Annotated in this window: 88 protein-coding genes, 1 tRNA gene and 3 pseudogenes (1 of these 92 cut by a window edge); 39 read left to right on the forward strand and 53 right to left on the reverse strand. The window is 69.8% G+C overall.

The genetic code is table 11. The features are described from left to right. A protein-coding gene (locus tag BUE16_RS00560) for a WD40/YVTN/BNR-like repeat-containing protein (RefSeq protein WP_073306461.1) crosses the window boundary here: on the reverse strand, positions 1-952 show its 5' portion. It extends 95 nt beyond the left edge of the window; the window shows 952 of its 1,047 coding nt (coding positions 1-952); it begins with the start codon at positions 950-952; its stop codon lies off the left edge, out of view. Between the two features lie 204 nt (positions 953-1,156). Between BUE16_RS00560 and BUE16_RS00565 the strand changes: the two genes are divergently transcribed. The 3 genes from BUE16_RS00565 to BUE16_RS00575 are packed head-to-tail and all read left to right on the forward strand — an operon-like array spanning position 1,157 to position 2,911. Beyond that, a complete protein-coding gene (locus tag BUE16_RS00565) occupies positions 1,157-2,155 on the forward strand; it encodes a TatD family hydrolase (RefSeq protein WP_073306463.1) in 999 nt (332 codons plus the stop codon). A gap of 58 nt (positions 2,156-2,213) precedes the next feature. After that, positions 2,214-2,573, forward strand: coding sequence for a helix-turn-helix domain-containing protein (locus BUE16_RS00570; RefSeq protein WP_073306466.1), 360 nt, complete (start codon positions 2,214-2,216; stop codon positions 2,571-2,573). Beyond that, positions 2,570-2,911, forward strand: a complete 342-nt coding sequence (locus BUE16_RS00575; protein WP_073306468.1) for a PemK-like protein — start codon at positions 2,570-2,572, stop codon at positions 2,909-2,911. Before BUE16_RS00570 ends, BUE16_RS00575 begins: the two co-directional genes overlap by 4 nt. 260 nt (positions 2,912-3,171) lie before the next feature. On the opposite strand, the gene BUE16_RS00580 is transcribed toward BUE16_RS00575, so the two are convergent. Next, positions 3,172-4,059 carry a fumarylacetoacetate hydrolase family protein gene (locus BUE16_RS00580; RefSeq protein ID WP_073306470.1) on the reverse strand — a complete coding sequence of 296 codons (888 nt, stop codon included), beginning with the start codon at positions 4,057-4,059 and terminating at the stop codon, positions 3,172-3,174. 72 nt (positions 4,060-4,131) lie between these two features. After that, entirely contained in the window at positions 4,132-5,487 is a 1,356-nt protein-coding gene (locus BUE16_RS00585) for an amidohydrolase family protein (protein ID WP_073307016.1), read from the reverse strand. Between the two features lie 109 nt (positions 5,488-5,596). Between BUE16_RS00585 and BUE16_RS00590 the strand changes: the two genes are divergently transcribed. After that, the gene (locus BUE16_RS00590; RefSeq protein ID WP_073306472.1) at positions 5,597-6,241 is read left to right on the forward strand and encodes a TetR/AcrR family transcriptional regulator; all 645 of its coding nucleotides are present in this window, start codon (positions 5,597-5,599) and stop codon (positions 6,239-6,241) included. A gap of 44 nt (positions 6,242-6,285) precedes the next feature. On the opposite strand, the gene BUE16_RS00595 is transcribed toward BUE16_RS00590, so the two are convergent. From BUE16_RS00595 to BUE16_RS00655, 13 genes and pseudogenes are all read right to left on the reverse strand, one after another. After that, entirely contained in the window at positions 6,286-7,302 is a 1,017-nt protein-coding gene (locus BUE16_RS00595) for a thiolase family protein (protein ID WP_079991420.1), read from the reverse strand. Then, a pseudogene (locus BUE16_RS00600) lies at positions 7,299-7,502 on the reverse strand (CoA transferase); the annotation flags it as partial. The pseudogene BUE16_RS00600 and the gene BUE16_RS00595, both read right to left, overlap by 4 nt. A gap of 452 nt (positions 7,503-7,954) precedes the next feature. After that, the gene (locus tag BUE16_RS00605) at positions 7,955-8,188 is read right to left on the reverse strand and encodes a DUF2249 domain-containing protein (protein WP_073306474.1); all 234 of its coding nucleotides are present in this window, start codon (positions 8,186-8,188) and stop codon (positions 7,955-7,957) included. A 68-nt stretch (positions 8,189-8,256) separates the two neighbouring features. Beyond that, positions 8,257-8,523: a DUF2249 domain-containing protein gene (locus BUE16_RS00610; RefSeq protein WP_079991421.1), complete on the reverse strand. Its 267-nt coding sequence runs from the start codon at positions 8,521-8,523 to the stop codon at positions 8,257-8,259. An 88-nt stretch (positions 8,524-8,611) separates the two neighbouring features. Further along, entirely contained in the window at positions 8,612-9,136 is a 525-nt protein-coding gene (locus BUE16_RS00615; RefSeq protein ID WP_073306476.1) for a DUF7261 family protein, read from the reverse strand. Beyond that, positions 9,133-9,573, reverse strand: a complete 441-nt coding sequence (locus tag BUE16_RS00620; protein ID WP_073306478.1) for a DUF7262 family protein — start codon at positions 9,571-9,573, stop codon at positions 9,133-9,135. The genes BUE16_RS00615 and BUE16_RS00620 overlap by 4 nt, the downstream gene beginning before the upstream one ends. Further along, a complete protein-coding gene (locus BUE16_RS16525) occupies positions 9,566-10,264 on the reverse strand; it encodes a DUF7263 family protein (RefSeq protein ID WP_079991423.1) in 699 nt (232 codons plus the stop codon). The genes BUE16_RS00620 and BUE16_RS16525 overlap by 8 nt, the downstream gene beginning before the upstream one ends. Further along, complete coding sequence (locus tag BUE16_RS00630) at positions 10,261-10,689, reverse strand: DUF7266 family protein (RefSeq protein ID WP_073306480.1); 429 nt, start codon at positions 10,687-10,689, stop codon at positions 10,261-10,263. The genes BUE16_RS16525 and BUE16_RS00630 overlap by 4 nt, the downstream gene beginning before the upstream one ends. Before the next feature lie 116 nt (positions 10,690-10,805). Further along, a complete protein-coding gene (locus BUE16_RS00635; protein WP_073306482.1) occupies positions 10,806-11,528 on the reverse strand; it encodes a DUF7289 family protein in 723 nt (240 codons plus the stop codon). Next, positions 11,525-13,447, reverse strand: a complete 1,923-nt coding sequence (locus tag BUE16_RS00640) for a type II secretion system F family protein (RefSeq protein WP_394327414.1) — start codon at positions 13,445-13,447, stop codon at positions 11,525-11,527. The genes BUE16_RS00635 and BUE16_RS00640 overlap by 4 nt, the downstream gene beginning before the upstream one ends. A 1-nt stretch (position 13,448) precedes the next feature. Continuing rightward, positions 13,449-15,731 carry a type II/IV secretion system ATPase subunit gene (locus BUE16_RS00645; protein ID WP_073306486.1) on the reverse strand — a complete coding sequence of 761 codons (2,283 nt, stop codon included), beginning with the start codon at positions 15,729-15,731 and terminating at the stop codon, positions 13,449-13,451. A 170-nt stretch (positions 15,732-15,901) separates the two neighbouring features. Continuing rightward, positions 15,902-16,894: a phosphotransferase family protein gene (locus tag BUE16_RS00650; protein ID WP_079991424.1), complete on the reverse strand. Its 993-nt coding sequence runs from the start codon at positions 16,892-16,894 to the stop codon at positions 15,902-15,904. Positions 16,895-16,969: 75 nt separating this feature from the next. After that, positions 16,970-17,659, reverse strand: coding sequence for an HAD family hydrolase (locus BUE16_RS00655; protein ID WP_073306488.1), 690 nt, complete (start codon positions 17,657-17,659; stop codon positions 16,970-16,972). Positions 17,660-17,893: 234 nt separating this feature from the next. On the opposite strand from BUE16_RS00655, the gene BUE16_RS00660 reads away from it, so the two are divergent. Further along, positions 17,894-18,439 carry a MaoC family dehydratase gene (locus BUE16_RS00660; protein ID WP_073306490.1) on the forward strand — a complete coding sequence of 182 codons (546 nt, stop codon included), beginning with the start codon at positions 17,894-17,896 and terminating at the stop codon, positions 18,437-18,439. 150 nt (positions 18,440-18,589) lie between these two features. Further along, positions 18,590-19,813 carry an MFS transporter gene (locus tag BUE16_RS00665; protein ID WP_143165332.1) on the forward strand — a complete coding sequence of 408 codons (1,224 nt, stop codon included), beginning with the start codon at positions 18,590-18,592 and terminating at the stop codon, positions 19,811-19,813. 30 nt (positions 19,814-19,843) lie between these two features. Here BUE16_RS00665 and BUE16_RS00670 read toward each other — a convergent pair whose 3' ends face one another. From BUE16_RS00670 to BUE16_RS00685, 4 genes are all read right to left on the reverse strand, one after another. After that, a complete protein-coding gene (locus BUE16_RS00670; protein ID WP_079991425.1) occupies positions 19,844-20,650 on the reverse strand; it encodes an IclR family transcriptional regulator in 807 nt (268 codons plus the stop codon). 400 nt (positions 20,651-21,050) lie between these two features. Further along, positions 21,051-22,259 carry an acyl-CoA dehydrogenase family protein gene (locus BUE16_RS00675; RefSeq protein ID WP_073306492.1) on the reverse strand — a complete coding sequence of 403 codons (1,209 nt, stop codon included), beginning with the start codon at positions 22,257-22,259 and terminating at the stop codon, positions 21,051-21,053. A gap of 135 nt (positions 22,260-22,394) precedes the next feature. Then, on the reverse strand, positions 22,395-23,618 hold the full coding sequence (locus tag BUE16_RS00680; protein WP_073306494.1) for a CaiB/BaiF CoA transferase family protein: 1,224 nt from the start codon (positions 23,616-23,618) through the stop codon (positions 22,395-22,397). Then, positions 23,615-24,403 carry an enoyl-CoA hydratase/isomerase family protein gene (locus BUE16_RS00685; RefSeq protein WP_073306496.1) on the reverse strand — a complete coding sequence of 263 codons (789 nt, stop codon included), beginning with the start codon at positions 24,401-24,403 and terminating at the stop codon, positions 23,615-23,617. Before BUE16_RS00685 ends, BUE16_RS00680 begins: the two co-directional genes overlap by 4 nt. A gap of 156 nt (positions 24,404-24,559) precedes the next feature. Here BUE16_RS00685 and BUE16_RS00690 point away from each other — a divergent pair, with 156 nt between their 5' ends. Next, positions 24,560-25,624 (forward strand): mandelate racemase/muconate lactonizing enzyme family protein, encoded by a 1,065-nt coding sequence (locus BUE16_RS00690; protein WP_268762476.1) that lies wholly within the window; start codon positions 24,560-24,562, stop codon positions 25,622-25,624. A 141-nt stretch (positions 25,625-25,765) separates the two neighbouring features. Then, complete coding sequence (locus tag BUE16_RS00695) at positions 25,766-26,842, forward strand: isocitrate/isopropylmalate dehydrogenase family protein (protein ID WP_073306498.1); 1,077 nt, start codon at positions 25,766-25,768, stop codon at positions 26,840-26,842. A 13-nt stretch (positions 26,843-26,855) separates the two neighbouring features. On the opposite strand, the gene BUE16_RS00700 is transcribed toward BUE16_RS00695, so the two are convergent. After that, positions 26,856-27,419, reverse strand: a complete 564-nt coding sequence (locus BUE16_RS00700; protein ID WP_073306500.1) for a hypothetical protein — start codon at positions 27,417-27,419, stop codon at positions 26,856-26,858. 127 nt (positions 27,420-27,546) lie between these two features. Between BUE16_RS00700 and BUE16_RS00705 the strand changes: the two genes are divergently transcribed. The 4 genes from BUE16_RS00705 (at position 27,547) to BUE16_RS00720 (ending at position 31,004) form a co-directional block, all read left to right on the forward strand. Further along, a complete protein-coding gene (locus BUE16_RS00705) occupies positions 27,547-27,786 on the forward strand; it encodes a hypothetical protein (RefSeq protein ID WP_143165333.1) in 240 nt (79 codons plus the stop codon). A gap of 112 nt (positions 27,787-27,898) precedes the next feature. After that, positions 27,899-29,092, forward strand: coding sequence for an ABC transporter ATP-binding protein (locus BUE16_RS00710; RefSeq protein WP_073306504.1), 1,194 nt, complete (start codon positions 27,899-27,901; stop codon positions 29,090-29,092). Then, positions 29,092-30,048 (forward strand): carbohydrate ABC transporter permease, encoded by a 957-nt coding sequence (locus tag BUE16_RS00715; protein ID WP_073306507.1) that lies wholly within the window; start codon positions 29,092-29,094, stop codon positions 30,046-30,048. Before BUE16_RS00710 ends, BUE16_RS00715 begins: the two co-directional genes overlap by 1 nt. Further along, on the forward strand, positions 30,045-31,004 hold the full coding sequence (locus tag BUE16_RS00720) for a carbohydrate ABC transporter permease (protein ID WP_073306509.1): 960 nt from the start codon (positions 30,045-30,047) through the stop codon (positions 31,002-31,004). The genes BUE16_RS00715 and BUE16_RS00720 overlap by 4 nt, the downstream gene beginning before the upstream one ends. 217 nt (positions 31,005-31,221) lie before the next feature. Here the strand turns inward: BUE16_RS00720 and BUE16_RS00725 are convergent, their stop codons facing one another. Beyond that, positions 31,222-31,542 carry a hypothetical protein gene (locus BUE16_RS00725; protein WP_073306510.1) on the reverse strand — a complete coding sequence of 107 codons (321 nt, stop codon included), beginning with the start codon at positions 31,540-31,542 and terminating at the stop codon, positions 31,222-31,224. Between the two features lie 242 nt (positions 31,543-31,784). Between BUE16_RS00725 and BUE16_RS16530 the strand changes: the two genes are divergently transcribed. Next, positions 31,785-33,185, forward strand: coding sequence for an extracellular solute-binding protein (locus tag BUE16_RS16530; RefSeq protein WP_073306513.1), 1,401 nt, complete (start codon positions 31,785-31,787; stop codon positions 33,183-33,185). 448 nt (positions 33,186-33,633) lie between these two features. Here BUE16_RS16530 and BUE16_RS00735 read toward each other — a convergent pair whose 3' ends face one another. Then, entirely contained in the window at positions 33,634-35,439 is a 1,806-nt protein-coding gene (locus BUE16_RS00735) for an MmgE/PrpD family protein (RefSeq protein ID WP_073306516.1), read from the reverse strand. Positions 35,440-35,501: 62 nt separating this feature from the next. On the opposite strand from BUE16_RS00735, the gene BUE16_RS00740 reads away from it, so the two are divergent. The 3 genes from BUE16_RS00740 to BUE16_RS00750 all read left to right on the forward strand — a co-directional run bounded on the left by BUE16_RS00740 (position 35,502) and on the right by BUE16_RS00750 (position 39,110). Then, positions 35,502-36,509: an MFS transporter gene (locus BUE16_RS00740; protein ID WP_234972298.1), complete on the forward strand. Its 1,008-nt coding sequence runs from the start codon at positions 35,502-35,504 to the stop codon at positions 36,507-36,509. A gap of 45 nt (positions 36,510-36,554) precedes the next feature. Next, the gene (locus tag BUE16_RS00745; protein WP_073306518.1) at positions 36,555-37,634 is read left to right on the forward strand and encodes an alkaline phosphatase family protein; all 1,080 of its coding nucleotides are present in this window, start codon (positions 36,555-36,557) and stop codon (positions 37,632-37,634) included. 168 nt (positions 37,635-37,802) lie between these two features. Beyond that, positions 37,803-39,110 carry a CaiB/BaiF CoA transferase family protein gene (locus BUE16_RS00750; protein WP_079991429.1) on the forward strand — a complete coding sequence of 436 codons (1,308 nt, stop codon included), beginning with the start codon at positions 37,803-37,805 and terminating at the stop codon, positions 39,108-39,110. Between the two features lie 156 nt (positions 39,111-39,266). On the opposite strand, the gene BUE16_RS00755 is transcribed toward BUE16_RS00750, so the two are convergent. Next, the gene (locus tag BUE16_RS00755) at positions 39,267-39,986 is read right to left on the reverse strand and encodes a haloacid dehalogenase type II (RefSeq protein WP_073306519.1); all 720 of its coding nucleotides are present in this window, start codon (positions 39,984-39,986) and stop codon (positions 39,267-39,269) included. Positions 39,987-40,093: 107 nt separating this feature from the next. Between BUE16_RS00755 and BUE16_RS00760 the strand changes: the two genes are divergently transcribed. From BUE16_RS00760 to BUE16_RS00770, 3 genes are all read left to right on the forward strand, one after another. Beyond that, entirely contained in the window at positions 40,094-40,855 is a 762-nt protein-coding gene (locus tag BUE16_RS00760; protein ID WP_073306520.1) for a methyltransferase domain-containing protein, read from the forward strand. Positions 40,856-40,928: 73 nt separating this feature from the next. Beyond that, positions 40,929-42,383, forward strand: a complete 1,455-nt coding sequence (locus BUE16_RS00765; RefSeq protein ID WP_073306521.1) for an MmgE/PrpD family protein — start codon at positions 40,929-40,931, stop codon at positions 42,381-42,383. A 168-nt stretch (positions 42,384-42,551) separates the two neighbouring features. Beyond that, a complete protein-coding gene (locus tag BUE16_RS00770; protein WP_073306522.1) occupies positions 42,552-42,773 on the forward strand; it encodes an aryl-alcohol dehydrogenase in 222 nt (73 codons plus the stop codon). A 67-nt stretch (positions 42,774-42,840) separates the two neighbouring features. On the opposite strand, the gene BUE16_RS00775 is transcribed toward BUE16_RS00770, so the two are convergent. The 3 genes from BUE16_RS00775 to BUE16_RS00785 form a co-directional block, all read right to left on the reverse strand. Continuing rightward, complete coding sequence (locus BUE16_RS00775) at positions 42,841-43,902, reverse strand: zinc-dependent alcohol dehydrogenase family protein (RefSeq protein ID WP_073306523.1); 1,062 nt, start codon at positions 43,900-43,902, stop codon at positions 42,841-42,843. Between the two features lie 104 nt (positions 43,903-44,006). After that, positions 44,007-46,688, reverse strand: coding sequence for a PAS domain S-box protein (locus tag BUE16_RS00780; RefSeq protein ID WP_073306524.1), 2,682 nt, complete (start codon positions 46,686-46,688; stop codon positions 44,007-44,009). Between the two features lie 167 nt (positions 46,689-46,855). Then, complete coding sequence (locus BUE16_RS00785; RefSeq protein WP_073306525.1) at positions 46,856-48,439, reverse strand: methyl-accepting chemotaxis protein; 1,584 nt, start codon at positions 48,437-48,439, stop codon at positions 46,856-46,858. 194 nt (positions 48,440-48,633) lie between these two features. On the opposite strand from BUE16_RS00785, the gene BUE16_RS00790 reads away from it, so the two are divergent. The 5 genes and pseudogenes from BUE16_RS00790 to BUE16_RS00810 form a co-directional block, all read left to right on the forward strand. Then, positions 48,634-49,719, forward strand: coding sequence for an ABC transporter ATP-binding protein (locus BUE16_RS00790; RefSeq protein WP_079991430.1), 1,086 nt, complete (start codon positions 48,634-48,636; stop codon positions 49,717-49,719). Further along, the gene (locus tag BUE16_RS00795) at positions 49,716-50,624 is read left to right on the forward strand and encodes an ABC transporter permease (RefSeq protein ID WP_073306526.1); all 909 of its coding nucleotides are present in this window, start codon (positions 49,716-49,718) and stop codon (positions 50,622-50,624) included. The genes BUE16_RS00790 and BUE16_RS00795 overlap by 4 nt, the downstream gene beginning before the upstream one ends. 121 nt (positions 50,625-50,745) lie before the next feature. Then, complete coding sequence (locus BUE16_RS00800; RefSeq protein ID WP_073306527.1) at positions 50,746-52,197, forward strand: dihydrolipoyl dehydrogenase; 1,452 nt, start codon at positions 50,746-50,748, stop codon at positions 52,195-52,197. 147 nt (positions 52,198-52,344) lie between these two features. Then, positions 52,345-52,701: a DsrE family protein gene (locus BUE16_RS00805; RefSeq protein WP_073306528.1), complete on the forward strand. Its 357-nt coding sequence runs from the start codon at positions 52,345-52,347 to the stop codon at positions 52,699-52,701. Positions 52,702-52,799: 98 nt separating this feature from the next. After that, positions 52,800-53,141: pseudogene (locus BUE16_RS00810) on the forward strand (glutaredoxin family protein); the annotation flags it as partial. A gap of 267 nt (positions 53,142-53,408) precedes the next feature. Here BUE16_RS00810 and BUE16_RS00815 read toward each other — a convergent pair. The 5 genes from BUE16_RS00815 to BUE16_RS00835 form a co-directional block, all read right to left on the reverse strand. Next, positions 53,409-53,810 carry an SHOCT domain-containing protein gene (locus BUE16_RS00815; protein WP_073306530.1) on the reverse strand — a complete coding sequence of 134 codons (402 nt, stop codon included), beginning with the start codon at positions 53,808-53,810 and terminating at the stop codon, positions 53,409-53,411. A gap of 6 nt (positions 53,811-53,816) precedes the next feature. Next, complete coding sequence (locus BUE16_RS00820; RefSeq protein ID WP_073306531.1) at positions 53,817-54,233, reverse strand: DUF302 domain-containing protein; 417 nt, start codon at positions 54,231-54,233, stop codon at positions 53,817-53,819. A 223-nt stretch (positions 54,234-54,456) separates the two neighbouring features. Further along, positions 54,457-55,611: a multicopper oxidase domain-containing protein gene (locus BUE16_RS00825; protein WP_073306532.1), complete on the reverse strand. Its 1,155-nt coding sequence runs from the start codon at positions 55,609-55,611 to the stop codon at positions 54,457-54,459. A 115-nt stretch (positions 55,612-55,726) separates the two neighbouring features. Then, a complete protein-coding gene (locus tag BUE16_RS00830) occupies positions 55,727-57,193 on the reverse strand; it encodes an HPP family protein (RefSeq protein WP_073306533.1) in 1,467 nt (488 codons plus the stop codon). 83 nt (positions 57,194-57,276) lie between these two features. Beyond that, positions 57,277-57,522 (reverse strand): hypothetical protein, encoded by a 246-nt coding sequence (locus BUE16_RS00835; protein ID WP_073306534.1) that lies wholly within the window; start codon positions 57,520-57,522, stop codon positions 57,277-57,279. A gap of 80 nt (positions 57,523-57,602) precedes the next feature. Between BUE16_RS00835 and BUE16_RS00840 the strand changes: the two genes are divergently transcribed. The 6 genes from BUE16_RS00840 to BUE16_RS00865 all read left to right on the forward strand — a co-directional run bounded on the left by BUE16_RS00840 (position 57,603) and on the right by BUE16_RS00865 (position 62,251). Beyond that, a complete protein-coding gene (locus BUE16_RS00840) occupies positions 57,603-57,833 on the forward strand; it encodes a DUF7860 family protein (protein ID WP_073306535.1) in 231 nt (76 codons plus the stop codon). Positions 57,834-57,952: 119 nt separating this feature from the next. Next, complete coding sequence (locus BUE16_RS00845; RefSeq protein ID WP_073306536.1) at positions 57,953-58,498, forward strand: response regulator; 546 nt, start codon at positions 57,953-57,955, stop codon at positions 58,496-58,498. Between the two features lie 189 nt (positions 58,499-58,687). After that, entirely contained in the window at positions 58,688-59,719 is a 1,032-nt protein-coding gene (locus BUE16_RS00850; RefSeq protein WP_073306537.1) for a DUF4129 domain-containing protein, read from the forward strand. Further along, positions 59,716-60,402 carry a DUF7269 family protein gene (locus BUE16_RS00855; protein ID WP_073306538.1) on the forward strand — a complete coding sequence of 229 codons (687 nt, stop codon included), beginning with the start codon at positions 59,716-59,718 and terminating at the stop codon, positions 60,400-60,402. Before BUE16_RS00850 ends, BUE16_RS00855 begins: the two co-directional genes overlap by 4 nt. After that, entirely contained in the window at positions 60,399-61,760 is a 1,362-nt protein-coding gene (locus BUE16_RS00860) for a DUF58 domain-containing protein (protein WP_394327411.1), read from the forward strand. The genes BUE16_RS00855 and BUE16_RS00860 overlap by 4 nt, the downstream gene beginning before the upstream one ends. After that, a complete protein-coding gene (locus tag BUE16_RS00865; RefSeq protein ID WP_234972300.1) occupies positions 61,757-62,251 on the forward strand; it encodes a DUF7519 family protein in 495 nt (164 codons plus the stop codon). The genes BUE16_RS00860 and BUE16_RS00865 overlap by 4 nt, the downstream gene beginning before the upstream one ends. 47 nt (positions 62,252-62,298) lie before the next feature. Here the strand turns inward: BUE16_RS00865 and BUE16_RS00870 are convergent, their stop codons facing one another. Continuing rightward, positions 62,299-63,273 (reverse strand): AAA family ATPase, encoded by a 975-nt coding sequence (locus tag BUE16_RS00870; RefSeq protein WP_073306540.1) that lies wholly within the window; start codon positions 63,271-63,273, stop codon positions 62,299-62,301. A gap of 108 nt (positions 63,274-63,381) precedes the next feature. On the opposite strand from BUE16_RS00870, the gene BUE16_RS00875 reads away from it, so the two are divergent. Then, positions 63,382-63,466, forward strand: a tRNA-Ser gene (locus tag BUE16_RS00875). A gap of 844 nt (positions 63,467-64,310) precedes the next feature. Here BUE16_RS00875 and BUE16_RS00880 read toward each other — a convergent pair. The 4 genes from BUE16_RS00880 to BUE16_RS16165 all read right to left on the reverse strand — a co-directional run bounded on the left by BUE16_RS00880 (position 64,311) and on the right by BUE16_RS16165 (position 66,058). Further along, positions 64,311-64,784, reverse strand: a complete 474-nt coding sequence (locus tag BUE16_RS00880) for a redoxin domain-containing protein (RefSeq protein WP_073306541.1) — start codon at positions 64,782-64,784, stop codon at positions 64,311-64,313. A gap of 72 nt (positions 64,785-64,856) precedes the next feature. After that, the gene (locus BUE16_RS00885) at positions 64,857-65,186 is read right to left on the reverse strand and encodes a hypothetical protein (protein WP_073306542.1); all 330 of its coding nucleotides are present in this window, start codon (positions 65,184-65,186) and stop codon (positions 64,857-64,859) included. A gap of 120 nt (positions 65,187-65,306) precedes the next feature. Further along, complete coding sequence (locus BUE16_RS00890) at positions 65,307-65,645, reverse strand: hypothetical protein (protein ID WP_073306543.1); 339 nt, start codon at positions 65,643-65,645, stop codon at positions 65,307-65,309. Positions 65,646-65,704: 59 nt separating this feature from the next. Next, complete coding sequence (locus BUE16_RS16165) at positions 65,705-66,058, reverse strand: DUF192 domain-containing protein (RefSeq protein ID WP_234972319.1); 354 nt, start codon at positions 66,056-66,058, stop codon at positions 65,705-65,707. Between the two features lie 282 nt (positions 66,059-66,340). Between BUE16_RS16165 and BUE16_RS16170 the strand changes: the two genes are divergently transcribed. From BUE16_RS16170 to BUE16_RS00910, 4 genes are all read left to right on the forward strand, one after another. Then, positions 66,341-66,484 carry a rubrerythrin-like domain-containing protein gene (locus BUE16_RS16170; protein ID WP_143165336.1) on the forward strand — a complete coding sequence of 48 codons (144 nt, stop codon included), beginning with the start codon at positions 66,341-66,343 and terminating at the stop codon, positions 66,482-66,484. 34 nt (positions 66,485-66,518) lie between these two features. After that, positions 66,519-67,124 carry a DUF7097 family protein gene (locus tag BUE16_RS00900; RefSeq protein WP_073306544.1) on the forward strand — a complete coding sequence of 202 codons (606 nt, stop codon included), beginning with the start codon at positions 66,519-66,521 and terminating at the stop codon, positions 67,122-67,124. A gap of 69 nt (positions 67,125-67,193) precedes the next feature. Next, positions 67,194-67,748 carry a GMP synthase subunit A gene (locus tag BUE16_RS00905; protein ID WP_073306545.1) on the forward strand — a complete coding sequence of 185 codons (555 nt, stop codon included), beginning with the start codon at positions 67,194-67,196 and terminating at the stop codon, positions 67,746-67,748. A gap of 152 nt (positions 67,749-67,900) precedes the next feature. Next, on the forward strand, positions 67,901-69,832 hold the full coding sequence (locus tag BUE16_RS00910; protein WP_073306546.1) for a DUF2070 family protein: 1,932 nt from the start codon (positions 67,901-67,903) through the stop codon (positions 69,830-69,832). A gap of 74 nt (positions 69,833-69,906) precedes the next feature. Here BUE16_RS00910 and BUE16_RS16535 read toward each other — a convergent pair whose 3' ends face one another. The 5 genes and pseudogenes from BUE16_RS16535 to BUE16_RS00930 all read right to left on the reverse strand — a co-directional run bounded on the left by BUE16_RS16535 (position 69,907) and on the right by BUE16_RS00930 (position 75,311). Beyond that, the gene (locus BUE16_RS16535; protein WP_079991432.1) at positions 69,907-70,305 is read right to left on the reverse strand and encodes a methyl-accepting chemotaxis protein; all 399 of its coding nucleotides are present in this window, start codon (positions 70,303-70,305) and stop codon (positions 69,907-69,909) included. A 37-nt stretch (positions 70,306-70,342) separates the two neighbouring features. Then, positions 70,343-70,825 (reverse strand): annotated as a pseudogene (locus BUE16_RS17455) (methyl-accepting chemotaxis protein); the annotation flags it as partial. Positions 70,826-70,935: 110 nt separating this feature from the next. Then, positions 70,936-71,541: an HAD family hydrolase gene (locus BUE16_RS00920; RefSeq protein ID WP_234972301.1), complete on the reverse strand. Its 606-nt coding sequence runs from the start codon at positions 71,539-71,541 to the stop codon at positions 70,936-70,938. Between the two features lie 163 nt (positions 71,542-71,704). Beyond that, entirely contained in the window at positions 71,705-72,889 is a 1,185-nt protein-coding gene (locus BUE16_RS00925) for a M24 family metallopeptidase (protein WP_073306548.1), read from the reverse strand. Between the two features lie 262 nt (positions 72,890-73,151). After that, the gene (locus BUE16_RS00930; RefSeq protein WP_073306549.1) at positions 73,152-75,311 is read right to left on the reverse strand and encodes a hypothetical protein; all 2,160 of its coding nucleotides are present in this window, start codon (positions 75,309-75,311) and stop codon (positions 73,152-73,154) included. Positions 75,312-75,702: 391 nt separating this feature from the next. On the opposite strand from BUE16_RS00930, the gene BUE16_RS16540 reads away from it, so the two are divergent. After that, positions 75,703-76,365: a winged helix-turn-helix transcriptional regulator gene (locus tag BUE16_RS16540; protein ID WP_159435688.1), complete on the forward strand. Its 663-nt coding sequence runs from the start codon at positions 75,703-75,705 to the stop codon at positions 76,363-76,365. Positions 76,366-76,426: 61 nt separating this feature from the next. Here BUE16_RS16540 and BUE16_RS00940 read toward each other — a convergent pair whose 3' ends face one another. The 10 genes from BUE16_RS00940 to BUE16_RS00985 all read right to left on the reverse strand — a co-directional run bounded on the left by BUE16_RS00940 (position 76,427) and on the right by BUE16_RS00985 (position 90,391). Beyond that, entirely contained in the window at positions 76,427-78,355 is a 1,929-nt protein-coding gene (locus BUE16_RS00940) for an IucA/IucC family protein (RefSeq protein ID WP_073307025.1), read from the reverse strand. 167 nt (positions 78,356-78,522) lie between these two features. Then, positions 78,523-80,079 carry a lysine N(6)-hydroxylase/L-ornithine N(5)-oxygenase family protein gene (locus BUE16_RS00945; RefSeq protein ID WP_073306551.1) on the reverse strand — a complete coding sequence of 519 codons (1,557 nt, stop codon included), beginning with the start codon at positions 80,077-80,079 and terminating at the stop codon, positions 78,523-78,525. Beyond that, a complete protein-coding gene (locus tag BUE16_RS00950; protein WP_073306552.1) occupies positions 80,076-80,813 on the reverse strand; it encodes a GNAT family N-acetyltransferase in 738 nt (245 codons plus the stop codon). The genes BUE16_RS00945 and BUE16_RS00950 overlap by 4 nt, the downstream gene beginning before the upstream one ends. Further along, entirely contained in the window at positions 80,806-82,749 is a 1,944-nt protein-coding gene (locus BUE16_RS00955; RefSeq protein ID WP_073306553.1) for an IucA/IucC family protein, read from the reverse strand. Before BUE16_RS00955 ends, BUE16_RS00950 begins: the two co-directional genes overlap by 8 nt. Then, positions 82,746-84,287 (reverse strand): pyridoxal phosphate-dependent decarboxylase family protein, encoded by a 1,542-nt coding sequence (locus BUE16_RS00960; protein ID WP_079991469.1) that lies wholly within the window; start codon positions 84,285-84,287, stop codon positions 82,746-82,748. The genes BUE16_RS00955 and BUE16_RS00960 overlap by 4 nt, the downstream gene beginning before the upstream one ends. Positions 84,288-84,472: 185 nt before the next feature. After that, on the reverse strand, positions 84,473-85,837 hold the full coding sequence (locus BUE16_RS00965) for a diaminobutyrate--2-oxoglutarate transaminase family protein (protein ID WP_073307026.1): 1,365 nt from the start codon (positions 85,835-85,837) through the stop codon (positions 84,473-84,475). Positions 85,838-86,378: 541 nt separating this feature from the next. Then, complete coding sequence (locus BUE16_RS00970) at positions 86,379-87,431, reverse strand: metal ABC transporter permease (RefSeq protein WP_079991435.1); 1,053 nt, start codon at positions 87,429-87,431, stop codon at positions 86,379-86,381. Next, complete coding sequence (locus BUE16_RS00975; protein WP_073306554.1) at positions 87,428-88,252, reverse strand: metal ABC transporter ATP-binding protein; 825 nt, start codon at positions 88,250-88,252, stop codon at positions 87,428-87,430. Before BUE16_RS00975 ends, BUE16_RS00970 begins: the two co-directional genes overlap by 4 nt. Continuing rightward, on the reverse strand, positions 88,249-89,334 hold the full coding sequence (locus tag BUE16_RS00980) for a metal ABC transporter substrate-binding protein (protein WP_073306555.1): 1,086 nt from the start codon (positions 89,332-89,334) through the stop codon (positions 88,249-88,251). The genes BUE16_RS00975 and BUE16_RS00980 overlap by 4 nt, the downstream gene beginning before the upstream one ends. 70 nt (positions 89,335-89,404) lie before the next feature. Continuing rightward, positions 89,405-90,391 carry an aldo/keto reductase gene (locus BUE16_RS00985; protein ID WP_073306556.1) on the reverse strand — a complete coding sequence of 329 codons (987 nt, stop codon included), beginning with the start codon at positions 90,389-90,391 and terminating at the stop codon, positions 89,405-89,407. Between the two features lie 160 nt (positions 90,392-90,551). Here BUE16_RS00985 and BUE16_RS00990 point away from each other — a divergent pair, with 160 nt between their 5' ends. From BUE16_RS00990 to ftsZ, 3 genes are all read left to right on the forward strand, one after another. Beyond that, the gene (locus tag BUE16_RS00990) at positions 90,552-91,238 is read left to right on the forward strand and encodes a double zinc ribbon domain-containing protein (RefSeq protein ID WP_073306557.1); all 687 of its coding nucleotides are present in this window, start codon (positions 90,552-90,554) and stop codon (positions 91,236-91,238) included. 214 nt (positions 91,239-91,452) lie between these two features. After that, complete coding sequence (locus tag BUE16_RS00995; protein ID WP_073306558.1) at positions 91,453-91,644, forward strand: ribbon-helix-helix domain-containing protein; 192 nt, start codon at positions 91,453-91,455, stop codon at positions 91,642-91,644. A gap of 2 nt (positions 91,645-91,646) precedes the next feature. Further along, positions 91,647-92,846, forward strand: a complete 1,200-nt coding sequence (ftsZ, locus tag BUE16_RS01000) for a cell division protein FtsZ (RefSeq protein ID WP_073306559.1) — start codon at positions 91,647-91,649, stop codon at positions 92,844-92,846. Positions 92,847-93,022: 176 nt separating this feature from the next. Here ftsZ and BUE16_RS01005 read toward each other — a convergent pair. Next, a partial coding sequence (locus tag BUE16_RS01005; RefSeq protein WP_234972304.1) for a hypothetical protein occupies positions 93,023-93,878 on the reverse strand: 856 nt, incomplete at its 5' end.

Consider the following 93,878-nt stretch of genomic DNA (forward strand, 5'->3'; position numbering starts at 1 on the left):
CGTTGCGGGCGTCGGGCACGTCAAACAGCCCCGACCCGCACAGCACGTCGCCGTCGTGGACGGTCCACGTCTCGATCACCTCGTGGGGCTCGCCGGGGTACGACACGCGCTCGAAGTCGCGCCCGAAGTTGGTCGACTCGAACAGTGCGGTCTCGTGCTCGTCGTTCACCCACGCGGGCGGTGCCTCCTCGCCGCCGCAGAAGAACACCGAACCGTCGTGGACGAACACCTGCCGGATGTACGAGAAGTCGTTGCCGCGGTCGACCCGCGTCCACGAGTCGCCGGCGTCGGTCGTCCGCCACAGCCCGCCCTCGCCGACCGCGTGGCCGAGCCCGAGGTTCTCCAAGTTGTGATCCAGATAGCCGGTCGTCGCGAGCCACACGTCCTCGGAGACTGGGAGGACCTGGTGGATGTCGTCGACGATGGTGTCGCGGCGGTCGCGCCACGTCCGCCCGCCGTCGTCGCTCAGGTGGATCCCGCCGGCTTCCACGCCCGCGATGAGGGAGTCGGGGCGCCCCGGCACGGCCTCGAGGGCGCGCAGGCGGGCGTAGTGGGGGTCGATCGGCGACTCCCAGTGACCGCGCGAGGGGAGGTTGCGAAAGCCCTTCAGCTCCGACCACGTCTCGCCCTCGTCGACCGAGCGGAACACGTACGGGTCGTTGGTGCCGGCGTACCACGCGCCGTCGCGGGTCGCGAGGATCGACCACACCTCGCTTTGCCCGGCGTGCCAGAAGCGGTCGCCCAGCGGGACGCCCAGGTCGGTCCACGTGTCGCCGCCGTCGGTCGAGCGGAACGCACCCTCCGAGGAGGCGACGAACACGCCTTCGGCGTGGTCGAACGTGCGGACCGCCGTGACGACGCCACAGTCAAGCACCTGTTCGGGATCGCCTCGCTCGAACGGAACGTCGTCGACGCGGTACAGCCCCGCGTCGGTCCCGATCAACAGTGACATACCGAGTGCCAGCGCACCCCAGATAATAAATATTTACCAAACTGTAAACCACTACGTGCCGCCACAATCATCGCCGGAGTATCGACGGTTTCGACACGCCGGCGGAGACGACCGGGCATCGACCCACGCACCGACGCACCCTGCCTGACAGCCCGTGACGACACCGACGCACCGACCTCCATCGACTCCCGACAGCCTGTTCCCATGACCGACTACCCCACCGCCCGCCCGACGGACGCGACGTACCTGAACGAGGACCTCGATCTCCCGACGGAGCTGCTGAACACCCCGTGGATCGACGGCCACAACCACGCGCACACCCTCTCGTACGAGGACCGCGAGCGGTACGCCCTCTCGGGCTGTGCCGGAATGGTGATGGTCTCCTCGGGCTACCACTGGACGCCGTATAAGCCGGTGCGTGCGTCGGACATCCGGTACCTCTGGGACGACGCCATCAACCGCCGCGCGGCCATCGAGCGCAACCACTTCTTCGAGGCGAAACTCGGCCTCGGCATCCACACCGGCGTCCGCATCGAGGACCCCGACGCGGTGCTCGCGGCGATGGACGAGTACTGCGAACTCGACGAGGTCACCGTCGTCGGCGAGACCGGCGTCACGCCGAGCCAGCACGTCGAAGCGTGGGACCTCGACGAACAGCGCGCCGTCGTCGAAGCGCAGATGGCCATCGCCGACGACCACGACCTCCCGGTGATCCTCCACACGCCGAACACGTCGCCGCCGGCGAAGCGTTCGTACCGACCCGAACTCGGGACGCCGGGCTATGAGAAGAATCCCGGCCTCGGCACGGACCCAGTCATCAACGGCGACAACCCGGCGCTGGAGGCGGTGAAGATCGACGTGACGGCGGCCCACGACGCCGGCCTGCCGGAGGAGCGGGTGATCGCGTCCCACGCCGACGAGAACAACACGGCGTACCTGATGGCGGAGACCGACTGCTACCTCAGCTACACCATCGGCCACTCGTGGCTCGTCGGCGTCGACGCCGCGACCGTCGCCGACGCCATCGACGAGTACGGCCCCGAGCGGATCATGATCGACACCGACTGCGCGAACGTCCTCCGAACCGACCCGTACGCGATCAAGCGGGCGATGTTCGAGTTGTATCGCTACGGCATCGACATCGACGACATCCGAAGGGTCGTGTGGGAGAATCCGCGGCGGGTGCTCGGGTTCGACGAGTAGTCGGGAGAACGATCCAACAAACCAAACAGCTATTTTCCAACAGTACCAACAACGAGGTATGTCGAGCGGCACCATCGATATCGACGAGTTCGAGAACGCCGACCACGACGACTTCGATGACCGGACCGACACCGAACGCATCGTCCTGTTCCTCGATGAGCACGACGACCGGGCGTGGAAGGCGGCGACGATCGCGGCGGAACTGGAACTGGATCCCGACGCCGTGAGCGCGATCCTCTCTCGACTCAAGGAACGCGGCCTCGTCCGACACAAGCGGCCGTACTGGGCGATCACGGACGACGCGGAGCGGCTTCGGAACGCCTACCGGCTCCACCGGCACCACGAGACTGCGGACGAACAGTACGGCGAGGAGCGTCTCGACGACCTCCAGACCGACGACATGGAGCGGGTGCAGTGACCGCGTTCGACGAACTGGAACGCGGCGATGTCGTCTGGGCCACCGATCCGCTCTCGGACAAGGGCCGCCCGATGCTCGTTCTCGGAGGACCAAAATTCCCCACTCACGGGATCCAGCTGATCACCGCTTTGATTACTACGAGGACCTACCACGAGGAGTCACTCACGCTTCGAGACACCGACTACGAGGGCGACCCACTTGGGAAACCGAGCCACGTCCTCCCGTGGTCGCTCGCGACGCTCAACAGCCCTGACGAGGTAGAATTTCATCTGACTTCTCTCGTCGACGATCGAGTTGCGGACGTGGCAGCGAAATCGATCGGCTACATCTCCTCGTGACCGATCCGGAAGACGAACCTACGTTCAATACAGGTCGTTCACCCACCGCGAGCGAGCGCAGCGAGCGAGCGGGCCAAGGAACCCTCGAAGCGCGGCTTCGCCGCGCTGAGTGGGTGACACAGTGCTTTTGATCCACATTTTGCAAGCGAGGAGCCGGAGGCTCCGAGCGCAGCAAAAGGTGGGTGGGCAGCACCTTCCCATCGCCTGTTTCACCGACGAGAGGTCGAACGAACCAGGACGGAACGGACTGCGGTCCCCGCTTACCGATACTCGCAGTCGTTCGTCAACTCACCCAGTCCCTCGACGCCGATAGTGACGGTGTCGCCCTCAGCCAGCAACACCGGCGGCTCGCGGTAGACGCCGACGCCCGGCGGCGTCCCGGTGAAGATGAGGTCGCCCGGCTTCAGCGTGAACGCCTGGCTGCAGAAGGAGACCAACTCGTCGACGCCGAAGATGAGTTGGTCGGTCGAGGAGTCCTGCAGGCGCTCGCCGTTGACCTCGGCGTAGATCGCGAGGTCGTGCGGGTCGTCGACCTCGTCGGCCGTGACCAGCTCCGGTCCGGTCGGGGCGAACCCGTCGAGGCTCTTCCCGCGGACCCACTGGCCGTCGCCGTGCTGGAGGTCGCGGGCGGACACGTCGTTGCCGACGAGGTAGCCGGCGACGTGGTCCATCGCCTCGTCCTCGCTTACTCGGCGGGCCTCCTCGCCGATCACGACGACGAGCTCGGCCTCGTAGTCGACCTTCTCGGTGAGGTCGGGGTCCCAGCCGATCGCGTCGTCGGGCCCGGCGACGGTCGTCGGGAACTTCGAGAACAACACCGGCGTCTCGGGGAGGTCGTAGCCCCCCTCCTCGGCGTGGTCGCGGTAGTTCAGCCCGACGCAGACCACCTTCTCGGGGTCGCTCACGGGCGCGTGCCTGTCCACCTCGCTCGCGTCGTACAGGCCGGTTCCGGTCTCCTCGGCGTACTCGACGGCCAGTTCCGCCTTTCGTCGCCACTCCCAGTCAGCGAGGAGGTCGACGGTCGCGCCGGGGATGTCGACGCCCGCGGCCGCGCCGGCTTCGGGGAGGCGAACGATCGTGTCGTCGTCGCGGACGGCGCCGGTCCACGCGGCGTCGTCCTCGGGTGTGCTATATTGTCCGAATCGCATCTGTGTATCGTGAATGGGTGTCGTGCCGTGGTGTGTTTGCCGTGCCGTGCTTCGGCGTCGCCGCACCGTCCCTCAGAGGTCGATCCCGGCCTCGTCGATGAGCCGGTGTCCGGACTCGACGAACCGGTCGAATTCGGCGTCGACGAGGTCGTTCGTCAGTTCGCCGTTCCGCTTGACGGGCTCGCCGTCGACGAGCACGGTGTCGATGTGGGAGGGATCCGACTGGAAGACGATCGTCTGCACAGCCGAGTGCGACGGCGCAGTCATGAAGTCGCTCGCGTCGAGCACCACCACGTCAGCGCGCTTGCCGGGGGTGAGCGTGCCGATCTCGTCGTCCAGCTCAAGGGCGCGGGCGCCCTCGATCGTCGCCATCTCCAGCGTGTCGCGAGCGGTGATGCCCAGTTCGGTCACTTCCTCGCCGGCCTCGATGATCTCCTGGTTGCGGAACATCCGCTGAACCTGCATCCCGACCCGCATCTGGCTGCTCATGTCGCCGCTGACGTTCGAGCAGACGTCGACGCCCCACGTCGGGCGGCCGCCGGCCTCGAGCACCTTCCCGGTGACTGGAATGCCGTGACCCATCTGCATCTCGACCTCCGGCGTCGAGGAGAAGGAGACGCCCTGCTCGACGGCGTGATCGATGTCTTCCTGTGAGAAGTGGTTCCCGTGGGCGACGTTCACGTCGGGACCGAGCATGTCCTCGTAGGCGCCGAAGCCCTGGTACTCGGGGTTGTACTCCGAAGAGGTCCACTGCGCGGCGCCCATGTGGATGGTCGAGAGCGCGTCCAGCTCCCGCGCCAGCTCCAGGTCGGCGACGGCGGTCTCGTCGGTGCAGAAGTCGGGGCCGCGGAGCCCGATTGCCAGGCTGAGGAGGTCGTCGTCGTCGATCTTCTCGCCGTACAGTTCGCGGATGTTCTCCTCGGGAAGCCCCACGTCGCTGTCGTACCACCACGTCGCCGCGTCGTCGCCCGGCGGGCCGTAAGTGTACACCGCGCGCAGTCCGGCGTCCTGCAGCGCGTCGACGGCGCGCTCGCCGTGTTCGAGCGTGTTGGGGTACGACCAGTCGAGGGCGGTGGTCGTCCCCGTGGCGAGCTTCTCGAAGGCGCCGAACAGGCCGCCGAGGTACATGTCCTCGGGTCGGTAGAGCCCGGTGATGTTGCCGAGCATGTGCTCGAAGTACTCACCCATGAGCGACCAGTCGCCGGCGATGCCCCTGACCTGCGTCTGTGCGAGGTGAATGTGCGAGTCGACGAGTCCGGGGAAGACAATCTTCCCCGACGCGTCGATCTCCTCGGCGTTCGCGTCCGAGAGGTCCTCGCCGACCTCGACGATCTTGCTGTCCTCGATCAGCACGTCGCCGCCGTCGATCTCCCCGATATCGGGATCCAGCGTGACGACCGTCCCATTCTTAATGATCGTTTGTCCCATGTGCATCGGCAACATGGGTGTGTGGGTATGAAAGTATTACCATTTGGTAAACAAAAGCGTCGGCGGTCGAGACAAAGTGCTATATGTGGCTCGGCGCAATCTCCCGGCAATGAGCAAGTCGGAGGAGGGGTCCGTCCCGGCGGACACCCGCGAGGACATCATGGAGGCGACGTTTCGCGCGCTCAGCGAGCACGGCTACTCCGACCTCCGCATGCGCGACATCGGCGAGGAGATGGAGATGACGCGCCAGGTGATCCACTACCACTACGACGGGAAGCAGGACCTCATGTCGAGTTTCCTCGAGTACATCATCGACCAGTACGAGGGCAGCGTCGAGGTCGACGGCGACGCCCCGCCGCGGAAGGAGTTGGAGGTCCGCGTCCACCAGTGCCTGTTCGGCCCCGGGTTCGAGGAGTTCTCCCACTGGGACCGCATGAAAGTATACCACGAGCTGTTCACCCACGCCCAGAACGACGCCGAGCACCGCGCCATCTTCAACGAGCACTACGACCGCATCCGCGGCAGCATCACCGAGGTGATCGAGGACGGCATCGATCGGGGCGTCTTCCGCGACACCGACCCCGAGCGGGCGGGGCAACTGATCACCGACATCATTCACGCCGCCCGCGGCCGGAAGCTCTCGCTGGGCCACGACGACGCCCCCGATCAGGCGTGGCGTTCCATCGACGAGTTCGTCGTCGATTCGCTGCTCGCCGACGGCGTCGAGCCCGGCGCCGACGGGTCCGACGCCTGACCGGCTCCCGACGGCGCGACCCTCCGCACTCCGCACGCTCGCGCTCATCTCTCGTCCTCGTTTTCCCCGTGCTCGACCACGCGCAGCCGCGGCTGTCGCTCCTCGTCGCCGTTGCGGAGCCTGAACGCCCCCGCGAACGCGACCCGGTCGCCGACGGCCGCCTCGCCGTCGACCTGCGCGATCAGGCCGACGCCGTCGAAGTCGGCCAGCGCGAGCGAGTTCGGCGAGCGCACGTCGCCGGGGGCGACGCCAGCGGCGTCGAACAGGCGCTCGCCGGCGACGCGAACGCTGTCGATAGCCAGCGGGTCCGGTCGCTCGGCGACCGGGTGGGTTCCGGTCGCGCTCGCGTGGGCCGCCACTCGGACTGCGTGATCGGTGTCGGCAACGGAATCGGTGCGCGTCACGACGATCGCCGCCGCGCCGTCGCTCATCGGGCAGCAGTCGTACAGCCTGAGCGGCTCGGCGACGACCGGCGAGTCGAGCGCCTCGTCGACGCTCACCTCACGGCGGAACTGCGCGACCTCGTTGGCGACGGCGTTGCGGTGGTTCTTCGCGGCGACGGCCGCCAGCGCCTCCCGCGGGGCGTCGTACCTGTCGAGGTACGCGCCGGCCGCGAGCCCGGCGAACGACGGGAGCGTGAGTCCCTGCGCGTACTCGCGGGAGTGTGTGAGTCGACTGATGGCGTCGGTCACCGCCGAGGTGTCGGCGGCGGACATCCGATCGGCGCCGACGACGAGCGCGACCTCGGAGGCGCCGCTCGCGACCGCCTCGATGCCGCGGTGGACCGCCGTCGCCCCGGTCGCGCTCGTGTTCTCGACGCGGTCGGCGGCGACGCCCTCGATCCTGAGCGCCCCCGCGAGCGCGTTCGCGAGCCCCGACTGCTGGCCGAGCGCCTCTGCCAGCGCGGTGCCCGCGTGTAGCGAGGTTACGTCCGCGCGGTCGAGGCCGGCGTCGTCGAGGCACCGCCAACAGGCCGTCGCCGCCAGGTCGACGAGCGGGCGGTCGTCGGCCGAGGTGAAACGGGTCATGCCGACGCCGGGGAGCGCGACCTCCGTCATCACTCCTCGGCGTCGTCCGCGTCGCCGAAGACCCCCGCGGCCGCCAGCTCGTCGAGTTCCGCCTCCGAGTAGCCCAACTCCGCGAACACCTCGCGGTTGTGCTCGCCCAACAGCGGCGGCGCCCGGTCGGACCCGCTCTCGCCGTTCGCGAACTTGAGCGGGTGCTCGATCACCGGAATATCGCCCAGATCGGGGTGTTCGATCATAGATCGAGGACCTTCACGCCCCCCAGCATCTTCCCCTGCGTCGGTGGTGCGTCGGTGTCGGTGTCTGTGTCGGTGTCAGTGTCTGTGTCGGACATTGTGGTGTTCCGTGCCGCGAGGCGTCCCGCGGCGGCTTCGTCGTCTCTCGTTTGGTTTACCGCTCGGTAAATCTTTCGGCGGCGCCGACCGGTTCCCCGCCATGCTCACCGTTCTCACGCGCACTGTTTCACGTGCCACGCGACCCCAAACACCGCGATGGGACCGGATCGGCGTGCGGGCGGAGCGAAGAGGCCCGATCGCACATCCGCCACCGCGGATCAGGAACCGCGCTGTGGTTGACCTCGGTTCCGGGAGACGTGCTGAACGAGCGGGGGGTACAGACGGATCGGGCGGGTGGCAGGAGCGGCTGAGGAACGGGTGAGCGGAGTCGGCCGGCGGGCGCCCCGGCGACGCTACTCCTTCGGCAGTTCGACGACGAACTCGCCGGGGCCGCGCTGTTCGACCTCGTAGCCGCCGGCGTCGAAGTCGTCGACTTCCGCCTGGAACTCGTAGAACAGCGGTTGCGGGTCGTGGTCGTTGATCAGCTCCAGCGACTCGCCGGCGTCGAGGTCGGCGAACGCGTCGTGGATGGTCGGGTGGCGCTTCGCGGGCGGGACGTCGCGAACGTCGAGTGTCTCTGCTGGCATGCACCCCGTCATGGAGGTCGCAGGCGGGGTAGCCTTCTCCCCGAACACGTTCGTCTGTCCCGCGCCTCTCACCCGTATTCGATGGCGACGCGCCACTCATCGTCGCCCACCCGCGTGGTCCGATACGCGAACCCCCGTCGCTCGAGTTCCCCGTACAGCGGCTCCGGCTCGAAGCTGTTCACGATCACCAGCGTCTCTTCGGGGCCGAGTTCGGCCAGCGCGGTGGTGATGTGGTCGAACGGGGGGTCGTCGACTTCGCGAACATCAAGCAGGCTGGCGTCGTCGCTGTCGATGTCGATACCGGTGTCGGCGTCGTCGGCGTTGACGCGTGCCATACTCGACCCTTCGCCGCGCGGCAGGTTGGTGGTTCGGCCGATGATGTTCGCTCGCCTCGCTGTCCACGTCGTCGCGTCGCCGGCCGCTTCACTTGATCGGTAGTACGACGGTCAACGCGGCGGTCCCGTCCGGTTCGGTCACTCGAATATCCACTCCGACCGCGAGCGGGGTGGTCTCGCCGGCGCGCTCCTGCACGACGACGCCGTCGATCGCCTCGCAGGCGCCGAACGCGCGGTTCGGACCCCGCGGGCAGTTCGTGGTCGCCCACCGCTCGGCGACGGTCGCGTTTCGCGCCACGTCGACGGCCACCGTCTCCGTGAGCCATGCGGACTCGATCTCGCGAACGTCACTCGCGATCGCGGCGTCGAACTCGTCGACGGCCCGCTCGCGCTCACCCCACGGATGGCGGCCGACGGCGGTCGAGGCGTTCGTCGCCGCCCGATCGAGGGCGCGAAGCGCGTCTTCGGCCGGCCGGTCGTGCTCGGCCGTCGCGGCGACGTCAGGATGCGCGCTCAGGGTGAGGTACGCCAGCGCCATCGGCACCAGTGCGGCGGCGGCGACGGCGGCCGCGAGCAGTATCAATTGCCCGCGATCACGGTCCTCGCAGCTCATACGTACCACACCCACAGCACTACCTTGCCGCCGGCGGTCGCGACCGACGCGCGACCGGTCGCGACACCGGTCGGGCGATCGAAGCCGACCGCGCCGTGAGGCGTCTCGATGCGGTACAAGAGATTGTCGCCGAGTATCCGGCGGACGCGGTCGCGCAGCGCGGCGCGCTCGCGGTCGAACGCGGCCGGCGATCGGCTCACTTCCGCGAGCCGCGTGTCGCCGCCGTGTCGCGGCGGTTCCTCGGCGAGCACGGTGACCGCGTCGTCCGCGTACGCGTCCAGTTGCGCCTCCCCGATACTCGGTGCCGGCAGTGCGAGGCCGAACGATGCCGCGACCGCCAGCAGGAACGCGACGCCGACCGCCGCCTCCACAACTGGCAGCGACAGCTGCGCGCGGTCCGCGCGCTCCGGTCGGGTATCGGCGGTTCGATCACGCATCCACGGTCACCTCTAAGATGGCTTTTCTGGTGCGTTCGGGGACGGATGTCACGTCGACGCTGCCGGTCGCGTTCGCATCGAAGGAGATCGTGAGTGTCTCGGCTCTGGAAACGGACACCGTCTCGATGCCGCGGAGCCCGCCCGGACGGTGGAGCACGACTCGCCCGTTCACCCGAACCGTCTCGACATCCGCGTCCACGAACTCGACGCGCACCTGATCGGTTCGCCTCGGTAGCGTTACCGCGTCAGCCGCGTCGACCGTTCGCGTTCGCTCCGCTGCGGCCGACACGAGGACGATCCGCCGGAATGAGACGCCGCCGGTCGGGTCGCCGCGCTCGACGACCGTGGCGCCGCCGACCCGGACGACGAACGCGGTGCCCGCGAGCGGCGGCACGAGATCGACCATCCGCGGGGCGTCGAGCATCTCGAGGGCGCTCTCGTTCACCACGTTTTCTCGGCGGGTCACGGGAGAGTCCGCGGCTGTAAGGCGCTCGGTCGCGACCACCGCGGCGCGGCGCTCGCCCGGGTTCCGGTCGGTGCCCGCGAGCGCCGCGTCGGCGAGGCCCACCGCGACGCCGATCGTCGCCGTGAGGACGATCAGCGCGGCGACGAGCGCCGTGAGGTTCGCTTGGGCGCGATCGACCGATATCGCGGTCGTAGCCACCGGCGGGGAGTCGCTCGCGGCGCTCATCGACTCACCAACTTGATTGCGAGCCGTCCGTTCCCGCCGGTCACGGTGACCGCTGTCTTCGCACCGCTTCGCCACGTTCCGGTGACCGACGCGACGCGGTCGGGGACCGCCAGCCGCAGCGTTCCTCCGATCGACGGATTCGGGTGATCGAGCGTCACCCTCCCGTCGGCGGCGACGACGCGGTAGCCGGCGCCGCGGATCGTCGCCGGGAGGTCGACGCGTCGTTCGATCCGCGCCGCCGTCGCCGGCGGCGGAACCGCCCCCTCGATCTCCGTCGCCACGCCGGCGAGGGTCCGGTCGGCCACGCGATCCCCCGCGGCGTCGCGGTAGTCGGGGACGATGCCCCCGAACAGCGCCGTCGTTAGTCCGCCGACGAACAGCAGCACGAGCCCGATCTCCAGCGTCTTCGAGACGACCGGGGTCACCGCGCGGTCAGGTTGAGGCCGCCGGTCGGGTCGCGGGCGTCGGTCACGCCGAGTGGACCGGTCGCGATGCGGGCGGCGGTTCCGTCCGATGCGCCGCTCGCTGCGGGTTCGCCGGCTCATCGACCCGCCTCCGCGTGCAACCGGTGGACCACGAGGTGGAACTCGCGCGTCCCGGGAAACCGGGCGACGACGCTGTCGACGCCGTCGCCGTCGAAGTCGCGGACGCTCGTCACTGCGCCTCGCTGCTCGAAGAACGCGCGCCACGGACGCGCCGTCGCGGTCTCGACGGCGACCCGCCACTCGCCGTCGCCGTGGACGGTGCGGCTGTGGCTCACCCGCGTCGAGACGGGGACCCGTCCTCCGCCGGCGTACGAGAAGCGCGCGTCGCCGAGGACGGCGACGCCGACGACGGCCGTCCTGGCCGAGAGCGCGAGCGCCGGATCGGCGTCCATGACGGCGTTCCCCGGCGGCCCGCGGACGACGGCGCCGGCGACGAACGCCACGCGGTGTCCGTGACTCGACCAGACTACGCCGCCGGCGTCCACGCGGCGAACCTCCCCGCTCGCGTTCAGTATCCGGACGGTGCGCTCGACGGTGCGGAGGCGACCGTCCGTGTACGAGACGATGCCCCGGTGGTGACCGGTCACCTCGACCGGAGCGAACGCGGCGTCGAGGTCCGCCGACACACGGCCCGCGTCGACGCCCGCGGTGTTCGACTCGACGACGGTGCCGACGGTCGCGGTGAGGCCGGCCATCGACAGGGCCGTGATCCCGAGGAGGAGCGCGACGCCGATGACGTGCGACTGCGCCCGGCCGCCGGGGCTTCGCTCGGGGGTCAAAGCAACCCCGCGGCCGCGAACACGGCATAGCAGAGGGCCACGAGCGTTCCGGAGTGCAGCAGCATCGCGTAGCCCCCGCGACCGGCGGCACCCGCGAACAGCCCGGACGCGAGCACCGTCGCCTGCGCGACGACGTAGAAGCGGCGGCGGTCCCGCTCGGGATCGACGGCGGTCGGATCCAGCGCGCCGCCGCCGGTCGACAGCGACGCGAGGTCCGCGAAGCCGTCGAGGACGGTGAGGTTCACGGCGACGACGATGCCGACGACCAGCAGCGCGGTCGTCCAGCCGACGGCGACGTAGACGAACATGTTGGCGCGCAGCGCGCGCTTCTCGTGATAGAGTCGCCCGACCTCCGCCTGTAACGTCTCGAACACCGCCTCGGCGTCGCTCCCGGCGTCGAGCGCCCCGGAGACGAGACCGATCGTCTGGGCCGCGAGCGGCGTACCGACGCGCTCGGTGAAGCGTTCCAGTGCACCCGTCCGGAGGTCCTCGTCGCGACCGCTTCCGATCGCGAGCGCGAACGCGAGGTCGGCCACGTCCGGGTTCAGCGGTCCGAGATCCACGTTGCACGCGGCGTGATCGACCGCGGCCGAGAGCGGCTCGCCGAGAGAGACGCGCCCCGCGACCGCGTGGACGAAGTCGCTGATCTCGCGGTCTTTGGCGTCGTCGCGCCGGCCGCACCGGAGTGCGACGCCGCCGACGGGGACGGCGTACGCCGCATAGCCGAGTAACGCCGCGTTCAGGGCGTCGACGCCGCTGGCGACGAGGCCGGCGAACACGGCGGCCCCGACCGGCGCGAGCGCAACGGCGGCGCTCGCGGGATTGCTCGGAACCGACCCCAAGAGCGCACTCGGGTCACGCGGGAGCGCGTACGTGGCCCGCTGGCCGGTCGGTCGAAGCTCGGAGACGAACGCGGCCGCGCTCGTGCCGACGACGAGCACGGCCCCGGCGGCGCCGTACACCGCGATTGCCCGTCTGGTGGTCGTTCCGATCGGGGTCGCGATCTCAGCCGAAAGCCCCGGCGCGAGCACGCTCATCACGGTGAGGACGATGACGAACAGCGCGGGAAGCACGAGGAGGACGACGAACAGCTCCGCGACGAGCTCCATCACGTCGGCGTTGCGCTCGCGTGACTGCTCGCTGCGGTGGCCGAGCATCCGCGACTCTAGCCGGAGATACCCCGCCAGCGCGTCGTCGCCCTGCGCGGCGTGCTCGCGGAACTTCAACAGGAACGGCGACAGTGCGTCCCGCGAGGGCGTGTCGCGGGCAACGCGGCCGATCCCTTCGTTGAGGCTCCCCGTGAGCGCCGCGGTCGTGAGCGCCGCGCGGATCGAGACGGCCGTCTCGCCGTAGGCGTCGTTGTCGGCGACGCGACGGAGCATCGCGCGCGGGCCGTCGCTGCCCGACGACAGCGCCGTGAGAAACCGCGCTGCCCCGGGAAGCGTCCGTTCGATCCCACTTCGACGGGCCTTGGTCCGCCACCGGAGGCGGGCGCCGGCCAGCCGAACCGTGGCGTACTTCGCGACCGTCCCGGCGAAGCCGGCGACCGCCGCGGCGACGTACAGCGGCGAGGGCGTCCCGATGTCCGGTCCCCCGACGGCGACGAGCGCGGCTCCCACCTGGGATCCGAGTGGCGACGGCAGCGCGGACACGACGGCGAGGGTCCACACGAGCACGAGTGCGCACACGATCCACGAGAGGCCGTACGCCCGCGCGACGTACACGTCGAAGCTCGTCGACATCGCCGCGCCCCGGTACCGCTTCCGGTCGACGACGTGACGACGGGCGTCCGCGTGGCGCGAGAACAGCGCGTACAGCGCCCGGTCGAACACCGAGAGGTCGCTCGCGCCGTCCAGCCCCACCCGCGTTCGCCGTGGCGATCCCCCGCCGTCGGAGGATGTCCCGTCGCTCGCGGCCAGATCACTCACTCCGATGCACCTCCGACCCGCTGTCGGGAGCGGTGCCGGCGGCGCTCCCCGGCGATCGGGTGCCGCCGCGCTCGTCGCTGGCGCGAGCGGCGGTCTCCCGACGGACGCGCTCGACGGTCGCCGCCTCGTCGGTACGGAGGTCCGCGAGGAAGTCGAACGTCTCCTCGATGTCGGTCACGCCCTCGCGGACGAGGTACCGGACGTACCGGTGCTTCCGGTGGAACTCCGCCTCGACGGCCTCGACCGTTCGATCCGTCCGGGCGGCGATGCCGTGGAACACGCGGTGATCGAGCCGCCGCGTCGCGTCGCCCAACTCCGGGTGGTCGTACGCGAACGCGAACTCGCCGCTCGGATCGCGGTCGAAGACGCCGTTCCAGCCGATCGCGGTGCCGTCCTTCTCGATTACGCCGTTCGCCCCGGTGCAGTCGTCGAACGCGCCGGCCGGACCGATCTCGATGGCCTCGCCGACGTAGCGGTCGCCGTCGGCGTTGTGCGGGAACACGACGAGGTCGATCTCTCCGAGGAGATACGGCGGCAGCCCCTGCTCGATCACGCGGTTGACGAGCGCGTCCACGTCGTCGGCGTGGGTCGTCCCGAGCACGCCGTGGCCGGTGTTGAGGCTCTCGCCGAACGTCTCGAACGACGCGGGGGTGTTGACCTCCGCGATGACCTCGATATCGGGGTTCAGGTAGTTCGTCTCCGTCATCAGGTCCGCCATCGTGACGCGCTTGAACTCGTTTTCGTGATCGCGCGTCGTCAGCGAGATGCCCGTCTCGTGCGGGAGCACCACCTCTCGGCTCCCCTCGTCGATGGAGACCGGCCGCGCGTCGAAGGGGATAAACGGCGTGTGCGCGTTCATCAGCGTCGTCTTTCCGGCGCCGGTCGCCCCGGAGAACAGCACGACGCCGCGGTGCTCGTACAGCTGCCACAGGAGGGTCACCAATTCCGTCGGGAGCGTCCCGGAGTTCACGAGGTCCACGGGAGTATGCGGATCTGCCGACTGCTTGCGCACGGAGAGGTGCGGCCCGTCAGTCGAAATGACCGGGAGCGCGACCGCACACCGGATCGTGTCGGGGACGCCGTCGAGGTCGACGTTCACCTTCGCGCTGGGGTTCGAGGCGTTCAGCTCGGTCCCGTCGAGCGCCGCGAGCTGCGTGACGACGTTGACGAACGCCGCCTCAGAGTCGAACGCGAGGTTCGTCGGCACGCGCCCCTCGGCGCCGAGGCCCGATCGAGGAACGACCTTCACGCGCTCGCCGACGCGGTTGGCCTCCACGTCCTCCAGGTGGGAGTCGCGCAACGGGATCGTGAGCACGCCCTGACCGACGTAATCGCGCAGAACGTAGTACACGAGGTCCGCGAGTCTGTCGGGCGCGTACCGGGAATCGACCGGCGGCACCGCCAGGTCGTACTCGGCGAGCGCGGACCGCACCCGATAGCCGGTCGCGTCGACCCACGCGCGGGTGTCACGGGCGGTGAGCCGCCGTGCGAGGAAGCGACGGGCGCGCTCGCGCACGAACGCCGCGCGGTCCTCGACGACCTCCGTCGCGGTCGTCTCCCAGACGCGCTCCTTGCACTCGGCGATCAGCTCCTCGTCGCCGGGGAGCAGCGGCGGCTCGCGGACGGCGTATTTCGTCGCGAAGCGGTCGTCACCTAGCAGCCGATCGCGGTACACCGCGACCTCGACGGCGAACCCCTCGAAGCTCACCTCGTAGGTCCGCAGGCGCTCGCTTGCGACCCGGCCGACGTACAGCGCGTTCACGGGCACGTCAGTGACCGCCGGCGCGAAGTCGCTCGTGTGGACGACGACGCGCCCGTCCTCGCCGGTCACGTCGGCGACCTCGACCCGGTCGTCGAGCGCGAGCGGCGTCACGCGGCCGAGCAGGCGAAACTCCCGGAGCGTGTGGTAGTCGACCCGTCGGCGCAGCGCGGGCGTCGCGTCGATGAGTCGGTCGATCGCGCGCTCGTACTTCGGCTCGAACCCGTCGTCGGCGCGCTCGACGGCGCCCGCGCGGGTGAGGGGCCGCCGGTGCTGTCCGGCGTCGAAGCGGTTGGCGACGGCGCCGACCGCGCGCTCGCCCGCTGCGCCGAGGCTCGGCTCGCGCGTCTCGTAGCGGAACTCGCTTCCGGCGGCGCCGCGGCGCTCGCGAACGGTGGCGACGACGCCCGGATACAGCTCGTACTGCGCCCGAACGTCCGGCGCGTACCAGGCGTCGGCGGAGCCGGGCGGTTCGGGCGCTGGTACGGTCGGCAGATCGCCCGTCTCTACTGTCATTACGGCTGATGCTTCGTAATAGTATTTAATACTTTATTTCGGAAAAGAATCGTGCCGTTGCCCGGTCGCGACCACCCGGGGTTCGGTCCCCTGTCGCGGTCCCGCACGCCGTCGCCGTCGACGGGCTCACCGGGCTCGAGCGCACGGTGCGGGCCAGACGACGAAGGCCGTCAGACCGTCCGTGCCAGCGCGTCGCGGTGGAACCTGACGGCCGCCTCCCGACCGAGTTCGGGATACCTCGGGTTCGTCACCGCGCCGGTCGAATCGACCGCGGTGTCAGCGATCGCGAGTGCGCGAGACAGCGAGTCGAGTTCGGGGTATCGGCGGACGGCCTCGTACCCCGCTCGAAACGCCGCGCGCTCCGCGCTCGGGTCGTCGAGGTACCAGTCGACGACGAGGTACTCGGCCTTCGCGACGGCGAGCGCCGCCGGCGCCGCCATCGGCGACTCCCAGTCCAGGACGGCGGCGACGCCGTCCTCGTCGACGAGGGCGTTCCCTGGGCGGAGGTCCCACGGGAACAGCACCGGCTCGGAGTCTCGACCGGCTGCGTTCGCCACCGCGTCGGCTGTGGCCTCGTCGAGCCGTCGCCGGATCCGGGCGGCAACTGCGTCGAACGCCGGCGGGAGCCGGTCGAGCGCGGCGCGTCCGTAGCGCCTGAGCCACGCGACCGGCTCCGTGTGCTCGCGAACCGCGAGCGTCGAACTCTGCGCCTCCGTCGGCCACTCGTCGGCCGCCCACTCCTCGCCGCTCGGCGCCACATCGCCGAAGCGCTCGAAGGTGGCAGCGGCGTGGACCTCGCCCAGGTACCGGCCGAAGGCACGCGCGACCTCGCGCCGTCGCCCGGGGTCGAGCCCCGCGAACCGCTCGTGGAGGTCGTCCCCGCGCACCCGTTCGGTGATCATGTACGCGTCGCCGCCGGCGACGCCGCCGGCGATTACCGTCGCCACGGGAATCGATGTCGCGTCATCGAGCAGCATCGTCACGGCCGCCTCCGACCGAAGCGCGTCGATGTCGCTCGCGGTCTGCACGACGACCGACGGGTCGGCCGCGAACTCGACGACCGTAGTGGTCTTGCGGTTCCCGCGGCGAACCGGCGAGACCGATGCGACGTTCCGGTCGGGGAACGCTCGGTTGACGGCCGCCCTCGGGTCGATCCCCGTCACGGCACCCTCGTGTCGTCGGCTCCGACTGCTCGGATCACGCCCGAGTCGACCCCGGCCGTCGAACCGCCGGTCTGGTCAATCACCCGATTCATCCGAGCCCTCCAGCACGGTGTCGAGCGCGTCGAGTGAATCGAGCGTCCACGTCGGACGGTACCCTTCGTCGTCGGCGTCCGGGTCGGGCCTGAGCCAGACAGAGTCCAGTCCGGCGGTGAAGGCGCCGGCGATGTCGTACTTCAGGGAGTTCCCGACGTAGACGGTGTCCGCCGGCGCGACGTCGAGCGCCGCGAGCGTGCGGTCGAACGGCTCGGCGTGGGGCTTTCGACGCGGGAGGTCGCCGGCGTACACGACCGTCTCGAGACGGTCGGCGAGTCCGAGCGTCTCGACCTTCGGCGACTGCCTGCTCCGGGGGCCGTTCGTCACGAGTCCGGTTCGGGCCGTCTCCGCAGCGCGGTCGAGGGCCGCCTCCGCACCGGGCGTGAACTCGACGGCACCGTGGTCGGCGGCGGCGACGAACGCCGTCGCCAGCGCCACCGGGTCGACCCGCCGGTCGTGGATGGCCGCCAGCCTGGCGAACCCCGCCGCGAGGTACCCGACGTGGTCGTCGGGGTCCGGCGGGCCGTCCAGCAGCGGCCAGAGCGCGCCCGGCTCGCCGAACGGGTCGATGCCGACCGATTCGAAGGCAGCCTCGTACGCCGCCGTCACGTCCCCGGTTTGCCGGCAGAGCGTCCCGTCGAGGTCGAAGAGGATACCCTCGTATCTGCTCACACCCCTCCCTTCGACCGACCGAATAAACCTGTTCGGTCGGCGGTCGGCGTGCGAGGCCCGTTGCTGTGCGGCGCCGAGGCTCGATTCACGCGCCTCGGAGCCCGGATCGCTGTCCGCGGTAGCGGTCTGCGGCGCTCGCGGTCCAGGGTCCGCCGTCGCTCGGTTCGCCGTACCCGGACGCGACCAGCCCGACGGACCACAGAGTTAATCCCCCGGGGATGACAGTCACGCCCCATGTCCGAGCGACGACTCGCGGAGGGGTGGCAGGGCCGCTACTACGAGGACTTCGAGGTCGGCGACGTGTACAAGCACCCGTACGGGCGGACGGTCACGGAGACGGACAACGTCTGGTTTACCAACGTCACGATGAACCTCAACCCGATGCACTTCAACGAGGCGTACGCCGCCGAGACCGAGTTCGGCGAGCGCCTCGTCGACGGCACGTTCGTCATCGCGCTGTCGGTGGGGATGAGCGTCATCGACGTGAGCGCGAACGCGACGGCGAACCTCGGGTACGACGAAGTCCGCCATCACGCGCCCGTCTTCCACGGCGACACCCTCTTCGCCGAGAGCGAGGTGCTCGACAAGCGCGAGTCCGACTCGCGCGAGCACGTCGGCATCGTCACCACGGAGCTGCGGACGTACAACCAGGACGACGAGCTCGTCCTCTCGCTGGAGCGCACGCCGATGGTGCTGAAGCGCGAACACGCCGAGCCGTCGGCGGCCCGGCCGACCGGGTGGCCCGAGGGGATCGGAACCCAGCCCGAGGACGTGGAGTGACCCGCGGCGTCGTGCGCCCCGGCGACGCCCGAAACGTTTTGTCCACGCCTCCGAGTGTGGGTCGATAATGACGCGGGCGTCGCCGCGGGCGGTCGACGGACGGGCCGACCGGACGCGGAGTCGTGAGCCGACGCCGGGAGGTGACCGGCCGTGAACGCGAACGACCGCGCGATCACGGGGTTCACGATGCTGGGCCACGCGCTGTTTCACACCTACGAGCTGTCGATACCGGTGTTCCTCGTCGCGTGGCTGGACGCCTTCGACGCCTCGGCGGCGGTGCTCGGCACCGTCGTCGGGGTGGGGTACGCCCTCGTCGGCGCGGGGGCGCTGCCCGCGGGCGTGCTCTCCGACCGGATCCCCTCGCGGACGCTCGTGCTCGCCTCGCTTGCGGGGATGGGCGGGGGATTCCTCGCGCTCTCGGCGGCGCCGAACGAGTGGGTGATCGCCGTCGCGCTCGCGGTGTGGGGGGCGGCTGCGAGCCTCTATCACCCGGCGGGGCTCGCGCTGCTGTCCCGAGGGACCCGCGAGCGCGGCGAGGCGTTCGCCGCCCACGGGGCCGCCGGCAACGTCGGGACTGTCCTCGGGCCGCTGCTGGCGGCGGTCGGCCTCTCGCTGTTCGACTGGCGGACGGTCGCGCTGGCGTTCGTCCTTCCGGCAGTCGTCGGTGTCGCCCTCTCGGTGCGGATCGACTTCGACGAGACCGCCGCGGTCGACGGCGGACCGGCCGAGCCTGACGGCGGCACGGCCCGGGCGGGGGTCTCCTCGGTCGAGGAGTTCCTCACGGAGTCGCGCCTGCTGTTCACGGGCGGGTTCGTCCTCGTCTTCCTCGTCGTGATGCTGTACGGGCTCTACTACCGTGGCGTGCTCACGTTCCTCCCGGAGGTGCTCGCCGGCCTGCCGGTGTTCTCCCCAGTCGAGATCGCCGGCGCGACCGTCGAACCCGGCAGGTACGCGTACGCCGGCCTGCTCGTCGTCGGCATCGGCGGACAGTACCTCGGCGGCCGGCTCACCGACGAGTACGACACCGTCCGCCTGCTCGTCGGCGCCTTCGCCGGGCTGGTCGTCGTCTCGCTCGCGTTCCTCCCCGCGGCGGCCGCCGGGATCGCCCCCCTGATCGCGGTGTGCGTCGTGCTCGGGTTCGGGGTCTACTTCGTCGCGCCCGTCTATCAGGCGACTATCGCGGACCACGTCGCCTCCGAGCGCCGCGGGCTCTCCTACGGCTTCACCTACCTGGGAATGTTCGGGGTCGGCGCGCTCGGCGCCGCGCTCGCGGGGTGGGTTCTCACCGTCGCGAGCCAGACCGCGCTGTTCACCGTGCTCGCGGGGATCGTCGGCGCCGCGGCCGTCGTCGCAGGGGTTCTCCTGCGGCGGTGACCGACGGCGGCCGCGGTCCGCCACGCCCCCTCACGCGTAGGCGATGTTCAGCTCCAGTTCGTTCACCGTGCCCAGCAGCAGGTCGGGCAGCTCCGACTCGAAGCGCTCGCCTTTCATCCGGTGGGTCGGCCCCGAGACGCTGATCGCGCCCAGGGGCCTCCCGTCGGGGAGCTCGACGGGCGCGCCAACCGCCCTCAGTCTGGGGGTGTTCTCGGCGCAGTTCGTCGCGTAGCCTCGCTCGCGCACTGTCTCCAGCTCTGCGAGCAGCGCGTCCACCTCCGTCACGGTGTTGTCGGTGATCGGATCGAGGTTGTCGCCGACAAGCTCGCGGACCCGGTCGTCGTCGTGGTGCGATAGCAGCGCCTTCCCGGCCGCGGTCGCGTATAGCGGGACGTGGCCGCCGATCGCCGAGTCGGTGTGCACCGCGTCGGGGCCAACCTCGCGGTGGACGTAGATCGCGCGGCCCGCCTCCTCGACAATGAACTGCGATCGCTCGTTCGTCTCGTTGGCGAGCTTCTCGACTTTCTCGCGCGCTATCTCGTACGCCTCGTCGCGCGAGCGCGCCGCCTCGCCCAGCCGGAGGAACTCCATCCCGAGCCGATACCCCTCCGGCGCGCGGACGACGTACCCCCGCTCGGCGAGCGTCGAGAGGTGGTCGTGGGCGGTGCTCTTGGCGACCCCCAGCTCCTCGGCCACCGCTGTGACGCCGAGCGTCGTCTCGGTCGCGAGCAGTTCCGCGATGTCGAACGCGCGACCCACCGACGAGATGCCGCCTCCGCGGTCGCTTCCGCCCGATCCATCGGTTTCAGCGGGCGTGTCGTTCGTGTGTCCGGACATCCCTGTTACGTGTGCTTCGGACTCCGTGGACTAAGCTGTTCCGAGTGAACGAACACGATCGATCAGATTCGTTCGGGTTCCTTCTGGCGACCCCGAGCGTGACGGCGTCCGTGTCCGTCCCGACGGCGGGCGGGGACCGGCCGTTCGGACGGTATCGGGTCCCGCGATCCGGTCCCCGAGCAGGGCACCGACGACGCGAGAGACGCCGCGAACGCGGCCATATAACAAATCTTTGCGTGCGTGCGTGCGCACGAGACTTATCTAACACTCCACGCCGTTCCGATCTAGTCCTCATCTAGCTCTCCACGCCGCACGCGTCGCGGTTGGGGACCGTGCCGGCACCGTCGCGACCGTTCCCTCGTGCCGACGTGTACGGCCTTGCGGAACGGAGTACTTCCGGTCAGTACGAGCGGGGGAGGCCGAGGGACTTCTCGCCGATGAAGTTGAGCGCGAGCTCCTGGGTGATGGGGACGAGCCGCGCGAGGCGGGCCTCCCGGAAGTACCGCTCCACGTCGTACTCGCGGGCGACGCCGAAGCCGCCGTGGGTCTGGACGGCGGCGTCGGCCGCCTCGAACGCGGCGTCGGCGGCGAGGTACTTCGCCGCGTTGGCGTATGACCCGAGCCGCTCGCGGGGGGCGTCGTTCGCGGAGGCGTCGGCCCCCTCGAACGTGACCGACCGAGCCGCCAACAGGCGGGCGTACGCCTCGGCGAGGGGGTGCTGGACGGCTTGGTTCGCGCCGATGGGTCCGCCGAAGACCTCCCGCTCGCCGGCGTACTCCGTAGCCGTCCGGAGCGCGAGTTCCCCCAGACCGAGGCACTCGGCGGCGATCACGAGCCGCTCCTCGTTGAGACCGTCGAGCACTTGGTAGAACCCCTCGCCCTCGTCGCCGATCAGGTGTTCCTCGGGTATCCGGAGGTCCTCGAAGAACAGCTCGAAGGAGTGGACGAACTCGCTGGCGGTCTTGTCGATCTCACTGATCTCCAGGGCGTCCTGGGCGTAGGCGTCCTCGAGGTCCACGAGAAACATCGAGATGCCCTCGGTGCGCCGCTTGACCGCCGAACGCGGGGTCGTGCGGGCGACGAGCACGATGTAGTCACTCTGGTCGACCCGCGAGATCCAGATCTTCTCGCCGGAGACGACGTACTCGTCGCCTTCCCGTCGTGCGCGCGTCTCGATCGCCGTCGACTCCGAGCCTGCGTTGGGTTCCGTCAGTCCGAACGCCTGGATCGACGTGTCGCCGGCGGCGACCGCCGGGAGCAGCTCCTCCTTGAGCGACTCATCGGCGTACTCAACAAGCGGGACGGAGTTGTAGATGCCGCCGTGGACGGCCTGCGCGGCGGCGAACCCGCCGCCGCAGGCGGCGATCTCCTCCATCATCACCGCCGTCTCCCGGGTGGACATCCCGGCGCCGCCGTACTCCTCAGGGATCAGGATACCGAACCAGCCGGCGTCGGCGAGTTCGTCGACGAACTCCTCGGGGTACTCGCCGGTCGCGGCGTGCTCGCGCCAGTACTCGTCGTCGTAGCCGTCGCAGATGTCGCGGATGCTCCGGCGGACGAGCCGCTGCGTCTCGGTCAGATCCCCGGTCTCGCGCGGGTCGACCCGCATGGTCAGGCCGCCCCCTCACGCCCGGCTTCGGGTGCGTCGTGCATCGCCCGTGGTGTCACAGCACCGCACGTAAAATACCTCGGGTCGCGGCGGTCGCCGGTGGGCCTGCGGCTCGGGGGTCGGTCCGGTTCCGATTCAGTCGTCGACCGGGCCAAAGGCGCCGGCAGCGGTCCACTCGTCGAGGGTGGTCTGGTCGCTGGCGACCTCTTGGAACACCGCCTCGGTGTGTTCACCCAGCCGCGGCGCCGGCCGGTCGATGGTCGTCTCGAAGTCGGGGAAGTTGACCGGGTGGCCGGGCAAGAGCACCTCGCCGGCGTCGGGGTCGTCGAACTCGCGAACGAGCCCTCGCGCCTCGGCCTGCTCGTGGTCGACCACGTCTGCGAGGTCGTTGAGCGGTCCGTTCGGGAACCCCGCGTCCGTGAGCGCCTCCAGCCAGTGGTCGACGGGCTCCTCGCGGAACTCCTCCTCGAGGACCGCCCGGACTGCTTCCCTGTTCGCCATGCGCTGCTCGTTCGTCGGGTACTCGCGCAGCTCCTCGCGGCCGACGAGGTCGACGAAGTCGTCCCAGCGCTCGTCGCTCGGGACACCGGTGACGAAGTGGCCGTCTGCCGCCTCGAAGAGCCCGTACGGGCACATCGACTGGTGGGTCGTCCCCTGCGGGCCGGGCACCCGCCCGTCCATCGAGTGGAACGTGACGTACTCGTTCATCACGCTGACGATGGCGTCGAACAGGCCGACGTCGAGCTTCCCGGTGAACGCCTCGACGGCCGCGCGGTCGTCGTCGTCGATCCGCTCGCGCTCGTGGAGGCGGGCCAGCAGCGCGACCGTCGCGAACAGCCCCGCCGTGAGATCGCCGATCGCTTGGCCGACCTTCACCGGGTCACCGTCCTCGGGCCCGGTGACGGACATGATCCCGCCCTCTGCCTGGAGGATGAGGTCAAGCCCCTTCTTTTCTCGGAGCGGGCCGGTCTCGCCGTACCCCTTGACGCTGGCGTAGACGATGTCCTCGTTGCGCTCGGCGATCGCCTCGTAGCCGAGCCCGAGCTTCTCGGCGACGCCGTAGCCGAAGTTCTCGATGAACACGTCCGCGTCCGCCAGCAGCTCCAGGGCGGCCTCGGTGCCCGCATCGGACTTGAGGTCCAGTTCGACGGACCGCTTGTCGCGGTTGTTCGCCATGAAATACCCCGACCTCCCCTCCGGGCCGACGCCCTGCACGCGCGAAGGGTCGCCGACGCCGGGGCGCTCGATCTTGATCACCTCGGCGCCCAGGTCCGCGAGCATCGCGCCCGCGAACGGCCCGGCGCGGTGGACGGTGAGCTCGACGACCGTCAGGTCCGAGAGGGGGCCGGTCTCGGTCATTCCGACCCCTCGTTGAACTCGTCGACCAGCTCGCGGCGCTCGTCGGTGGCGAACTGCTCCCACCAGATCTCGGCTTCGGTCTCGCGGGCGGTCTCGAGGTCCGGCGCCTCGACGGCGGCGTCGATTGCGCGCTTGGAGGCCTTCACCGCCTCGCGGCCAGTGTCCTGGATGGCCGCGACGAGTTCCGCGACGGTCTCGTCGAGGTCCTCGCGGGCGACGATGTCGTTGACGAGTCCGATCCGATGGGCCTCTTCGGCGTCGATCATGCCCGCCGTGTACACCAGCTCTTTCGCTTTCGCCTCGCCGACCAGCTGGGCCGCGCGGTACGTCGACCCGCCGGTTGGGATCTGGCCGATGTCCGTGACGGGGACGCCGAACTTCGCCTCGTCGACGGCGACCCGGAGGTCGCAGTACATCGCGAAGATGAGCCCGCCGCCGACACAGTAGCCGTTGATCTTCGCGATCACCGGCGCGTGGACGTTCTTGGCGGCCGCGTAGATGTCGAAAAAGAGGTCCTGGCGGTCTTTCTGCATCGGGTCGTGCTCCTCGGCGGGGCCCGCGTACTGCTGGATGTCCGCGCCAGCGGAGAACGCGTCATCCCCCTCGCCGGTGACGACGATCACGTCGATGGAGCGGTCGAGCCGGAACTCCGAGAACGCCCGTTGCAGGTCGAGCATCGTCTCCGTGTTCAAGGCGTTGTACTTCTCCGGTCGGTGAAAGCACACCTCGGCGACGCCGTCCTCGACGTCGACGGAGATGTGCTTATAGGAGTCGTAATCGAACACCAAGCGCACGTAATCGAGCGGTGATAAAACGTTTTGGACCACGGTGACGCGTCACACCCCATGGCGTACGACTCCACGGCGGCCGAGGTCGAGCGCGTCGAGGCGGTGCCGCTCCGGCGCGATCTCGACGGACGCTTCGCGAACGCACAGAAGTGAATCGGGACGCGCGAGTACTGCCTCGTCCGAATCGAGGCCGGCGGTGCCGTCGGCTGGGGCGAGTGCTGGGGCCCGATCGCCGGCAACCACGCGGTCGTTGAGGAGACGATTGCCCCCCTCGTCGAGGGGAGAGACCCCGGGAACGTCGAGGCGATCTACGCGGACCTCCGGCACGCGCTCCGTTCGGCACACCACTCCTACGAGCCGGTCGGGGCGCTCTCGGGCGTCGACATCGCCTTGTGGGATCTGAAGGGTCGGCTGCTCGGCGAGTCGGTCGCGTCGCTGCTCGGCGGCCGCCGCCGTGACGCCGTGTCGGCGTACGCGACCGGCGGGTTCTTTCCGGAGGCCGACGCGGTCGACGACGTGCGCGAGGCGGTCGCCGCAGAGATGGCGGGGCACGTCGACGCCGGATTCCAGGCGGTGAAACAGAAGATCGGGCTCTCGCGGCACTTCGACGCCGACCGCCGGGACGACGTCTCGCTCGTCCGGGCGGTCCGCGACGCCGTCGGCCCGGACGTACGGCTGTTCGTCGACGCCAACCACGCGTACGACCTCGCGGACGCCCGGTGGGTCGCCGATCGCCTGGCTGACCTCGACGTGGGGTTCTTCGAGGAGCCGCTGCACCCCGAGCGGCTGGACGCATACGAGCGGCTCGCCGCCCGCTCGCCGGTGCCGCTTGCGGCGGGCGAGTGTTGGGCGTTCGAGCCGCGGTTCGCCGAGGCGGCCGACCGGGGGCTGATCGGGTACGCTCAACCGGACGTGACGAGCGCCGGCGGGTTCACCGCGGCGCGGCGGACCGTCGAGGCCGCGTGGGCCCGGGGCGTGCAGCCGTTCCCGCACGTGTTCGGGAGCGCGGTCGCGCTGCACGCGAGCCTCCAGCTCCTCGCGGCGACGCCGGGCGACCCGATGGTAGAGTTCGACCGGACGCCGAACCCGATCCGTGACGACCTGGCCCGCGATCCCATCGAACCCGACGGTCCCGCGGTCTCGATCCCGGAGGAACCCGGAATCGGCCTCGAGGTCGACCCCGACGTGCTCGACGCGTTCCGGGTCGACCGACCGTGAGCGAGCGGCGGCCGGTCCCGGGGTCCGGTCGGCGGCCCGTCCACCGAGCGGCCGACTCCCCGCCGTCCGATCGACCCCCCCGGCCTCGACCGCTCGCGGCAGCCGGCGGCTCTATATGTTCCGTGAGAGCACACCGCGGACGTGACACACGACATCGCACTCGTTCCGGGTGACGGTATCGGCCCCGAGGTCATGGCGGACGCGATCCCGCTCGTCGAGCGGGTCGCGGCGGCCCACGGCGTCGACCTCGCGTTCACGGAGTACGACTGGGGAAGCGAACGGTACCTAGAGACGGGAGCGATGGCTCCCGAGGGGTTCCTGGGGATGCTCGCGGACCACGACGCGATCCTGTTGGGGGCGGTCGGCCACCCGGAGGTTCCCGATCACGTCTCGCTCCACGGCCTGCTCTTGCCGATCCGAAAGCGATTCGACCAGTCTGTCTGTCGGCGACCCTCGATACTGTTCGACGGAGTCGAGAGCCCGCTGCGGGGGTACGACGGGGGCGATATCGACTTCGTCGTCTACCGGGAGAACACCGAGGGGGAGTATGCGGACGTCGGCGGCCGCGAACACGTCGGCCATGCGCACGAGGTGGCCGTCCAGTCGGCAGTGTTCACCCGCCGGGGGACCGAGCGGGTCGTCCGCGCAGCCTTCGAGGCGGCCGCCGACCGAGAGGGGCGGCTCACGAGCGTCACGAAGTCGAACGCCCAGGCGCACTCAATGCCGTTCTGGGACGAGATCGTCCGCGAGGTGGGCGCGGAGTACCCCGAGGTGTCAGTCGAGTCGCTGCTCGTCGACGCGGCGGCAATGGACCTGGTTCGCCGGCCGGATGCGTTCGACGTAATCGTCGCCTCGAACCTCTTCGGCGACGTGCTCACCGACATCGGCGCGGAGGTGACAGGGAGTATGGGGCTCGCCCCCTCCGCGAACGTCGACCCCGGCGGCGAGCATCCCTCGATGTTCGAGCCGGTCCACGGTTCTGCGCCCGACATCGCCGGCGACGGGGTCGCGAACCCGCTCGCGACTGTCCTGTCGGCGTCGATGCTGCTGGCGCACCGCGGTGAGGCCGTCGGGGACGCCGACGCGAGCGCCGCGGGCGAGACGCTGTGGGGGGCAGTCGAGGACCAACTCGCGGACAGCTCTGCCCCGCGGACGCCTGACCTCGGAGGAGACGCCGGGACGGCTTCCGTCCTGGCGGATCTCCGCGACCGAGTGTAGCTGCCGGTCGAACTCAGTCGCCGTCGGTCCCCTCCTGCGGGCCGACGAGTTGTTCCATCGGCGTGTTGAGCGCGAAGTGATATCGTCCCAGCCCGATTGTCACGATCGCGACGAGCGCCAACGGAGCCGCGACGATCGTGAGCAAGCCGGCGGCGCCGGCGATCATGACGAACAGCCAGCGGCGGCGCTGCCGAGCGAAGCGCGTCCCCAGCCCCAAGAGCACCGAGACGACACCGAACTGAACGGTCGCGAGCGCGAGCCGCGAAGGGGCGATGCCGACCGCCGCCTCCGTGAGAAAGGCGTATCCGAAGAACGCGGCGCCGGCGACGGTGACAAGCGCCGCGGCCGCGAGACAGCCCGCACCGAGCGTGACCGGCCACTCCGGGACACGCGCGAGCACCGGCACCGATTCGGGCTCGATCGCCTCGCCGCCGTTGGAGTCGCCGGTGCCGGTCGATTCGATCGGCCGGCGCCGCTCTCGGTCGCCCACGCCCCCCTCGTACACGTCGACGGCCGCGTCGGCCTCCTCCTCCTCGTCGGGAGGGCTGTTCCCCGAACTGGCTCGTTCATCGGCCATACCGGGCGAATTCCACCCCGACAAAATAAACACACGGTCCCAAACGCACCGGGCCTCTCGCCGAACCACCACTAAATGTGGTCACTACCCTGTGATTATTTATACTAAATCTCTAAATTCCCCCGTCATGGGAACAGGAGACACCCGAGACAAGATATCACGGCGATATCCCACGTCCGTGGCGGTGGTGGTGTACGCGGCCCTGTGCATCCCGCTGTATTTCTGGCTGGAGGGCCCAGTCGGAGAGGCCGGAACCGTCGACGGGTCGGTTGCCGCCATTGGGCTGATCATCGCGTCGATCATGTTCGTTCCGGTGGTGCGCGCCGGGATCAGACGGATGACCGACCCGAACGCGGGGGCGCGGTGATTCCGGTCGCCGTCGATCCCGGCGGTTCCGCCGGAGTCGGGAGCGAGGCGAACCGGACGACGAACCAACGGACATGGACGATCCGCGGGAACGACACGGAGGCATTTGACACATGGTAGACGCGAAACTCACGGACGTACGCAAGACGTTCAACGACGGACAGGTCGTGGCCATCGACGACATCGATCTCCACATCGAGGACGGCGAGCTGTTGGTGCTCGTCGGCCCTTCGGGATGTGGCAAGTCGACGACGATGCGCTGTATCGCCGGGCTGGAAACCCCCAACGGCGGCACCATCGAGTTCGGCGGTCACGAGGTGACGAACCTCCCACCGAAGGACCGCGAGGTGTCGATGGTGTTCCAGAACTACGCGCTGTACCCGTCGATGACGGTGTATGAGAACATGGCGTTCGGCCTCAAGATGCGCGGGGCGGACCGCGAAACCATCGACGAACAGGTCCGATGGGCCGCCGAGACGATGGAGATCGGCGACCTGCTTGACCGGTACCCCACGCAGCTGTCCGGGGGACAACAGCAACGGGTCGCGCTGGGACGAGCCATCGTTCGGGACCCGGCGATTTTCCTGCTTGACGAACCGCTCAGCAACCTCGACGCGAAGCTCCGAGCGGTGATGCGCACGGAGATCCAAGAACTCCAGCAGGAACTCGACGTGGCCGCCGTCTTCGTCACCCACGACCAGGAGGAGGCGATGAGTATGGGCGACCGCATCGCAGTGATGAACGCCGGGCGCATCGAGCAGGTGGCCCCGCCCGAGGAGATCTACCACGACCCCAACTCGCTGTTCGTCGCCGACTTCATCGGCTCGCCAGCCATCAACTTCTTCGAGTGTTCGTTGACGGGGACGACCATCGACCACGACGTGTTCAGCTTCGACCTGCCCGACAGCATCGCTGAGCCGCTCGCGGCGGGCCTCGACGGCGATCAGGTCGTAATCGGCATCCGCCCGGAGGACCTTGGCATCACCGACCCGGGACAGGGACTGTTCGACACGCGAGTGGAAGTTATCGAGCCGATGGGCGACCGGAAGATCGTCTACATGGACGTGGGCGACCGCCGGATGGAGGCGGTCGTCCCGTCGAACGCGGCCGTCGAGGAGGGCGACGACATCGGCGTCTCGGTCAACTGGCCGAACTCTCACTTCTTCAGCCCGAGCGGCCCGAAGGTGCTCAAGTGGGTCCACGCGGAGGACCCATCGGTCGAGGCGGGCGCGGACACCGGTGAGTTCGTCACCGACGGCGGTGACGGCAGGATCGACGGGGACGACACCGGCGAGGTGGACGGCTGATGGCGACGATCGAACAGGACGACGATCGCTTCGGAGCCAGCCAACGGTCGTTCCTCGACCGGATCCTCGAGGAGTACGGCTCACTGCAGGGGCTGCTGTTCCTCCTGCCGACGCTCACCATTCTGTCGGTGATCGTCTTCTACCCGATGCTGGTCAACGGGCTTCTGCTCTCGTTCAAGCAGTTTACCATCCCGCCGACCGTGGCCGACCCGTGGGTCGGGCTGGAGAACTACAAGTACTGGCTCATCGGCGGCGGTCAAGCGCTGTTCGTGTTCAGCCTGAAGATGACCCTGCTGTACGAGTTCGTCGTCATCCCGCTCGACCTCGTGGTCGCGCTGGCGGCGGCGCTCGTGATGAACGAGGCGATGCCCGCGCGACCGCTCTGGCGGGGGATCATGCTCGCGGGGTACGCGAGCCCACCCATCGCTGCGGGGCTGGTGTTCGCCACGATGGAGCAGGCGGCAACGTACGGAGTCATCTACCAGATACTCTCGCCGATCTTCGACATCCCAGCGGGTGGCGGCATGACCGCCAACTCCCCGTGGGCGTTTTGGGCCATCGTGCTCGCGAAGGTGTGGCGCGACTTCGGGTTCATGTACGTCGTGTTCCTCGCGGGGGTCCAGTCCGTCCCCAGCGAGCTGTACGAGATCGCGAAAGTGGACGGCGCCGGCCCGGTCCAGCGGTTCCGTAACATCACACTGCCCCACCTGCGCACCATCATCGTGACCGTCGTGATGATCCGGACGGTGTTCACCGTCGGCAAGGTCGCGATCCCGTGGGCGGTGACCAAAGGCGGCCCGGTGAACTACACCACGTTCCTCGGCGTCGCCATCTTCAAACAGGCGTTCATCAACTGGAGCATGGGGCGGGCGGCCGCGCTCGGCATGATCTTCGCCGTGATGGTCGTCCCACTGATCCTGATTTGGGTGAAGACCGAGACGGAGGACTTCTCATGAACGACGAATCTATACAGACCGGCGACACGACGACGCGCGCAGACGGGGGAACGCCCGCTGTCGACAGACGGGAGTTCGACTTCGAGTCCTCTGAGAATGGACTCAACTGGGAACAGCACATCAAGCCTGTGGCGAAGTATGTCTCGCTCGCGGTGCTGGTGGCTGTGATGCTGTTCCCGGTGTATTACGCCTTCGCGAACAGCCTGAAGACGCCCGAACAGATCTTCACGTCGCCGCTCGGCATTCCGTGGGTCACGTTCGACCCGGCGGCGTGGTCGGAGATGGCGTGGAACACGATGTGGGAGGCGTTCCCGTTCGTGGAGTACACGCTTGCGACGTTCATCGTGAGCGTTGGCACGGCAGGGCTCGCGACCGTCTCGGCGGTGTTCGCGGCGTACGCGTTCGCCCGACTCGATTTCCCGCTGAAGAACACGCTGTTCGTGCTGAGCGTCGCCGGGTTCCTCTTCCCGGTTGTGCTGCTCGCGATCCCGATCTTCGTGCTGATGCAGCAGCTCGGGCTGTTGAATACGTATCTCGGGATGATCCTCGCGTTCACCGCGTTCACACTGCCGTACAACGTCTGGCTGCTGCGCGGCTTCTTCGAGGACCTGCCGGACAACCTCGAGGAGTCCGCCCGCGTCGACGGCTGCACGCAGATCGGCGCGTTCTTCCGCGTGATCCTGCCGCTCTCGCGGCCTGCGCTCGCGTCGGTGTTCCTGCTTGCGTTCCTGCTCGCCTGGCACAACTACGTCATGGCGTTCATCATCGGTAGCGACGAGCTCCACACGACGCTCGCGCCCGCGCTGATCGAACTGAAGGGGACGTTCTTCGTCGCCAACTTCCACTACATCATGGCGGCGACCTTCTTGACCATGCTCGTCCCGATGCTGATGTACATGTACCTCCAGAAGTATCTCGTGGAGGGGCTGACTAGCGGCGGCGGCGTCAAGGGCTGACTCCGCGCCCCGCCCGGGATCGGCCCGGACGGTTCGGTTCCGTTTCTCTGTTCTGTCGTTCAGTTCGTCCGACAAGCCACCGGCGTCGACTCCAACGTGAGGACGGACGAGCACGACTGGACGGGAGACGACCGGGCGCGACCACCGACCAGTCGCGACGGTCGCGGTCGGTGGACCCGTCGGTCAGGCGATGGCGAACGCGGAGAAGGGAGCGCGGTTATTCGCCGACGTCGACCGTCCACTCTTGGGTCTGGTCGACCTCCTCGGTACGGTGGGCCTCGATCTTGTCGCCAACTTTCGAGGCGAGGTAGCCGAGCACGAGGATCACGATCGCGGCGACGAACAGGCCGCTGTTGGCCGCCGGCTCGTCCGCGATGGCGAACCACGGGTAGATAGCGGTGCCCGAGAGCTTCCAGTCGGCGTAGAGTCCGCCGAGAAAGTGCAGGCCGGCGAGTGCGTACAGACCGGTCGAGATCTGAGCGAAATAATCTGGCAGCTCCCGTTCGCCGACTCCCCTCACGGCTGTCTGATTGGACATGTGACGGGGTATCATACGCCCCCCGATTAAGCCTTGCGCTCGCAGCGACGCCCGCACGACGCGCGTGTACGGCTCAGACCCCCGGCTAAGCCAGAGGAACTGCCGACGGGGAAACTTATATATAATACGGCTCGGAACGCGTTCGGTGTTAGCCTATGACAGGCTCAAACGGACGCGGTGACGGTAGCATCGATCGGCGCACAGTTCTCAAAGGGCTGGGTGCAGGCGCAACGGCGACCGCGATGGCAGGCTGTACCGGCGACGGTGGCGGCGGCGATGGTGGCGATGGCGGCGGTGGTGGCGATGGCGGCGGCGGCGGTGGCGGCGCCACCAAGGGCGACACCTCGAAGCCGACGCTCAACATGTGGCTCGGGTACTACACGGAGGGTGAAGTCAAACGTGAGTACACCGACCAGGTCATGAAGCAGTTCGAGCAGAAGACCGGTATCACGGTCAACATCCAAGGCGTCCCCTACGCCGACATGGTCACGAAGTTCCGGGCGGCCCGCGCCGCCGGGGACCTCCCGGACCTGATCGAGGTGATGACGAACCCCGGCGTGATCGCTGGCGGCGGCGCCCGACCGGTCAACGACCTGTTCAAGTCGATGGAGCTGTCGGACGTCGTTTCACAGTCGGTGATGAACCCCCACTACGTGTGGGGGAAGCAGGCGACCGGCAAGGACGGCGCACTCGTGACCATTCCACTGGGGGTACGGCCGTACCTCACCTGCTGGCGAACCGACTGGCTCGAACAGGCAGGCATCCCCAAAGAGCAGGTGAACTACAAGGCGGGCCAGCTCTCCTACCAGGATGACCTCCCGGGGATCTATCAGAAGCTCATGGACACGGAGCTGGGCCAGCAGAAGGGGTACTTCCCCGACGCGACCGGGATGAAACAGACCGACGAGGAGTACCTCTCGAACTACATCCCGCAGTTCGGCGGATCCCTCACGGGCGTCGTCACCGAGGACGGTAGCGAGGCCGCCATCGACACCAAGGAGGCCCGCGCAGCCATCAGCATGCAAAAGGAGTTCATCGAGAAGGGATACTTCGACGCGAACGCCATCAGCATGGGCGACGAGGAGGCGACGACCAAACACTGGGCCGGGAAGATCGCCGTCAACCACGTCCAGGACTCGACGGACCTGTGGGCCGGCTACCTCTCGAACAAGCCCGAGATGATGAAGAACGGCGGGTTCACGTGGGGGCTGCCGTACACGGGCGGGGCCGACGCCGGCCTCTCGTGGCTCCCGGCTATCGCCTTCGTCGACGGGCAGTTCAAAGATCAGGCGAAGCTCGACGCCGCCGGGAAGCTGCTGGACTTCTGGGTCGCTGACAAGGACCGCGCGGTGCAGAACTCCAAGAAGCTCGGGTTCGTCCCGCCGACGCCCGACGCGATCAAGAAGCGGGACTTCTACTCGAAGACCGACTACCACAAGGAGTTCTGGCAGGGCGCCGCCCTGAAGACCGTCGAGGAGGTCTCGCCGTCGACCATCCCCGCCGTGCCGGGTAACACGGCGATCACCTACAAGATCCCCAACAAGATGCATCAGCGCATCATGAGCCAGGGGATGAGCGTGAAGGAAGCAACCTCGAAGGCCGCCACCGAGATCAACGAGGTCCTGAAGCGGAAGCGGAGCTAAGACGGTCGATCCGCCCGCCTCCGTGCGGGCTCGTTCGCGTTCGTCCGGTCACAACCGGCGATCAAGGAAGCCGAAACCGACCGAGTTCAGAACGGTTCGCGGTTTTTGCGGTGTTGCGGAAAATCGAGGAGAAAGCCCCGTGCTTTAGCGCAGGGATGAATCCGACAAGCCCTCCACAACCAATGTGAACAAGTAGCCCGGCGTCGTATTGTGCGGTAAGACAACTCGCGTAAACTCTCAATCGGAAGAATCGGGGTCGCTTCCCGCTGATACGGACGGTTTCACGTCCACCACGGGCAACCCCGGTGGGGAGTACGTGGTTGAGGTTCATCCGCCGTCCTCACAGTACCCCTACCCGTCACTGGAGACGGTCGGAGTTGCCTTCGGGGTAGCGTTGGACAGCCGGACGCCCCACGGTGAATCCTCGCGCTTCAGCGCGGGGAGGATGTCAATTCTCCTCAGAGCGGAACGACTCGTGCCCGCACAGCCGTTCGGTCGGGTACCGCCCGTCGGCGGGCGTCCCGACCGCGAGCACGCGGGCCTCAGTCTCGGCGACGTTATGGAGGAGATGCGGGGCACCGGGGTCGAACGCGGCGGCCTCGTCGGCGGCGAGCGTCTCCCCGCCGTCTTCGGTCTCGACGGCGATCTCACCCGAGAGGACGTAGTACAGCTCCGTCTGTGTGGGGTGTCTGTGGTAGGCGTTCCCCGAGAGCCGCTCGCCCGGCGCGAGCGTCACAATGTTCACGTTCACGCCGTCGACACCGAGCGCCGTCGAGAGGTCCCGCCGCGTCCCGGGCTTGCCCTCGACCGCGTCGAGGTCGTCCGCGCTCGCGAGTCGGTAGCCGGCGTCGGGCGCGACGCCCCGCAGGAGCGTCGAGAGCGCGTCCTCGCCGGCGCGCAGCGCCGCCGCGCTCGGCGACTCGGTCAGCCCCTCGACCGCCTCGGCGACGGCGTCGACAGCCTCGGGGGACAGCACCGCCCGTGCGCACTTGTCGTACTTCTCGCGGAGACGCTCCGGTAAAACGGGGTTGTCCGGCCCGCCCGGGGCGTGCGGCTCCTCGGCCACGTGGGTCTCGCCGTCGACGGTCTCGACGCGGACGCGGGCGCCGTAGCCCGCGAAGTCGCCGCCGAGGGCGTTCTCCTCGAAGTCCCGCTCGACGAGGTCCATGGCGGCGCGCGTCTCCGGCGCCCGGACGTACCCGTCGGTGAACTCGCGGACGCCAGCGTCGCCCTCGCGCAGCACCGCCGCGAGGCAGAACTCGATCGAGAACTTCGCCTCCAGCTCGGTGTCGGCGTCCGCGTGGATGAGCATCTCGTCTGCCGCCTCGTCGAGGGTGACGACGACCCGCTCGACCGTCTCGGGTGTGAGGTCGTGCTCGGCGACGAGGTCGCGCATCCCGTCCATCGCGGCGTGGGTGATGACCCCCGAGGGGTACGGCTTGAAGCCGATGTCCGTGACGGCCCACGTCTCGCCGAGCCCCTCGGTCACCGCGGTCGGGTCGTAGCCGTCGTCGCCGACGGTCATCACCGCCCCGTAGCCGATGTCCCCCTCGAGCACGTCCGGGTCGGCGGTAAGCCCCTCCTCGGCGAGGCGGGCGGCGCGGACGCCGACGGCGGCCGCGTGGCCGGCGTGGAGCGGTTTCGTGCCCGTCCCGAAGTTCGTCTTCAGCGCCGACGAGCAGGAGGCAACGACGCCGAAGGCTCGCCTGGTCGTCTCGGCGTCGAGGTCGAGCACCGAGGCGGCCGCCGCGGCGGCACCGAACGCACCGACAGTTCCGGTAGCGTGCCAGCCGTTGTCGTAGTGGCTGGGGTAGGTCGCGTGGCCGACCCGGAAGGCCGCCTCACAGCCCGCAACGTACGCCGCGAGTACGTCCCGGCCGGTCACCTCCGGCGTCATCGACTCCTCACGGCGGGCCTGCGAAGCCGCGAGTGTGGCCGCGAACACGGGTGAAGTCGGGTGGATCACGATCGAGTCGAACGTGTCGTCGTAGTCGACTGCGTGGCCGAACGCGCCGTTCGCGAGCGCCGCGCCCGTCGGTGTCGTCGTGCCCCGACCGAACGCGGTGGCGGGTCCGCGACCGAACGCGCGGTCGGCGTACCGCCAGACCCGCTCGCCCACCTCGTGGGCCGACCCGTACAGCGCGACGCCGACGTAGTCGCGGATCGCGAGGGTCGCGTCCGCGACGACATCGTCGGGCACATCGTCGAGCGCGAGTTGCGAGACGAACGACGCGAGTGTGGCTGTCTCTCCCATGGATAGCGGTAGGTGTGAACGAGCGACAAAGGTGTATCGACATCGGCGACGTGGACGGCGAGATGGACGAGTGGGAGCCGAGGGAGCGCGCGGGTTCGCCGGCTAGGGTGTCCGGGCGGGGCATCCTCGGACCCCAGATTCAAGATGTCACATCGGGAATCCGCATGGAGGCGATCGACTGGTCGACCGACGGCGCGGGCGGGCCCGCGAGCGACCCGGTACGCGTCGGCGACCGGCCGCGCGTGCTCGTGACGGTGAGCCTGACGCTCGTCGCCACGGTACTGACGTGGTTCAACTACCCGGCGGTGCTGCCGGCGGTCGCCGCCGAGTGGGGGTTGTCTGGAGTGGCTGCCGGCGCGCTGTTCGCTGCGTTCCAAGCGGGGTACGTCCTCGCCATCGTCCCCGCGGGGCGGCTCGCGGACCGCCTTCCGAGGCGGTGGGTGATCGCCGCGGGCGCGGTGGGCTCGGCGCTTGCAACCCTCGGGTTCGCGTTGACGGCGACCGGTCCGATCGTCGGGGCGGGGTGGCGGGCGCTCGCGGGCGCTTGCACCGCGGGTGTGTACGTCCCGGGCATGCGTCTCGTCGCCGACTGGTACCGGGGCGACGACCGGGGGCGCGCGATGGGCGTCTACGTCGGCTCGTTCTCGGCCGGCAGCGCCGCGGCGTACGTGCTGGGTCCGGCGCTCGCGAACGCCGTCGGCTTTCGGCTCGCGCTCGCGATCACGGGCGCCGGCGGGCTGATCGCGGGACCGCTTCTGCTCGCGATCACCCGCGAGCACCCGAACGCGACCCAGCCGAGCGGCGGGTTTGACCTCGGCGCGCTGCGACGGCGGACGTACGGCTACGCGGTCGGCGTGTACGCGGGGCACAACTGGGAGCTGTTCGCCGTCCGCGCGTGGATCGGCGCCTTCCTCCTGTCGGCGCCGGCGATCGCGGGCCGGCCGAACGGCGAGACGCTCGCGGGCGCGGTCGCGCTCGGCTTCGCGGTGCTGCTCGGACGGGCGCGCGTGGCCGACGGCGACGCGGCCGACTCCGACGGGCGCGGCGCAGGTTCCAGACCGGACGGATAGCCGTTACCGGAACCGTTAGGCTCACCGGCTATGGTATGAGTGAGCGTGACACGAGTCGTCGTCTGTTTCGACGGGCTGGATCCGGCGTACATTGACGCGACAGGAACGCCGGAGTGGGACGACCTCGCAGCGGCGGGCGCCGCCGGCGAGTGCGCCGCGGCGATGCCGACGCTGACAAACGTGAACAACGTCGGGTTGGCGACCGCGTCGCCGCCGGCTGACCACGGCATTACGGGGAACACGTACTTCGATCCCGAGACTGGCGAACGGTCGTACATGCGCACGGCAGACCACCGTCGCGCGGAGACGTGGTTCGCCGCGCGCGAGCGGGCCGGCGAGTCGGTCGCTGCGCTCGTGACGAAGGAGAAGCTCCGTGGGCTGATCGCGACGGAGGCGTCGACGGCCGCGAGCGCGGAAGCGCCGCCGGCGTGGCTGGAGTCGGCCGTCGGCGAGGCGCCCGACATCTACTCGGGCGACGCCTCCGCGTGGCTGCTGGATGCCGGCGTGCACGTCCTCCGCGAACACGAGCCGGACTGGCTGTACCTCTCGACGACCGACGTGGTCCCGCACAAGCACGCGCCCGGGACGGAGGCGGCCGACGCGTGGGTCCGCGCTCTCGACGACCGACTCGGCCGCCTGGCGGCGGAGTCCGACGCGCTCGTCGCCACGGCGGACCACGGGATGAACGTGAAGACGCTCTGTGTCGACCCGGAGGCGATCCTCGCGGAACGGGGGGACGACGCCGAGGTGATCCGTCTCATCCGCGACGCCCACACCTACCACCACCAAAACCTCGGCGGGGCGGCGTACGCGTACGCGACCGGGGAGACGGAGCCCGCAGACCTGCTCGGCCTCGCCGATGTCGACGGCGTCGAGGCGGTCTTAGAGCGCGCCGAGGCCGCCGAGCGGTTCGACCTCCCGCCGGACCGCATCGGCGACGTGCTCCTGCTCGGCACCGAGACGAGCGTGTTCGGGCCCGTCGAGGGGGGAGAGGCGACCCACGCCGAGGTGTCGCTGCGCTCGCACGGCTCGACCCACGAGCGGACCGTGCCGTACGTCTCGACGGAGCAAGGGAGTATCGACAACGGCTACGAGGCGTTCTCGCTGCTCGCGGACGCCGAGTAGCGGTCACGGGAGCCCGTCGTCCGACCACGGGACCGTCAGCATGAGCCCTCGCCGGTGGCGACGGAACGACCCGTCGGTCGACCGTGGAAGCGTATCCACCGCCCGGGAAACGCCGCGCCGTCTGCCGCAGGAGGAACACCTTTGTACGGTACTCGATAGCACGCACGCATGAGCGAACGCGACCGCGGGAGCCAGGCCGGCGATGGGAACGGCGGCGCAGAGGACGACGACGGCGAGCGGGCCGGTATCCTCGACGGAGTGACGGTGGTCGACCTCTCGACGTTCGTGACCGGCGGGTTCGCGACGACGATGCTGGCGAATCAGGGCGCGGAGGTGATCAAGGTCGAACGCCCGGACGTCGGTGACGACTCCAGACACTCGGGGCCGCCGTTCGTCGACCCCGGCGACTACGACGGGCCCGGGACGGTGGCGAACGACAACGGCGAATCGCCGTACTTCTGGACGGTCAACTACGGAAAGCGGTCGGTCGAGCTCGACCTGAAGACGGACGCGGGGCTCGCCGCGCTGTACGACATCGTAGAGGAGGCGGACGTGTTCGTCGAGAACTTCCGGCCCGGCACGGCCGACCGGATCGGCGTCGGCTACGAGGACATCCGCGCGGTGCGCGAGGACGTGGTCTACTGTTCCATCTCGGCGTTCGGCGACTCCGGCCCGTGGCGCGAGCGCCCCGGCTACGACCTGCTTGTCCAGGGGACGAGCGGCATCATGTCCGTGACGGGCGAGGAGGACGGCGACCCGGTGAAAGTGGGGCTCCCCCAGACGGACCTCATCACGGCCATGTGGGCGGCGTTCGGCGTCGTCTGCTCGCTGTTCCGGCGGGAGCTCACCGGCGAGGGCGACCGCGTGGAACTCGCGATGCACGACGCGGCGCTACCGTGGCTCACCAAGCAGGCCGCGAAGGCGTTCCAGGGCGAGGAGCCCGGCCGGATGGGGACCCGTGACCCCGTGATCGCGCCGTATCAGGCGTACCCGACCGCGGACGGCTACCTGAACGTCGGCTGTGCGAACCAGAAGCTCTGGCGGGAGCTGTGTACGGCCATCGGCCGCGAGGACCTCTTCGAGGACGATCGGTTCGCCACGAATCCCGACCGGGTCGACCACATGGACGAGCTGGAGGCGGAGCTTTCGGAGACGTTCCGCGAGCGCACGACCGACGAGTGGGTCGACCGCCTCGCCGACGAGGCGGGGCTTCCGGTCGGGCCGGTGAACACGGTTCCGGAGGCGCTCGCCTCCGAGCAGACCGAAGCCCGCGGCGTCGTCACCGAGCTCGACCACCCGGCCACGGGGCGGATGAAGGCGCTGGAGCACCCCCTCAACTTCGCGGGCGCCGAGTCGGGGTTCGAGGAGGCGCCGCCGCTGCTCGGGGAGGACACCGAGGCGGTGCTCCGGGAGGCGGGCTACGACGACGAGCGCCTCGCGGCGCTCCGCGAGGCCGGCGGGATCCCCGACCGCTGATAGCGATTACTACGACGATGTACCGGTGCGACCGCACGCCGTCGTGCGGTCGATCCCGGACTGACTCGTCGCAATCACTACGAGGCGGGCGCCGGCGGCTCGGGGGTCCCTGACCGCTCCGCCCGCTCCCGCCGCGGCCCGCCCCGGTCCGGTCGCTCACAGCAGCGCGTCGGCTAGCGCCGCCGGGTCCGGCACGCGCAGGTCCGGTCGCCGGTCCCACCCGCCGTAGGGGCGGTCGTGGCGGTTCAGGTAGACGCCGGCCATCCCGGCGGCCGTCGCGCCGACGGTGTCGAAGGTGTGCGCCGAGACGAACGCCACGTCGGCGGGGGCGACCCCGTACCGGTCGCACAACAGCTCGTACGGCGCGGGGTTGGGCTTGTAGCGCCCGGCTTCGGCGACCGACACCCAGCCGTCGAGCGGCACCGCGAGGTCCTCCGTGACGGCCGAGAGCATTCCCGGGTCGCCGTTGGAGAGGCCGACGAGCGCGTACTCGTCGGCGAGTCGCTCGAACGGCTCGACGCAGTCGGGGTAGGCGTCGAGCTCCCGCCAGGACTCGACGAACGCGCGGACCTCCGCGTTGGTTGCGGGGACGCCGACCTGGTCGAGCCGGTAGCGGAGCGCCCGCTCGGTGATTGTCTCGAAGGGGGTGTGGTCGCCGCCGACGAGCGAGTCCACCAGCGAGTCGCGAAAGTGCATCGCAAGGTAGCGTCGCAGGAGCACGCCGGCATCTGCGTCGGCGCCGTGGGCGTCGAGGATCCCCGCGAGCGCGGGTTCGAGCGTGGACACCCGGTCGAGGACGGTGTCGTAGAGGTCGAACGCGAGCAGTTCGGTCCCGGTCGGGTCGACCGGCGTCGTCGGGTGGTCGTCGGGATGCATGGGCGGTAGTTCCCTCCCCCGGGCGAACGGTCCCCAGGACAATCGGGCTACCGGCGGTGCCGGCCGTCCTCACAAGCTTGATTGTGTTCGGCGGCGACCCCCGACCGATGAGCGACGCCGACGAGTGGGACGTCGACCGCTACGAGGAGTCGCACGGCTTCGTCCACGAGTACGGCGCGGACCTCCTCGACCTGCTCGACCCCGTGCCCGGCGAGCGCGTGCTCGACCTGGGCTGCGGCACGGGCCACCTCACCGCACGGATCGGGGAGCGCGGCGCGGAGGCGGTCGGCGTCGACGCCGACCAGGCGATGCTCGCGGAGGCCCGGGCGTCGTACCCGTCCGTCGAGTTCCGCGAGGCCGACGGCCAGTCGTTCTCGGTCGGTGAACCGTTCGACGCGGTGTTCTCGAACGCCGCCCTCCACTGGATGCCCGACCAGGACGGCGTCGCCGACTCCGTCCGGGGGGCGCTGCGCCCCGGCGGCCGGTTCGTCGCCGAGCTGGGCGGCCACGGGAACGTCGACCGGGTCAGGGAGGCGCTGCGCGAGGAGGCGGCGGCCGCCGGCGCCGACGCGACCGACCCGTGGCACTTCCCCCGCCTCGGCGAGCACGCGAGCCTGCTGGAGGGGCACGGGTTCGAGGTGCGGTTCGCCCGGCTGTTCGACCGCCCGACGGCGCTCGACGGCGCCGAGGGCCTCCGCGAGTGGCTCCGGACGTTCGCCGGGTCGTTCGTCACCGGGCTCGACGAGGACGGCCGCGCGGCCGTCCTCGACCGCGTGGCGGAGCGGCTCCGCTCCGACCTGTACGACTCCAGGAACGACGAGTGGACCCTCGGCTACCGCCGCCTGCGGTTCCTCGCCGTCAGGGAGTAGCCGGCGGGCGCGCGCGGCGCGACCGTCGGCGGTCGCCCGGGGATTTATCGCCCCGCACGCGCCGTGTGCGCACATGACGGACACGGCGACCGACACGCTGATCGAGCACTGCCGCTGCGCCCCCGACCGCGACCGGCCGCCGGCGGTGGACCGGGCGCTCCGCCGACACCTCCTCGACACCGTCGGCGTCGCGCTCGGCGCGCGCGAACACGCCGGGTCGAGCCCGTCGATCGAACGCGCGGCGCGACGCCTCGCGGGCGCGTCCGGGTCGGAGGGGACCGGCGCGGGCGCGGACGCCGGCGCGGCGACCGTGTGGGCGACCGGCGAGCGCCTGCCCGCCGGGGAGGCGGCGCTGCTGAACGGCGCGCACGCCCACAGCCTCGACTTCGACGACACCCACCGGGAGTCCTCGCTGCACCCGGGTGCCCCGGTCGTGCCCGCGGCGCTCGCGGTCGCCGAGCGGCGCGCCGCGGCTGGCGACCCCGTCGACGGCGAGCGCGTGCTCGCGGGCGTCCGCGCCGGCTACGACGTGGCGTGCGCGGTCGGGCGGGCGGTCGACCCCGACGCCCACTACGACCGCGGCTTCCACGTCACCGCGACCTGCGGGACCTTCGGCGCGACCGCGGCCGCGGGCGTCGTCGCGGGGCTGAGCGAGGCGGGGTTCGCGGACGCCTTCGGCGTCAACGGGAGCCAGGCGGCGGGGTCGCTGCAGTTCCTCGCGAACGGCGCGTGGAACAAGCGGCTCCACCCGGGGCTTTCGGCCCGCCGCGCGGTGGAGGCGGTCACGCTCGCCGCCGAGGGGTTCCGCGGCGCCGCGGACGCCGTCGGCGGCGAGCACGGCTTCCTTGCGGGGTACACGCCGTCGGCCGACCCGGGGGAGCTGGCGGACATCGGCGGCCGCGAGGCGGTGCTGGAGACGGCGCTGAAGCCGTACCCCTGCTGTCGGTACATGCACTCGGCGCTCGACGCGCTGTGCGGCCTCGCAGACGAGGTCGATCCCGACGCGGTCGAGCGCGTCGTCGTCGACCTCCCGAAGCCGGGCGTGACGCTCACCGGCGACCCGATCGGGGCAAAGCGTCGCCCGGAAAACCTCGTCGACTGTCAGTTCTCGATGCCGTTCGGCGCCGCGCTCGCGCTCTCGACGGGCGAGGCGGGCCTGAAGGCGTTCCTCGACGCGCGGGATCGTCTCGACAACCCTGCGCTCCGGCGGCTGATGGACGCGACAGAGGTGGTCTCTACCGAGGCGACCGCCGAGCCGTTCCCGGAGCGGTGGGCTGCCGCCGTCGTCGTCGAGACCGACGACGGCGACCACCACGAGCGGTTCGTCGAGGCCGCCCCCGGTGAGCCCGAGCGCCCGCTCGACGCCGACGCGGTCGAGGAGAAGTTCGCGTCGTTGGCGGGGAGCGCCGGCGCCGACGCCGACGCGGTGGAGGCGGCGTTGGCCGCCGCCCGCGCCGACCCCTTCGACCTCGACGCGTTCCTCGATGCGGTCCGGGCGGGCGTCGCAGAGGCACCGGCCGAAGCCTGATACTGTCGGACGTACGCACGTCACGACGTTCTCCACACCGGGTGGCGAATAGCTTCACGAAGGAACCTCCGACAGTATGAGGCGGTCGGGAACGGTCGCGTCGATCTTCTAGCGGGGGACTGCTGGGATTATCGGCGCCCCGCCGCTGAGCCCCAAGACAGCTATGACGTGAACGACATCGTCGTCAACGGTTGTACCGTCACGGGGATCGTCGAGGGCGACTCGAACCTCTCGGGGTTCATTCCGGACCTGATCGAACTGTCTCGCCAGGGGACGTTCACGTCCGACGAGCTCATCACGTACTACGACTTCGACGATGTCGAAAAGACGGTCGAGGACTCGGAGTCGGGCGAGACGACCAAGCCCGTACTGCGGGTGAGCGAGCCCTGACGCGGTCGGGAAGCAGCCGACGGAGCGGTCCGCCTCCTGCTCGACGCGCCGACGGTGTCTCTCCGCCTCAGAACTCGTCGATCACCGGGATCCCCTCGGTCCCGAAGTCCGTCATCGCCGACAGCCTGTCGTTCACGTCGTCCAGCGTCACCGTCTCGCTGATCACGGCGCTGGGGTCGAGCTTGTCGCGGGCGACCATCCGGAAGATCTCGTCGTAGCGCGTCGGCGGCAGGCCCAGTGATCCGACGAACTCGATCTCTTTCATCACCATCGCGTCCGTCGGGAGGCCCACCATGCCCTCCTCCTCGGACGTGGTGAGGCCGATCTGGACGTGCGTGCCCCGCGTGCCGAGGCTGAGTACCGAGTTGCGGCACGTCTCGGCGATGCCGAGCGCGTCGACGGAGACGTGACAGCCGCCGCCCGCGAGCGCCTGCACCGCCCCCGGAACGTCGTCGGCCTCGCCGGCGTTGACCGTCTCAGCGGCGCCCAGTTCCACCGCCTTCGAGAGCTTCTCGTCGTCGAGGTCGACGGCGACGACGTTCGCGCCCAGGGCGTCGGCGATGTGGACCGCCGAGAGGCCGACCCCGCCGACGCCGTGAACGGCGACCCAGTCGCCCGCCTCGACGGGCGCCCGGTGGGCCAATCCGTGGAAAGCGGTCATGAACCGACAGCCCAGCCCCGCCATGTCGACGGAGCCGACGCCGTCCGGGAGGTGAACGAGATTGTGGTCGGCCGCGGGCACGTGGACCAGCTCGGCGAAGGCGCCGGGGACCGGCTCGACGAACCCCAGCGGCATCGGGTTCTCGCAGGTGTTCCCGTGGCCCGTCCGGCACTGCATACAGGTGCCGTCGCCGAGGTTGAACGGGACGGCGACGTGGTCGCCCTCGGCGAAGTTCGTCACGTCCTCGCCGACGGCGGCGACGCGACCCGCCGGCTCGTGGCCCAGGATCTGTCCCGGCTGGGGCTGGATCCCGAGCCAGTCCCAGTCGCCCTGCCAGCCGTGCCAGTCCGACCGACAGATACCGCACGCCTCGACCTCGACGACGACGCCCGTAGGCTCCGGCTCCGGATCCTCGACTTCGGTTACGTCGAGCGGTTCCCCGTGCTCCCGCAGGACTGCTGCTCGCATGACAGGTGCCTATTGGTGACAATTAACATAGCTTTTCCTGTCGGTCGTCCCGCTCGGCGGGATCAGGCGGGCGTCGGTAGCCGACGCGAGCGGGCCGTCGCGGCTCACGTGACCGGCAGGTCGACCGCGATCACCGTTCCGTCCTCGTCGGCCGAGACCAATCGCAGGTCGCCGCCGTGCATGTCGGCGACCCACTTCGCCAGCCACAACCCCAGCCCCGAGGCGTGTTGCAGCTGCGTTATCTCGCGGTCGCCGGCGACGACCGACCACTCCGCGTCGGGGATCCCCGGCCCGTCGTCGGCGACCGCGATCCGGACCGTCTCCTCGTCGAAGTCGACCACGCGGATCTCGACGGCCGACTTCGGATCCGGTGTGCCGAACTCGACGGCGTTGTCGAGCAGCTCCGCGACGGCGCGGTGGATCGCGTCGTCGTACGGGACGGGACGGGCCACGTCGACGTCGATCCGAACGTCCGCTTCCGAGGCGACCGACCGGACGAGCCGGACGAGTCGCTCCTCGATCGCCGCCGGCGGCACCGGGGCGCTGTCGCCCTCGCCGTCACGGAGCGTCCGCTGGATCGCCTGCGCCGTCTCGCTCGCGTCGACGAGCGACCGGCTCGCCTCCTCGATCGCCGCCGCGTGTTCGGCCGCGTCCTCGACACTGTCGGCCGACCGGACCAGCCCCGCGCGCCCGAGGATCACGTTCGTCTGGTTGCGGAGGTTGTGCCGCAACAGGCGGTGAAGCACGCGGAGGTGGGTCTCCTGCTGTCTGACCTCCGTGATGTCGGTCAACACGACGAACGCCCGCTCGGCGCCGTCGTCGCGGTAGGGGACGTTCCGGAACAGGTAGTACCGAAGCCCGCGGGGCGTCTGGATTTCGACCTCCCGCTCGACCGTCCCGTCGACGTCGCCGAGTCCCGCCAGGGCGTCGGCGATCGCCGCGGGGATCGACGCGCGAACCGCCGAGAGCGGCGCGTCCCGAAGGCTCGACCCCTCGGTGTCGGTCAGGGCGGCGAAGCGGTCGTTGACCGCCCGGATCGTCGCCCCGTCGTCCTCGAAGCTCAACTCCACGAGCGGGTCGGTGAGCGTCTCGAACAGCTCCGCGAACCGGCGCCGCTGCCGGGAGACCTCCGCCCTCGCGGTCCGGAGTTCGCGGATGTCTTGGACCGTTGCGACGACGCCATCGGCGCCGGCCCCGTCGATGGCGGAGACGGCTATCCGGGCCGGGATCACCTCGCCCTCTCGGGAGACCAGCTCGGTCTCCACCGTCGCCGACGCGGGGCCGGCCGGCGGGTCGAGGAGGTCGTCGACAGCTCCGGTATCGGCCAGCACGTCGGCGACGTGGGTCCCGACGAGGGCCGACTGGGTCGTCCCGAGCGTCGCCGCGAGCGAGTTGGTGACGAGCGTGAACTCACGCTCCTCGTCCAGCGTGAACAGCATGTCGTCGGCGGCCTCCACGGCGGCCTGATACCGACGGCGCTCCCGGTCCCGGTCGACGCGATCGAAGACCGACTCCGCGGTCGCCGCGAGCAGCTCGAGGAACTGTCGGCCGTCAGTAGAGAACGACTCGTCGCTGCGATGGCCGACGCTCAGCGTTCGCGTGTCGCCGATCGGCAGGTACGTGGCCGTCTCGTCCAGATCGGCGTCAACGTGGTCGAGGTCGTCGGTACTGACGACCCGATTCTCCGTGAACGCCGTCCCGACGGGCCCCTCGTCGGCGTCGTATCGCGGCCGGTCGCCCAGGCGGTCACGGACGGCGTCGGGGACCGCGATCGGCACGAGCTCGTCGGTCTCGGGGTCGTGCTCCCGGACAACGGCGCTCTCGGCTTCGATCGTGTTCATCGCGACGTCGACGACCCGCTCGGCGACGCCGGCGGCCGTTGCCTCCCGGACCATCTCCTGGGTCGCCCGCAGGAGGTTGTTCAAGATCCGTTCGCGCCGCCGCTGCTGGCTCACATCGCGGAGCGTCCCGACCGTGCCTGAAAACGAGCCGTCCTCGTGTGGCCTGAGCGTCATCCGGTCAGTGCAGGGCACCCGCCGTCCATCCTTTCTGACGAGTTCGACGTCGAGCTTCGCGATCGACAGCTCGCCGTCCTCGTTCCCGGAGTAGTCCCTGAGCAGCTCTCGTAGCGCGTCTTCCGCCTCCTCGACCGTCTCGTCGTCTTTGATCCGGTGTACCGACGACCCCAGCAGCTCCGCTCGATCGTACCCCGTCATCTCGCACAGCGCGTCGTTGACGAACGTGAACCGCCCGTCCTCGTCGAGGATGTACACGGCGTCGCCGACGGTCTTGACGAGGTACTCGTAGAGGGTGGCGTCGTGTTCGTCGCCCGCCAGCGGTCTCCGCTCCTGATCCGCCGGTTCGCGTTCCAGCGCCACCGGCGGTCCGTCGTCCGCACCGCTCGACGCGTCCTCGCGGGCCGAGAGCCGCCCGAGCTTCGCCGTGAGCAGGTCGATGTCGTCTCCGGGCCTCCAGACGATCGCGTCCGCGGCGCCCGCGTCGATGGCCGCCCCCGCGACTCCCGGGTCCGGCGTCGCCCAGACGACCGGTCGGTCGAGGCCCGCCACAACCGGGTCGGCTTCGGTCGCGAACACCACGGCGGGCGCGTCGGCTCCCCGAGCGGCGTCGCCGTCGAGTTCGTCGAGCGGCCGGAGCGCGTCGAGCGGAACGCCGGCGTCCGCCGAGAGGTCGTCGATCGTCGCCTCGAGCGCCTCGCGGCGGTCTCGGAACCCGTCCCCGTAGTACGGACTGAGCGTGTGCGCTGCGGTACGGGATCGGTCTTCCATTCGGCGAGATCTGATCTCCCCGCCACTTGAGGGTTCGTATGTCGAAGCCGACCCCCGAGGGACCGGTCAGCGCGCTCGCCCCTCCCGTGGGTGGGTTCGACGACCGCCGACTCGCGGGCGAGCGACGGCCGCGTCGCGTGGAGCGACAGGCGCCTCGGACCCCCCGATCAGGCGTCGCGCAGCGCGCTCACGCGCGCCTCCAGTTCGGCGATCGCCTCGCTTTGATCGTCGGTTACCGCCACGATGTCGTCGACGGCCTCCTCGCTGTCCGCGGCGTGGTCGCGCGCCGCCTCGAGCGTCGAAGTCAACTCCTCGATCGTCTTCGCCTGATCGTCGGTCGTACGCGACACCTCATTGACCCCGTCGGCCGCTTGCTCGATGGAGGCCGCGATGTTCTCGAACGCCGCCAACACGTCCTCGATCTGGTCGCTCGCAGATGCGATCTCCCGGTACGACTGCTCGGCGGCGACGACGGTGGAATCCGTCCGCGACTGGAGTTCGTCGATGTCTCGCGTGATCTGCTCGGTGTGTTGGCTCGTCTCGTCGGCGAGCGTTTTCACCTCCTCGGCGACGACAGCGAACCCGTCGCCGTCCTCGCCCGCCCGGGCGGCCTCGATGTTGGCGTTGAGCGCGAGGAGGTTCGTCTGCTCGGCCACGTCGGAGATGACCTCGACGATCGCTCCGATATCGTTCATCCGGTCGCCCAGCTCGGTCACGTTCTCCACGAGGTCCTCGCCGATGTCGGTCACCTCCTCGGTCGCCTCGCGGGCGTCCCTGGAGACCCCGAGGCCGTCGGTCGCGGCGTCGCGCGCCTGCTCGGCGGCGGTGTCGACCTCCTCGGCGGTCGCTGCGACCTCCTCCATCGACGCCGAGAACGTCTGGATCTCGTCGACGCCGTCGACCAGCAGGTCGTTCTGCTCGTGGACGTTCTCGGCGATCGCTTCGGCCGCCGACACCGCCCGCTCGACCGACTCGCCCAGGTGGGTCGCCTGCTCGTCGACGCGGACGACAGTCGTTTGGAGGCGCTCGGCCGTCTCGTTGCCCTCACTGACGACGGTCGACAGGTTCGAGTCGATCGCGTCGCCGTCGTCGAACGACGCCCGCGCGTCGAGGTCGCCGCTCGACAGCGCCCGGAGCGTCTCCGAGACCTCGTCGACCAGCGCCTCGGTCGCCTCTTGTTGGCGACGCTCGTCGGTGAGGTCTTTGATCGTCTCGACGGCGCCGACGAGCTCGCCGTCCTCGTACAGCGGTGCCACGGTCACCCTGGCGTAGTGTTCGACGTTCCCCGAGCGGTCCGCGACGTGGTCCTCCTTCTCGTAGAGATGCCGGGACCTGTCCGCCACGGTCAGCCCGTACACCTCGTCGGCGGTCGTCGGCGCCGCCAGTACTTCTTCGATCATCGTCTCCTCGTCGCTCTCATAGAGGATCGTCCCGATGTCCGTCCGGTCGAGCGCCTCCGTCGCGGGGACGCCGGTCAGATCCGTCATCTCCGGACTCCAGGCCGTGATCTGCCCGTTCGTCCCGATGACGAACGTCGGCTGTGCGATCACGTCGACCAGCGTCTCCATCGAGGCGCCCGTCCTCCGGCCGTGTGGAGAACCGGAGCTGAGACCGTCGCCGCGGTCCGGGTCCGGCCGCTCGGGAGGAGCATCCAGCGTCGCGGTCGACCCTCCGTCGGGTCGAACCGAGCGATCGCCGTCGTCATCCCTGCCGAGATACGAGCGCAGTCTCCGGAGCGCGTTCGATATCATACCGTCGGAACCCGACGAAGCGGATAACTGCTGGCTGTGTCCTGCCGTTCTCGTCGATACGTGGGTCGGGCGTTGGACGGGGACAACCGCCGGTCCGGCGGCAGTCGGACCGGCGGTCACCGGCCCGTTGCACCCGGCGACCGGCGGCCGCCGTCGCCGCACCCCTTATTCCCCGCGAACCACTACCTCACCCGATGGCACCGACGACACCGGACGGACCCGCCCCCGCTCCGGACGGCACGCCCGCGCTCTCTGTCGAGGAGCTCTCGAAACGCTTCGGCTCCGGGGGCGACGCCGTCCGCGCGGTCGACGACGTGTCGTTCTCGGTCGAGCGCGGCTCGGTCGTCGGTCTGCTCGGGCCGAACGGGGCGGGCAAGACGACGCTGATCAAGTCGGTGTTGGGGACGGTCATTCCCGACGAGGGCACCGTCCGCGTGCTCGGACGCGACGCGGCCGACGGGCGGCGGGCCACCTACGCGAACGTGGACGCCATGCTGGAGGGCGCCCGCAACGACTACTGGCGCCTGACGGTCAGGGAGAACCTCCGGTACTTCGCGACCGTCGGCGGCGTCGCCCCCGACTCGGTCGCCGACCGCCACGACCGCCTGCTCGACCGACTGGACCTGGCCGAGAAGGCCGACACCCCCGTCCGGGAGCTGTCGCGGGGGATGAAACAGAAGATGTCGCTGGCGAGCGTGCTCGCGGGCGGGGCAAAGCTGGTGTTCCTCGACGAGCCGACGCTCGGGCTCGACGTGGAGGGCTCGCGGACGCTCCGTCGGGAGCTCCGTCGACTCGCCGAAGAGGACGACCTCACGGTCGTCGTGAGCAGCCACGACATGCGCGTCATCGAGGACGTCTGCGACCGCGTGATCGTCATGTCGGCGGGAGCAGTCGTCGCGGACGACTCGGTCGAGCGACTGCTCGGCGCCGTCGACGACTACCGCGTGCGGGTCGCAAGCGAGGAGCTCTCGCCGGCGACGATCGACGACCTGCGCGGCCGGTTCGATGTCGTCGATGCGGACGCGGGCGCCGACCCGCCGACCGTCGAGGTCCGCACCGACGGCGACGCGGCGTACGACCTGTTCGACGCCCTACGGGCGGCCGACGTGACGCTCGATCGCGTCGACACCGTCGAGCCGAGTCTGGAGGACGTGTTCGTGCGGCTGACCGGCGCGGGCGCCGGAGGCACGAGCGGCTCCGAGCCGGGCGACGAGGACGGCGCCCCGGGGACCGGGCGCCGGCGGGCGACCGTGGTCGGCGACGACGGAGGTGCGAGATGACGGCACCCGACGCCGCGGCCGGCTCGTCGACGGAGCACGCCGGCGCTCGCTCCAGCTCCACCTCTACTTCTACCGCCGCCGGCGACGGACCCGGGGACGGTGACGGAGCCCGGGTCGGTGACGACCCGCGCCCGGCGACGTACGTCGATCTCGCTCGTGCGGTCCTCTACCGCGAGTACCTGATCTTCGTCCGCTATCCGGCGAACGCGATCGGGGGGATCGTCGTCTCGCTGGTGTTCTTCGGGCTACTGTTCTTCGGCGGACGGCTCCTGGCGGGGCGGGCGCTGGCCGACTCGCTTGAGGGGATCGTGGTCGGCTACTTCCTGTGGACGCTCGCGGTCGGCGCGTACTCGTCGGTGTCGAACGACATCGGGAGCGAGGTCCAGTGGGGAACCTTGGAGCGGCACGTCACGACGCCGTTCGGGTTCGCCCCGGTCGCGCTGCTCAAGGGCGTCGCGAAGGTTGTCCGGACGTTTCTCACCTCCGCGATCATCCTGGCGGTGATGATCCTCCTCACGGGGACGACACTGGCGATCGCGCCGGTGACGGTCGTCGTCATCGCGGGGCTGGCGGTCGTCTCCGTGCTCGGACTGGGTTTCGCCGCCGGCGGCGTCACCGTCCTGTACAAGCGGGTCGGCAACTGGCTGAACCTCCTGCAGTTCGGCTTCGTCGTGCTCGTGTCGGCGCCGGTGCTCGACCGCCCGTGGCTGCGCGTGCTGCCGCTGGCCCACGGGAGCGCGATGCTCCAGCGGGCGATGGTCGACGGCGTCCGCCTGTGGGAGTTCCCGCTCGCGGACCTCGCGCTGCTGGTCGGCATCGCCGTCGGCTACCTCGCGGTCGGCTCCCTCGTCTTCCACTACGCGACGCGGCGGGCGCGTCGCCTCGGCGTCCTCGGCGACTACTGAGGCGCCCTCTCGGACGGCCTTGCTGGCGACCGGGGGTCGCGGTCCTCGCCGCGTGCGCGGACTGACGACGCTCCGACACGCCGGCGGTCGATTCTTGTACCCCTCGCGCGACTCGGGACGTATGGACGAAGTCGGCTTCCTCGTGATCGGATCTGGGTCGGGCCTTGATGTCGCGAACGCGGCCGCCAACCAAGGGCAGTCGGTCGCGGTCGTCGAGAAGGGCCGCCTCGGGGGGACCTGCCTGAACCGCGGCTGCATCCCGTCGAAGAAGCTGCTGTACCACGCGGAGGTACTGGAGACGATCGAACGGGCCGGCGAGTTCCACATCGACGCGAGCGTCGACGGCGTGGCGTTCTCGGAAATCGTCCGCGAGGTCACCGAGGAAGTCGAGGCCGACTCGGCGTCGATCCGCGAGGGACTCCGGTCGTCCCCGCGTCACGACCTGTACGAGGGGACCGGCGAGTTCGCCGACGACAGGACCGTCGAGGTGGTCGACGGCCCGGACGAGGGTGCGCGGATTCGCGCCGAGACGGTCCTCATCGCCGCCGGCACGCGGCCGTCGATCCCCCCGATCGACGGGATCGACGACGTCGAGTATCTCACGAGCACGGAGGCGCTCCGGTTGGAGACGCCGCCGGAGCACCTCGTCGTCGTCGGCGGCGGGTACATCGCCGCGGAGCTCGGACACTTCTTCGAGACGTTCGGCAGCGAGGTGACGATCGTCGGCCGGCGCCCGAACCTGCTCCCCGAGGCAGACCCCGAGGTCGCCGCGGCGTTCACCGAGCGCTACGCCGAGCGCATGACCGTCCACACGGGCCACGCCGCGACGGCCGTCGCCGAGTCCGACGGGGAGATCACCGTCGAGGCGACTCCCTACGAATACGGCTCCGGGGGCGACGCCGGCGAACTCGTCGACGACGCCGAGTCGGTCACTGTCACCGGCGACGAGCTGCTCGTCGCGGCGGGGCGGACGCCGAACACGGACACGCTGAACCTCGACGCGACTGGGGTCGAGACCGACGCGCGGGGGTTCGTGGAGACCGACGAGTACCTCCGGACGACGGCCGACGGCGTCTGGGCGCTGGGCGACATCGTCGGCGAGTACCTGCTGAAACACAGCGCGAACCACGAGGCGCAGGCGGTCGTTCGGAACCGCTTCGGCGACGAGCTCGAACCCGTCGACTACACCGCGATGCCGTTCGCGGTGTTCGCCTCCCCGGAGGTCGCGGGCGTCGGCGCGACCGAGGATGACCTCCGCGCTGCCGACCGCGAGTACGCCACCCGGGTGTACGAGTACGACCAGACGGCCCGGGGGAGCGCGATGCACGCGGACGGCTTCCTGAAGGCGATCATCTCGCTGGAGGGGGAGATCCTCGGGTGCCACATCGTGGGTCCCGAGGCGTCGAACCTGATCGAGGAGGTCGTCGTCTCGATGACCGCCGGCGAGGGGACGGTCCGCGACATCCGCGAGGCGGTGCACGTCCACCCCGCGCTCTCGGAGGTCGTCCAACGGGGCTTCTCGGGGCAGTTCTCTCGCGGCGGCGATGGCGGCGACAGCGGCCACTCGCACTGAGCGGCCGTCGTTCGTCGGGCCGTCGTTCGTCGGGCCGGTCGACCGCCCGCCGGACGCGGGATCGTATATAAACGCACCCCGTGGACGCGGCGGCGGCGCACGTCCGCGTACGGACTAAACCTCAGCCGGCAGAACGATGGAACACACATGACGAAAGCAGCGATCATCATCCTCGCGGGCACGGACGGACACGACAACCTCGGCCGCATCGTGAACGGACTGGAGGCGGCAAAGGAGTTCGCCGAGAACGACGAAGACGAGCTCGAACTGATCTTCGACGGCGCCGGCACCACGTGGATTCCGGAGCTGGAGGACGAGGACCACGACTACCACGACCTGTATCAGGCCGTCAGCGACGACGCGGCGGTCTGCGACTACTGCTCCGGCGCCTTCGGCGTCGAGGACGCCGTCGGCGACGCCGGACTGGTGACTCTCGACGACCACGACGGCCACCCGAGCGTCCGCTCGCTGGTGGCGGACGGCTACGAAGTCATCACATTCTAATCGGCCGCCTCGCTCGCGGCTGACCTGCGACCGCGCTCCATCGATTTCACCTCCGCCGGCGCAACCCCTAACACGGTCGCGCCGGAACGGACGGTACTGTGACTTTCGACCCGACCGATCAGGGGATCGACGCCGAGGAAGCGCGCGAACGCGTGACCGACGCCATCGCCGACAACGAGGTAGTGCTATTCATGAAAGGGAGCGCTCGGATGCCCCAGTGCGGCTACTCAAAGCGCGCGATCGGACTGATCAGCCAGTACCGCGACGACGTGGCCACGGTTGACACGCTGAAGAACCTCGAGGCGTACCGCGAGGCGTTAGAGGCCGAGAGCGGCTGGGAGACGATCCCGCAGACGTTCGTCGACGGCGAGTTCGTCGGCGGCAGCGACATCCTCGCGGAACTGGAGGAGCGCGGCGACCTCGCTGAGACGCTCAACGCCGACGCCGACGCCGACACCGCCGCTGTCGATGCCGAATCCACCGGCGGCGCAGGGCCGGAAGCGCCGTTCTGAGCCACCGATCCCGGTGGAGTGACGCACAGTGCGCGTCTCGGTGACTGTCCCGGTCGATGCAACTCGGATGCGGATGCTTCTTCGACCGTGATCCGGTCTCGTGGATAGCTGCGGTGTCTCGTGTTCAGGCGTGTTCCTCTCGTCACCGGCTGATCGCCCGCCAAACCGCGACGAGACGGTCTCTTCGGCCTCCCGCTACGGTTCCGATCGTTCCAGCTTCTCGCGGCGCGGTTCGAACTCCTCGTTGGTGAGGTCGCCGCGGGCGTACGCCAACCGCAGTTCCTCCAGCGCGGGGGTACGGGTCGCGGGGTCATCACGCAGGCGACGCAAGAGGAGGGAGCCGCCGCCGATCACCACGAGCAGGACCGCAAGCGGGACGAGCATCCCGACGACGGGCCACCAGCCGACGCTCCCGCCGTACCCCATCATTCCGCTGTTCCCCATCATTCCGCTGTTCCCCATCATTCCGCCGTTCCCCATCATCCCGCCGAATCCCAGTCCCAACCCCAGTCCCATCGTGAGCAGGGGAACCACGAGGATCGCTCCGAGGACCAACAGGAGCACGGTCGCGGTGTCGAGTTGGTCCGAGGAAGACATCGGCGATCAGGCCTCCGGTTTGGGTCCGTGTTCGGTTGCGACCGCGGTCAACATCCGCTTGAACCGCTCGGTGACCTCGGTCGCGACGGAGGCGAGCGCGTCGTTGTCCGCGATCCCGACCAACCGCTCGGGGTCGACCGCGCTCACCGCGACCTCGCCGTCGTCGGTCTCGTAGACGATGACGTTGCACGGGAGCAGCGCCCCGAGTTCGATCTCCTCGGTCAACCCCTCGTGTGCGAGCGGTGGGTTGCACGCCCCAAGGATGCGGTACTGGCGGAACTCCTCGCCGAGTTTCTCATCGAGCGTCGCTTGGACATCGATGTCGCAGAGGACGCCGAACCCCTCGTCGCCGAGCGCGTCGATCGTCGTCTCGACGACGGCATCGAAGTCGCCGTCCACCGCAGATTGTATTGTATACTTCACAGAATACTGTAGGGTCGTATGTGTGATAAATGGTTTTTCTGAGTCGTATGGGTTAGTAATCGTGTACTGTTCGCGGTTGTCCGTACCGCGCAGGCGATCGACCGCCTCCGGCGCGCCCGGCAACGGGTCGGGCAGACCGTCTTCGCGGACCCTCAGCAGTCGCTTCGCGTCCGGACCTTCCGTTCGTGCCCCCGCGATCGACCGCCGCGGGTGGCTGCGTCGGTCACTGCTGGTAGCCGGCGTACTCCATCAGTGCTCCGAAGATGTCGGTGTTCATCGCCTCCTTGTAGACGACTCCGGTGAGCATCCCGCCGGGATAGGCGTTCCCGTTCATCACGTGGTCGACCTTGTGGCAGTGCATGAGGTAGATACCGGGGTCGGCGTCGGCAGTGAACTCGACGGTATGGCGCTCGGCGGGGGCGACGTTGCATACGTCCATGTCGTGTCGAGCGACCTCCGGGATGACGCCGCCGTCCTTCTCGACGCGCCGGAAGCGGTGGTTGTGGATGTGCAGCGGGTGGCTCATGTACCCGGCATTGACCCAGTGAACCCGGACGGTGTCGCCCCGCTCGACGATCATGGGCGACCCGTCTTCCGGGTGGAGCGTCCGCGGCGCCACCTTGCCGTTCACCGTGAAGACGTCCGGATCGCGGGTCCGCGGGCTGTATGAGACGTCTTCACCGGCCATCTTGCGGTTGAGCCGCGAGTCCCAGTCCTTGACGGTCATGAAGTACTCCCTGTCGGCCTCTTCGTACCCCTTCGGGTCGACGCGGAAGATCCCGTACATCCCCATGTCGATGTGCCGGTGGGTCTGGAAGTGACAGTGGTAAAAGTGGGTTCCGGGGACGTTCGCGGGGATGGTGTACGTGTGCGTTTCGCCGGGAGCGACCGTGATACCGGTCGTCGTGGGGACGCCGTCGTCCTTCCAGGCCGTCCGAGCGCCGTGGAAGTGGACGGTGTGCGGGCGCATCCCGTCGGTGTTGTCGAGGGTGACCTGGATGTCCTCACCCTCGGTGGTTCGAAGGATCGGGCCGGGCACGCTGGGGTCGTGGTCGTCGGCCTGGAACGCCCAGACGCGCGGCAGCCGGACGGGACCGCCCATCGAGTCGAGCGGGTGGGCCTCGTGCACCGCTGGCTGGGTCTTCAGGGTCACCGTTCCGCCCTGCTCGTCGACGTTGACGACCGCCGGCGGACCGGTCGTGGGGAGGTCCGGTCCGGCCGCGGTCGACGCCGCGGCGGTCGACGGCTCCGACTGCGCGTTCTCCCGTCGTGTCGGTGCTTGACACCCGGCGAGCGACGCCGTCGCGACGCCGCCGGTCGCCGCCAGAAACTCGCGTCGCGACAGGCCCGTACCGGGCGCACCAAGGCGATCTCTCATGTACAGGTGGGTCAACGGGAGCCCCACGAATAGCGGGCGACGCTGACTCCCGCCCCCCGGTGCTGCGTTCGAACATATTCGCGCTTCGGTCGTGTCGCGCGCGAGCGCCCCGCCGTCAGGCCCGGTGAACGATCGCGAGGTCGCACTCCAGCCCCTGGATACGCTCGTACGTGGGCGGCGACAGCGCGCGTGAGGCGGGGCTGCGGTCGCTGCTGGCGCCGATGACCGCGAGGTCGTAGGCGCCCGCGTCGCGTTCGAGCACTTCCGCGGGTCCGCCGTATGCGATGACCGTCTCGATCGGTGCGGAGAACGCCTCGACGAGGCTGTCGAGGCGGCGCTCGGCGGCCCGTCGCTCCGTCGGGGACGAGACGCAGGTACAGGCGCTGAGCTCGCCGCCGTCGGGAAGCAGCCGCGCGGCGAAGTCCAGCATCGCGTTCGCGACCTCGCCGGAGGTCCGGACCATCACGAGCGCCCGTCTCCACGCCGTCCGACCGTTCGACGGCTGGAACGCGACCGAGTCGATCGGCCCCGTCAAGAGCCGCTTGACGTACGGCGTCGGCGTCCCGTCTTCGCTGTCGTACGGACAGACGACGAGGTCACAGCGCTCGTCCTCGGCCGTCTGCAGCACGGTGTCGGCGCGTGACCCCTCCTCGACGGCCACGACGAGCTCACAGGACACGTCCGCGACTGCCCGCACGGACTCCCGGAGCCGTTCGAGCCGGGCGACGAGCGTGTCGGCGACGAGGCTCTCGGCGGCGTCGCGTTCGGCGGCCGTCAGCTGGGGGCCGTGAAATCGCGCCGGCGCGTCGTCGTCGTCGGCCGCGAGGTCGCCCTCGGCCGCGTCGATCGCCTCCTGGGACACGGTCTCCGCCAGCACGACCGACCCCGAGTCGTGGGCCGCCGCCAGCCGCGCGGCGAAGGCCGCCCGCGAGGTCGGCTCGTCGCCGTGGACGGGGACGAGGATCTGGTCGTCGCCGGTCGTCGACTGGAAGAGATACCGGGCGCGGTTCCGGTACACCTCGCGCCGCCAGAGCAGGAACGCACCCGCGATCAGGGCGCTCGACACCGCGACCCCCGCGACGTACACCGGGCGCTGTGCCCCCGTCACCAACACCAACAGCGACGCGGAGAACGCCGTCGGAACCTCAAGATCCAGCAGATACGTCGCGGTGGCGGTGAGGAAGATGCTGACCGTGGCCGCGCCGGCGTGGACCTGGAGCTGCTCGGGCGGGACTACGTACCAGTACCGGGCGGCCACTTCGAGGGCGACCCAGCCGCACAGCGCCCCCGTGGTGACGCCGCCGACGAACCGCCGCGGGGACGCGTAGCGGCTCGACGGGTTCGCGAACAGGGTGTACGTCCCCGACGCGAGCGGCGGGTACAGCAGGAACGACACGACCGGCGTGACGTTCGAGAGCCACGTCACCAGCCCGATCAACAGCGGGACGAACACGAACGTCGAGAGCCGAACGACGTTCTCGCTCCGCTCGAGCCACCGGCGGATCGCCCTGGCTTCCCGCTGTTCGATCCGGTCGAGGCGGGCTCGGGCGATCCGGATACGGCGGACGAGCGGTCCGAACATTCTCACGCGAAGCAACCGGGTACGGTTGGAAGTGTCTTGCCCTCCGCGATCGCGATCGAGGGCGTCTCGCCGCCGGCCCCGACTTACTCCCGGAGGTAGCGTCTCGTCCGCGGGACCAGTTGCCGGTACCCGACGAGGTAGACCCCCCACACGAGCGCGAGCGTCCCGAGCGCGAAGTCGACGACCGCGAAGTCCGGTTGTGCGGCCGCATACGCGGCGAGCGCGTCCTGCTCGAACACGACGCCGATCCCGGTCAGCGCCACGGACGCCGCCGCGACGAACACGTACTCGGCGACAGCCCAGGCCGTGTCGAAGAGCGATGTCTGCATTGGCGAAGGGACGGAACCGCGCATATAAACCGGTTTCGCTGGACCAAAAGATCGATGACCCGATGTCTGGATCTGGGCGTATGGTCGGACGATACGGGGACGTGAACTATCCGAAACTGACGAAACTGAGCGTCCTGGCATTCTTCGCGCTGTTCGTCGTGACGGCGAGATTGAACGCGTGGCTTTCGATGACTGGCACGGCCGTCCCCGCGTGGGAGGAGGTGTTGCTGGTTGATATTGAACTGCTCTCGGTCATCGGCGTGTTCCTCTCGGTGTTCGTGTTCGGCGTCCTCCTCCCGCTCACCGAGTGATCGACGACTCTAAATATTGTATCTGATTCCTCAACGGTTGGCTATTTGTGGATTCGACGAGAAGACTCGTCTATGGCTTCACGTACAACCGATCCGATGCGACGAGGCCCGGCAGCCCCGTGAGCGACGACTCGAACGCGACCGTCCTCCTCGTCGACGACGAGGAGGCGCTCGTCTCCATGTACGAGGCCTATCTCGCGGACCGCTACGAGGTCCGGACGGCCACCAGCGGCGCGGAGGCGCTGTCGATCGCCGACGATACGGTCGACGTGGCGCTGCTCGATCGTCGGATGCCGGAGATGCGCGGCGAGGAGGTGCTGCGGGAGCTTCGCGCGGCCGAGATCGGCTGCCGAGTGGCGATGCTCACTGCGGTCCAGCCGACCGTCGACATCGTCGACATGCCGTTCGACGACTACCGCGTCAAGCCCGTCAACGAGGCCGAACTCGTCGGCGTGGTCGAAGTGCTGATCGAGCGTGCGGCGTACGGCGAGCGGAGCCAGGAGTTCTTCGCGCTCGCGTCGAAGAAGGCCGCCCTGGAGGTCGCCGGAGAGACCTCGTCGGACGCCTACGAGACGCTGTGTACGGAGCTCGACGAGGTCCGGGTGGAGCTGGATCGACAGCTCGACGCGGTCGGCGCGGAGGCGGCGTTCAGCGACCTGGCGTGACCGACGCTGTCCCGGACGCCGAACGCCCCGCAGCTATCCCCCTCGACTCGTCGGTCTGACGACCGATGGGCCCGTTCGGACTCGCGGTTCGACATCGAGAGCTCGCGGAGCGACACTCGCCGACGGCGCGGTGAGCGCTCGTCACCTGTCGAAACCACTTAGCCCAGTCCCCCGGTAGCGAGTGACACTGTGGATCGACGGACGCTGGTCACCGCGGCGCTGGCCCTCTTGGCGGTGCTCGCGCTCGGCGTCGCCGCCGCGACGCTCGATTCGGCGACGACGACGACCGCCAGCGGCGGCCTCGGCGCCGGGACCTCGCCGAACGACGCCGGACTCGGCGAGGACAGCGACGGCGCGCTCGACCTCGGCGGCGAGCGGCCGTCGGGCGAGGCGCGCCTGCGGGTGAGCGTCTGCGTCGAGTTCCTCACCAGACCGGGGGTACAGCTCGGCCTGCTGGGCGGCGTCGGGGTGTTCCTCGGCGCGATGTACCGGACGACCCGGTCGTGGCTCATCAGCGGCCTGTTCGTCGCGGCGGCGCTGTTCCCGCTCGGCGTGCTGTATCTGGGCCTCATCTCCTGCGGGTCGAGCCCGACGGAGGTCGCCGTCGGCGCCGCCGAGTCGGCCGTCGAGAACGCCTCGCTGCTCCCGTCGGGCGGCGGCGCCGCGGGCGCGAACGCCGCCGGCGAGGCGGTGTCGGCGCCGACGGCGCTCGTCGGCCTCCTGTTGGTCGTCGCCATCCTCGGGAGCGTCCTCCTGTTGGTCGTCTCCACCGGCGACGACGAGGATGACCTCGCCGAGGCGCCGCCGGAGCCGCCGGCGCCCGAGCGCAGACGCGAGGTCGGTGCCCGGGCGGGCGAGGCGGCCGACCGACTGGAGTCCGACGCCGACCTGGAGAACGAGGTGTACCGCGCGTGGCGCGAGATGACGGGCGCGCTCGCGGTGGAGAACCCCCGGTCGACGACGCCTGCGGAGTTCGCCGCCGCCGCCGTCGACGCCGGGATGGCGCGCGAAGACGTGAGCACGCTCACCGAGGCGTTCGAGGCGGTGCGCTACGGCGACGAGCCGGCGACACCTGAGCGCGAGCGCGAGGCCGTCGCCGCGCTGCGCCGGATCGAGGAGGCGTACGCTGGCGACGCCGCGGACGCCGCCGCCGCCGGTTCAAACGACGCTTCCGCCGCCGACCGCACCGGGGGTCGCGACAGCGGAGGTGACGCCCGGTGAGGGCCTCTGCGGCTCTCGGCGTCGCCGCGGTCGCGTTCGGCTTCGTGGTCGTCGTCCAGCGCGGACTCGCGGGGCTGTTCGACCTGACGTACGTGTTCGTCACCGGCGCGGGCGTGCTCGCGCTCGTGCAGGGGCTCCGGTACGCGAACGAGGCCCGCACGGCCGAGCACCGCGCGACCGAGACCGGCGACCCCGAGGACCGCTACGAGGTTCCCGTCCCCGGCGACGCAGACGACGAGCTGATCGCCCGGCGGGGGTTCTCCCGCGCCAGCGTGAAGCGCCGCCGGGAGTTCCACCGTCGCCTCCGCCGGGTCGCCGAGGAGACGCTGCGCGCCCGCGGCGACTACGCGGACGGCGACGTGGCGGACGCCGTCGACGACGGCGCGTGGACCGACGATCCGGTCGCCGCCTGGTTCCTCGGGACGGACGTGCCGGCGCCGCGTGCGGCCCGCCTGCGGCGCCTGCTCGGCTCGGACGCCGAGTTCCGCTTCGGCGTCGCCCGCACCGTCGATGCGCTGGCGGCTGTCCGATCGGGCGCCGGCGTCGAGGCGTCCGGTGCCGAGGACGAGGCCGGTCCCGACCGACCACGAACCGCCGCCGAGCGCGTCGTCGCGACCGCCCGCCGGGCGGGTCAACGGCGGATCGCGTCCGCCCGCGACGCGTTCGCGGAGGTGCGCCGGTGAGCGGCCGCGGGTCCGACAGTCGCGCGTCGAGCGACGGGTCGACCGGCGCCAACGGCCGCAACGTCGACCCGCTCAACCCGATCCGCCCGCGGGGCGTCGTCCCGACGGGGAGGTGGACGGGAATGGCTGCGCTGGCGCTCGTGCCGGTCGGTCTCGGCGTCCTGCTGCGACACCCGCCGCTAGTGCTGGTCGGCGCGCTGGGCGTGGCGTTCGCCGCGTACGCCCGCGGCGACGCCGCGCCGGACCTCGACGTGACGATCGAGCGCGACCTGTCGGACCCGACGCCCGACCCCGGCGACGAGGTGACGGTCACGCTGCGCGTCCGCAACGACGGTGACGGCGTCCTCCCGGACCTTCGGCTCGTCGACGGCGTGCCGGCGGCGCTGGCGACGGGCGCGCCCGCCCGGCTGGGGACCGCGCTTCGACCCGGGCGGACGGCAACGCTCACGTACCGCGTGACGGCCGTTCGGGGCGCCCACGACTGGGATCCGGTGCACGTGCTCGCGCGCAACCCCAGCGGCTCGCGAGAGCGCGACGCCCGGATCGACGCGGGCGGGACGACGACGCTGCGGTGCACGCCGGAACTGGAGGCGTCCGCGTCGCTCCCGCTCCGGGGACTCACGACCGTCTACTCGGGACGGGTGCCGACGGACGTGGGCGGCGCTGGCATCGAGTTCCACTCCACCAGGGAGTACCGCCACGGCGACCCCGCCAAGCGCGTGAACTGGGCGCGCTACGCCCGCACCGGCGAGCTCTCGACGCTGGCGTTCCGCGAGGAGCGCGCGGCGACGGTCGTCGTCTGCATCGACGCCCGCGAGGGAGCGTACCTCGCTCCGGACGCCGAGTCGCCCAACGCCGTCGAGCGGAGCGTCGAGGCCGCCTCGCAGGCGGTGCCCGCGCTGCTGGACAGCGGCGACCGCGTCGGGGTCGCCGCGTTCGCCCCCGGCGACTGCCGGCTCGACCCCGGCGTCGGCGACGAGCACGCCGCCCGCGCCCGCAAGCTGCTGGCGACCCACCCCGCGCTGGCACCGACGCCGACCGACGAGCGCTTCCTCCCGACGACGTGGGTGCGCCGCTTCCGGCGGTGGCTGCCCGCGGACGCGCAGGTGCTGTTCTGCACGCCGCTGCCTGACGACTACGCGGCGACGGTCGCCCGCCGGCTCGATGCCTACGGTCACGCGGTGACGGTGATCTCGCCGGATGCGACGGCCGACGACACGCCGGGCCACAGGCTGGCCGGCGTCGAGCGGGCCAACCGCGTCTCGCGGCTCCGCTCGGCCGGCATCCGCGTGCTCGACTGGGGCGAGGAGCCGCTGGCGACCGAGCTGGAGCGCGCAGCCGCGCGGTGGTCGCGGTGACGGTCACGCGCAGGCCGCCCCGGCTGGGCGTCGCGCTCGTGGCGCTGTCGGCGGCCGTCGGCGCGGCGGCGCTCGGGCTCGCATCGCCCGCGGCGGGCGGGCTCGGTGCCGCCGGCGTCGCGTTCGTGGCCGTCGGCACGCTCGTCGGCTCCCGGCGGACGTTGGGCACCGGTGCGGCGACGCTCGTCGCGGGCGTCCTGCTCGCCGGCGTGCTCGCCGCCGCCGGGCCGGGCCCGCTGCTCGTCGGCGGGCTCGCGGCGGCGCTGTCGTGGGACCTGGGCGAGCACGCGCTCGGGCTCGGCGAGCAACTCGGCCGCGAGACGGACGCGACCAGAAACGTCGCGACCCACGCGGCCGGCTCGGTCGCCGTCGGCGCCGTCGCCGCGGCGGTCTCGTTCGGCGTCTACTCGGCCGCTGCGGGTGGCCAGCCGGTCGTCGCGCTCGTGTTCCTGCTGGTCGGGGCGATCGCGCTGGTGAGCGCGGTCAGGTGAGCGCGGTACGTCGGGGAGGCGAAACGGTACACGCGCGTCCGCCGCGGCTACCCTTCGGGCTCGGTCTCGGCGTCGCGGATGGTCGGCACCTCGACGCGGTCGAGTACCGCCCGGAGCACGTCCGCCTTCGCCACGTCGTCCACCTTGGCGTCCGGCGTGAGCACGAGCCGGTGGGCGAGCACCGGCGTCGCCACGCGCTTCACGTCGTCGGGGGTGACGTACGCGCGGCCCGCGAGCGTCGCCGCCGCCCGGGCCGCCTCGAAGAGACGCTGGGTGCCACGCGGCGACACACCGACATCGACCCGGCGGTCCTGCCTGGTGGCACGCGTTACGGCGGCCATGTACTCGAGCAGGTCGTCGTGGACGCGGACGGACTCGGGGGCTTCGCGGGCGCCCATCACGCGCTCCTCGTCGAGCACCGCCTCGACGCTGGGGTCCTGTTCGACGCGGCCCGCGCGCCGGCGCAGGAGTTCGACCTCGCCGCCGAGATCGGGGTATCCCATGGAGGTCTTCACGGCGAAGCGGTCGAGTTGCGCCTCGGGGAGGGGGAAGTTGCCGGCCTGCTCGACGGGATTTTGGGTCGCGATGAGAAAGAACGGCTCCGGGAGTTCGTAGGTCGTCCCGTCGACGGTCACCTGTTCCTCCTCCATCGCCTCCAGCAGCGCCGCCTGCGTCTTCGGCGGCGCGCGGTTGATCTCGTCGGCGAGGACGACGTTCGCGAAGATCGGTCCCCCCGAGAACTCGAACTCGCCGGTGCCCTCGTCGTAGACGGTGGTGCCCGTCACGTCCGAGGGGAGCAGGTCGGGGGTGAACTGCACGCGGGAGAACGACAGGCCGAGCGCCGTCGCCATCGACCGCGCGGTGAGCGTCTTGCCCGTGCCGGGTACGTCCTCGATGAGCACGTGGCCCCGGGACAGCAGGGCGATGAGGATCTCCTCAAAGAAGGCGTTCTCGGCGACGATGGCGGCGCGGATGGTGTCGAGCACGTCCGTGCAGGCCGCGCTCGCGTCGGGAACGTCCATGGGGTCTGGGGGCGTTCGACCGGCAAGAAGCCTCGGCTTCGGGGGACAGTGACATACGGTCGATCGAACCGAAACGGTTTACAGGCTGACCGTCCGATTTGAAGGCGAGCCGAGGTAGCCTAGCCTGGCCAAGGCGGCAGATTCGAAATCTGCTGTCCATTCGGACTCGGGAGTTCAAATCTCCCCCTCGGCGCTTCTGGCGGCACACCGAGACGAACGGTGAGCGGAGCGAATCGTGAGGAGCCGTGCCGCCGAACGACTTCCGGGGAGATTTGAGCAGAGAGTGAAGCGAGCGAACGCGAGCGGAACGATCGTGTTCAAATCTCCCCCTCGGCGTTCTCCGGCGACACCACACCGCGAGCACCCCGTGTGCTCGAAACCGTGTCGCCGGTGTCGGCTGTGCGGGACGATTTGAACACGGAAGTCGCAGCGTCGAGCGAAGCGAGGCGACCGTCTTCAGGAGTTCAAACTCCTCCTCGGCGCTTTTCGCGCGAACCACACCGCGAGAGCCCTTCGTGGCTCTCACCCCCGGGAGCGCGAAACAACTTCCGGAGAGATCTGAGCGGGGGTGTGGCGCGATCGAGTTCAACCCTTCCCGGCGATTCTCGGCCCGTAGGGGCTGTGAAGCTAGCGTTTATAGTGGACCACGGCACCCCGATCCGCGAGCCTCGATCCACGCGATAAACAACAGACCGCGATATTGAATCGGATATCTGAAGACACCCCAGAGTTTCGGAGTTTGGATTTTGATGCGTGCCTTATTTTCACGTGGTCTGTGGATGGATCGTCTTTCGTCCGGCGATTAGGCTGCAGTCGCGGAGTATGTCGCTCAGAAAAGTTTTCTGAGTGATAAAATTACGGAACCGCAAGACAGCTCCTGTTTCACAGGTCCTTCATATGAACAGAAGGCACACATCAAAGCCATCCTCCGAGGTTGTGGGATCGGCCGCGTCGCGTTCGACGCGTGCCGGTGGCACCGCCGAGCGACGGCCGCTCCCGAACGCCCGAACGAATCGGGGAGGCGCCGGCGGCGCGAGTCAGGCGTCCTCGACGGCCGCCAGCAGCGCCTCGTAGTCGGGTTCGTTCGTGGGGTCGTCCGCCTCCCAGGCGTACGTGACGACGCCGTCGTCGTCCAGAACGTACACCGCGCGGTTGGCGATGCCGTGCAGTCCGAGCTCGGGGATGTCGATCGAGAGGCCGTACGCCTCGATCCCCTTGCCCGCCATGTCGCTGACGAGGTCGAACTCGAGGTCGTACTCGTCGGCGAACGCGCCCAGCGAGAACGCCGAGTCGGCGCTCACGCCGAACAGCGTCGCGCCCGCGGCCGTGAACTCGTCGTGGTGCTGTTGCAGGGCCACCATCTCGTTGGAGCACGGCGGCGTGAACGCGCCGGGGAAGAACGCGAGCACGACCGGCCCGTCGCCGAGGTGATCGCCGAGGTCGAACGACTCGTGGTCGCTGCCCTTGTACGTCGCGGTGAACGTCGGTGCTGCGTCGCCTTCGGCTATCATAACGACTGGTCCTACCGCCGCGTGACCCCTAAATCCTCCTCGGTTGTGCACCGGGCGCCGCCGGCGGGCGCGTCACGTTCCGCCGTCGGTGTACGTCGACAGCGTTCCTGGGTCGCCGTCGTCACCGCCGCGGAGTCGGCGACGGCGCTTGTCGTAGGCCCCCTCGAGATCGAGCAGTTGACGCTGGCGGGAGACGAGGTACGCGTCGACCTCGCTCCTGTCTGCGGGGTGGGCTGCGTGGATCCAGACGGGCCGGTCGGCGCCCGTGGAGAGTCCCTCCGCCCACGCCTCCGCGGCGCCGCGGTCGTCGAACTCCCGACGCGTACCCTCGTGAAGCACGGCGTGGCCGACCGCCGCGTTCGCCTTGCGCGCGGACGGCTTCACCTCGACGAGGTAGCTCACGCCCGCCGATACGGCGGCATCCGATAAATACGTCCGGAGATCTGACGGCGTCGCCGCGGGCCGCGCCACCGACTGCTGGCGTCGCGGGGCGCTGCCCGGCGAGTCGCGGCCGCCTCCCCCCTACAGCAAGTGCGAGAAGTTCCACAGCCCGATCAGGACGAACCACGCCGCACAGCCCAGGTACACCGCCGCCCGGAGACCGGGCACGTACCACTCCGGCGTGTCGCCGCCGGCGAGGCGGTCGATGAGCACGCCTGACTCCGCGAGCAGGCCGACGACGACCATCGTGACGGCGGTGAGCAGCGCCATCCCTCCGACGGGACCGAGCCACGCCATCAGCGCCCGCGAGAGCGGCACGGACTCGCGCACGGAGTCGGAGAGGCGGAGCACGACCACCGTCGAGACGGCGTCGAGGCCCTTCCCGACGAGCAGCGCGCCCGCGAGCGTGGCTCGGCGCATGGTCCGCGCTTGGGCGCGATTCGGGATAATGGTACTCGCTCCGGCCGCGCGGGCGCCGGCTACTCGACGATTTCCACGCTGTCTCCGGGTTCTACGTCCTCGGCGGCGCCAGCCGGGAGCTCGATGACCGTGTCGGCGGTCCCCCAGCCGAGCCCGATCCACGGTCGAAGCCGCTTCACCTTCGTCACCTCGCCGTCGACGAGCCAGACAGCGTCGATCGCGAACGGGACGAACAGCATGTGGAGGCTCCGTGAGTCCGCCTCTTCGAACCGGAACATGAGCGCGTACTCCTCGGGAACCGACCGCCGGAACATCAGCCCCCGCGCCTGCGACCCGAACGAGTCGGCTACGTCGACTTGGGTCGCGAGCACGCGCTCTCGCGGCGCCGACGGCTCGTCGTCCTCGGGGTCGATCGCCGCGGACCGGTGAATCACTCGCACGGGGCGTGTTCGACGGGCCGCCGCTATGAACGTATCCGTTCCACCGATACTGTTCGCGACGGCCGGTCGGTCGACCTCGGACCGAGGTCCGCCTCGCGGCGAGCTGACAGTTGATCGAGACGGCTCCGGAGAACGCGGTCGATTCTGCACAAATAACGGAATTCTGGAAAAACCGAATGCAGGCGGTACGAATCGGAATAATATCGGGACAGTCACCACGTCGCTTATTATCGTGCGTATCGTTAACACGCGCTGATGCGTCCAGACCCCTACCACACCGGAACGGTGCGCATCTTCGAGTGCCGCGAGTGCTCGGCGCGAACCGAGGCGGAGCACAGTCCAGGAACCTGTCCCGAGTGCGGCGGCGACCTGCAGGACATCAGCGTCCCGCGGGAGTGAGCGATTTTTCACCGAGGCCGACGCGGGTACCGCCATGGAGCGGACGCCAGACGGAACGCCGGTCGGCGTCGACGACCCCTACGAGTTCGCCGGCCGTTGCGACTACCTGACCGGCGACGGCCGGTGTCGGTTCGCGCTCGAACGTGCGGGCGACGACCCCGCGTTCGCGGCCGAGCGTCGCCGCGCCGACTACGCCTGCGTCGCGGCCGACGAGGACGTCGACTGGCGCGACTGCCCACACTACCGGTCGACGACCGATGCGAAGGAGTGCGCGCGCTGCGGGCTGGAGGAGGTCCGGATCGCCCACGACGAGCGCCGGCCGCTCGTGGAGGAACACCATCTCTCGTACGGCGACGGCGTCGACGCTCGGGACCGCACGAGTGGATCGCAGGACGGCAACGCGAATCGGAGCAATACCGGAGACCAACTCGGCAGCGGGGATGGGAGCGATGGCCCGTCCCACGAGATCACGATCGGGCTGTGCCGGTGGTGCCACGCGAAGGTGCACACGTCGTTCGCCCGCGTCAACGACGATGCGAGCCCCGACCCGGAGGCGATCGCCGAGCGCGAGAGCCGCCGCGGCGACGAACTCGGCGAGCTGGGGTTCTCGCCCGCGAGCGAGCGCTATGACGATGAGTGAGATGGGCACGTCCGTGCATCTCCCGGCGCGAAGCGGGTCGTTTTTCACCACGTCCGCGCAACTATCTGTATGAGCGAGCCGCGCATCGTGGTCATCGACAACCACGGACAGTTCACACACTTGGAGGGCCGGGCGCTGCGCGACGTGGGCGTCGACTCCGAGATCCTCGACAACGACACCGACCCCGCCAACATCAACGCCGACGGGATCGTCCTCTCGGGCGGCCCGAGCATGGACCGCGTCGGCCGCTGTGCCGACTACCTCGAACTGGGCGTGCCGGTGTTGGGCATCTGCCTGGGCCTCCAGTTCATCGCCGACGAGCTTGGCGGTCGTGTCGAGTCGGGCGACTACGGCGGGTACGCCGACGTGGACGTGCGGATCCTCGACGACGACGACCCGCTCGTCGGGTCGCTCGCGCCCGAGACGCGCACGTGGGCGAGCCACGCCGACGAGGTCGTCGAGGCACCCGACGGCTTCACGGTCACCGCCGACAGCGATGTCTGCGGTGTCGAGGCGATGAGCGACACCGACCGCGACCTCTACGGCGTCCAGTGGCACCCGGAGGTGAGCCACACCGAGCGCGGGCAGGCGGTCTTCCAGAACTTCGCCGCGGTCTGCGAGTAGTCACGTCCGCTCCGGTTCGTCGTTCCGTACCGTGGTTTCGTTCGCGATCGGCGGTGGCGTCGGTCCCCGACGCGGTCACCCGTGGACGAGCCCCCGCGCGGCGAGGTCGTCCTCTTTTTAACCACGGGCCGCGTTCGCCACCGCCAACGCGCATGACTGCGACCCAGAGCAACCTCGCCGGCCTCTCGCGGTTCATCTTCCGCGCGCCGTCGTGGTACACGTCGGTCGCGTTCGCCCTCCTGCTTGCCGCTGTCGCGGGCGTCGGCGCCTTCGAGCACCCCGAGACGTCGGTCGTGTGGCGCGGCGTGCTGTTCGTCGGCCGCGACGCCTGGGAGGGCGTGTTCTTCATCGGCATTCCGACTGTCGTCGCCGGACTCGCCACCGCGTGGGTCGACCGCCTCGTCGGCGGGCGGCTCACCCCGAACCGCTCGTCGCTGCTCGCGCTGGTGTGTGAAGTCGTCATCGTCGCGTTCCTCGCGACGGGGGCGCTGCTGGCGTATCTGACGCCGCTGGCACAGCGGTTCGTCTTCGACGTGCTCGTCGTCGCGCTGGCGTCGGTGTTCGCCATGCGGCTGCTGGTTATTATGGCAGTCTCGCGCTCCTCGCTGCCCGTGGCTGCGGTTCCCGCGAGCATCCAGACCGCCGTCGCCGCGGTGCTGTTGTTCGTGTACAGCGGGACGCTCCGCGTGCTCGAAGTCGGGGGACCGTTCCTTGACACGTTCCTCATGCCGTACCTCTCCCGACCAGAGGAGGCACCGTCTGAACTGTCGGCGATCAGCCCGGACCACTTCGTCGTTCTCGGACTCATCTGCGGGCTGTATGCGGTCGCGGTGTGGACGTTCCTCTACGTCGTGGATCGGCCGTGGCGCAACACGCTGGGCGTCTCCGTCCTCGACTTCCTCCGCGGCTTCATCGGCCACATCGCCGAGGGGACGCGCGAGTTGGAGGACTTCTTCGAGCAGCTGGGCGAGGAGGCGGTCGTTCCCGTGACGGTGCTGTCGATCCGAACAGAAGACGGCGACGAGAAAGCCCGGTGGGTGCTCCCGATGATTCACCCCGGCCCGATGGGCGAGATCGGCGGCGGGAACCTCCCGGTCCGGATCGCCGAGTCCACCGACGGGCTCGCGTTCCCGCCGCACGCGACCGCCGGCCACGACTTCAACCTCGTCACAGAGCGCGAGGTCGACACCGTCGTCGCGGCGGTCGACCGCGCCCACAGCCGACTCACCTACTCGCCGACGGCAACCGAGAGCGTCCGCACGACCGCCGGCGAGGCGTCGGTGCTCGGGCAGGCGTTCGACGACGACGCGCTGCTCGTTTCGACGTTCGCCCCCGAGTTCGCGGACGACGTGGAGTACGCCGTCGGGCTCTCGACGGCCGCCGAGGCGCGCACCGCGGGACTGGACGACGTGCTGCTCGTCGACGCGCACAACTCCAACAACGGCCTTGACGGTCCGGACCTGGGCCACGTGACGCCCGGGTCGACCCGGTCGTTCGATATGATGCAGGCCGCGCGCCGGGCCGGCGAGCGGCTCGCGGTCGCCCCCAGGGGCGACCTCTCGGTCGGCGTGGCGTGGGAGCGGACCGACTGGACCCCGGAAGAAGGGATCGGCCCGCTCGGCATCCGAACGATGGTGGCCGAGGTCTCCGCGGGCGATGACGCGGACTCCCAGACGACCGCGTACGTGCTCGTTGACGGCAACAACATGGAACCGGGGCTGCGCGGGCACCTCGTCGACGCCGTCGTCGACGCCGTCGACACCGACGAGGCGGAGGTGATGACGACCGACACGCACATCGTCAACACGGTGGAAGCGGACAACCAGGTCGGCGCGGTCGTCGATCGGGATGCCCTCACCGACGTGGTGGTCGACGTGGCGCGGGAGGCGGTCGCGGACACCGAACCGGTTGAGACCGGGATGGCCACCGAGCACGCCGAGGTAACGGTGTTCGGCAACGACCGCACTGAGTCGCTCGCGAGCCACGCCAACGCCGCCGTCTCGATGGGCGGCGCGCTCGCGGCGGCGGTCATCCTCGCGTCGCTGGCGATCTCGGTGGTACTGTTCTTCGTTACCGGCGCCTGACGTTTTCAGTTCGAACGTCGAAGGGAGGTCGCGCTCGGCGCTGTGCTACCGGTCGGCCGCGTCGGGAGCCAGACTCACTCCTGCAGCGACTCGACGACGGAGGCGATCTCGTTGGTCTGCTCTTCGACGGCGGCGGCGATCTCGTCTGCCTCGTCGGCGATCTCATCGGCTTTCTCGGAGGCGCCCTCGACCATCGAGGAGACCTCCTCAGCTGAGGCGGCTTGCTCGTCGGTCGCGCGGGCGACCTCGGTGACGCCGGCGGAGGCCTCCGAGACGGTCTCGGAGATATCGCCCAGGTGGTCCATCGCCTCCTCGGTCCGCGCGACGCCCCGCTCGATCCGCTCGTTGCTGCCCTCGATCTCGGCGATCACCTCGTCCATCTCGGCTTTGATCTCGTCGACGGTCTCTTCGACGGCCTCGGCCTCCTCTTGGGTGTCCTCGGCGAGGCTCTTGAACCTCGTTCGCGACGACACCGAACCCGTCGCCCTCGCTGCCCGCGCGGGCGGCCTCGATGTTGACGTTGAGCGCGAGCAGGTTCGTCTGCTCGGCGATGTCGTCGATCACGTCGACGAACTCGGCGATGTCGTCGATCCGGCGGCCGATCCGCTCGATCCCGTCGGTCATCGACTCGGCGGCGTCGGCGACGCTCCGGATCGCCTCCATCGCCTCGGCGGCCGACTGCTCGCCCCGGTCGGCCGCCTCTTCGGCCTCAGTCGCAGCCTGTGCGACTTGCTCGGCCGAGGAGGCCACCTCCTCGATCGCCGCCGAGAGGTTCGTCATCTCGTCGCTCACGGCTTCCATGTCGTCGGACTGCTCGCCGGCCAGTCCCGCAATCTCCGTCGTCGACACCGCGACCTGTTCGGATGCCGCCTGCAGCCCCGAGAGCGCGTCGGCGGCGTCGTCGTCCACGTCGCCCTCTCCGGCCGCGATCTGGTCGTCGATGTCAATGTCAGTGTCGATGTCGTCGCCGCCGTCGGATCGGCCGGTTGCCATGACAACGAAAACCTGTACCCGCAGTATAACACACGGAGGTAATATTATCAATTCAGGATCGTAACTTCGCTAAGCTACCGAAACAACTCGAAACTCGAAAGATTCTGTCGTTATCGGAACTCGATCGGGCCGCCCTCGGGTGTCTCGACGAACCGTCCGCCCGCCGCCTCGACGCCGCCGTCGACGGACGGGTCGGCGCCCACGTGGGTCAGGTCCCCCGCCCCGGCCCCCAGCGCGTCGGCGACGCGGTCGAACGCCCGCGGGTCGGGCTTGCGCCACCCGCAGGCGACGCTGCTCACGATCGCGTCGAAGTCGTCGCGCGCGAGATCGGAGCGCACGAGCACGCGACCGACCAGCTCGGGCACCGCGCAGTTCGCGAGCAACCCGACCGGGCCGTTCTCGCGTGCGTTGGCGACCGCCTCGACTGCCCTGCTCCGGGTGGTAACCGTCGGGTCGAACGCGGCGACGACGGCCCGCCGAGCGGCGTTGCCGGGGGCGTCGACGCCGCGGGAGGCGAGCGCCCGGCTCACGTGTGCAGGGAGCGGGATCTCGGCGCCCGCGGGCGCGTCGACGTGCGTCTCGCGGTAGGCGTCCGCCCAGTCGGCGGGGACCTCGACGCCGCGGGCGCGCAGTTCGTCCCCAACCGCCGCGGCCGGGTCCGACGGGAGATCCGCGTCGACGAGGGTGTCGAAGAGGGCGAAGGAAACGGCGCTCACGCACGACGGTGCCCGCGGCGGCGACATGAACGTATCGAGGCGGGATCCGGATTCGATATCGCGGTTAGTGATATATGTCTGATCGCGCCTCTCGGCGCTCCGCGGTTCGAGACTATCGCGACGGACGGGAGAACGGCGGATCAGTGGTTTTCGTGGTCGATCGCTACCGGATGACGTTCGATTCTAGATCCCGCGGGAAGTAGGTCAGCCACTCGACGCCGCTCTCGGTGATGGCGATGGTGTCGGAGTGACGGTAGCCGTACTCGTCGGTGTAGACCCCCGGTTCGATGGTGTAGATCTGTCCCGCAGCCATGACCTCGTCACCCTCGTCGACGTACTCGTAGTCGTCCCACCCGCGGTCGATGTAGGGGGGCTCGTGGCCCCCGAGGCCGATGTTGTGGCCGACGTGGTGCTGGGCGGTGTCCTCGATACCCTGCTCCACGAAGTAGTCGTGGACGGCCTCGTCGACGCCGGCGATGGACGCGCCGGGCCCGAGCGCGTCGATCGCGACATCCTGCGCCTCCAGCATCAGCTCGAAGTAGTGGACCTGCTCGTCGCTCGGTTCGCCGACGAACATCGTCCGCTCCAGCTCGGAGTGGTAGCCGTCGACGTTCGCCGAGGCGCCGGTGATCAGCACGTCGCCCTCCGCGAGTCGTTCGTTGGGAGTGTGGCCGTGCGGGAGGGCGGTCTCCTCGCCTGAGATGTACCCCGCGTGGACGGGGCCGCTCCCCCGCGTCCGGACGGCGTAGCGGTCGCCGAGCGCGTCGAGCATCGCGCGGGAGGCGTCCGTCGTCGCCCGCTGGCTCACCGTCACCGGGTGGGCGCCGACCTCGGTGTAGTCGGCGAGGTAGCGGTGCGCCAGGTTCGCCCACTTCGCCGACTCGCGCACGAGGTCGACCTCGCTGTCGGTCTTCTCCCAGCGCATGCGGTCGACCCACGACTGGTCGTCGACCTCGACGAACTCCGAGAGGGCGGGCCCCTCGTAGCCCATCACGCCGGGGGCGCCGTCGGCGTCGGAGACGACCGACTCGACGCCCATGCCGTCGAGCATCGCGGCGGCCGTCTCGATCGGCCGCCCCTGCGGGTAGTCGAAGTAGTGGTGGACCGCGTCGATCCGGGGGTTCGGCTCGACCCGTTCCACCTCCAGGCGGGGAACCGTGATCTCCATGCCATCCTGCGTGACCGCGAGAACGACCGGGCGCTCGGTCTGGATGTGGTGGAAGCCCGAGAGGTACTCGATGTTCGTCGCGTTGAAGAACGTCGCCGCGTCGGCGTCCGTGTCCGCGAGCCGCCCGCGTACCTCCGCGAGCCGCGCGTCGAACTCGGATTCGGGGAGCGTCGTCGCCATGGCTCCGGGATTCGCCGCTCGCGGGATAAGCGTCGGGGAACCGGCGCGGGGGGACGAGTCGGGGACGATACCCGGTCTGGCAATGCCGGCGACGGTGACCGGGGTCGGGATCCGAACGCACGACTCCGACATGCGGGCGTCGACTCGACGGACGAGGTCCGGTTCGTCAGGCGGGACCGCCGGAACGGGGGACAGGGAGGCGAACGTACGACCCGTCCGGCTCACTGCCCGCCGGTCGGCTGTGGGTCGGTCCGCCTGCGGTTCACTCGGGATGTGGCGACATGATCGCGTTGTCGTGGAACAGCGGATCGAACTGGTAGAAGACGAACCCCGACGCCCGTGCCCCCTCGATGGTGGTGGTGACGTCGCCGTTCCCCTTCACCGGGGCCCCCTGTGCGTACGTCTCGTCGATCCAGTAGCCGTCGCTGCCGTCGGTTCCGTTCCTGTACAGCGTCCCGTTCTCCGGGCTCAGATACCAGAACGGCTTCCACAGCGGCGTCGGCGGGATGATGTCGCCGCCGGCGTCGTCGGGGTTGCGGAGGAACTTCGGGAAGACGAGTTCCTCGTCCCCGTCGCCGTCGACGTCCATGTTCGTCAGTCCCCGCGGGTGGACGCCGCTGAGGTCGCCCGTGGGCATCTTCGCGACGCCGAACTGCTCCGTTCGACGACCCATCAACAGCCCCTCGGTTCCGTCACTCTCGTGGAGCTTCTCGGCGCTCGGGTCGTCGGCGGTTCCGATGATCTCCTTCGGCGGGTCGAACCGCCAGGTGTTGGTCCCGTCGGTCGTGGAGAACCGGTAGCCTGCGTGCGCGTCGCCGCCGCCATCGGTCAACGACTCCAGTATCTCGCGGTCGGTCGATCGGGGGAACACGTCGTACTGCCGGATCACGTCCTTGTGTGGACGGAACCCCCAGCCGGAGCGCCACTGCATCTCGGCGCTCTTGGGGCCGCCGTACAACGGCTTGAAATTCATGATCTCGAAGCTGTGGCTCGCGCCCGACAGGTCCAGCGAGTCCGGGGCCGTCCGGATATCGTCGCCGACGCGGTAGCCGAAGTCGACCGCCCGGTAGTAGTGGGTGTGGTCGTCGAGGTTGATCACCTTCACCTCGAACTGGTCGCCCTGGCTCCACGGCTCCATCGTGTCGGCTCCGTCGGGGCCGTCGCCGTACATCTCGTTGTTGGCGTAGACGGTGACGTAGCTGTACGGCCCGAACGTCCCGCGGTCGATACCCTCGCTCTCGAGGACGTCCCACGCCTCCGGGGGAAGCTGAAGCGGGTCGGTCATGAGATCGACCCACTCGTCGGCCGTTCCCCGCGGGTCGGTGCCGGGGTCGGTGAGCATCGCGTTGACCTCGCTCGGGTCGGCCGTGTCGTCCAGAACCGCCCTGGCGACGGTGTGGGCTTTTTTCTCGGGGGCGGCGTCGCCGATGTCGTCGATCGAGAGGTTGCGGTTCCGGACGGTGAAACTCTTGCTTGGCGAATCGAGGACGACCTCGCCGTCGATCTCGGTCTCGAAGACGGGCTGGAGGAACTGGATCTTCGGCGGGTGGTCGCGCCACCCCCACGTGTAGATGCCCCTGAGTAGGCCCAGCGGCGGCTTGTTCACCGAGACGTGTGCGACCTCGTCGGTGTGAACCTCGCTCCAGGTGGAGTCGAAGATCTTGAACGGGAGGCCGGCCGCGTCGTTGACGGCCGTTCCGGGGGAGAGTTCCTCGCGCTCCAGGGAGTAGACGTGGTAGTTCACCCGGAGCAGGTCGTGCGGATGGGCGTCGACGGGGACCCGCAGGAGGAACGTGTCGGCGTCGAACGATTCCCCGTACCAGAGCATGTTGACGTCGACCTCCCAGACGGTGTGTTGTGTGCCGTCGATGCTGGTCCGGGTCTCGCCGGAATCGCGCAGACGCTTCATTTTGTACTCGCCGTCGACCTGGTCGTCGAGCGGCCCGCCCTGCGAGTAATTCAACAGCCGGAACCCGTCGTAGATGCGCCCCGCGGTCTCGCCCGTGAGGATGGCCTCGACCTCGCCGGCCGCGTTGTCCATGGCCGCCGTGTCGCCGTCCTCGGCAGCCTTCGAGAGTTCCTCCAGCGCCGCCCGGAGGTCGTCGTGCGGGTCGCTGACGCGGGTGATCTCGTGGCCGCGAACGCTGGTCGCCCCGTCCGCGTCCTCGACCGTGTGACTGACTACCTGGTGAAGTTCGCCGTCCTTGACCTGGTCAGTGTTGGGGATACGAACGGCCGACCCCGACAGTTTCGTCCTGACCGGCTCGAGGATCCCCGGGTCGTTGGGGTCGGTCGCCGCCGCCGCCGTTCCGACCGCGGGGAGTCCCGCCGCCGCGACCCCGGCCGCTCCACCGATGAGGCGCATGTAGTCCCGTCGTCCGATGCTCGTCTCCGTCCCGTCGGGTGTCTCGTCCTCTGACATGGTGTCGTCGCCCGTGACAGCGCGTGATAGTGATTGCGACGACGATGTACCGGTCCGACCGCACGCCGTCGTGCGGTCGATCCCGGAGTGACTCATCGCAATTATTATGAGTCGATGCCACGAGTACTCTCCGGTAGTCGACGGGAATTATTATAATTTTTCTTACTATACAGTAACGACATGTCGAGGCGACCACCGAGTAGCCGGTCGGGAAGCCGGTGTCTGTCGCGTGTGTGTGCGTGGGACCTCCCGGTCGGTGTCGGCCGCCGGAGTGGGTTACCGGACGGTAACCCGGTCCCGGACGCCCCGTATTTGTATGGTCGGCCGTCGTGTGGGAACGTCACACGCGCTACGTGTGTTCAACTGGGTGGGGGTCGATCGATCCGTCGGAATGTCCACCGAACCGGAGTCAACGTCCGACGGAGCCGACGACCCGTCGAGCACCGTCGACGCGCGCGAATCGCCGTTCGACTGGCGTGCGGCCAGGGCGACCCTCGACCTGATCGGTCGCAAGTGGCACCTGTCCATCCTCGACGAGTTGCTCGCGGAGGGACCTCGACGGTTCAGCGAGTTCGAGGAGCGGCTCGACGGCGTCTCCGCGACGACGCTGTCCGACAGCCTCGGGGACCTCGAGGGGAAGGGCCTCGTCGCGCGGGAGGTGCGCGACACCAGGCCCGTCAGCGTCCGCTACGCGCTCACGGAGCGCGGACGGTCGCTCGACCGGGTGGTCGAGTCGCTGAAGTCGTGGGGGCGGGCGAACGTCTGTACCAAGCGATTGATCGAGTATCGACATCATCCGGAGATCGTCTACCGACTGCTGGTCGACGAGCGGCTCTACTTCTCGGAACTGCAGGAGGTGACGGGGGTGCCGAACAAATCGCTCGCCGACAGCCTCGAACGGCTCGACGAGACCGACATCGTTCGGCGGTCAGTCGAGGACGCGAAGCCCGTCCGGGTCTCGTACTCGCTCACGGAGCGCGGGCGGTCGCTCGCGGCGGTTCTCGGATCGCTGGCGTCGTGGAGTCGACGTGAGTCGGCGGAGTGTCCGACATAGGGACCTCCCGCGGGGTCGGTCCCGCTCACCGGGTCGGGACCGGAACGGCCGACCGCCGGCGCTACGTCGGTCCGGCGGGGTCGGACGCGACCGGGTCGGTGCCTGACTCGTCGCCCCGCTCGTCGGCGTCGGCGACCTCGTGGAGCGCGTTCCGGACGGCGCCGTGCTCGGCGGCGTGGGGGCGGCCGGCGGCGTCGCCGTACCCCTCCTGTGTCAGGCGGTTCCGGTTGAGACACAGCTTCGTGAACTCCGGGCGGAGCAGGTCGAACGTCTCGAAGCGGTCGGACAGCTCCGGGAACCGCCGCTGGTAGTCGAGGACGGCCCCGCGCACCTGTCGCCAGAAGCGCTCCTCGTCGTATCCGTGACGGGCCGTCAGCAGGTCCGAGAGGTACCGGAACACCCCGACGAACAGCCCGCAGAAGTAGAACTGACACAGCCCCTCGGGCGGCTCCGACCGGAGCACCCCGCGGAGTTCCTCGTCCAGCCGCTCTAGCTCGGGCAGCGGCCGGTCTGAGACGTTCACGTCGTCGACGAAGTCTTTCACGCCCAGCCGCGCCGGGACGAACTCGTCGTCGAGGATCACAATCGTGTTCTCGCCGTGCGGGGAGAACACCGTCCCGTAGCGGTAGAGGTAGTGGAGCAGGGGCGGCAGCATGGTCGCGAACAGTTCGTCGAGCCACTCGTCCACGTCGAGCGGCGACCGCTCGACGAACTCGGAGATCACGGCCTCGCCGTCCGACTCGTGGAGCAGTGCGGCGAGCGTGACTGCCTGCTCGTCGTCGTCGATGAGGGCCGTGATCGACTCGCGCCAGACGGCGCCCAGCAGCTCGTCGTACTGGTAGGCGTTCCCGTCGAGCTCGGCGAACTCCGGGTGATCGTAGTTGACGCCGGCGACCTCGCCCGGGAGGACGAGCTCGCACTCCTCGCGGAGGAACTCGTCGCCGTCGCGGATCTTCTTCACGTACTCGGTGACGCGCGGAGCGGCCTCGGTTCGCTCGCCCGGCAGCCCCCGCCAGACGAGCGTGTTCAGGACCTTCATCGGCAGCTTCACGTTGTGCTTCCCCGGCGCGTCGACGTTGAACATCGTGCGCACCGACTGCCCGGGGAGGTACTCGTCCTCGCCGTCGTCGAGCGGGACGAGCGCGTCCTCGGCCAGCTCCTTCGCGTACAGCGAGGTGACGACCTCCTCCCACTGGTAGTCGTGGACGGGGATCAGGGTGTACGCGTCGGGGTCGAGCCCGCGATCAGCCAGGTCGCGCATGAACGACCCGTACTGTTCGCCGAGTTCCTCGCGGAGCAGCCCCTCGGGGTCGAGCCCCCCAACGGTCTCGAAGGCCACGCGGTCCTCGCGGGCGGCCAGCCAGCCGATCGTCGTGGTCTGGCGACACTCGGGGGCGTACGCGCGGTAGTCGTCGTAGTCCCAGCCGAGCCGCCCCTTGTTGAACGTGATCCACGGGTGGCCGGTCATCTCGCTCTCGTACTCGGCGTAGGAGAGGTCCGCGAACGAGTCGGGCGCCTCGCGCGCCTCGACGTGTGCGTCCGCGAGCAGGGTGTTCCGGTACTCCCGGATCAGGTGTCCCGCGGTCAGCTCGTCGGTGCCGAGCGTCTCGCGGGCGTCGAGGAGGAACCGGATCGGGTCGGTCGCGTCCTCCCACGCGGCGCCGTCCGCCGGCGCGGTCGACCGCTCGACCGTCCCCGGGAACACCCGGAGGCCGTCCATGAGCCGCTCCTCGGCCTCGAACCGGTAGGCGACGGCGGGGTCCTCGTCGCCGTCGCCCCCGCGCTCGCTCTCGTCCCCGCGGTCGCGCTCGCCGTCGCCCGCGAGGTCGACCCGGTAGCGTCCGCCGCGGTCGGTCGCGGCGACGCGCTCCGGGTCGATCAACTCCTCGTAGGCGAACTCCCGCAGCATCTTCGCGAGGAGGTCGCGCTCGGCGGCCTCCCAGTTGTCGGCGTCCAGTGCGTCCTGTAGCGTGTCCTCGTAGGTGTCCATCGTCGTGTCGGTGTTCATGTGGCGTGTCGGTCGGTCGGCGGTGCGTTCGGCCCCCGGCGGTGCGTTCGGTCCTCGACGGACGTGCTGCTCCCCGGCGGACCGTCGGTCGCTGTGCCCGCGTGCGCCGGTCCCCCGGGGCGACGTGGGCAGCGCGGGCGGCTCCGGCGTCAGTCGTCACCCCGCGGGGGCTCGGCCGGGCGGCCGCGGTCGTCGCCGGAGTCGGATCCGTCTGCCTCCCCGCGGAGGCGACCGGCGGGCACGTCCTCGACGTACCGGGCCGGCGAGAAGTCCTGGAAGACGGTGTCCCGGTCGACCGGGTACGGCGAGTCCGCGAGCAGGCGGTCGAGGATCACCGCGTTCCGGTAGGTGCCGAGCCCGAGGTCGGGCGCGCCCACCCCGTGGGTGTGCACCTCGGCGTTCTGGACGAACACCTCCCCCGGGAGGTCCCCCTCCAGCGCGTACTCGCGGCCGACGCGGGGGCGACCGTGCTCGTCGCGGTCGATACGGGGCTCCAGCGACGAGAGGAACGACGGCGTCGGGCGCTGGTATCCCGTCCCGAGCACCACCGCCTCCGTCTCGAACGCGAACGCGGTGTCCTCCTGTCGCTGGCGGCAGTCGACCCGGTAGCGGCCCGGACCGACGCGCTCGATGCCCTCCACCTCGGTCATCGCGATCATGCCCACGTCGGGGTCGCGGTCGCCGACGGAGTGCTCGTACAGCGTCTCGTAGATCTCGTCGCTCGTGTCCGGGTCGATCCCCTTGTACAGCAGGTCCTGCTCGGGGATGAGATCGTCCTTGAGCGGCTGGGGCAGGTCGTACACGTAGTCGGTGTACTCCGGCGTGAAGTGCTGGAGCCCGAGCTTCGAGTACTCCATCGGGAAGAACCCGTCCGACCGGGTGACCCAGTCGAGCCGGTAGCCGCGTTCCGGCTGTCGATCGAGCAGGTCCTGGAACACCTCCGCCGCGCTCTGTCCGGAGCCGACCACCGCGATCGACTCCGCTTCGAGCACCGACTCGCGGTTCGGCAGGTACCCCGCGGTGTGGAACACCTCGTCATCGGGGAAGCCGCGGAACGCCTCGGGGACGTACGGCCGGGAGCCGACGCCGACTACGAGGTCGCGCGCGAGGTAGCGGTACCGCTCGACCGCCGGGGCGTCCGGGTCGGTCGCCGCGGGCTCCGCGGGGTCCTCGGGCCGGATCGCGGTCACCCGGAAGTTCGCCTCCGGGTGCTCTTGCCCGACCGGCTCGATGTCGACCACCCGCCGCGAGAAGCGGGCGCACTCCAGCGACTCCGCGACCCACCGGCAGTAGTCGTCGTACTCCCGCCGGGGGATCTGGAACGTCTCGTAGAAGTAGAACTCGTACAGCCGGTCGCGCTCGCGGAGGTAGTTGAGGTAGCTGTACGGGTTCGTCGGGTCCGCGAGCGTCACCAGGTCGGCGAGGAACGGAACCTCGAGGGTCGTCCCCTCGATGAGCATCCCCTCGTGCCAGACGAACGCCGGCTTCTGTTCGAGGAAGACGGCCGAAAGCGGCACGTCGTCGCTCCCCTCGATCAGCGCAGCGAGCCCCAGGTCGAACGGGCCGAGGCCGACGCCGACGAGGTCGCGGACGCGGTCCGGGTCGCCGTCCGCGGGATCGCGGTCGACGCTGTCGGCGGGATCGGCGCGGTCGGCGTCGCCGTCGACATCGCCGCCGCCCGCGGCGTCGGTCGACCCCCCGCTCATCGCTCCACCCCCGCGGGGTCGGCGTCGCCGTCGCGGTCCGTCGCGGCCTCGGCGTCGCCCGCGTCGTCCGCGTCGTCGGCGCCGTCCGCGTCTCCCGGGTCTCCTGCGCCCTCCGCGGCGCGCTCGGCCGCCAGCGCGCCGGGGGAGAAGGCCCGCTCGAACCGGGCGCGCTCGCACACCAGCAGGGTCGCGTCTTTCCCCTCATGGGGGAAACGGAACTCCCCGCGGGGCCGGAAGCCGACCCGCTCGAACGCCCGGATCGCGGCGTCGTTGCGGGCGTCCGGCTCGGCGACGACCCGGTCGGTGCCGGGGTGACGGAACGCGAGGTCGGTCATCGCCCGCAGGAGGGCGGTGCCGTACCCGCGGCCGAGGTACGGTTCGGGGCCGATCAGGAGGTGGATGCCCTGGTCGCCGTCGCGGGCGTTGTAGTGGTCCGCGAGCGGGTCCTCGGCGGCCCAGTAGCGCTCGAAGTAGCTCATCGGGACGCCGTCCACGCGGCCTACGTACGGGGTGACGTGGTCGTCGTCGAGCCGCTCGGAGAGCGCCCGGCGGAACGCCGGCAGCGGGGCGCCCATCTCCCAGTAGGGGCGCACGTGCTCGCTCGTGAGCCACGCGTGGAGGCGGTCGAGGTCTCGCGGGAGCTCGACCGGACGGAACGACACCGTCCGGTCGACGCCCGGCGCGGGGCGGCGGTACTCGCAGTCGTCGGACAGCAGGCTGAGCGCGTCAGTCATCGGATGTAGTGGTCGTCGAGACGGGGGCGGTCCCGTCGGACACCCGCGTCGCGATCGGGTTCTCGATGTCGGTGTAAACGGACTGGTTCTCCAGGTCGTTCTCCAGCTCGTCGAGCCCCTCGAAGCGGGTGAGCAGGTTCGCCTTGCACGGGACCCGGGGCTCCGAGAGCAGCCCCGACACGAGCGTCGAGGCGTCGGGCTCGTGGTCGGCGAGCGATTCAAGCTCCGCCCGGAGCACGGCGAGAAGGTCGGGCTCGTCGGCGACGCCGCCGGCGCCGAGGGCGTTCACGACGCCGAGGGCGTTGTTGAGGACGACGTAGTAGCGCAGGCGCTCGTCGGCGACGGCGTCCGGGCAGACGGTGTCGGCGCGCTCGCCGACGCCAGGGAGCCACCCGTCGACGCGGTCGTACCGCGACTCGGGGAAGTAGTACCCCTGGTTGTCGCGGTAGAACCCCTCGACGGGCCACCCGTCGTCGTCGAGGCGCACGAGCGTGTTCTGCTGGTGGGCCTCGACGCCGACGCCGAGCTCGAAGTACGTCCACAGCACCGGCCGGACGGTGACCGAGAGGTACGCCCGGAACCACTCGCGGGCGACCGCCCGCTCGGGGCGGCCCTCGCGCTCGGCGACGCGGGCGACGACCCGGGCGGCCCGCGAGGGGCCGTCGAGGCCGTCCTGACACAGCCCGACGACCGGGGTGACGTTCGTCGCGTCGTCGCCGCGGAAGGGGTTCTCCCGCAGCACGGTCTCGAAGCCGGACTCCGGCCCCTCACCGAGGTCGAGCGTGAGCGCGGCGGGGTCCTCGACGACCGAGAAGTCCGGGAAGCGGTCGGCGAGCGCGTCGCCGAACCCCGTGTCGAGCAGCTCGGAGACGGCGACCCCCCGGGCCAGCTCGGGGCGCTTGTTCGTCCGCTCGGCGTTGGTGATCCGCACCGCGAGCGACCCCTTGACCATGAAGGGCGCGTCGGGGCTCCACAGCGTCCGTACCGACGAGGTCGGGTGGAACGTCGGCCCGAACGCGCCGAGGTCGCGCACGTCGCCGCGGTCGAGCGCCGCCTCGACGTGCGGCTGCGAGCGGAGGTAGTCGGCCTGCCAGGGGTGGACCGGAACGAGCGCCTCCCCCGCCGCGACGGCCTCGTCGGCGGCCGCGGGCGCGTCGTCGGCGTCGGCGACGAGCGCGTCGACCCACTCGGCGGCGGTCCCGTCCCGGGCGGACCACTCCGAGACGACGGCGGGGTCGGCCGCGAAGAACCGCAGCGGGAAGCCGCCGCGGAGCTCCGGGGCGTACCGCCCCGCCTCGTGGTCCGGGATCCCCTCCCGGCTCTTGGGCGTCGGGTGGAGGTGGTGGCCATACACCAGCGACTGCTCGGCGTCGCGGAAGCCGACCGTCCCGCCGTACATCCGGTCGTGCTCGGCGGGGTCGTCGCGGGCGGCGGCGAACCGCTCGGTCGCGCGCCGCGAGGCGAGCACCCGGCGCAGGAGGTCGTCGCCCGCGGTCGGGTCGCCGGCGTCGAGCGCGAGTTCCCGCCGCGCGAGCGCCGCCAGCGTCCCCGAATCGAGCGGCTCGGGAGCGGTGCCGTCGGCGGCGTCGACCGCGGTCCCGTCGGTCGCGTCGACGGCGCCCAACTCGTCGGTCACGCCCGGGTCCGCCCCGGCGCCGACGCCGCGGGCGTACGCCGGGAGGCGGAACAGGTGCCGACCGGTCGCCGACTCGTAGCGCAGCGGCGCGAACGCGGCGACCCCCTGTCGCGGGAACGGGACGCGGACGACCCGGCCGTCGGCGCGGTCGGCTCCCGCGGGGACCCCGTCGGGGACCGCGCTCGGGGGCAGTACCTCGCCTGCGCCCGTCTCCCGGAGGTAGCAGTTGAGGAACGCGTGCAGGGTCGCCGACTCCGCGTGCTCGGCGGGGGAGTCGGCGACGGTCCCGACGCCCGTCACCGGTCCACCCCCGTCGCGTCGGCGGTCGCCCCGGGCGGAGCGTCGCCGTCTCGCCGGCGATCCGACCGGGTCGCCTCCGTCCCCTCACGATCGGTCAAGCCGGCCCCGTCCGTCTGCTCGGCCCCCTCGGCCTCGACGGCCGCGGCGTGTCCCTTCAGCGCGACGAGGAGGTCGCGGACGTCGTCGACGGTCGTCCGGGGGTTCATCAGGGTGAACTTCAGGTGCGCCCGGCCGTCTACCTCGGTCCGCGCGACCACGCCCCGGCCGGCCTCGAACAGCCGGTCGCGCGCCTCGCGGTTCACCCGGTCGGCCCACGCGCCAGGGTCGCGGTCGGGGCGGTCGCGAAGCGGCGTGTACCGGAACGTCACGGCGTTGATCGTCGGCTCGCAGGCGAGCTCGAACGCCGGGTCGGCGCGGATCTCGCCCGCGACGCGGTCGGCGAGCGCGACCGTCCGGTCGACGAGCGCGGCCAGCCCCTCGCGGCCGAGCGTCCGGAACGCGACGTACGGTTTCAGCGCGTCGAACCGCCGGGTCGTCCGCGTCGACTTCCCCACGAGGTTCGGCACCTCGTCGGCCTCCGGGTTGAGGTACGCCGCGTTGCGGCTCATGTACCGGAAGTCGGCGCCGTCGCCGAGCAGGAACGCCCCGCAGGCGATCGGCTGGAAGAACAGCTTGTGGAAGTCGACCGCCAGCGAATCGGCCCGCCCGATCCCCGCCAGCACGTCGCGGTGGTCGTCGCTGACGGCGAGCGCGCCGCCGAACGCGGCGTCGACGTGGAGCCAGAGGTCGCGGGCGTCGGCCACGTCCGCCAGCTCCGCGAGCGGGTCGACGCTGCCGAAGTCGGTCGTCCCCGCGGTGGCGACGAGCGCGAACGGCCGTTCGCCCGCCTCTTCCAGGCGGTCGAGTTCCGCCCGGAGCGCGTCGGGGTCCATCCGGCGGCGGTCGTCGGTCGGCACCTCGACGACGGCGTCCTCGCCGAGGCCGAGCAGGGCGGCCGACTGGGCGGCCGTGAAGTGGGCGTCCGCCGAGCAGAGCACGCGCATGTCGCCCGCCTCCGGCGGCAGCCCCGCCTCGCGGACCGAGCGGTCGAACGTCTCGGCGACGTACCGGTCGCGCGCGAGCAGCAGCCCCTGGTGGTTCGACTCTGTGCCGCCGCCGGTGAGCACGCCGTCGGCGTCCGGCCCCAGGTCGAACAGCTCCGTCAGGTCCGCGACGAGGCGCTCCTCGACGACGGTCGCGGCGGGCGCCTGGTCGAAGGAGTCGAGCGACTGGTTGACGGCCGCGAGCATCGCCTCGGCCGCCAGCGAGGGGACCGTCGGCGGGCACTGGAGGTGCGCGACGCACGCCTCGTCGCTGGGGTACACCGCGTCCGCGAGCACGCCGTCGCGCACGTCCGCGAGCACGTCGTCGAGCGGCGCGCCCGTCTCGGGGAGCGTGGCGCCGTCGAGACGCTCGTGCAGGTCCGCGTAGGTCGCGCCCGAGTAGGGGCCGTCGGGGTCGCCGACGACCTCCAGCACCGCATCGCGCGCGGTCGTCATCGCCTCGGCGTACGCCTCGTTTCCGGCGTCGCTCCCGAGGAACAGCCCCTCCGCGAGCGCGCGTCCGCGACCGGCCGATCCGTCCCCGTCTGCGGAGCGGTGGACCTCGTCGTCGCCCTCGCCGTCTTCGGCGTCGGCCACGGTATCGTCGCCCGGCCGGGGCTCGCCCACACCGCGTCCGGGGCTCACGCCGCCACCTCCGGTCCGTCGGCCGCGAGGGCCGCCTCGACCGCCTCGCCGAACCGGGCGGCGATCTCGTCGACCTGCTCGCGCGTGACGACCAGCGGCGGGAGGAAGCGGGCGACCGCCGAGTCGCGGCCGCCGGTCTCGATGACGAGCCCGCGGTCGAAGCACGCCGCCTTCACCGCCGACGCGAGGTCGCCGTCCGGCGGCGGGGGGAGGTCGCCGTCGTCGGTACCCGCCTCGGGGTCGACGAACTCCACGCCGAGCATGAGCCCGCGTCCGCGGACGTCGCCGACGGCGTCGAAGCGGGCCGCGAGCGACTCCAGCGGCTCGCGGAGGCGCTCGCCCATCGCGGCGGCGTGCTCGTCGAGGTCCTCCGCCAGGACGCGCCGGATCGTCACGCGACCTGCGGCCATCGCGAGCTGGTGGCCCCGGAAGGTGCCCGCGTGCGCGCCGGGCTCCCACACGTCCAGCTCCTCGTCGTAGACGACGACCGAGAGCGGCAGCCCGCCGCCGACCGCCTTCGAACAGGTGATCACGTCGGGGACGACACCCGCGTGCTCGAACGACCACGTCTCGCCGGTGCGGCCGAGCCCGGTCTGGATCTCGTCGACGACCATCGGGACATCGTGCTCGCGGGTGATCCGCCTGACCTCCCGGACCCACTCGTCGGGTGCTGGGTTGACGCCCCCCTCGCCCTGGACGAGTTCGAGCACCGCGGCGGCGGGGTCGGCGATCCCGCTCTCGGGGTCGGCGATCGCTCGCTCCGCGAAGCGGCTCACCGACTCGTGTTCGCCCGGCGCCAGCCCGAACGGGTGGCGGTACGGGTCCGGGTACGGGAGGTGGTGTACGTCCGGCATCAGCCCCGGCACCGGCTCCTTCGCGTCGGTGTCGCCCATGAGGCTGAGCGCGCCGTTCGTCATCCCGTGGTAGCCGCCCTGGAAAGCGAGCACGCTCCGGTTCCCGGTCGCGGTCTTCGTCAGCTTCAGCGCCGCCTCGATCGCGTCGGTGCCCGCGGGCGAGCAGAACTGCACCTTCGCGCGCGAGGCGAACCCGTCGGGGAGGCTGTCGAACAGCGCGTCGACGAACGCCTCCTTCTCGGGCGTGGTGATGTCGAGCGTGTGCAGCGGGCGGTCCTCCGCCAGCAGCCGCTCCAGTTCGGCGGTCACCTCCGGGTCGTTGTGGCCGAGCGCGAGCGTCCCCGCCCCGGCCAGACAGTCGAGGTAGTCGTTCCCGTCGGCGTCGGTCAGTTCCAGGCCGCGGGCGCGCTCCACCGCGAACGGGAGCGAGCGCGGGTACGTCCGAGCGCTCGACTCCCGTCGCCGCTGACTCGCGAGCAACTCGGCGTTCGACTCGTCGTATCTCACGGCGACGCCCCCCCGCGGACGCGTCGGCCGTCTACCGTGTCGTTCCGCATGCATGATTTAGGCTAACCTAAAAAAGCATAAACCCGTCGATTATTAGGCAGACCTAAAAATATCCAACAGCGTCACGTGTTCCTGTTTCGTGTCATCGGCCAGTTAGTTTCTTTCTCGAATATGCGAATATATTTGTGTTATTTCGGCCGGCCTAAAAATTTTCGTCGCAGTCCGTCACGCGCTCGTCGCGTCGGTGCCTGGCGGGGGCGCGCCGACCCCGTCGCTCTCAATAAACTGTACAACGCGATATAGAATCGACGGGGCGCCGTCAGTCCAGAGTTTCGGAGTTTGGATTTTGATGCGTGCCTTATTTTCACGTGGTCTGTGGATGGATCGTCTTTCGTCCGGCGATTAGGCTGCAGTCGCGGAGTATGTCGCTCAGAAAAGTTTTCTGAGTGATAAAATTACGGAACCGCAAGACAGCTCCTGTTTCACAGGTCCTTCATATGAACAGAAGGCACACATCAAAGCCATCCTCCGAGGTTGTGCGTCAGTCAGAGGTCGCGCTCGACCCGGACTCTCCGGTCTCGATGCTGCCGAGTTCGGGCGCCGCGTCGTCGCCGCGGGCCGAAAGCAGCTTCCCGACGACGACGGCCGCGACGTAGATTGCAACGGCGACGAGGACGATGACGCCCCCGGCGGTCGCCTCGCCGTAGTAGGCGGCACCGATGCCGAGCAGGACCGCCAGCTCGGCGAGCACCACGGAGATCAGCAGCGACCCCGTGAAGCTCCGGGACACCTGCGCGGCGCCGGCGACCGGCACGACGAGCATCGCGGCGACGAGGATGACGCCCATGATCTGCATCGCGCCGACGACGACCAGCGCGGTGAGCATCACCATCACACGGTTGTACCAGGCGACGGAGATCCCCGACACCTCGGCGGCCGTCTCGTCGAACGTGACGTACAGCAGTTGGTTGCGGGTGAGCGCGACCGTGGCGACGATGATCCCGAACAGCACGAGGAGGATGGCGGCGTTCTCCGCCGACACCGTCGCGAGGTTGCCGAACAGGTACTGGTTGATCCCGACCGCGAGACCGCCGGCGTTCAGGCTGATCAGGACGGTCCCGAGGGCGAACCCCGTCGAGAGGACGATCGCCATCGACACGTCGTTGTACGCGTCGGTCGTCTCTGAGATCACCTCGATCAGGAGGGCGGCCAGTACCGCGACGACCACGGCCGTGAGGTACGGTGAGACGCCGAGGCTGAGCACGCCGTTGAGGAACAGCCCGACGGCGACGCCCGCGAACGCGGTGTGCGCGAGCGCGTCGCCGATGAGTGCCAGCTGCCGGTGGACGAGGAAGGTCCCGATGAGCGGCGCCATCACGCCGATACAGAGCCCGACGAGGATCGCGCGGTGCATGAACCCGTACTGGAGCAGTCCGATCCCTGTGGCGTCCCCGAGCGCGCCGAGCAGCAGCGACCACAGGTCGAGGAGGGCGTAGATCGGCGCGAGGACGGGGTCCAGCGGGCTCCCCTTGGACTGGAGGGGAAGCCCCGGGAACGCGGCGAACAGCGCCGCCACGCCGACGGGGAGCGTCATGAGCTCTCTCCGTCGCTACCGGCGGGGCCGACGGCGGTGCCGAACGCCCGCGCGAGCGCGTCGCTGTCGACGAACTCGTCGGTCGGGCCATCGAAGTACACCTCGCGGTTCAGACAGATCACGCGCTCGGCGTGGTCGGTGACGGCGCCGAGGTCGTGCTCGATGAGGAGCACGGTGATCCCGTCGTCGTTGAGCGCCGCCAGCAGGTCGTAGAACGCCTCGACCGACTCGGCGTCGACGCCGACGGTGGGTTCGTCGAGCACGAGCAGGTCCGCCTCCCCCGCGAGCGCGCGGGCGATAAACGCCCGCTGGCGCTGGCCGCCCGAGAGCTTCGTGATCCGGCGGTCAGCGAACTCGCGCATACCGACCGTGGCGAGTGCCTCGTCGACGATCCGCCAGTCGTCGGCCGACAGCCTGCCGAAGCCGACGTGTGCGAACCGCCCCATCTTCACCACCTCGCGGACGGTGATCGGCATCTCCTTTGCGGCGCTGGCGTGTTGGGAGACGTAGCCGACGCGCTCACCGTCGTCGAAGGCGTGGGCCGGCTCGCCGAACAGGCGCGCGTCGCCGTCGTCGGGCCGGAGCAAGCCGAGCATGAGCTTCATGAGCGTCGACTTGCCCGAGCCGTTCGGGCCGACGACGGCGACGTACTCGCCCGCCCCGATCGCCAGGTCGATGTCCTCGACCACGGGCGCGGCAGTGTAGCCGAACGTCGCGTCCGACAGCTCGATCACCGTGCCGCCCTCGCCGTCGGCGTCCGGAGCCGTCCCCTGTCCGTTGCGCTCGGCGGCGACGCGTGCCATGTTCTCGCTCGCGCTCATTCGAAGTTCCTCCACTCTTGGTTCCACCCGTCATAGCCGGCCTCCTCGGGCGGCGTGTTCCCGAGAACGACCTCGAAGGTGGGCATGTTGATGTTGTCCGCGATCTCCTCGTACCCCCACTCGTTCTCGACCCAGTCCTCGCGGACGCCCGCGTACGGCGTGACCGGATAATACGCCTCCACGTCCGTCTCGGCGATGAGCTGTTTCGCCGGGCGGCGCGTCTCGAAGACGCCCGCGCCGATGTAGCGGATGTCGTTCTCGTCGATGACGCGCTTGGCCTCGACGATGTCCGACGGCTTCACGTCACCGCTGGCGGCGAGGTTGACGACGAGCGGGCGCATCTGCACCCCGTAGCGGTCGGCGATGTACTGGAAGGCGTTGTGGGCCGCCAGCTGGACCACGTCGCGCCCGGCGGCCTCGAAGACGGCTTCGTAGTCGGCGTCGATGCGGTCGAGCACGTCGGCCCCGTACGTCTCGGCGTTGTCGCGGAGCGTGTCCTCGTGGTCGGGCGCGAGTTCGACGAACCCCGCCGTGATGTTGTCGACGGACTGCTTCGCCCGCCGCGGGTCGAGCCAGAAGTGCGGGTCCCGCCCGCGCCCCTCGCCGACGCCCTCCTCGTCCGGATCGAGGCTGTCGGCCAACGGGATCAGGTCGACCCCCTCGCGGACGTTGATGAGCTGCGTGTCCACGTCGTCGTCCTTCAGCGTCTGGATGGCGCGGTCGGCCCACGGTTGGAAGTCCGTGCCGACGTGGATGAACGCGTCCGCGTCGACGATGTCACGGGTGACACTCGCGTCGGGTTCCCACCCGTGCCCGTGCAGCCCGGTTGGGACGAGGTTCCGTACCGTAATCGGGGTGTCCGCCGCCACCTTCCGGGCGAAATCATAGAAGCTGAAGAAGGAGGCGACCGCGACCGGACCGTCGTCGCTCCCCCCGCCGTCGGTCCCGCCGGTGTCGCCGCCGCTTCCTGCCGCACCGCCCAGACAGCCGGCGAGCCCCGCCGCGGCGAGGCCGACGCCCCCCGCGAGGAACCGCCGTCTGGTCGTTCCCGGCGAACCCGCCGGGTCGCGTGTGTCGGTCATACTCACCCGTACGAGGGTGTCCGAACAGTATAGTTGTTACGAACAAAAGTAAAGATTAGATTAGTCTAATTCACCAGCGATCGTGGACGTGCTCCGCCACGTACTCCTCGTACACGTCGCGGACGGCGCCGTGGAGGCGGTGCGGGAGGGAGTCGAGGTCCGCGGCGGCGACGTTGCTCTCGATGTGCGCCGGGGAGGTGGAGCCGGGGATGACCGTCGAGACGGCGTCGAAGTCGAGAATCCACCGGAGCGTGAACTGCGGGAGCGTCAGTTCCTCCGGGACGTGCGGCTCCAGCGCCTCGACGGCGTCGACGCCGGCATCCAGCGGAACGCCGGCGAACGTCTCGCCCACGTCGAACGCCTCGCCGTCGCGGTTGAAGTTGCGGTGATCGTTCTCGGGGAACTCCGTGTCGCGGTCGATCGTTCCGGTCAACAGCCCCGAGGCGAGCGGCACACGGACGATGACGCCCACGTCGCGTCGGGCGGCCTCCTCGAAGAACAGCTCAGCCGGGCGCTGTCGGAACGGGTTGAATATCAGCTGCACCGTCTCGACGCCGGGGTACTCGATCGCCTTGAGTCCCTCCTCGACGCGCTCGACGCTGACGCCGTAGTGATCCACCTTCCCGCGTGCCCGCAAGTCCGCGAGCGCGTCGAACACGTCCGGCTCGTAGTACACGTCCGTCGGCGGACAGTGAAGCTGGAGCAGGTCGAGGGTGCCCTCGCCGATGTTCTCATGGGAGCGGTCGACGAACCGTTCTAAGTTCTCCGCTGTGTATCCCGCTGCCGTGTGCGGATCGAGCCGGCGTCCGGCCTTCGTCGCGACTGTCACCTCGTCGTGGGCGTCGCGCTCGTCGAGCACGTGCCCGATGTGCCGTTCGCTGCGGCCATCGCCGTACACGTCGGCCGTGTCGAGGAAATCGACGCCGGCGTCGAGCGCGGCGCGGACGGCCTCGCGGCCCGCCTCGTCGGACACGTCGCCCCAGTCGCCGCCGATGTTCCACGTGCCGAGTCCGACTTCGGTCACCTCGCCAACGTCGCCGAGTTCGCGGTAGCGCATACGGGCAGGGTCGCCGGCGACGTGTAAGACGGCTGGGGTCGCGGCACCGGCGGCGGCGCCTCGATCGCCGCCCGGACGACGGGCGTCCGGCTGACGCTCGACCGGACGCGAGCCGGACTGTGGGATAGATTGATATGCACCCTGTCGAAACGGGACCGGTATGAGTAAGATAACCTTCCGCGCGGACGCGGACCTCGTCGACCGCCTCGAGGAGCTCGAGGGGTCGAAAAGCGAGGTCATGCGGGAGGCGCTCCGCGAGTACCTCGACGACGCCGAGGCGCGGAGCGACGCGGCCGACGCCGCCGGATGGCGGACCGACGCCGGGACCGACGGCGATGTCGCCGACTCGTTCGACGACGCGCTCGCGGCTCGCGTCGACGAACTGGTGACGGCTCGACTCGACGAGGCGTTCGCCAGCACGGGCTCCCCCGATTCCGTCCGCGCCGACCGGTCACGCCCGTTCGGAGTCCCGGGCGGCACACGCAGCGCCACACCGGCGGTGAACCTCACGGTGAACGTCGACGGCGCCGGCGCCGCGGTCGAGCAGGAAGAGCCCGCAGAACGCGTCGACCCGTCCGGCTCCGACGAACCGGTCTCGGGCGCGGACGGTGGCACGCCGGCAGGCGGTAGCTCCGGCGCCGACGACGCGGCGTCTGACGCCGGGGCGCGAAGCTGCGCGCAGTGCGGTGAGGACGTGGCCGACGACCACGTGTTCTGTCCGAACTGCGGCGAGAAGACGACGCGGCGCCTGTTCTGCGAGTGTGGCGACGAGGTCCGCTCCGACTGGGCGTTCTGTCCGGGGTGCGGTCGTCGGACGCCCGCGGCCGACGTGCTCGACGCGACGTAAGACACCGCGCCATCTCGTCGTCCGAACCACGACGGCGTAAGACAACGTGGCCGGCCATGTCATACAACCGGCGATATCTTTATATATAATCGGTATATTGGTAGTGATGCGTAAGACGACTCGTCTTACAGGCGGGGTCGGAGCGGGGAAACTCCGGCCGCGACCCGTGAGGGCACGCGTATGTGTGCTGTCGTCTTACCGGGGGAATGATACAATGGAGCGTGTGACACTACGAATCCCGAAACAGCAGATCGAGGAGGTCGAACAGATGGTCGAGACGGGGGAGTTCCCGAATCGCAGCGAAGCGATCCGCTCCGCCGTCCGCGACATGCTCAACGAACAGGCCGACACGTCCGGCGAGCGCACGCGCGGCGAGCGCAGTAAGCGCAGTTGGGCCAAGGTGTAACGATGCAGGACATCGTTCAGGACGCGCTGGCGAACGCGGAGGCCGAGCAGCGCAACATGGAGGCGGTCGGCGACGACGACGACGAGTTCGGGGAGCCCCGGATCGTCATCGTCGGCGCGGGCGGCGCCGGGAACAACACCATCAACCGGCTGTACAACATCGGCGTCGACGGTGCGGAGACCGTCGCGATCAACACCGACAAGCAGCACCTCAAGATGATCGAGGCTGACACGAAGATCCTCGTCGGCAAGTCCCTCACACAGGGGCTCGGCGCGGGCGGTGACCCCTCGATGGGCTCGCGCGCCACCGAGATGGCGCAGGGGACGATCAAGGAGGTGCTCGGGGACGCGGACCTCGTGTTCGTCACCGCCGGCATGGGTGGCGGCACCGGTACCGGCGCGGCGCCGGTCATCTCGAAGATCGCCAAAGAGCAGGGCGCTATCGTCGTCGGCATGGTGTCGACGCCGTTCAACGTCGAGCGCGCCCGCACGGTGAAAGCCGAGGAAGGGCTCGAGGAGCTCCGCAACGAGGCCGACTCGATCATCGTCCTCGACAACAATCGCCTCCTCGACTACGTCCCCAATCTGCCGATCGGGAAAGCGTTCTCGGTGATGGACCAGATCATCGCCGAGACGGTCAAGGGCATCTCGGAGACCATCACCCAGCCGTCGCTCATCAACCTGGACTACGCGGACATGTCCACGATCATGAACCAGGGCGGCGTCGCGGTGATGCTCGTCGGCGAGACCCAGGACAAGAACAAGACCCAGGAGGTGGTCAACGACGCGATGAACCACCCGCTGCTGGACGTGGACTACCGCGGCGCGTCGGGCGGCCTCGTCCACATCACCGGCGGCCCCGACCTCACGCTGAAGGAGGCTGAGGGCATCGCCGACAACATCACCGAGCGCCTCGAAGCGAGCGCAAACGTGATCTGGGGCGCGCGTATCCAGGAGGAGTACAAAGGGAAGGTCCGCGTCATGGCGATCATGACCGGCGTCCAGAGCGCGCAGGTGCTCGGCCCGAGCACGCAGAAGCAGGCCGACAAGTCGCGACAGAGCATCGAGGGCGGGGAGGCGTCGGAGCTCGACTTCGACGCGAAGTCGAACGCGGAGACCAACGGACAGGAGGCCGCCTGGCAGTCCGACGGCGGCCGCGAGCGGTCGAACGAGCGGAGCAACGGGCTCGACGTCATCCGATAACCTCGTCGGGTCGTTCTTCGGACCGGCCGACCGCGTTCGGCCCTCTCGTTTACACTCGCCCGGAGTGGAACCGACTATTCGATACGCGAAGCCACCTCGACGCCGCGCTCGACGTGTTCTCGCCGTTTACGCGACGTGGGATCGGTCACACGGTGTACGACGGACCGGTCTCGGGGTCACAGCGGGTTCGGCCCGGTCAGTGATTCGACGAACTCCCGCTTCCACCACCACGCGGTGGCTCCCGCGCCGTGGTCGCTTCTGAGTCTCCGTCGAACGCCCTCGACGAACTCGTCCCGGTCGATGTCGAGGTGGCGTATCTCGCGGGCGACGAGTTTGACGAACGGTCGGCGTTCCTCTCGACCGGATACGATCCCGTTCAGAACCGCGGCGGTGTGTGCCGCGAGGTCCGCCTCGCCGCTCTCGCCGACATCGAAGTTCCGCAACTGGTGTGCGTACGCGAGAGATACGATCTGTGCTTCCGGCATCAAGTGCGATACCGCGCTTCGAAACAGCGGTGTCGGCGAGGTCGACAGCCCGATGGCGCGGAAGTACATCGACGCGAGGAAGTCGACCTCCTCGGCCAGCGACTCATCGACATCGAGTTGTCGGAAAGCATTCCATAGCACGTCGAACCCGTCGACGAGCGCATCGGAGCGCCGGTCCCCCCGCTGGAGTGCCGCCTCGAACCGGATCAGCCATCGGGGAATCGCCGGATCCGAGCCCTCGGCCACCATCCGAACGACCGCCGTGTGGTACACCGCGGCCACCGCGGGTTCCTCGTGTTCGAACACGGGACTCTCGCGCGCACTCCGTTCGGCGACGCCGATCCAGTCGTCGACCTCGGCGGGGTCGTAGTCGTCGGCCAACTTCTTGAGCGCCATGGAGTAGACGTTCTCCACGAACGTCTCGCGGTCGAATTGGCGTGCGTCTTGGGCGACGAGTCGTTGGATGCGGGTGATCCAGTCGTCGACCTCGGCGGGGTCGTAGTCGTCGGCCAACTTCTTGAGCGCCATGGAGTAGACGTTCGGGGAA

The organism is Halobaculum gomorrense (assembly GCF_900129775.1).
Taxonomy (GTDB): Archaea; Halobacteriota; Halobacteria; order Halobacteriales; family Haloferacaceae; genus Halobaculum; species Halobaculum gomorrense.

Coding starts and splice junctions, on each gene's coding strand:
- BUE16_RS00760 (WP_073306520.1), top strand. CDS start 40,094: ATGAGCGACGCCGACGAGTGGGACGTCGACCGCTACGAGGAGTCGCAC.
- BUE16_RS00570 (WP_073306466.1), top strand. CDS start 2,214: ATGTCGAGCGGCACCATCGATATCGACGAGTTCGAGAACGCCGACCAC.
- BUE16_RS00815 (WP_073306530.1), bottom strand. CDS start 53,810: ATGTCTTCCTCGGACCAACTCGACACCGCGACCGTGCTCCTGTTGGTC.
- BUE16_RS00945 (WP_073306551.1), bottom strand. CDS start 80,079: ATGAGCGGGGGGTCGACCGACGCCGCGGGCGGCGGCGATGTCGACGGC.
- BUE16_RS16530 (WP_073306513.1), top strand. CDS start 31,785: ATGGCAGGCTGTACCGGCGACGGTGGCGGCGGCGATGGTGGCGATGGC.
- BUE16_RS00680 (WP_073306494.1), bottom strand. CDS start 23,618: ATGACCGAGACCGGCCCCCTCTCGGACCTGACGGTCGTCGAGCTCACC.
- BUE16_RS00995 (WP_073306558.1), top strand. CDS start 91,453: ATGGAGCGTGTGACACTACGAATCCCGAAACAGCAGATCGAGGAGGTC.
- BUE16_RS00880 (WP_073306541.1), bottom strand. CDS start 64,784: ATGATAGCCGAAGGCGACGCAGCACCGACGTTCACCGCGACGTACAAG.
- BUE16_RS00615 (WP_073306476.1), bottom strand. CDS start 9,136: ATGAGCTGCGAGGACCGTGATCGCGGGCAATTGATACTGCTCGCGGCC.
- BUE16_RS00940 (WP_073307025.1), bottom strand. CDS start 78,355: ATGGACACCTACGAGGACACGCTACAGGACGCACTGGACGCCGACAAC.
- BUE16_RS16540 (WP_159435688.1), top strand. CDS start 75,703: ATGTCCACCGAACCGGAGTCAACGTCCGACGGAGCCGACGACCCGTCG.
- BUE16_RS00700 (WP_073306500.1), bottom strand. CDS start 27,419: ATGGCCGATGAACGAGCCAGTTCGGGGAACAGCCCTCCCGACGAGGAG.
- BUE16_RS00795 (WP_073306526.1), top strand. CDS start 49,716: ATGACGGCACCCGACGCCGCGGCCGGCTCGTCGACGGAGCACGCCGGC.
- BUE16_RS00585 (WP_073307016.1), bottom strand. CDS start 5,487: ATGGGACAAACGATCATTAAGAATGGGACGGTCGTCACGCTGGATCCC.
- BUE16_RS00960 (WP_079991469.1), bottom strand. CDS start 84,287: ATGACGACCGCGCGCGATGCGGTGCTGGAGGTCGTCGGCGACCCCGAC.
- BUE16_RS00800 (WP_073306527.1), top strand. CDS start 50,746: ATGGACGAAGTCGGCTTCCTCGTGATCGGATCTGGGTCGGGCCTTGAT.
- BUE16_RS00990 (WP_073306557.1), top strand. CDS start 90,552: ATGAGTAAGATAACCTTCCGCGCGGACGCGGACCTCGTCGACCGCCTC.
- BUE16_RS00830 (WP_073306533.1), bottom strand. CDS start 57,193: ATGTTCGGACCGCTCGTCCGCCGTATCCGGATCGCCCGAGCCCGCCTC.
- BUE16_RS00840 (WP_073306535.1), top strand. CDS start 57,603: ATGGTCGGACGATACGGGGACGTGAACTATCCGAAACTGACGAAACTG.
- BUE16_RS00835 (WP_073306534.1), bottom strand. CDS start 57,522: ATGCAGACATCGCTCTTCGACACGGCCTGGGCTGTCGCCGAGTACGTG.
- BUE16_RS00725 (WP_073306510.1), bottom strand. CDS start 31,542: ATGTCCAATCAGACAGCCGTGAGGGGAGTCGGCGAACGGGAGCTGCCA.
- BUE16_RS00905 (WP_073306545.1), top strand. CDS start 67,194: ATGAGCGAGCCGCGCATCGTGGTCATCGACAACCACGGACAGTTCACA.
- BUE16_RS00755 (WP_073306519.1), bottom strand. CDS start 39,986: ATGCATCCCGACGACCACCCGACGACGCCGGTCGACCCGACCGGGACC.
- BUE16_RS00605 (WP_073306474.1), bottom strand. CDS start 8,188: ATGCCAGCAGAGACACTCGACGTTCGCGACGTCCCGCCCGCGAAGCGC.
- BUE16_RS00980 (WP_073306555.1), bottom strand. CDS start 89,334: ATGACCGACACACGCGACCCGGCGGGTTCGCCGGGAACGACCAGACGG.
- ftsZ (WP_073306559.1), top strand. CDS start 91,647: ATGCAGGACATCGTTCAGGACGCGCTGGCGAACGCGGAGGCCGAGCAG.
- BUE16_RS00580 (WP_073306470.1), bottom strand. CDS start 4,059: ATGCGATTCGGACAATATAGCACACCCGAGGACGACGCCGCGTGGACC.
- BUE16_RS00670 (WP_079991425.1), bottom strand. CDS start 20,650: ATGTCCGGACACACGAACGACACGCCCGCTGAAACCGATGGATCGGGC.
- BUE16_RS00780 (WP_073306524.1), bottom strand. CDS start 46,688: ATGGAAGACCGATCCCGTACCGCAGCGCACACGCTCAGTCCGTACTAC.
- BUE16_RS00925 (WP_073306548.1), bottom strand. CDS start 72,889: ATGGCGACGACGCTCCCCGAATCCGAGTTCGACGCGCGGCTCGCGGAG.
- BUE16_RS00975 (WP_073306554.1), bottom strand. CDS start 88,252: ATGAGCGCGAGCGAGAACATGGCACGCGTCGCCGCCGAGCGCAACGGA.
- BUE16_RS00790 (WP_079991430.1), top strand. CDS start 48,634: ATGGCACCGACGACACCGGACGGACCCGCCCCCGCTCCGGACGGCACG.
- BUE16_RS00890 (WP_073306543.1), bottom strand. CDS start 65,645: ATGCGCCGAGCCACGCTCGCGGGCGCGCTGCTCGTCGGGAAGGGCCTC.
- BUE16_RS00950 (WP_073306552.1), bottom strand. CDS start 80,813: ATGACTGACGCGCTCAGCCTGCTGTCCGACGACTGCGAGTACCGCCGC.
- BUE16_RS00750 (WP_079991429.1), top strand. CDS start 37,803: ATGAGCGAACGCGACCGCGGGAGCCAGGCCGGCGATGGGAACGGCGGC.
- BUE16_RS00930 (WP_073306549.1), bottom strand. CDS start 75,311: ATGTCAGAGGACGAGACACCCGACGGGACGGAGACGAGCATCGGACGA.
- BUE16_RS00805 (WP_073306528.1), top strand. CDS start 52,345: ATGACGAAAGCAGCGATCATCATCCTCGCGGGCACGGACGGACACGAC.
- BUE16_RS00610 (WP_079991421.1), bottom strand. CDS start 8,523: ATGGCACGCGTCAACGCCGACGACGCCGACACCGGTATCGACATCGAC.
- BUE16_RS00870 (WP_073306540.1), bottom strand. CDS start 63,273: ATGGACGTTCCCGACGCGAGCGCGGCCTGCACGGACGTGCTCGACACC.
- BUE16_RS00705 (WP_143165333.1), top strand. CDS start 27,547: ATGGGAACAGGAGACACCCGAGACAAGATATCACGGCGATATCCCACG.
- BUE16_RS00620 (WP_073306478.1), bottom strand. CDS start 9,573: ATGCGTGATCGAACCGCCGATACCCGACCGGAGCGCGCGGACCGCGCG.
- BUE16_RS16170 (WP_143165336.1), top strand. CDS start 66,341: ATGCGTCCAGACCCCTACCACACCGGAACGGTGCGCATCTTCGAGTGC.
- BUE16_RS00715 (WP_073306507.1), top strand. CDS start 29,092: ATGGCGACGATCGAACAGGACGACGATCGCTTCGGAGCCAGCCAACGG.
- BUE16_RS00660 (WP_073306490.1), top strand. CDS start 17,894: ATGTCCGAGCGACGACTCGCGGAGGGGTGGCAGGGCCGCTACTACGAG.
- BUE16_RS00910 (WP_073306546.1), top strand. CDS start 67,901: ATGACTGCGACCCAGAGCAACCTCGCCGGCCTCTCGCGGTTCATCTTC.
- BUE16_RS00740 (WP_234972298.1), top strand. CDS start 35,502: ATGGACGAGTGGGAGCCGAGGGAGCGCGCGGGTTCGCCGGCTAGGGTG.
- BUE16_RS00825 (WP_073306532.1), bottom strand. CDS start 55,611: ATGAGAGATCGCCTTGGTGCGCCCGGTACGGGCCTGTCGCGACGCGAG.
- BUE16_RS00985 (WP_073306556.1), bottom strand. CDS start 90,391: ATGCGCTACCGCGAACTCGGCGACGTTGGCGAGGTGACCGAAGTCGGA.
- BUE16_RS00565 (WP_073306463.1), top strand. CDS start 1,157: ATGACCGACTACCCCACCGCCCGCCCGACGGACGCGACGTACCTGAAC.
- BUE16_RS00785 (WP_073306525.1), bottom strand. CDS start 48,439: ATGATATCGAACGCGCTCCGGAGACTGCGCTCGTATCTCGGCAGGGAT.
- BUE16_RS00590 (WP_073306472.1), top strand. CDS start 5,597: ATGAGCAAGTCGGAGGAGGGGTCCGTCCCGGCGGACACCCGCGAGGAC.
- BUE16_RS00765 (WP_073306521.1), top strand. CDS start 40,929: ATGACGGACACGGCGACCGACACGCTGATCGAGCACTGCCGCTGCGCC.
- BUE16_RS00970 (WP_079991435.1), bottom strand. CDS start 87,431: ATGACGCTCCCCGTCGGCGTGGCGGCGCTGTTCGCCGCGTTCCCGGGG.
- BUE16_RS00720 (WP_073306509.1), top strand. CDS start 30,045: ATGAACGACGAATCTATACAGACCGGCGACACGACGACGCGCGCAGAC.
- BUE16_RS00710 (WP_073306504.1), top strand. CDS start 27,899: ATGGTAGACGCGAAACTCACGGACGTACGCAAGACGTTCAACGACGGA.
- BUE16_RS00735 (WP_073306516.1), bottom strand. CDS start 35,439: ATGGGAGAGACAGCCACACTCGCGTCGTTCGTCTCGCAACTCGCGCTC.
- BUE16_RS16525 (WP_079991423.1), bottom strand. CDS start 10,264: ATGAGCGCCGCGAGCGACTCCCCGCCGGTGGCTACGACCGCGATATCG.
- BUE16_RS00645 (WP_073306486.1), bottom strand. CDS start 15,731: ATGACAGTAGAGACGGGCGATCTGCCGACCGTACCAGCGCCCGAACCG.
- BUE16_RS00675 (WP_073306492.1), bottom strand. CDS start 22,259: ATGCGGGTCGACCCGCGCGAGACCGGGGATCTGACCGAGACGCAGCGG.
- BUE16_RS00900 (WP_073306544.1), top strand. CDS start 66,519: ATGGAGCGGACGCCAGACGGAACGCCGGTCGGCGTCGACGACCCCTAC.
- BUE16_RS00775 (WP_073306523.1), bottom strand. CDS start 43,902: ATGCGAGCAGCAGTCCTGCGGGAGCACGGGGAACCGCTCGACGTAACC.